The sequence below is a fragment of the Natronomonas salina genome, assembly GCF_013391105.1.
Lineage (GTDB): Archaea > Halobacteriota > Halobacteria > Halobacteriales > Haloarculaceae > Natronomonas > Natronomonas salina.
The window spans coordinates 3,629,660-3,737,345 of record NZ_CP058335.1 but is presented as its reverse complement, the minus strand read 5'-3'; the positions used below and the strand labels follow the sequence as shown (position 1 = coordinate 3,737,345).

The window sequence follows — 107,686 nt, the reverse complement described above, 5'->3', positions numbered from 1 at the left end:
TCGAGCCCGAGGAGGCCGCCGACACCCACCTCGTCCACAAGCTCGCCCCGGAACTCGACGCCTACGTCAACGACGCCTTCGCGGCGGCCCACCGGAGCCAGCCGTCCATCGTCGGCTTCCCGACGGTCCTGCCCGCCTACGCCGGCCGCGTGATGGAGCGGGAGATCGACGTCCTCGGGAACATCGGCGAGAGCCCGGAGCCGCGCGTGTACGTCCTCGGCGGCGCGAAGGTCGACGACTCCATCGACGTCGCCCGGTCCGTCCTCGAGCGCGGACTGGCCGACGCCATCCTGACCACGGGCATCGTCGGCAACGCCTTCCTGCTGGCCGACGGCGTCTCCCTGGGCGCCGCCTCCGCCGCGGTGGTCAACGAGCGCAGCCACGAGGCCGTCAAGCAGGCCGGCGACCTGCTGGACGACTTCAGCCACCGGATCTACGTCCCCCGCGACGTCGCCGTCGAGCGCGACGGCGAGCGCGTCGAACTCGACCTCGACGACCTCCCGGCCGAGGAGCCCGCGATGGACATCGGCGCGCGGACGCTGGCCGCCTACGCCGACATCCTGGAGGACGCCGGCACAGCCATCCTCAACGGCCCGGCGGGCGTCTTCGAGGACGAGCTGTTCGAGGAGGGCACCCGGGAGCTCTACAAGGCCGCCACGCGCGCGGAGATGAGTATCGTGGGCGGCGGCGACACCGCCGCGGCGATGCGGAGCCTCGGCGTCGAGGGGTTCGACCACGTCTCCACCGGCGGGGGCGCGGCGCTGACGATGCTGACCGGGGGGTCACTGGAGGGCGTCGAGGTCCTCGACCAGTAGTCGTGTCGCCCGACCTCCCGGCCGGCGTCACCGTCGAGTTCGCCAACAGCCTCGACGCCGACGACATCGCGGACCTCTGGGTCGAACTCGCCGCGGACCAGCGCCGACACGGTTCGAACCTCCTCCCCGACGCGAACCGGACCCGCGTCCACGAGACCATGCTGAAGCACGTGGTCACCAACACGGCGCTCGTGGCGCGCCACGACGACGACGTCGTCGGCTTCGTCACCTTCGGCCAGGAGTCCGAGCGGTTCCAGCAGGACGTCACCCGCGGCATCGTTCACAACATCTACGTCGAGGAGGACCACCGCGGGAAGGGGATCGGCACCGCCCTGCTGCGGACGGCCGAGGAGACGCTCGTCGACCGGGGGGTCGACACGCTCGGCCTGCAGGCGATGGCGGCCAACGACGCCGCCCGGGAGTTCTACCGCCGGCACGGGTACGAACCGCACCAGGTGGAGTTCGAGAAGTCGGCCGAAAGCGATAGCCTGACAACGGACGATTGAGTAGACGCGAACGCGCCAGGGGAGCTTGGGTGGTTCAAGCACCCGACTTGTAATCGGGAGTTCGAGGGTTCAAATCCCTCCCCTGGCTTCGCCGACTCTGCAGCGCATCGGTGAGGAATCCGCCGTTCTCGGCTATCTAGAGCCGGCAGCAGCATTGTGACCTTTGCCAGAAGACACTTATCGCGAACCATATATATGTTAGATATAATACTATTTTTCCGTCTCCCAGTCGAACGTTTAGAGCGGCGGTTGACACCTTGGTCGATTATCGAGGTACCAGGTTCAGTTCCGCCGCCCCGGGGACACCAACCGCTGGCGTACGGATTCCACCAGATACCATACGAGGGAACATTCCGATAATGGCTGACGACACTCCTCAGAACGGGAACGACGACCGCGACCAGGACGACGAAACGGAGGCGACCACCGATCGGTCACGGAGCGATTCGGATTCCGACGCTGTCAGATCCGACGGCGGCACGAGCGGTGAAGGCGACGGAGAAACCCCCGACAACGAGAAACAGGACCAGCTCGAGGAGGTCCGGGAGAACTCCGAGGGCGAGACGCTGACGACCGACCACGGCGTCCCCGTCACCGACACGAACAACTCTCTGAAGGCGGGCCAGCGCGGCCCGACCATCATGGAGGACTTCCACTTCCGGGAGAAGATGACGCAGTTCGACCACGAGTCCATCCCGGAGCGGGTCGTCCACGCGCGGGGGTCCGGTGCTCACGGCTACTTCCAGCCCTACGAGGACCCGGACCTCGGCGAGTACGACGACATCTCCGAGCTGACGAAGGCCGGCCTCTTCCAGGACCCGGACGAACGGACGCCCGTCTTCGTGCGGTTCTCGACGGTCGTCGGCTCGCGTGGGTCGCCCGACACCGTCCGGGACGTCCGTGGCTTCGCCACGAAGTTCTACACCGAAGCTGGCAACTGGGACCTCGTCGGGAACAACATGCCGCCGTTCTTCATCCAGGACGCCATGGAGTTCCCCGACCTCGTCCACGCCATCAAGCCCGAGCCGGACGACGGGATGCCGCAGGCGTCCGCAGCCCACGACACCTTCTGGGACTTCGCCTCGCTCAAACCCGAGACCACCCACATGCTCATGTGGGTGCTCTCGGGGCGGGCGCTGCCCCGGGCCTACCGGATGATGCAGGGGTTCGGCGTCCACACCTTCCGCCTCGTCGACGAGGACGGCGACGCGACGTTCGTGAAGTTCCACTGGACGCCGAAGCTCGGCACCCACCAGCTCGTCTGGGACGAGACCCAGAAGATCGCGGGCAAGAACCCCGACTTCAACCGGATGGACCTCTACGACGTCATCGAGGCCGGCCACGAGCCCGAGTGGGAACTCGGCGTCCAGATATTCGGCGAAGAGGAGGCCGAGTCCTTCGACTTCGACGTCCTGGACCCGACGAAGATCGTCCCAGAGACGGAGGTCCCCGTCCGTCCCATCGGTCGGATGGTCCTGACCGAGACGCCGGACAACTTCTTCGCCGAGGTCGAGCAGGTGGCCTTCCACCCCGGGAACGTGGTCCCGGGTATCGACTTCTCGAACGACCCGCTGCTACAGGGGCGGCTGTTCTCCTATCAGGACACCCAACTCAACCGGTTCGGGAGCGCCAACTGGGACGAGATCCCCATCAACCGGTCGCTGGCCGAACGGCACAACAACCAGCGGGCCGGCTTCATGCGCCAGGAGATCAACGAAGGGAAGGCCTCCTACAAACCCAACTCCATCGGCGACGACGATCCCCAGGAAGCGCCGGCGGAGGCGGGCGGCTACGAGCACTTCGCCGAGAAGATCGACGGCGAGAAGATCCGCCAGCGGAGCGACAGCTTCGAGGAACACTTCTCGCAGGCGCGGCTGTTCTGGAACTCGATGGCCGATCACGAACAGCAGAACATAATCGACGCGGCGCACTTCGAACTCGGGAAGGTCGACCGGAGGGAGATACGCGAGCGGATGGTCTACGATCTCTTCAACAACGTCGATCACGAGTTCGCAAAGCGAGTCGCCGAAGGGATCGGTGTCGAACCGCCCGAGGAACCGGGCGAGGAGATGCCGACCCACGATCGGACCGATCCGACCCTGAGCATGTCGAGTCGGCCCGCCGACTCCATCGAGACGCGGAAGGTCGCCGTCCTCCTCGACGACGGGTTCGACGCCGATCACCTGACGGCAGTGAAGGACGAACTGGAGTCGCGCGACGCTCGTGTCAAGGTCGTCTCGAAGGTCCTTGGCGAGAAGGAATCCGAAGACGGTGAGACCGTCGAGGCCGACAAGAACCACGTCTCGACGGAGTCAGTCCTGTTCGATGCCGTCTTCGTCCCCGGCGGTCACCAGAACGTCCGGTCGCTCCAGGAGCAGGGCGACGCCAAGCACTTCGTCGCCGAGGCGTTCAAACACAAGAAACCGATCGCGGCGATCGGCGAGGGCGCGGATCTCCTCGAGACCGTCGACCTCCCCGGAGTGGAGATCTCCGAAGGGGACCGCGGGACGGTCTCCGACGACGGCGTCGTCACCAGCCGCGACGACGACCTCGAGTCGTTCGCGGAGGCGTTCGTCGACGCGATTCGCGCTCACCGTCACTGGGAGCGCGACCCGAAGGAAGTGCCGGCCTGACCGGCACGTTCGGGGACCGAGCATTTCTTCCGAGGATATCTCTGAGAGGGGTTGCCAACGATCGTGTTCTACAGATCTATCTACCCGTCGCCACCAGCATCGCGAAAGGGGAAAGCCAGAGGTACCCGGTCGGCAGGGATCGACCAGGTCGGGGTAGGGTCACGTGGAGCGTGACGCCAGTTCGGGTGTCCGCGGGAGCAGCGGCCGACACCCAGACGTCGCTAGCCGGCACGCACACGTTAGTATACACTAGTTAACAGGGGAGCAAGTAGGGCGGCAGGGTGCCGACGCGATCCGTGATTGGCTATCGACGGACACTCGCGTCGGGCGATCTCTCCAATGAGAAGAAGGACTGTACAGGAGCCGACCGTGCTCCGGAGTCAGCCGTGAGAGAAGGTTGTCGAGACCTCGCGGACCTCGCCCCGGCAACTGGAGCAGACGTCCTTCTCGAGGGCGAGGTAGACGACGTCGCACTGCGGACAGCTGAACAGCTTCGAGTCCGGCGTCGAGGCGGCCGGTTCGGAACCGCCTGTCGAGGGCGCGTCACCACCGTTCGTCCGGGAGCGGGACCACAGCGACTGCACTTTCTCCTTTAACATCGCTACCAGATCGTTGCGGCGGTTACCCGTTAATTGAATTGGCTAATATATTAGCTACCAGCTACCGACAGCGATTCGACGAGCTCGATTCGGACCACCGATTACAGAATCAAGCCGAAATCAACGACGAACAATCGGATAATGTCCCCATTACGCCACGAATTTAGGTGATTAGGCACAGTTCCTTTCGTTGTTTTCCCCGTATCTACGGAAGCAATGAGCAAAGATACCGACGACCTCACGGCGATCTTCCTCGACATCTCGGGGGAGGAGACGCTCACCGAAACCCAGGAGGAGGGCCCCTCCCACGCGCCCATCGAGGTGACCGACGACGACATCGACCCGACCGAGGACGGCCTCGACGACGCCGTGGACTCCTCGTTCGAACTGGTCGACGGCAGGTGAGAGAGGAGCGTACGGCCCGATTCGGAACTCCGATTTTCCTCTGAACGACGAGCGGCCACACCCGTGACCGGACGGTCAGTCGTCCGAGTCGGACTGCGACTCGCCGAAGATCCGCTCCCGGAGGGTCGTCTCGTGTTTCTTCTCGGCGATGAGCACCGAGCAGTCCACGTCCTCGAGGACGTCGAGGACCAGCGACCCGCTGGCGAGCCTGGAGATGACCCCCCGGCCCGCGGCGCCGATGACGAGGAGCGTCGCGTCCCCGGCGGCCGACGCGATGGCGGGTTCGACCGGGCCGACCTCCGGCCGGAGCTTGGCGTCCTCGAGGTCGTGGTCGATCGCCCACTGCTCGAGGAACTCGCGGGCCTCCCCGCGGTCGTCGGCCGCGTGGAACAGCGTCACTTCGGAGCCGAACTCGGACTGCAGCACCTTCGCGATGGCCGCCGAGAGGTCGGCGTTCGGACCGCCGGCGGTCGGCAGCAGGACGCGTGAGGCGTCGAACCCGCGGTCCCGGAAGACGAGGAAGTCGCAGGGCAGCGACCGGGCGAGTTCGTCGACCAGCCCCTCCGCGCGGTGCGGGGCGTCGTGGGACTGCCGCGCCCCCAGCCCATGACGGTCATGTCCGCGCCGTAGCGCCGCGCGGCGTCGAAGATCTCCTCGAAGGAGCGGTGCGAGAGCACCGTGTGCGTCTCGATGTCGACGTCGAACGTCTCGGCGTCCCGCCGGGCGGCCTGCAGGATCGCCTCGGCATCGTCGTGATCGCCCTGGTCGCGGGCGGCCGCCAGCGTCGTCTGGTCGGGGACCTGCTCGATGTGGACCGCGACGACCGTCCCGTCGCGCTGCTTGGCGACGGCGCTGGCGAGCGTGATGAGCTCCGTCTCGTGTTCGGGGTTCGCCAGCGGCACCATGACGCGGAAGGAGTCGCCGGCCGGCTGCACCGACGTCGCCGCCGACACCGCCGCGTCGGGCATCTCCTCGGAGCGGTCGAGGATCCACGAGGCCAGGACGCCCGTGTTCTCGACGAGGTCGCGGGCGTACACCAGGTACCAGAGCGCGGCGAAGGCGACGAACGCCACCGAGAGGGACGATGACCCGGGGTTCGATGTAGACGATGAGCGCGAAGGAGACGATCGCGCCGATGATGGGGACGAACGGGTACAGCGGCACCTCGAAGTCGGGGTCGTACCCCTTCGGGTCGGCCTCCCGCATCACGATGAGCGCGATGTTCAGCAGCCCGTAGACGATCAGGTGGAGCACCGACCCCGCGGTCGCGAGGAGTTCGAGGTTGCCCACGAGCAGGAACACGATGATGAGCGCGCCGGTGACGGCGATCGAGCGGTACGGCGTGCCGAAACGCGGGTGGATCTCGTTGAGCTCCGGGGTGACGATCTTCTCTCGGCCCATCGCGAAGTTGATGCGCGACGACGAGAGGATGGAGGCGTTGGCCGAGGACGCGGTGGCTAGCAGTCCGCCCAGCAACAGCAGCCCCCAGCCGAGGCCGCCGAGGTCGAAGCCCCCGATGTCGTACTGGCCGAACAGCAGCTCCGCGGCCTCGACGACCGCGGTGTCGTTGCCGGCGACGAGCTCGTTCGGCACCGCGGCGAGGAGGACGAGCAGGAAGAGGACGTACACGGAGGTGACGATGACCACCGACCCGATGACGGCACGCGGGAGGTTCCGGCCCGGGTCCTGTATCTCCTCGGCGACCGAGGTGATCTGGACGAAGCCGAGGTACGAGACGAAGACGATCGCGGTGACGGGCAGCACCTCGCTGGTGGTTCCGGGCGGGGCGATCGGCCGCAGCGAGTTCAGGTCGGCGTTCAGCAGGCCGACCACCGTGAACAGCCCCAAAATCCCGAGCAGGAGGAGGACGATCGCGTTCTGGAGGCCCCCCGTCTCCTTCGCGCCGACGTAGTTGACGCCGATGAACAGGAGCGCGCCCACCAGCCCGATGCTCTGGGCGGCCGACAGCGACAGCGGGCCGAGCGAGAGCGCCGGCGCGCCGACGAGCGCGTTGATGTACTCGCCGAAGCCGTACATGTAGAAGGCGGAGGCGAACGCCAGCCCCATCCAGTTGGCCCACCCGCTGATCGACCCGAACAGGGGGCCGAGCGCACGGTTGATGTAGAAGTACGCGCCGCCGGACTTCGGCATCGCGGTCCCCAGTTCGGAGGCCGACAGGGCCGTGAACAGCGCGATGACGCCGCCGAGGGACGAACGTGAGCGTCGCCAGCGGCCCCGCCCGGGCGACGGCCGTCCCCGGCAACACGAAGATGCCCGCACCGATCATCGTCCCGATACCGATGGTCAGCGCCGCCAGCGGCCCGAGGTCCTTGGCGAGTTCCTCGTCGCTCATCGTACGACTGGTACGCACCGGGGCGCGGCTCTCGAGGTCTCGTCCACGGGGCAGTACATGGCCGACTCAACGACGCCACTCCATTTATATCCAGCCAAATCCCGGAGGGAAGGCGAGGTCGGCGCGAGTCGGTTCGCCGCCGGCCGGCGGTGCCCGCCCTACTGTTCGACTTCCGCGAGCGTCTGGACGCCGCGGACCTCGAACCGCGCGCCGCCGTCGCTGCCCTCGACCGCCTCGATCTCCCAGCCGTGGGCCTCGGCGATGCTCTGGACGATGGCGAGGCCGAGCCCCGTCCCGTCCTCGCCCGTCGTGTGGCCGGCGTCGAAGACCTCGTCGCGCTTGTGCTTCGGGATGCCCTCGCCGTCGTCCTCGACGTAGAACCCCTCGTCGCCGAGCATCCCGACGCGGACCGTCACGTCTCCGCCGCCGTGCTCGATGGCGTTGCGGAACAGGTTCTCGAAGAGCCGCCGGACGCGCTCGCCCTCGGCGGTGATCGCCGGCAGGTCGTCGACCTCCAGTTCGGCCCACATCTGGTCGACACTGCTCCAGGCCAGCTGGACGGTCTCGGCCAGTTCGACGCGCTCGAACTCCTCGACGTCCTCGCCCTCCCGGGCGAGGGTCAGCACCTCCTCGATGAGGCGCTCCATCCGCTCGAGGGAGGACTCGGCGGTCTCGAGCTTCTCCGCGTCGTCGTCGAGTTGCTTGGCCATCCCGACGTTTCCGATGGCGACGTTGAGGGGGTTGCGGAGGTCGTGGCTGACGATGCTCGCGAAGGCCTCGAGCTGTTCGTTGCGCCGCTCCAGCTCCTCTCGGCGGGCCCGCTCCTCGCTGCGGTCGGCGAGGACGAACAGGTACCCGAGCAGGTCGCCGTCCTCGCTCTCGACGGCTGTCAGCGAACCCGACCCGTAGAGGGTCTCGCCGTCGGCGCGGACGAACTCGCCCTCGAGGTCGACGTGGTCGGTCCGGAGCGCGCGCTGGAGGTGCTGTTTCGCCTCGCGGTCGTCGCCCTCGGGGTAGACGACGTCGATACGGGTGCCCACCACGTCGGCCGCGGAGTACCCGAGTATCGCCTCGGCGCCGTCGCTCCACCCGTCGACGTACCCCTCCGGGTCGAGGCGGGCGACCGCGAAGCCGCCGGCGGTCTCGATCGTCCGCTCGGCTCGCGTCGCGCGTGCGCGCAGGTCTGCGATCTCGTTGCGACGCCGCGTCTCGAAGAACCCGGCGACGGCCCCGGCGGCGGCACCGACCGATCCGACGGCGGCGATGACCAAAAGCGGGTCGAGCGGCGCGTCGTACACCCGGGTCCGGAGCAGCGTCGCGTCGGCGGTCGCCCCGACGGCGACGCCGGCGACGGCGGTCCACAGGAGGACGCGGCCGCGACCGTCCGGGACCGACCGGACGAGGTAGGCCAGCGCCAGGAGGACCCCGCCGGCGAGGACGAGCGGGGCGAGGGAGAGGGCGAGTATCGGCTCGATCGTCTCTGCGACGTAGGCCCGGTGGCCCGCGACGGCGAGGGCGCCGACGCCGGCGACAGCGAGCAGAGGACCGACGGGCAGACCGCTGGCGGAACGTCCCATCGCCCCCAGGTGCGGACCCACCCGGTATAACGTCTCGCATCGGCTCTCCGTCTGAGGGTCCCGACACTCCACGCGGCGCACCGAGGGCCGTAGAACCGTGGAACTGGCCGTCATTACGGGGTGTCTTCGGACCGGCGCGTCCTCGGGTGATTTTTCAACCGGGGCTGTGAACCCCTGCCGTGAACAGACGATCCAGTACCCTGGTGGGTGCGGGTAGCGTGCCGCTCGCGGGCCGTGGCGGCGACGAGGGCGGCTCACGGGGCGGCGTCCCTCCCTCCGCCGGCTCCCTGCGGGCCGAAGGATGACACGAGCACGGAACCTCGGAATGTTCCTGGGGCTCTCGGCGCTGTGGGGGCTGTCGTTCCCGGCCATCCGCTCCGGCCTCGAGACGCTGCCGCCGCTGCTGTTCGCGACGGCGCGGTACGTCGTCGGCGGCGCGTTGCTCCTCGGCTTCCTCGTCGTCCGGGGGGCCGACTGGCGGCCGGTCACCCGCGAGGACCGCCTCGCCGTGGCCATCGCCGGCGCGTTCCTCGTCGCCGGCAACAGCCTGCTGTTCATCGGCCAGCAGACGGTGCCCAGCGGCATCGCCTCGATCCTCTACGCCCTCATCCCGGTGCTGACGACCGGCTTTGCCGCGGCGCTCCTGCCTGCCGAGGACATCACGGCCCGCCGGGTGGCCGGGGTCGTCCTCGGACTCGTCGGCGTTGGCATCATCGCCCGGCCCGACCCGGCGAACCTGCTCGACTCCGAACTCGTCGGGATGGCGTTCGTCGTCGCCGCCGCCGTGAGCGTCGCCCTCGGGAGCGTCCTGCTCCGGGTCCGCTCGCCGCGCATCGGCACCGCCCCGATGACGGCGTGGGCGATGCTCGTCGGCGGGGGGCTGCTGTTCGGCGGCAGCCTCGCGACCGGCGAGCGACTCGCCGACGTCACCCTCTCTCTGGACGGCCTCGTCGCCGTCGTCTACCTCGGCGTCTTCGCCAGCGCCGTCGCGTACGTCTTCTACTTCACGCTGCTCGAGCAGTTCGGCCCCCTGGAGATCAACCTCGTCTCCTACGTCGTCCCCATCTTCGCCACGCTCGGCGGCGTCGTCGTGTTCGACGAGTCGCTGACCCTCGGGATGGTCGGCGCCTTCCTCCTCATCGCGGGCGGCTTCGTCGTGCTGAAGGCCCGCGTCATCGCCCGGGAGTTCGGCCTCGCGGGTTGAGAGGTGCTTACGAGACGAGGTTTCACCTTCGACCGTGATAATTGGACGGAGACGAAATACTCTTGTACGAGACCGGATGAGTGTGGCCATAATGAGTGAGACGACGGACATTATCAAGACGAAGTGCGAGCGTCGGGTGCAGGCGTCGTACGACGAGTGCGACGGCGAGGCGGCGTTCGTCATCGCCGACGTCTCGACGGACGAAGCGTGGCTGGCCGTCCCCGCCGGCGAGGAGACGACGGTCAGCGAGCAGCGATAAGACGCGAAGAAGAGTTCTGCCGTAGTTCCCAGCGGTTCAGTCCAGCACGACCAGCGGGTCGCCCTGGTCGACGGACTGTCCCTCCTCGACGGCGACCTCCTTGACCGTCCCGCCGACCTCGGCGATGACGTCGTTCTCCATCTTCATCGCCTCGAGCACGCAGATGACGTCGCCGGACTCGACGGTGTCGCCCTCGGCGACGTTGACCTCGAGGATGGTACCCTGCATCTCGGCGCTGACGACCTCGCCCTCCGCGGAGACGGCCGGCGCGCTGCCGCCGCCACCGCCTCCGCCGCCGCCTCCACCGCCCCCGCCACCGCCGGACGGCGCGGGTCGGTTGGCGGCCATCTCGGCGCGCTCCTCGAGGTTGACCTGGAAGCGCTTGCCGTTGACCTCGACGGTGAACTCCCGCTCGACGACGTCCTCGTCGGCGCTCGCGGACGTCTCCTCGGTGCCCCACTTCTCCTGGGCCTCCTTCAGGCGGTCCTTGTCGAGGTGGTGGTCGAGGTACTTCGTGGTGTGGGTGCCCCCGACGAACTCCTCGTCGGTCAGCATCAGCCGGTGGAACGGGATGATCGTCGGGATGCCCTCGATCTCGTACTCGGCGAGCGCGCGGTCCGAGCGGGCGATGCACTCCTCGCGGTCGCCGCCCTTGACGATGAGCTTCGCGATCATCGAGTCGTAGTCGGTGACGAGGTCGTCGCCCTGCCGGAGCGCGTCGTCCAGGCGAACGCCGATGCCGCCCGGCGGGTCGTACGTCTCGAGTTCGCCGCCCTTCGCCGGCGCGAAGTCGTTCGCCGCGTTCTCGGCGTTGATGCGGAACTCGATGGCGTGGCCCTCCAGTTCGACGTCGTCCTGTGAGAACGTCAGCTCCTCGCCGGCGGCGACCCGGAGCTGCCACTTCACGATGTCGATGCCTGTCAGCTCCTCGGTGACCGTGTGCTCGACCTGGATGCGGGTGTTGACCTCCAGGAAGTAGAAATCCGCGTCCGGCCCGAGGAGCTCGTCGTCGCCGCGCTCTTCCTCCGCGACGAGGAACTCGAAGGTGCCGGCGTTGTAGTAGTCGGCGGCGTCGGCGCCGCGGCGGGCGGCCTCGCCGATCTTCTCGCGGAGCTCGTCCGAGAGCGCCGGCGAGGGACCCTCCTCGATGACCTTCTGGTGGCGGCGCTGCAGCGAGCAGTCACGCTCGCCGAGGTGCCGGACGTTGCCGTGCTCGTCGGCGAGGATCTGCACCTCGATGTGCCTGGGGTTCTCGAGGTACCGCTCCAGGTAGACGGAGTCGTTGTCGAAGTACGCCTCGCCCTCGCGCTTGGCGGTCTCCAGCTGCTCTTCGGCCTCCTCGGGGTCGCGGACGATCTTCATCCCGCGGCCGCCGCCGCCGCCCTCCGCCTTGATGGCGATGGGGTAGCCGTGCTCGTCCCCGAACTCGTGGACCTCGTCGACCTCGGTGACGGGGTCGGTGGTCCCCGGGACGATGGGGACGTCGGCCTCGCGCATGATCTTCCGGGCCTTCGTCTTCTCGCCGGCCTGCTCCATCGACTCGGAGTTCGGGCCGACCCAGGTGACGTCGTCGTGGGCCTCGACCTTCCCGGCGAACTCGGCGTTCTCCGCGAGGAAGCCGTAGCCGGGGTGGATGGCGTCGGCGTCGGCCTTGTCGGCGGCCTCGATGACCGCCTCGTGGTCGAGGTAGGAGTCGGCCGCGCGCGCCGGGCCGATGTTGTACGCCTCGTCGGCGTAGCGGACGTGGCCGCTGTGCTTGTCCGCGTCACTGTAGACGGCGACGGTCGATACGCCGAGGTCGTCGCAGGCGCGCATGACGCGCACCGCGATCTCGCCGCGGTTGGCGACGAGTACCTTGTCGAACATACCCGTGGGGTGTCCCGGGTCGCACGTTATTCTATCGATTTTAACAATCTTCAACTTCGGGAGAGTTTCCCCAGGGCGGGACGTCTACCGGACCGAGAATACTCGTTGACGACCGGGGTATCTGGGACGTCCGAGCCGGGTCAGTACCGGTCCGTCCGGCCGGCGGCCGTCCAGGCGTCCGTCGGCGCGTCGGTCGGCACGCGGACGCGGCGGTTCTGGAGACTGTCAACGCGACCCTTGAACGTCCACTTCTCGCCGGCCCAGGGGGGCGCCGCGTCGTCTTCCTCGGACTCGTCTGCGGCGACGTGCGCGCGGAGGGCGGCGGCGATCGCCGCGGCCTCGTCGGTATCGGCGTCGTCGGGCAGGTCCAGCTTCATCGTCACAGCGGGATGTTGCCGTGCTTGCGGTCGGGCTGGTCCTTGCGCTTGGACTCCAGCATCCGCAGGTCGCGGATGAGTCGCGGCCGGGTCTCCGGCGGCTCCAGCACGTCGTCGACGAAGCCGCGCTCGGCCGCCGTGTAGGGGTTCGCGAAGGCGTCGCGGTACTGGTCGATGAGCTCCTCGCGGCGCTGCTCGACGTCGTCGGCCGCCTCGAGTTCGTCGTCGTAGAGGATGTTGACCGCGCCGCGCGGGCCCATGACGGCGATCTCCGCGGTCGGCCACGCGTAGTTGACGTCCGCCTCGAGGTGCTTCGAGGCCATCACGTCGTAGGCGCCGCCGTAGGCCTTCCGCGTGATGACGGTCAGAAGCGGGACGGTCGCCTCGCTGTAGGCGTACAGCAGCTTGGCGCCGTGCTTGATGATGCCGTTGTGCTCCTGGTCGGTCCCGGGCATGAAGCCGGGCACGTCGACGAAGGTGACGATGGGGATGTTGAAGGCGTCGCAGAACCGGACGAAGCGGCTCCCCTTCAGGGAGGCGTCGATGTCGAGGGTCCCCGCGTTGACGCGGGGCTGGTTGGCGACGACGCCGACCGAGCGGCCGTCGAGGCGGCCGAAGCCTGTCACGATGTTGCGGGCGTAGGCTTCGGCGACCTCGAAGAAGGAGTCCTCGTCGACGATCCGGTCGATGACGTCGACGATGTCGTAGGGCTTCTGGGGGGCGTCGGGGACGATATTCGTCAGCTCCTCGTCCTCGCGGTCGGGGTCGTCCCAGGGCTCGACGCGCGGGGGGTCCTCGACGTTGTTCGACGGCATGTACGAGAGGAGCCGCCGGATGTCGTCGAGAGCCTCCTTCTCGTCCGCGGCGGAGAACTGCGCGACGCCCGTCTCCTTGGTGTGGGTGGTGGCGCCGCCGAGCTCCTCGAAGCCGACCTCCTCGCCGGTGACCGTCTCGATGACGTCCGGCCCGGTGATGAACATGTGGCTGGTGTCCTGCACCATGTAGATGAAGTCCGTGATGGCCGGGGAGTAGACCGCCCCGCCGGCGCAGGGGCCCATGATGGCGGAGATCTGCGGGACGACGCCCGACGCCTTCTGGTTGCGGTGGAAGATGTCGGCGTAGCCCGCCAGCGAGTCGATGCCCTCCTGGATGCGCGCGCCCGCGGAGTCGTTCAGTCCGACGATAGGCGCGCCGGTCTCGATGGCCCGGTCCATCACCTTGCAGACCTTCTCGGCGAACGCCTCGCCGAGCGACCCGCCGAAGACCGTGAAGTCGTGGGCGAAGACGAACACCTGCCGGCCGTCGACCTCGCCGTAGCCCGTCACCACCCCGTCGCCGTAGGGGTGGGACTCGTCCATGTCGAAGTTCGTCGACCGGTGGGTCTTCAGCTGGTCGAACTCCTGGAAGGTGCCGTCGTCGAGGAAGTACTCGATGCGCTCCCGTGCCGTCAGCTTCCCCTTCTCGTGTTGTTTGGCGATGCGTTCCTCGCCGCCGCCCTTCCGGGCCTCCTCCTTCAGGTCCCGGAGTTCCTCGATTTCGTCGTCCATCGTCATGACAGTTGCTACCGGAAGCACGCGGAGCCGAGGAAAAGGGTTTCCGCTATCGGCAGGGGTTCACACGGCCGGCCCGTGAGAGTTCGCGGACGGATCGCCCGCCGTCGCGTTCACAGCGGCGGGGCGGTGAGCGACCCCAGGCTGAGGACGAGCGTGCCGAGGACGGCCAGCAGGACGATTGTCCGGAGCGACCACAGCCACACCGGCGCGACGCCCCGCAGCGACGGCGCGCCCCGCCCGAGCTCGTCGGTCGCGTCGGCCGACAGGATCCACCCGGCGAAGACGACGACGCCGAAGACGCCCACGGGGAGCAGCAGGTTCACACTGACGAGGTCGAACCAGGTCAGCCACGCCGTGTCCCAGGCGGAGGGGATCCCGAGCACGAAGATGATCACTCCGAGCCCCACTGCGATGGGCTTCCGATCGACGTCGTAGCTGTCGACGAGGTGGGAGGTGACGACCTCCAGCAGCGAGATGGCGGAGGACAGCGCCGCGATGAAGACGACGAAGAAGAACACGAACCCGATGGCTCGCGCGGCGAGGTTCGGCAGGTCGGCGAAGGCGGTGGGGACCGTAACGAAGATCGCACCCGGACCCTCGCTCCCGTAGTCGACACCCTGGGCGGCCAGCAGCGGGAACACGACCAGCCCCGCGAGGACGGCGACGAACGTGTTCGTGATCGCGATCGACAGGCCGTCGACCCCGAGGTTCTCGTCGCGGTCGATGTACGACGCGTAGGTGATCATCACCGCGTAACCGAGCGACAGCGAGAACAGCGCCTGCCCGACGGCGGCGGGGATGACCGACTCGAAGTTAGCGACGAGCGCATCGAAGTCGGGCGAGAGGAAGTACTCGTAACCGGCGGCGGAACCGGAGAGCGTGAACGCGTACACGGCCAGTCCCAGCATCAGGAGGATGATGCTCGGGACCATCAGCTTCGTCGCCATCTCGATGCCGGACTCCACGCCGAAGGCGACGATCCCGATCGTCACGAGCATGAAGACGGCGTGGAAGGCCACCGCTTCGGGGCCGGCCGAGATGGCGCCGAAGTAGGTTCCGGGATCGCCGAGGTACGCACCCGTCACGCTCCCGATGGCGTAGCGGACGACCCAGCCGCCGACGACGCTGTAGTACGACAGCGTCCAGAAGCCGGCGAGGACGCCGACGGCGCCGACCCAGCGCCACCGGGGACGGCCGAGCGCATCGAAGGCGCCGATCGCGCTCTGCTTCGATCGCCGTCCGATGACGAACTCCGCGAGGATGGCGGGGATCCCGATGAGCAGCACCGCGATGATGTAGACCACCAGGAACGCCGCACCACCGTTCTCGGCCGTCTGGAACGGGAACCGCCAGATGTTCCCCAGGCCGACGGCGCTGCCGACCGCCGCGAGGATGAACCCGATTCGTGTCGCCCATGTTTCTCGTTGCATCACCTTGCCGGTGTACTGACAGCTTCAAAATCGGTTCGATACTCCTCGCGCCCGAAGGACGCCGTTAACTGGGTAGCCCTCGGATACCAGCGCTCAGGCCTCCCCGTAGACGGGCACCGCGGCCCCGCTCGTCACCTCGGCCTCGTCGCTGCAGAGGAACATGACGACGTTCGTGATCTCCGCCGGGTCGACCCACTCCTCGTGGTCGGCGTCGGGCATCATCTCGCGGTTCATCGGGGTGTCGATGACGCTCGGCATGATGGCGTTGGCGCGGACCGTCCCGAGGTTCTCCTCGGCGATGGTCTCCGTGAGCAGCCGGACGCCCGCCTTCGACGCGCGGTAGGGGCCGTCGCCCTCGCCGCCCTCCAGGGACGACCGCGCCGACACCGAGACGATGGCGCCCTCCGAGTCCCGGAGGTGCGGGATGGCGTGCTTCGAGGTCAGGAACATCGACTTCAGGTTGACGTCCAGCAGCATCTCGAACTCCTCGACGTCGGTCTCGTGGATGGGGTCGCCGCCGCGCCAGGTGCCGGCGATGTTGCACACGGCGTCGAGACGCCCGTGGTCGTCGACGACCGCCTCGACGGTCTCGCCGACGCTCCCCTCGTCGGTGGCGTCGGTCTCGTAGAACTCGATCGTCGAGGGGTCGACTTCCGCGTCCTCGTCGTCCGGCGCGACGACGTCGGCGCCGCAGACCGTCGCCCCGGCGTCGTCGAACGCCGCCGCGACGGCACTGCCCAGCGCGCCGCTCGCGCCGGTGACCAGGACGACCCGCCCGTCGAAGTCGTAGCTGACTCCCATGCGACCACCAACGGCCGCCGCGCCGATAAAGCCGCCCGGCGTCGGCGGTCGGACACCTCCGCCGCGTGGCGACCACTTTTATAGAAGGTCGGCACAGACGGCGAAGATTGCGACAGGCACTTATCCTCCCTCGCGACAGTCCCGTACATGCGACTGATCGCCCACCGCGGGTTCGCCTCCAACCGCCCGGAGAACACCCGCCGGGCCATCGAGGAGGCGGCGGCGATCGCCGACGCCATCGAGATCGACGTGCGGCGCTGCGGCAGCGGCGAGCTCGTCGTCATCCACGACGATACGGTCGACCGCGTGACGGACGGGGAGGGGGCCGTCGCCGACCACACCCTGACCGAGCTACAGTACCTCGACGTCCTCGGCACCGGCGAGGGCGTCCCGACGCTCGAGGCGGTCCTCGAGGCCATCCCCGACACCGTCGGCGTCAACGTCGACCTCAAGGAACGCGGCACCGAGGCCGACGCCCTCCGGCAGCTCACGGCCTCCCACCCGCAGGTCGTCGTCGCCTCGTCCGACCGCGACATCCTCGCGGCCTGCCGCGACGCCGACCCCGACGTCCCCCGCGCCTACATCACCGACGAGGAGGGCACCGACGGCGTCGAGGTGGCCATCGACCTGGACTGCGGCTACCTCCACCCGTCGCTGTCCGTCTGCACCGACCGCGTCGTCACCGAGGCCCACCGCGCCGGCATGAGCGTCAACGTCTGGACCGTCGACACGCGCTCCGAGGCCGAGGAGCTCGCCGACCTCGGCGTAGACGGCGTTATCGCCGACCGGTGGGGCGTCCTGCCAGAAGTCTCGCCCTGAGGCGGGTCACAGGAGCGTCGTCTTCGCGCTCCCGCAGTTCGGGCACCGGCGGAACTCGTAGGTCCCGTACTCGTTCTCGACCGTCGCGTCGAACGGCTGTCCGCAGCCGTGGCAATCGTACTCCGTCATGGTTGCGTCCGCCCCGGAGTAGGCCCCGGCGTCACTTCTGATTCGTTACCGTCTCCGTGGCGACCGGGGTGAACCGTCGGAATTCCACTTCGACGGTCCGAACGCCATCGTTTCAGCGGCGAACGCACGAATTCTCCGAGAAATATCGCTTCCACGTATCCCGTTTACCAGGAGGTCGTATTCACCCATAATATCATAGGCGGCAGCACCAAGCCGCTATCCCCGGATTATTGGACTATGTCGAAGACGGAAACGGAGTCGCGGTGCGTCGTCGAGTGTCGTTCCTGCGGGAAGGTGTTCCCGGCGAAGGTCCGCCTGGACGGGACACCCAGACCCATCGGCATCGGCGCCTGTCCGTGCGGGAGCGAGAACTTCAGCCAGATCGGCGGCTGAGCTGCGGTCTCTCGGAGTACGAGCTGTTCTTCACGCGGTTCCGCGCGGTCACCGTACCGAACGACGCGGCGGGATACCTCGAGAGTCACTCCCGCAGCGAGCGGAGGACCTTCCCCTCGATGCGCCGCAGGTGCTCTCCGACGGTCGCCGGAGCGAGGCCGACCTCCTCGGCGACGTCGGCCTGGGTCCCCTCCCGGGGTTCCTCGTAGTAGCCCACGTCGAGGGCGGCGTCGAGCACCTCTAGCTGGCGGTCGGTGAGCAGCGCCTCCGGGCGGTCGGTCGCGGGCTGGTACTCGCCGATCTCGACGAGTTCGACGCCCAGCGAGTCGGGAAGGTCGGCCACGGCCGCCTGTAGCGTCCGGTCGTCGCCGACGGCGGAGACCTCGAGGCGGTCGTCGCTCCGCCAGCGGATGGGCATCCTGACGACGAGTTCGTGGGAGCGGCGGAGGTCCAGCAGCGCCCGGGCGGTCTCGGTGGGCTCGAAGTGGACGTGGGCGTACACCGTCCGGTCGACGACCGTGACGCGGTGGTCGACGATTCCGTCGGCGGCGGCGAGGATGTCGTCGAGGGCGGCGCGGTCGCCGCGGAGCCGGCAGAGCAGCACCGCGGTGCCGTCCTCCAGAGCGGTGAGGTGGTCGATGGTCCCCCAGTCGAGGTCCGGGTGGGCGGCGACCTCCCGGTCGGCGGGGTGGAGGCCCTCGGGGGGCGGCACGATCCGGATCGTCGCGGTGCGCATACCCGTCCCACGGTCAGCGGCCCCATAAAAAACACCCCACAGATAACCGGGGCAGTCCTGAACCAGTGGTACCACGTGGCAAGGATATGGCCAAGCTCACCGACACGGACCGCGGCACGCGGGGCGACGTCGACTCCTTCGCGGGCGGGTACTTCCGCAACGCCGTCTACCGGCACTGGGACCCCGACGCGCTGGACCTCGCGGGCGACCGCGAGGAGCTGCTCGCCCACGAGGGCGAGTTCAGCGGCGACGAGTTCGACATGCTCCGGCTCGGGGTCGCTCGCTTCGGCGGCGGCGAGGAGGCTGTCACGGAGGATCTCATGCCCCTCGCGATGGCCCTGGAGGGCACGGACGAGCAGATGTTCCTCACGACGCAGCTCTACGAGGAGGCCAAGCACACCCGGTTCTTCGACCGCTACTGGGAGGAGGTGCTCACGCCGGTCGCCGAGGAGCTCGACCTCGAGGTGACCGACCCGACCGACGAGCGCTACCTCAACGACGACTACGTGGCGCTGTTCGACGCCGTCGAGGACGCGATGGCGGCCCTCCTGGACGACCAGTCGCCCGAGACGCTCGCGCGGGCGTACAGTCACTACCACGTCGTCGCCGAGTCCGTCCTGGCCCAGACTGCCTACTACAGCCTCCAGTCGGCGTTCAGCCCGACCGGCGACAACGCCGTGACGACTCGGCCGCGCGAGGAGCTCCCCCACCTCGAGGGACTCGTCGCCGGCATCGCCAAGATCCGCAGCGACGAGGGCCGGCACGTCGGCTTCGGGATGCACGAGGTCCAGCGGCTGATCCGCGAAGAGGGCGTCGACGAGTCGGTTCCACAGGAGGTGCTGACCGAACTGATGCCCCACGTCGCAGGGATCTTCACCGACATCGAGGGGCCGGTGAACCACGCCGCCATCGTCGAGTACGCTCGCGAGAAGCTCACCCGGCGGCTCGACATCATCACCGACGCCGACGGCGACATTCCGCCGGTCGAGGAGCTCGTCGCCATCGAGGGCGCCGACGACGGGCGAGCCGCCTGAGCGGCGTCGAGTTCGACGCACGGTGACAGACCTCGCGGGTTCTGGTCGGGACCGGCGGCCGTCGACGGGGAGACCCAACGCTCGGGAGAGGAACCGCCAGTATCGCTGACAGACGTCCGGATTTCGGGCTGGGCGGGTACCGCTTCCGGAACTACTAACTCCCGATTGCGTGAATTACCGTACGAGCCAGAGATGAAGCTACACGAATACCAAGCGAAGGGTGTCTTCGCCGACGCCGGGGTGCCGGTCCCGGACTCCCAGCTGGCCTCGACCGTCGACGAGGCGGTCGCGGCAGCTGACGAGATCGGCTACCCCGTCGCGATCAAGGCGCAGGTACAGGTCGGCGGCCGCGGGAAGGCCGGCGGCATCGAGCTCGTCGAGGACGCCGACGAGGCCCGCGAGGCGGCCGAGAAGATCATCGGGATGGACCTCAAGGGGCTCCACGTCGACCGCGTGCTCGTCGAGGCCGCCGTCGACTTCGTCAACGAGCTGTACGTCGGCGTGACGATGGACCGCAACGAGGGCGAGCCCGTGGCGATGGTCTCGACCCGCGGCGGCGTGAACATCGAGGAGGTCGCCGCCGAGGACCCCGAGGCCATCACGCGCGAGCACGTCGACCCCGTCTTCGGGATGCAGTCCTACGAGGCGCGGAAGGCCGTCTACGAGGCCGGCGTCGACCGCGAGGTCGCCGGCGACGTCGCCTCCATCCTCCGGACGCTCTTCCAGCTGTGGGACGACAAGGACGCCACGGAGATCGAGGTCAACCCGCTGATGATCACCTCGGACGACGAGGTCGTCGCGGCCGACGCCGTCATGAACATCGACGAGGACGCGCTGTTCCGCCAGCCCGACCTCGCGAAGATGGAGGAGGAGGCCGCAGAGGACGACCTCGAGGCCAAGGCCAACGAGTACGGCTTCGACTACGTCCGCCTCTCCGGCAACACGGGCATCATCGGCAACGGCGCCGGGCTCGTGATGACGACGCTGGACCTCGTCGACCACTACGGCGGCGCGCCCGCCAACTTCCTCGACATCGGCGGCGGCGCGAAGGCCGAGCGCGTGACGAACGCCCTCGACATGGTCTTCTCCGACGAGAACGTCGACAGCGTCGTCTTCAACATCTTCGGGGGCATCACCCGCGGCGACGAGGTCGCGAAGGGTATCAACGAGGCCCTCGAGCAGTTCGACGAGATCCCCAAGCCCGTCGTCGTCCGGCTCGCCGGCACGAACGCAGAGGAGGGCATGGAGATCCTGAACACCGACCTCGTGACCGTCGAGAAGACGCTGGAGGACGCCGTCCAGCGTGCGGTCCAGTACGCCGAGGAGGAACAACAATGAGCATCCTAGTCGACAACGACAGCCGCGTCCTGGTACAGGGCATCACCGGCGGGGAGGGCAAGTTCCACACCCGCCAGATGGTGGAGTACGGAACCAACGTCGTCGCCGGCGCCGTCCCCGGCAAGGGCGGCCAGGAGGTCGACGGCATCCCGGTGTACGACACCGTCTCCGGGGCCGCCCGCGAGGAGGACGCCGACACGTCGGTCGTCTTCGTCCCGCCGGCCTTCGCCGCCGACGCGCTGCTGGAGGCCCTCGACGCGCCGCTGGACCTCGTCGTCGCCATCACCGAGGGCATCCCCCAGCAGGACATGGCCAAGGTCTACAAGAAGCTCGGCGAGACCGACACCACGCTGGTCGGTCCGAACTGCCCCGGCGTCATCACGCCCGGCGAGGCCAAGCTCGGCATCCTACCGGGCAACATCTTCTCCGACGGCGAGGTCGGCCTGGTCTCCCGCTCTGGCACCCTGACCTACCAGGTCGTCGACAACCTCACCCAGCGCGGCATCGGCCAGACCACCGCCGTCGGCATCGGCGGCGACCCGATCATCGGCACCGACTTCGTCGACGCCCTCGAGATGTTCGAGAACGACCCCGAGACGAAGGCGGTCGCGATGTGCGGCGAGATCGGCGGCGAGGACGAGGAGGAGGCCGCCCGGTTCATCGGCGAGTACATGGACACCCCCGTCGCGGGCTTCATCGCCGGCCGTACCGCGCCGCCGGGCAAGCGGATGGGCCACGCCGGCGCCATCGTCTCCGGCGGCGGCGGCACCGGCACCGCCCAGTCGAAGATCGACGCGCTCAACGACGCGGGCGTCCCGGTCGGCGACACCCCCGACGAGGTCGTCGACCACATCGAGGACTTCCTCTAGGAACCCCACTTTTCGGCACCCACTTTTTGCACGCTCCGGCGGTCCGCCAGAGGCGGACACGCCTCCGCGGCAAAAACTTGGGGAAAATATGCGCGCGTACTCCTTTCGCTCGCTGCGCTCGCTCCAGTCCGCGCGCGCTACGGCGACTCGGCGCTTCGCGCCTCGTCGCCGCGAACCGCGCTCCCTTCGGTCGCGCGGATGCAATGTTCTCGACTGCTTACCACATCGACTATCTGCAGGTCATTGTATTGAGCGCGACAGAAGTGGAATCGCGACGATCGCGCCAGCGACCATCGAGCGCCAGCCGTCAAGCAGCAGCCACTCGACGACGTGCTCTCGCGGGTCGGCCGCCGCGCTCCCGCCTCGGATATCCGGTCTCGAGCGTCGGCTACTCATTTGGTCGGCGTAGGCGGGCGAGCGGATTTGACTCTTCATACTGCGACCGCACTGCGGTCCCGCTACTCGCGTAGCAGCAGGTACCCGACCGCGTGGCCGGCCGTCGCGCCGAGGACGCCGAGGACGACGGCGACGAGCAGCGACTCGACGAGCAGGCCGACGAACACGCCGAGTCCGATCCCGACTCCGGCGGGGAGGACGAACGTGGCGATCTCTCTCGGATCCGAGTCCGCGTCGACACCGGGCATACCTTCCCGTCGCGGAGCGCCACCAACGTGTTTTCGGTCGCGACGGGAGCCGTGTCGTCGATACCGTCGTTCGGAGCGCAGCGCCACCCGGGGTCGCGGAGCGGCGGGCCAGGTCTACCGGCTTCGGTAGACCCTTGGTTCGCGACGGTGACGTGCCGACACATGCCAACCGACCAGTTCAGCGTCGACGGTCGCAACGCCATCGTCACCGGCGCCTCCCAGGGCATCGGTCGAACCATCGCCGAGCGGCTCGCCGCCGACGGCGCGAACGTCGCCATCTGCTCGCGGTCGCAGGACCGCGTCGACCCGGTCGCAGAGGGCATCCGCGAGGACGGCGGCACCGCACTGGCCGTCGAGTGCAACGTCCGCGAACCCGACGAGGTCGAGGCCTTCGTCGAGGCGACCGTCGAGGAGTTCGGCGGCGTCGACCTCCTCGTGAACAACGCCGGCGGCGAGTTCGTCGCCCCCTTCGAGGACATCTCCGAGAACGGCTGGAAGTCCATCGTCGACCTCAACCTCCACGGCACCTTCCACTGCACGCAGGCCGCCGGCGAGTACATGCGCGAGGACGACGGCGGCTGCATCGTCAACATGTCCAGCGTGAACGGCCAGCACGCCGCGCCGAACGAGAGCCACTACAGCGCCTCGAAGGCCGCCATCATCCGGCTGACCGAGACGCTGGCGACCGAGTGGTCGAAGTACGGCGTCCGCGTCAACTGCGTCGCCCCGGGGCTCATCCAGACGCCCGGCGTCGCCGAGACCCTCGGCATCGACAGCGAGGATATGCCGCCCCGCGAGACGGTCGACCGACGTATCGGCCACACGGAGGACATCGCCGACGTCGTGCAGTTCCTCGCCAGTGACGCCGCGGCGTTCATGACCGGCGAGACGGTCACCGTCAAAGGCGTCCCACGGCCGGGTAACAGCTTCAGCGTCGACCTCGGACTGGAGTGACGGCGCGGTCGCCGGATCACTGACGGAACTGGCGGAGCAGGGGGCCGGGAGAAGGATGGGAACGGGCCGTCGCCGACTAGAGGTCGATGAGGCTGTCGTCGCTGCTGCTGGAACTGCTGCCGCCGAAGATCGGGTCCAGGAGCCCGCCGCTGCCGTCGTCGCTGCCGTTCTCCGTCGGGGTCGGCGTGGCGGTCTCCGTCTCCGTCGGTGTCTCGGTGGACGACTCCGTCGGCGTGGCCGTCTCCGACGGCGTCGGTTCCGGCGTCGGCGTCGCCGTCGGTGTCGCCGTCGGTTCAGGCGTCGCGGATCCCGAGTCGGTCGGCGTCGAGGTCGGCGTGTCCTGCGGCGTCTGATCGTCCGTATCCGTCGCCGTCGAGTTGTTCGTCCCGACGGGCTGTTCCTGTGCGCCGCCGCCGTCGCCGCCGCCCGCTGATCCGAAGCCGTCGGCGGGACCGAGCGGCGCGATGGCGCCGGCCGCCGTCAGCGCGACCGCCACCAGGGCGGCGGTGAACAGCGCCAGCGCGGCGAGTTTCACCGGCGGGGTGTCGGAGATGCCGCCGCCGGGCGGGCCGGGGAACTCCGGCGTCTCGCCGAAGCCGCCGCTGCCGCCGGCCGCTGCGGTCGCCGTCGCCGAGGCCTCCGGCGTCGGCGTCGCGGCGGTGGTCGCCGTCGGTTCCACGTCGACGGGTTCGTAGAGATCGGCGTCGCCCTCGCCGAGCCACTCGGCGAAGTCGAAGCCGCCCTCGTAGGTGTCCTCCGGGGCGCTGCCGGCGAAGGGGAGCGCGGCCAGCAGGCCGGAGACCCCTGCGCGGTCGGCCGTCGGCGTCGCGCCGACGACCCGCGGTTCCTCCGGCGGCTTTCTGGGGCCGACGTCCGCGTCGGCCATCCACTGAGCGAAGTCGAACCCCTCGAACGTCGGGGCGGCTTCGGCAGTCTCCCGGGCGACGTCCGCGTCGGTCGTCTCGGCGGGGTCCGGCTTCGTCGTTGTGGAGGGACGGACGTCCGTCTCGCGGAGCCAGCGGCCGAAGTCGAACCCCAGGAAGCTCCTCGAGTCGGTAGCCCCCCCGCGGTCGCCCTCCGGGTCGCCGGAGCCGTCCGCCATCCCGAACCTGAACCCGCCGACGTCCTCCGGTTCGTCTCGGGCGTCGTCGGATGGTGAGTCTTCTCTAGTCATCGATTCGTTACACTTGATCCTTGCCTCCACGATAACCCAAGACCCCTATAAAGTCTCTGGGCAGAATGCCCGGGGGCTTAAGAGGGGTGTCGTCCGGAACCGGTTGCGGCACCCCGAAGTATTCGTCTGTCGCGCGCGTACGACCGGTATGTCACTAGACGGCCGGCCGCCCGGTCCCGAAGGGGTGCCGCTGCTCGGCAACACCCACCAGTACGCCCGCGACCCGTTCACGTTCATGTCGGCCGTCGGTCGCGCCTACGGCGACGTCGCGGCGTTCGACCTCGCCGGCCAGCGGACCTACATGCTGACGAACCCCGCCGACGTCGAGCGCGTGCTCGTCGGTCGGGCCGACGCCTTCCGCAAGCCGGTCTTCGGCGACGACGCCATCGAGGACCTGCTGGGGAACGGCCTGCTGTTGAGCGAGGGCGCGGACTGGCGACGGCAGCGGGACCTCGCCGGCGAGGCGTTCCGTCCGCAGCGCATCGCGGGACTCGCAGAGCGGATGGTGGAACTGGCCGAGCGACACGTCGCCGACTGGGAACCGGGCGACGTGGTCGACGTCCGCGAGGAACTGGCGTCGCTGACCGTGACGGTCATCGCCGACGCCATGTTCGGCGCCACGCTCGACGACGCGACCACCGCGGAGATACAGACGGCCCTCGAACCGCTCGGCGCGCGCTTCGAGCCGGACGCCCGACGGTTCCTCCTGCCGAGCTGGCTGCCGACCGACGAGAACCGCGCCTTCCGCGACGCGCTCGACACCCTGGAGTCGATCCTCGACGATATCGTCGCCGAGCGGCGGCGCCGGGACCTCGCCGGCGACGACCTGCTGTCTGTTCTGCTGCGCGCCCAGGAGCACGGCGAGCAGACCGACCGCCAGCTCCGCGACGAGCTCGTCACGATGCTGCTCGCGGGCCACGACACGACCGCGCTGGCGCTCACCTACACGTTCTTCCTGCTCGACCGGAACCCCGATGACCGGCGGCGACTCTACGCCGAACTCGACCACGTCTGCGGCGACGACCCGACCTTCGAGGACGTTCCGCGCCTCGAGTTCGCGGACGCGGTCCTCGACGAATCGCTGCGGCTGTATCCGCCGGTGTACACGATGTTCCGCGAGTCCACCGAGGGAGTCAGACTGGGCGGCTACGACGTGCCGGCGGACGCCCTCTGCATGCTCCCGCAGTGGGTCGTCCACCGCAGCGACCGGTGGTACGACGACCCCGAGGCGTTCGACCCCGACCGGTGGCTCGACGACCGGACCGAGGACCGCCACCGGTTCGCGTTCTTCCCGTTCGGCGGCGGTCCCAGGATCTGCATCGGCAAGCAGTTCTCGCTGCTGGAGTCGAAGCTCATCCTCGCGACGGTGGCCAGCCGGTTCGAACTGGAGCGCGTCGACGACGGCCCGCTCGAACTCCGGCCGTCGCTGACGATGCACCCGCGCGACCCGGTCCGGATGCGTCTGATCGGTCGTTGACCGTCGTCGCGAGGAACAGACCTCAGAACTCCGTCCAGCTCTCGGTGGCCTCGTCGTACTCGAAGACGTCCGAGAAGACGCCCTCGATCGTCGCGAGCGTCTGCTCGTCGTGGGCGCCGGGGTCGACGTGGTAGTGGGCCAGCGCGCCGACGCTCTGGACGCGTCGTGTGAGGACGTGCAGGAACCGGAACACCCGGCGGGTGTCGACGTACTGCAGCAGCGTCGTCACGCTGTCGAAGCAGACGTCGGTCCCGACGTCGTCGTCCTCCCAGGCCGACAGACACTGGTTGACCTTGATCCCGATGCCGGTGAGGTCGCCGGGTTCCGAGACGGTCGCCGTCGAGATCGTCGAGCCGCCGGGGCCGCGGGTGACCCCGGTGGACCCGCCGGCCGCGGCGGCGCCGCGGGACTGCTCGACGGACAGCACGGCGACGTTCCGGGGCAGGTCCCCCTGGCGCTTCCAGGCCTCGAGGCGCCGCTCGGGGTTCCCCGACAGCGACACGAGCAGCAGGTTCCGGTCGCCGCCTGCGAGACCGGGGCAGATCTCGGTGGCGCCCTGGCTGAACGACGGCGCACGGCAGAGGACGTTCGCCGGCGGCTCGACGGCGATCGACGCCTCCTCGCGGCAGCCCCGGGAACTACTCATCTACTATCCCCTAGACACCCCGAACGTATAAACCAGCACCCCCGTTTTCGCTGGCTGATAACGGCGCTCGACGCCCATGGGAGGATATGGGGAGAACCGCCCCGGGCGGTGGCGGTCGGTTCCGGTCCGGCTGTTCAGAAGGTCTCGAGGTAGCGGTCGAGTTCCCAGTCGGAGACGTCCACCAGGTACTCCTGGAACTCGGACTCCTTGGCCTCGACGAACTTCTCGCCGACGTGCTCGCCGAGGGCGTCGAAGACGACCTCGTCTTCTTCGAGTGCCTCGACGGCCTGCCCGAGGTTGGACGGCAACGTCTCGATGCCGTACTCCTCGCGCTTCTGCTCGTCGAATTCGTAGATGTTCTCCCGGACCGGGTCTGGACACGTCAGGTCGTTCTCGATGCCGTCGAGGCCGGCGTGGATCATCGCCGCGAAGGCGAGGTAGGGGTTACACGACGGGTCCGGCGACCGCAGCTCGATACGGCTGGCGGCCGGGACGCGCGCGGCCGGCTTGCGGACCAGCGCCGAGCGGTTGGTGTCGGACCACGCGATGTAGACCGGCGCCTCGTAACCGGGGACGAGGCGCTTGTAGCTGTTCACGGTCGGGTTGGCGACGGCGGTGATCGCCGGCGCGTGCTCGAGGACGCCCGCCAGGAACGAGCGGGCGGTGTCGCTCAGGTCGAACTCGTCGGCGCCGTCGTGGAAGGCGTTCTCGCCGTCCTCGGTGAACAGCGACAGGTGGGTGTGCATCCCGGAGCCGTTGATCTTCGGGATCGGCTTCGGCATGAACGTCGCGTGCAGGTCGTGCTGGGCCGCGATCGCACGGACGACGGCGCGGAAGGTGGCGACGTTGTCGGCGGTGGTGAGCGCGTCGTCGTACTCGAAGTCGATCTCGTGTTGGGCCTCTGCGACCTCGTGGTGGCTCGCCTCCACCTCGAAGTCCATCTCCTCGAGGCCGTAGATGATGTCGCGGCGGACGTCGGAGGCGAGGTCCTTCGGCGCCAGGTCGAAGTAGCCGCCGAAGTCCGAGAACTCGGTGGTTGCGTGGCCCTCGTCGTCCTCCTCGAAGAGGAAGAACTCCGGCTCCGGCCCCGCGTTGACCCGGTACCCCATGTCGTGGGCGCGCTGCAGCGCCTGCTTGAGGACGTAGCGCGGGTCGCCCTCGAAGGGCTCGCCGGTGGAGGTGTTGTAGACGTCACAGATCATCCGCGCGGAGGCGCCCTCCTCGCGCTTCCGCCACGGCAGGACCGCGAACGTCGACGGGTCGGGCTTCAGCCGCATGTCGGATTCCTGGATGCGGACGAAGCCCTCGATGGAGGACCCGTCGAAGTAGATGCCCTCCGTGAACGCTTTCTCGGCCTGGTCGGCCGGCACGGAGACGTTCTTGATCGTCCCGAGGATGTCGATGAACTGCAGCCGCAGGAAGTCCACGTTCTTCTCCTCGATCTCGTCGAGTACGTCCTGTTCGTCCGGAGTGAGGCTTTCGGTTGCCATGTCTTCTACGCGAGAGACATTGAAACACACAATATAGTAGCCGACGAATCGGGCAATTATTCTGAACTCGAATAGATTAGTGTACGAACGGACACTCTCATCAGAGACGTTCGATGCGCACCCAATGGTCGACGGTTTCTCGTGCCTCGTCCTGGACGTTCGTCGTTCGTTTAGGTTCGTTGATACTCCTAAACCGAAAACTAGAGAGACAGTAAGTCGTCACTCGTTACCGAGAGTACGAAATATTCATGCACTTTTTTCACCTATATCTCCAAGCACGTCACCTTTCAGAACCCCTATTTCGTATTCATATGTTGTCCAATAGGGCGTTAATGTCGATATTAGGGACGATTTTCCCGTTCCGGTGAACAACCACTGACGTAGTCCGGGCCTTCGACCCGGCGAACCCGGAGCTCGACGGAGGTGATACCACCCCAGGAAAGACACCGATACGATCAGCGGAGAGGCCACGTCGGGTCCGCCAGCCCGTGGCGGGCCCTCCGGGGCGACTCGTCACCGTCCCATGCGGTGTTCCTGTCACCGTCGGGCACCGCACTCTCGTTCTACAATGTCGTCAAATCACGGCGGTCCGACCGGTTACAGGAATCGCTTGAGGAGCCCGTATACCCTGTCGCGGACCGAGTCCGGAACGACGTAGCCGAGGTAGACGAGCGCCTTCCACGGGCCGACGACGTACCGCCGTTGCGGGTCCTCGCTCTCCGCGGCCTCGACGACGACCTCGGCGACCCGCTCGGGCTGGACGTAGCCGATTCCGCGGTCGATGAACCGGCGGTCGTAGCGCTTCTCGTCGTACATCCGGTAGAACCAGTCGTAGGCGTCCGTCGTCTCGAGGTCCTCCTTCGTCTCAAGGGCGCGCTCGCCGAACTCGGTCTCGACCGGCCCCGGTTCGATCGTCACGACGTCGATACCGTAGTCGTCGACCTCGACGCGGAGGGTGTCGGTCAGCGCCTCGACGGCCCACTTCGAGCTGGCGTAGGCGCCCTGCCCCGGGAAGACGGTCCGGCCGTAGATGCTGGCCATGTTGACGATGGTCCCCTCCCCCTGCTCGCGCATGTGGGGGAGGACGGCCCTGACGAGCCGGTGCTGGCCGAGGAAGTTCACGTCGAGTTGCTCGCGCAGTTCGTCGGTCGGCACCTCCTCGACGGGGCCGAGCTGTCCGTAGCCGGTGTTGTTGTACAGGCAGTCGATGCGGCCGTGCTCGTCGAGCATCGCTTCGACGACCGCTTCGGCGTCCTCCGCCGACGTGACGTCGAGTTTGGCCGTGGTACAGCCCGCCTCCTCGAGGTCTGTCAACGCCTCCGGGTCGGGGTCGGTGGCGTACACCTCCCAGCCGGCCTCCTCGAAGGCTCTCGCTGTCGCGTGGCCGATGCCGGTCCCACAGCCGGTGATGAGCACCGTCGGAGAATCCATGGACGAAAAGCTCCGCCCGGCACGTCTTTCGTTATAGGTTCGTTAGGGAACGTAAGCCGGGCTAACCCGGGTCGGGGGCGGCCGTCGGCCGGGCCGGCCGTTTCGTCCCTTCCGGACCGACCCAAAATCACTCCGCGGTCCCGCCCGTACGGTCGGGTATGGAGACACCTGACCGCGACGACGACCCGGTCGAATCCTGGGAGTACGAGGGCCACCAGTGCCACGTCTACGCGGCAGACGACGACGTGGACGGCGACACCGTCTGGTCCGGGTACGCGAAGACCAGGCTCCCGGAGGGGGAATCGCCGGAGCAACTCGACGTCCACGTCCCCGGCGACCTCGTCACGGGCGTCGACGACGGCTGGGTCGGGTTCGCCGTCGGCGACGACTCGCGCGACGCCGGGGAGACGAAGGGCGACGTCGAGGACCTCGTCGACCAGCTGGTCGAACTGGAGACGAGCATGGACGGCTGAATCCGGTCGCCGTCAGAAGTCGTCGAGCCGGAGCTGGTCCCGGGGGAGCCCCTCGTCCGGGTCGGCGCCGAGCAGCCGCGGCAGCGCCGTGTCGGCGAAGGTGAGCCCGACCACCAGGAGGATCGGTGCCAGGAAGAGCCCGTGGAAGCCGAAGACCACCGGCCCGAAGATGTACGCGAGCATCAGCAGGCCGACGTGGGTCGTCTCGCCGCTGAAGTACGGCCGGAGGATGAGGTCCGGGATGGTGTCCACGACGACGACCGCGACGAGGACGAACCCGACGACGTACACCGCCAGCTGGGGGTTCGACTCCAGGAAGCCCGGGAGCGCGGCGATGCCGCCGAGCGGGACGTAGACGATCTTCATCCCGACGACCGGGATGAGGCTCGCGATGCCGGTGAGGGCGCCGGCGAGGGCGGGGTACGGGACCCGAGCGCCGACCGGGACCATCGCGTTGTACCCGGTGTAGGCGACGATGGCGATGATCGAGACCGCGATGACGTTCAGGAGGTTGCCGAACAGCACCGCCTCCAGCTCCCGGTCGACCGCCTCGAGGTACTCCCGGACGATGGCGTCGTCGTCGAACCGGAGCAGCCACCCGCGGATCCGGTCGCCGTCGATGAGCAGGTAGTAGGTGACCACCATCACGATGAGGAGGTTCAGCAGGAAACTGGAGAGCGTCTCGGTGAGGAACGTCGCGTTCTGGGTCGCGAAGTCGATGAAGGGGTCGAGTTGCCCGGACTGGTAGGCGTCGAAGAGCCCGGCGGCCGTGAGTTCGGGGAGGCCGCCCATGCCCTCGAACCAGGGGACGTTCTCGGCGGCGATGTCGACGACCGGGTACTCGGTGACGAATTCCCTGACCTCCACTACGACCAGGACGACGGTGTAGCTGAGTAGCAGGACGAGCGGTACCGCCAGGAACGAGATGACCGTCACCGCCCGGACCCGCCGCGGCAGCCGGAGCTTCCCGAGGTACTTGAAGAAGCGACGCGTCGAGTAGTAGAGGAAGACCGAGACCGTGAGCGCTGCGATGAACCGGTAGGCCACGTAGGAGATGACCGCCGCCACCGCCACCCCGAAGACCGCGACGAGCAACCGCTTCTCGTTCATACAGGGGCCCTTCCGGCCACCTCGCATAAATTTCGTGGTCGGAACAGCTGATGAGTTGGTCCCGAACGGTCGGGAACCTGCCGGAGAGTAACGGTCGTCCCGTCGGGCGAACGGTCCGATGGGACGAGCTACGGGTCCGAGCGGGCGGCTTCGACGTGCCGCCGAGCCTCCTCGCGGGACATGCCGCGGACGCCGCAGGCGCACGACAGGAGCTCCGGGTCGGTCAGGTCGTCGACCTGCTCGGTCCGGTCGCGCTCGAGGTCGCCGGTCGCCTCGCTGTACTGGAAGTACACGCGGTAGTTGACCTGGGCGACGCCCTCGATGCGGTGGTCGGCCTCCGGGTCCGGGTTCTCGATCGCGTCCTCGTGTTCCGCCTGTAGCTCCTCCTTCCACTCCTCCAGGGTGTTCGACGGGTCGTCGGGCATACGTACGGGATGCCGCCAGCGGGTGAAAAGTGGCGGGTTGTGGGCGGTCGCTGCACCCGTCTCGCCAGGGGCCTAACTACCACGTTGCTACCGTCTGGTTCCGTCATTGCGGACCGTTATCACGCGCTGGACCGATTATTCGCCGTGCGACTCGTCGAGATCCTTATCCCGAAATCCAAGCGCGACGCGGTCGAGGGCGCCCTCGAGGACGAAGGAATCGACTACACGCTCATCCAGGAGGAGAGCCGCGACGAACCCTCGGTCGTCATCACCTTCCCCCTCCCGATGGACGCGGTCGAGTCGGTGCTCGACGAGATTCGGGATACGGGCATCGACGAGGACTCCTACACGGTCATCGTCGAGGCCGAGACCGTTATCTCCAAGCAGTTCGACGAACTCGAACAGCAGTACGGCCAGAACACGCCACGTATCTCTCGCGAGGAGCTGCAGGCGCAGGCGAAGGACCTCACCCCGAGCTTCAGCACGTACCTCGTGATGACGGTCATGAGCGTGGTCGTCGCCACCGCCGGCCTGCTGCTCGACTCACCGGCGGTCGTCGTCGGCTCGATGGTCATCGCGCCGCTCATCGGCCCCGCCCTCGGCGCGAGCGTCGGGACAGTCATCGACGACCGCGCGCTGTTCCGCCGGGGAATCAAGCTCCAGGCCATCGGCCTCGGTGCCGGGGTCCTCACCGCTGCGCTGTTCGCCTTCGCCGTCAGGCGGACGGGCCTCGTCTCGCCGATGCTCGACCTCTACGCCATCTCGGAGATCCGGGGGCGACTCACCCCGGACCTGCTCTCGCTGGTCATCGCCCTCGGGGCCGGCGTCGCGGGGGCCTGGACGCTCACAGCAGGCACGTCAGCCGCGCTCGTCGGCGTCATGATCGCCGCCGCGCTCGTCCCGCCGCTCGGGGTCGCCGGCATCGGGGTCGCGTGGGGGGAGCCGGGAATCGCCCTCGCCGCTGGGCTCCTCGTACTCGTCAACATCCTCACGATCAACATCGCAAGCCTCGTCGTCCTCTGGTACAAGGGCTACCGCCCGGAGAGCTGGTCCGAGGAGAACGAAGCCCGCCTGGCCACGACGCGTCGGGTCGTCACTCTCGTCGTGGCGGTGGTCGCCCTCTCGGCGTTCCTCGGCGGCGTCACCTACGACACCTACCGAACGGGCGCCTACGAGGAGGACGTCCACGACGACATCACCGAGGTCGTCGAGTCCCCCCAGTACGCCGACCTCACGCTCGTCGACGTGGAGGTGGAGTACTCGGACCCGATCCCGCCCCGTCAGCCCGAACGGATCGTCGTCACGGTCGCCTACCCGATCGGGACCGACCCGCCGCCGGTCGTCGACGCGCTGGAGGCCCTGGACAGCGTCCGGGCGGAGTCGGCGCTGCACCTGCCGACGGGTCCCCTCGTCGAGGCCCGGACGCCGGACGTGGTCGTCGACTACACTCCCAGGGGCGAGTAGGTCGCGAAGGAAACCCAGCCTCGTCGACGAGCCGCAGTCCGGTCCGTCACTCCAGCCGCAATCCGGTCCGGCGCGTCGACCGCAGCCCGGGTCACTCGCTGTGCCGGGCCACGTTTTTAACCGCTTCCCGGACCGACTGTATAGCAGGGCGACCGGGTGAGGCACGTTACCGTGTCTACTCGGCCGCAGCTCTCGACGCACCGCTCCAGCGCGTGACCCTTCCGGTCACCCGCTGGAGTCCAACACACCGAGGCGAACCATGAGCACCACACCCGACCCCGCGGACGAAACCGACCAGACGACCGACGGCACCGCCGCCATCTCGCTCGACGAGTTCGACGAGAACCGGCAGGCCGGACTGCTGACGATGAAGGCCCTCAACCGACTGGGCCTCCACCTCCCGATCAACGAACCCGTCCTCCGGGAGCGGACCCCAGGCGGCGACGACTACGTGGTCGTCGTCCCGCTCGGTCCGGCGATCGGGAGCGGCGGCGCGAAGGTCGCCTGCATGATGTGGGGCGTCGAGGAGGTGGCCGACGACCCGATCTCCTTCACAATCGACGACCGGGAGACCGACACCTGGGTCGAGGGCTTCCCGGCCGAGGAGCTCAACCGGTGGGTCCACCCCGACGTGGACGCCGAGTACGAGACCTACCCCGTCGAGCGGACCGGCGAGAACAGCTTCAGGCTCGTCGCCTCGACCGCGTTCTTCGACTCCTACGACGGTGAGGACGCCGAGCAGCGCTACGAACCCCCGGCCGACGAACCCGACGGCGTCGTCGAGACGCCCGATACGGACCTCGAACCCGACGCCGACCCGATGTACTACTAGGCGTCGCCGGCGGAACTATCGCGGACGGTTCCTGTGCAAGCCCCGGGGTTTTCCGTCTCTATACCTTAGTGGCACGTATGGCAGGACTCGTCCAGCGGACGGCACAGGCGATCGACGACATGTGGCACTCGATCTGGCACGAGTCGGGTCGAACCGAGAAGATCGTGATCGCCATCGTGCTCCTGGTGACCGGACTGGCCATCCCGGTGATCCCGATCGTCTGGATCGCCCGGTTCATCGCCAACTGATATCGGGACGCCCGCTGCCCTACGGGAGGCCCGGGAAGAGACGGACCGTACGGTGCTTGGTGGGATTATCTCCTTCACGAGAACGAAGCGAGCGGATGGGTCGGGGCGGATTCGAACCGCCGACTTCCTCCGTGTGAAGGAGGTGTCATAACCAACTAGACCACCGACCCGGCGGGCGGAATTACCGGGTCACCGGACTTAACCCTTTTCAACCGACGACTCACCGGGTCGCGCGCGGCGGGCGGACGCGCTCAAGCTTGCTGCGGAGCGTCGTCCCCAGTTCGCCGAGTTCTCGGCGAACCCGGTCCAGGCGGCTCGGCTCGGCGTCGGGCTCGTCCCGACCCCGGAGGGAGGCCACTCGCGACCGGAGGGGCTCGAGTTCCTCGTCGAGGCCGGCCTTCGTCGTCTGGGCCGCGCGCACGAGGTAGTATCTGGTGTCTTCGAAGTGCTTGTTCATGTTACGCCTATTATAGGTTCGACGAGGCTATAGCGGTTTCGCGACCCGTGATAGTCACGAGCCCTCGCATAGGACTATCGGAAGTCAGATGTGTTCGTAGAATCGGGCGGGCCTGCCGGAACCCTTCGAGCGGTGAGCCGGCCCGTCAGTGTTATGCACGTCGAAGGGATACCATGGGGCATGAGCCAGACCGTGGACTCGGGCGAGGCGGGCGAGACGGGGGAGCCGGTCGTCGTGACCGAGGAGGCCGCCGAACAGGCCCTCGACCTCATCGACGGCGAGGGGTACGACCCGGACGAGGCCGGACTGCGGCTGTTCGTCCAGCAGGGCGGCTGCGCGGGCCTCTCCTACGGCCTCCGCTTCGACCTCGAACCGGAAGAGGACGACGCGATTACGGAACACCACGGGCTCCGGGTGTTCGTCGACCCCGCGAGCCAGAAGTACGTCGAGGGCTCCGTCCTGGACTTCGAGGGCGGCCTGCAGGGCGCCGGCTTCCACGTCGAGAACCCCAACGTCGAGAGCGAGTGCGGCTGCGGCGAGTCGTTCCGGACCTGATCGGGGACGCGCCTGAGCTGTTTCGGACCGTTCGAGTCCACTTCTTCCGACCGTTCGATAGTGTCGTCACTCCGGAAGGCCGTATCCAAGAATCCCGTCGTGCCGTGATGGCACACCGGGTTGCTCCTTCCCCTCGCGCAGCGCGAGGCCGCGATGGTTACTCGAGTTCGAACGCGACTTCGACCTCGGCCTGGTACTCGCGACCCTCGGCCGACGCGATCTCGACGCCCATCTCCTCGACCTCCGCCCAGTAGATGTTGTCGAGCGTGTTCTCTGCCCGGTCGAGGGCGTCGTCGACAGCCGCGTCGAAGCTCTCGTCGCTCGTACCGATGAGCGTGATCTTCTTGTAGACCATCGCGGCTAGGGGTTCGCGCCCCTGCCTAGTAAAGGTACCCTGACGTGTCGGGACTGGAACCTTTTCACGATGCGTCTCGAGTTTCGCACGCCTTTTGTGCCGGCCCGTCCACGGTTGCCCCATGGACTCCGACGTCGGCGAGTTGCAGCCACCGGACCGCCTGCTCATGGGCCCTGGCCCGAGCGAGACGCACCCCCGCGTCCTCCGCGCGTTCGGAACCCCGCCCGTCGGACACCTCGACCCCGCCTTCCTGGCGGTCATGGACGACACCCAGGCGCTCCTCCGCGAGGCCTTCGGCACCGACAACCAGTGGACGATACCGGTCAGCGGCACCGGGTCGGCCGCCATGGAGGCCGCCGTCGGCAACCTCGTCGAACCCGGCGACACCGCACTCGTCCCCGGCAACGGCTACTTCGGCGACCGGATGGCGGAGATGGTCCGGCGCGCCGGCGGCGACGTCGAGCGACTGACCGTCCCGTGGGGCGAGCCGCTCGACCCCGAGGAGCTCCGCGACGCCTGCGAGCAACACGACCCCGACGTCGTCGGCGTCGTCCACGCCGAGACGTCGACCGGCGTCCTCCAGCCGGAGATGCGCGCCGTCACCGAGGCCGCCCACGACCACGGCGCGCTCGTCGTCGCCGACTGCGTCACCTCCCTCGGCGGCGTCGAGTTCCGGATGGACGAGTGGGGCGTCGACGTCGCCTACTCGGCCGCCCAGAAGTGCCTCTCGTGTCCCCCGGGCGCCAGCCCGCTGTCGGTCAACGCCGACGCGATGGAGAAGATCCGCGGCCGCGAGGAACCCGTCCGCTCGTGGTACCTCGACCTCTCGCTGCTCGACGAGTACTGGGGCGAGGAGCGGGCCTACCACCACACCGCCCCGATCAACAACGTCTACGCGCTCCGCGAGGCGCTCCGGCTGGTCGACGAGGAGGGCCTGGAGGCCCGCTGGGAGCGGCACCGCCGCGTCTCGGCGGCGCTGCAGGAGGGGCTGTGGGCGCTCGGCCTCGAACCGGTCGTCGACGAGGACGCCCGACTGCCGAGCCTCATCACCGCGCGCCTACCAACCGGACTGACCCCCGGCTCGGTCGTCGAGACGATGCGGGACGAACACGACGTCGAGATCGCAACCGGCCTGGGCGCCTTCGCCGAGGAGGCCATCCGCGTCGGCTGCATGGGTCACGGCGCCCGCCGCGGCCCCATCCTGGAGACCCTCGGGGCGCTCGGCGAGACGCTGGCGGACGCCGACGTTAACGTCGAGGCCGGCGCGGGCGTCGCGGCGGCCGTCGAGACGCTACGGCGCCGGTAACACGTCGGCGCTCGGGTGGAGGACGCGGTAGTCGTCGCCGTCGACGCTGATTACGGCCCAGTCGTACTCCGGTTCCAGCGAGAGAAGTCTATCCTGCACGTCGCCGGCGCGGTCCTCGCGGGCGACGAAGCACCGGAGCCCCCCGTGGGCGGACGCCTCCTCGGGGTCTGCGGTCGTAACGTGGACGGTTCGCCACTTGCGCTCGGCGCGGAGTTCCTCGCCCTCCTCGGTCACCTCGTAGCCGAGGTCGGTGAAGATGGATCGAGCCTCCTCGTCGAGAGATGTGCTAACAGCTCCCATTCACTAGTGGGGTTTCGCGCGACGAGAGATAAAGATTGGTACGTACCCGCACGGTGACCTGTGTCCGAACTGGTGTCCGACGGACGGCCGACGTCCAGCGGTACTGCCGAGAGATGTAACGTGTCTTACTCGTGGGCGGCGTCCCACTCCTCGGCCTTGTGGAAGTTCGAACAGCTGTTGCACTGGATGCGACCCATCGAGTCGACCGCGTTGTCGAAGGACTCGCAGTTCGTACAGAAGAAGCCCCAGCGGCGCTCGGAGTCCGGGTCGGCGTAGACGACGCGGAACGGCCCCTTGTTCCCCCGCTCGACCTCCTGGGAGAGGTACAGCGTCTCGCCGTCCGGACCGGTTCGCTCCTCCATACGCCACGTCGACCCCGCGGCTGCAAAACGGTCACGGTCTCGACACGGTTTTGCGGCCGCCCGTCGTACGACCCCCCGTGCGGCTCCTCCACTACTCCGACATCGAGAACGCCCACGACGACCCCCAGCGAATCGGGCGGATCGCCGGGCTCATCTCCTCCCTGCGGGACGACGACGCGCTCGTCTGCGGCACCGGCGACAACGTCGCCCCCGGGGTCCTGCCGCTGGTCACCCGCGGCGGGCAGGCCCTGGACTTCTTCGAGGCCGTCTCCCCCACCGTCTCAACGTTCGGCAACCACGACTTCGACTTCGGCGCCGCCCGCACCCGGGAACTCGTCGAGCGGTCCCCCCAGCAGTGGCTCTCCGCGAACATCTACGCCGACGGCGAACGCTTCGCTGGCGTCGACGCGGCGACGGTTCGTCGCGCCGACGGGACGTCCGTCGGCTTCGTGGGCGTGACGGACCCGACCACCCCCTCGGCGAACCCCGAGGCGAAGGCCCTCGAGTTCGCCGACCCCGTCGAGGCCGTCGCCGAGGCGACCGCCGATCTCCGGGACCGGGGCGTCGACCACGTCGTCGTGCTCTCGCACCTCGGCCGCGGCGACGACGACCTGGCCCGAGAGACCGACGTCGACGTCGTCCTCGGCGGCCACGTCCACGCCGAGCGCGCCGACCGCGTCGACGGCACGCTGTGCACCCGGACGGGCAGCGGCGGCGACTGCGTCCTCGAGGTCGACCTCGGGACGGGGACCGTCGAGCGCCACCCGGTCGCGACCGCGCCGCTCGACGAGGCCCTCGCCGCCCGCTACCGCGAGCGCCTCGACGAAGCGGGGCTGCAGACCGTCGTCGGGCGCGTCGAGGAGCCCATCCGCCGGACCGAGCGCGAGGCGTTCCGCGGCGAGAGCCGGGTCGGCAACTTCGTCGCCGACGCCTACCGCTGGGCGGCCGTCGAGTCCATCGACGCCGACGTCCCCGTCGTCGGCCTCCAGAACAGCGGCGGCATCCGGACCGGCCCGGCCATCGACGGCGACGTCACCGTCTCCGACCTCGTGAGCCTCGTCCCCTTCGAAGAGCCCGTCGTCGTCCTGGAGCTCTCCGGCACCGAGCTGCTCGAGGCCTTCCGGGAGGCCGCCGACACCACCGGGTTCGGCGAGTCCGACTGGTGGCACGCCCACGTCTCGGGGGCGCAGCTCGCCTACGACTACGCCGACGACGAGCTCGTCGAGGCGACCGTCGACGGCCGGCCGATCGACCCCGACGGCCGTTACCTGCTGGCGACCACGGAGTTCCTCCTGCACACCGACGAGGAGTTCCCGACGCTGACCGACGCGACGCGCCACCGGACCCTCGACACCCAGTACGAGGTGCTCGCCGAGTACGCCAGGACCGTCGGCGTCGACCCGGAGCTCGACGGCCGCATCGTCCGCGCCGGCCTCTAGCGGCAACCGGAACCTTGAGGCCCGCGGCTCCGCTCCCTTCACCCAATGACGCTGGTCGTGGTACCCGTACGCTATCCGCTCTCCGAGCACTCTCGAGCGACGGTCAGGAGGGCCATCGACGTCGCCGACGAACACGACGCCGAGCTCACCGTCCTCCACGTCAACCTCTACCAGAACGAGGGGGCAGTCACGCGGACCGAACTCAAGCAGGCCGTCGAGCGGGCCTTCGGACGGGTCGACAACGCCCGCTACGTCGTCCGGTCGGGCTTCCTGGTCGAGGAGACCATCCTCGACGAGGTCGCCGAGGAGGGCGCCGACTTCGTCGTCATCGGCCAGAAGCAGGCGAGCCGCTGGCGGTCGATGGTCCGCCGCCTCGTCGACGACCCCGACGTCGAGCAGTACCTCCGCAGCGAACTCGACTGCGAGGTCATCACCGCGAGCGCGTAGCGGCTCACTCGTCGCCGTCGTCCGGTCTCTCGGGTGCCGGACCGCCGTCCCCGTCGCCCTCCATCTCCGCCTCGGCCTCCGCGCGGCGCTCGGCGGCCCGCCGCGTCGCCCCGCTCTTCTGGGTCGCGACCCCCTCGTCGGCCTCCCGCATCGCGACCTGCAGTTCGCCGCTGGTGTCGTCGAACACCATGTGGGAGTGCGGATACGGGATCTCGATGCCCTTCTCGTCGAAGCGCCGCCAGGCGTTGGTCAGCACCCGCGAGCGGACCGCCGTCTGCTTGTAGGGTTCGCTCGCCCAGTAGCGGAGCCGCAACAGCACCTCGCTCTCGCCGAACTCCCGGATGTAGCAGACCGGCGAGGCCGGGTACCGCGCGCTCCCGATGCGGATGTCCGGGCCGCCCTGGATGACGCCCTCGACCTCCCGGGCGGCGGCCTCGAGCTGTTCGCGGGCCACCGGGATGTCGCTCTCGTAGGTGACGCCGACGTCCAGGGTCATCCGGATGCGCGTGTCCTCCGCCGAGTAGTTGACGACGTCGCGCTCGCGCATCGCCCCGTTCGGCATCACGAGGAACGTGTTGTCCAGCGTGAAAATCTTCGTGTACAGTAGCGTGATATCCTCGACGAATCCGGCGGTCTGCGTGTCCTCGAGTTCGATCATGTCGCCGATCTCGTAGGGCTGTTCGGACAGCACGAACACGCCGCTGAGGACGTTCCCGATGATCGGCGCGAGGACGATACCCACGACGGCCGAGAAGACACCGACCGAGAGGGCGACGTTGCTGAAGTCGACGCCGACCCAGGTGAGCGCGGTCAGCACCGCGACGGCCATGATCGCCACCTGGATGCTCCGGAGGATGGTCCGGCTCACCGACGGCCGCTGGAACCGCCTGGCGATGCGGCGACCCAGCATCTGGCGGGCGAGCTTCGAGACGTAGTAGGCGACGGCCACGAGCAGGATTGCGGCCACCACCTGGTAGAGCCCCTCGGGGACGATGCCGGGGAGCCAGCCGGGGACGTCGAGGTCGTCGACCGGCGCTTCCGTCGCGTTCACCGTGGGCGTCCCCGTCCCCGCCTGCAACACCACCGCCTGCGCGTCCATACCCCGCCGACGACCGGCGGTGGAAAAAGCGTTCCCCCCGACGCCTAAGAGCGTCCGACCCCTCGTTCCGGTATGTTCGGCCCCAGACGGAGCCCGGAGTTCGACGTCACGCTCGAGAACCCAACCGACACGCTCGTCGCCGGCTTCACGCAGTTCGGACTGGCCGGACTCACCGCCGCCAACTACATCACCGAACAGCTCGGCCTGGAGGAGGTCGGCCACGTCACCGTCGACCAGTTGCCCGCCGTCACCCCCTTCGAGAACGGGACGCCGCGGCACCACACCCGGCTGTTCTCGAAGCCCGACCTGGAGCTCACCGTCCTGGTCGGGGAACTGTTCGTCCCGCCGGACGTCGCCGGCGCCTTCGGCGAGTCGATCTTCGAGTGGACCGACGAGGCGGGCGTCGAGGAGGTGGTCGTCCTCTCGGGCGTCCCGATGGCCCACGGTCCGGAGGACCACCGCGCGTTCTACGTCGCCAGCGAGGACTTCCAGGAGGCCCGCCTGCAGGGCGACCACGGCGTCCCCGCGATGGGCGGCGGCTTCCTCGAGGGCGTCAACGGCGAGCTCCTCCAGCGGGCCATGGACTCCCCGCTGGGGACCTGCATCCTCACCACCCCGGTCCACCCCCAGGCGCCGGACGTGGAGGCCTCGCTCCGGCTACTCGAGGCCTTCGACGCCGTCTACGAACTCGACCTCGACACCGACCCCCTGAAGGAGTTCGCCGCCACCGTCGAGCGGCAGTACGAGGAGCTCGCCGCCCGACTCGAGGCCCAGCAGGAGGCCTCCGCCCACGACGACCGGATGTACATGTAGCCGCTCAGAGCTTCCGGGCCTCGGTCTCGGCGCGCATCCGCTCGAGGAACGGCACGAAGTCGGTGCCGCCGGTCCCCGCCGTCGTCTCCGCGACCTCCCGGACGTACTGGACGACCTGCTCGAAGTGGACCCGCCGGAACGTGCCGAGCCGGTCGACGCAACGGTTGAACGCCGCGACCAGCGACCGGTCGTCCCGCCCGGCGACGTAGCGCCGGACGTCCGGCCCCGCCTCGAACGCCTCGACGGCCGCGCGGTGAGACGGCGGCATGTACGACCGCATGTCCCCCAGCACGTCCAGCAGCGCCGTCGCCTCGTGTTCGACGCCGAGCGTCGCGTCCAGGGCCGGGAGGACGGCGCTCTGGGCGCCGGAGGCCCCGCGGAGCGACTGCGGTTCGCCGGCCAGTTCGTCGACGCCCTCGAAGACGACGTCCGCGAAGCCGTCGAAGTACGGGCGGAACTCCGAGGCGAAGACCGCCGGGTCGTTACCCTCGGTCATCCGTCGCATGATGTCGGTCTGGTCCTCGAGGGAGTCGGCCACCGTCTCCAGGGCGTCCTCGAGCGACGAGGGGTCGTCTCGTGCGACCGCCCGCTGGGCCCGGGGGCAGGCGGTCAGCGCCGGCGCAGCCGCGGCCTCGATGGCGACGTGGACCGCCACGAACCACCGCTCGTCGTCCAGGCTGGTGAACTGCTGGACGGTGTCGACGGTCTCGACGTCGAAGCCTCCTCCCTGATCGTCCCGTCTGAAGTTGTGCAGACAGAGGACGTCGTAGGCGACGACGGGTCGGCGGTCCAGGCGGGACGAGGAGCGGTACAGCGGCACGGCCGCGCCGGCCGGGAGCCGGTCGACCGGATCGGCGCCGACCTCGTTGACGTACGCGCTCGCGAGGAACGAGGAGAGCTGCCGGACGCGGACGAGCTCTCCCTCGGTCAGGTCCGCGAGGGCTCCAGCCGGCGGCGGCTCGAGGTTCCGTACCGCCGGGCGGAGGTCGCCGGCCTCGAGCCGTTCCGGCAACGTGCCACCGAGTTCGTCGAGCCGGGAGAGGTACTCGCCGACCAGTCCGTCGTGGCGCCCGGGGTCGAACGCGACGAGGGGGTCGGGCCGCGCGAGGAACCCGCGCTCGGCGTCGACGCCCGGCGGCAGTGTCGCCCAGCCGTTGGCCGACATGGTTCTCTGATTCCGAGTAGATACTGTAGAAATATAAACATATTGTCCAGTTATCTGGTCTCCGGGGCCGTCCCCTCCGGCGGTCGCCGCCCTCAGGGGAAGGGATGGTGCTCGCGGTCGGGAGCCGGCTCGAACCCGAGCTGTTCCGGGACCTCGTCGGCCCGGGCGCCGAAATAGGGGTCGTCCGTGAACAGCGGCTGCGCCCCAGGGACGACGACCCTGACCGCCTCGAAGCCGAGGTGCTCGACGTCGCGGGGGGTCAGCCGCGCGCCGTAGACCTCCAGACCGACGTCCTCGACCCGCTCGACGACCGCGTCGAGTTCCGCCTGGCCGTCCGGGACCGTCGCCGGCCCCACGTTCGCCGCCGGGACCGTCGTCTCCGGGTCGACGAACGAGCGGGCCGCATCGGGGAAGTCGGCGTACGGACCGATGGCGCCGGACTCCTCGGCGGCCCGGTCGGGGCCCATCCGCCGCAGCTCCAGCCAGTTCTGGACGGCCTCCTCGAGCGCGCCGCGGGCCGCCGCCTCGGGGTCGAGGTCCGCGGACATCCCGGCGGCGAACCGCGGCCACTCGCCCTCGCGGTGGACGCAGGCCGCGACCACCGGCACGTCGACGTCCTGGGTGAGCAGCAGCGCGGTCGCCGTCAGGTCCTCGCTCCGCGCCCGCGCGGCGAGGGTCTCGAAGCCCTCGTCGTCGACGGCCAGCCCGAGCGGCTCGTAGGTCGAGTACCACGCCAGCATCGCGGCGTCCCGCTCGACGACCTCGTAGAGCCCCGACAGCAGCGCGTCGACGCCGCCGTTGCCCAGGCCGAGCCCGGTCGTGATCGGCGGTCGGATGTTCCGCTCCGGCGGCGGGAAGACGACGAGTTCGGCCGGCAGGTGGACCGCCTTCCCCGTGCCGAGGTGCTCGGCCTCCCGCCAGTACTCGACGGACGCCGGCGGGTCGCCCGGCCGGACGAACCGTTCCGGAGCGACCGGGTCCGTCGGGTCGGTCTCGAACTCGGACGTCCGGTAGACGGCCGCCCCGTAGCGCTCCAGCGCCTCGCCGAGCGCCTTCATGAACGCCGGGTCCCAGTCGGCCGCCACGCCCGCCGCGTGGCCCGGCACGTCGCCGTCGGAGAAGGGGGCGTCCGCCAGCGTCGCCAGGTAGTAGGGCACCGGGAACGACTCCGCCTCCCCGACGCTCGAGACGGGACCGACGCGGGCGTCGAACGCCATCTCGGCCGCCGCCAGCGACTCGTCCAGCGACCGCCCCTCGTGGGTTCTCCGGAGTCCCTCCGCCGTCGGCGTCCCGCAGTCGCAGAACGGCACCGGCAGGACCCGTCGCTGGGCGTGCGGGACCTCGACGACGCCCCCCATCACCGCCGACTGGCCGCCGGCGACGAGCGTCGCGAGTTCGCGACCGGCGAGCGCGCCCGCGAACCGGGCCGTCGACGGGTCGTAGTCGCCGCCGTCGGTCTCCGGGTCGGCCGCGTCGACGCGCTGGCGGAGGCACTCGTAGCACGCCGTCCCCGGGGCGTACCCCGAGACGGCGGCGTCGACGTCCGCGACCGGTGTGCCGCCGACGCCGCCCAGTTCGACCGCGAGCAGCGGGGTCTCCGACGACAGGGCCGCGTCCCTCGCGTCGCGGAAGCCGCCGTCGCCGACCGGCCCGACCGCGACCGCCACGTCCACCCGGCCGATTACCTGGGGGTCGACGGGCGTCGACTCGACGTCGGTGTCCTCGATGGCGGCCCGGACGGCCGCGGCCGCCGGGCCGTCGCCGGCCAGGCCGACCGTCGTCACGAGTCGTCGAGGGCGGGGTCGCGCAGCCCCTCGGCCTCGTCTGCGAGGTACACCCCGGCGTGGGGGTGCTGGTCGGCGTCCTCGACGACGACGCCCTCCTCGCGGAGCGCCTCCAGTTCCGCCTTCGCGTCGTCGACGGACGTCCGACCGACGGCGGCGACGACGTCGAGCAGCGCGTCCTCGTTGACGCCGCCCTGGTCGACGTACGCCGAGCCGTTCAGCAGCGAGACGAACGCGGCGACGTCGTCGCTCCCCCCGAGTTCGTCGTGCCACCGCTTCGGGTAGCGGCTGACGCGGTCGTCCCCGATGCGGTAGAGCGCGTCGTCGGTCGTCCAGGTCTCGTCGTCGACGAGCGCGCCCTCGAGGTCCGCGCGGAAGCCCTCCGCGTCGAACTCGTAGTCGCGGCGCCCCTCGAGTGCGTCGACGTAGACCTCCAGCGTCGACCGTTCGACGCCCGGTTCGTGACGGTGCCCGCGTTCGATCAGCAGCACGGTCTGCTGGGTCGTCGTCGGACCCCGTTGGACGAGCTCGTCGACGACGTCGTCTCTCAGTTCCATACGCGAGGCTACGACTGGCAGGTCGAAAAGCGTGGGGGACGGAGAGAAAAGCGGGGGATATCGGACGGCGTCGTCGCGTCGTCAGGCCGCGAGCATCGACTGGGCGACGCTGGCCAGCTGGCCGTTGTCGGCGTCCTGCAGTCGCTCGTCGCCGAGCTTCAGCCGGAGGCGCGGGCGGCCGACGTCGATGGGGACCTTCTCGGTGTCGATGAGGCCCATCTCCTCCATGCGGGTCTTCGTCCGGGAGAACGTCGCCTTCGAGGCGATGCCGACGTCCTCGCCCCACTTGGAGATGTCGTACAGCAAGTCCTCGTTCTTCGCGGCGACCAAGAGCGAGATGGTGACCTCGTCGAGGCCGTCGCCGTCGCCGCGGGCGGTCTCCAGGGAGTCGAGCACCGCGTCGAAGTCCGAGGCCGTCGGGTCGCCGAGCTCCTCGTCGAGCGTCGAACGGACCCGCGTGATGGCGGGCGTCCGGAGCTGGAACTCGTCGGCGTCCTCCCAGGCGCCGGAGAAGCGGTCGTAGGCGCTCTCGATGAACGCCTCGTCGTCGGTCGCGAGCCCCGCGACCCGGTCGCCGGCCTCGACGACGGAGACCACGGACGACTCCGTGACGAGCAGCGTGTTGGTGCCGCCCTCGTAGGACCGGATCTCGAGGCGGTCGGCCTCCACGTGGTCGGCCGCCCGGCTCGCCACGAGGAAGTCGTCCATGACCGCCTTCAGCGAGTCCTCGGCGGCGAGGAGTCGGACGACCGGCGCGTCCTCGTCCATCACGTCGACGAGTTCCTCGACCGTCTTCGGCGTCGGATTGACGACGTAGAGCTCCCCGTCGGCGTCAGCGAGCGCCTCCTCGAGGACGTCCGCGACCGTCCGCTCCACCAGATTTGATTTCATTATCGTACTTACAAGTATGTAGACGAAGCTATTTAATATTAGCGGGATTACAGCTGCAAAACCTCGGCCGCAAGTATAAAGAACCGTGACTGCACGGCCAGCGGTATTTGTATAACGAGGTTGGACGAAGTTAATTCTATTGCCCGCTCGTGAAGTGAACGTTACCGATTCGCACGGGAGAGCCGACCGGCGAGGTCCCCGGACCACGAGAGGGCGCCGTCGTACCGGACCGGAGCGGCGACACGGTCGAGCAGTTCCACGACCGAGGTCCGGTCCATCGTCGCCCCGATCGACTCGCCGCAGAGCCGTTCCCCGCCGTCCAGGGGCGAGGCGTACCGTCGACCGGCCGCGTCCGGTGCCGTCGCCTCGTACCGGACCTCGAACCCGTCGTCGGTCTCCCGTAGCGAGAACGTCCCGGGTGTCCCCACGGGGGCGCGGAGCCGGTGGGTCCCGTCGCCGACGACGACGTAGTCGCGGCCGACGATGATCTCGCCGCGGGCCAGCGACAGCGCGCGGTCGAAGGCGTAGCCGGCGGCCAGCAGCTCCGCGAACGCCGTCCCCAGGGATACCGCCTGTTCGTCGAGGACGGCCGTCAGCGTCACGGCGCCGACCGTCGCCCCGCGCCTGACGAGGTCGTAGCCCTCGTAGTAGGAGCCGCAGGCGTTGAGGAAGAACGACCGCGCGCCGCAGTCGTCGAGGTCGGCGGCGGCGAGAGCCCCGTCCGGACACACCATCCCGTCGACCTCGCAGTGGCCGACGAAGTGGACCAGGTCGGTCGGCCCCTCGAACACCGACGCCAGGTCGGCCGTCGAGAGCCGCTCGTGGACGTGCACGTCGACGTCGCGGCCGGCCAGCCGCTCCCGGTAGACGTCGGCGACGCACCGCTCGGAGGCCATCTCCGGCTCGTTGCAGACCACGTCGATCCGCAGCCCTCCGCCGGCCGCCAGTCCCGCCGAGTCGGGTCGCAGCAGCGTGTAGGCGTCGACCGGCGTGCCGTCCGCGAGCCACGCGTGGTAGCGGCTCTCCGCCAACGCGGGGTCGACCGCTTCGACGTTCGGCGTCTCCCCGCGGAAGAACTCGTCGAGGGAGCGCTCCAGGAGCGCCTTCGGGTCAAGCGCCGACGCGTCCGCGGGGTGGACCAGGCTGAGCCGGTCGAGCAGGTACGGCAGGTACCTGCCGTTGGCGACGTCGTCGTCGACGTACGTCGACAGCGGCCACTCCGGCAGCGTCGGCCGCGGCGAGTCGAGGACCGAGGCCAGTCGCTCGGCGGGCGGTGCCGACGCGAGGTCAGTGCGGTCGTCGTCCAGGGACCCGCCCTCCCCGGGGATCGACCGCAGTCGACTGTCCAGATGGACGAGACGCCGAAGTGCGTCGGCCGCATCGTCCGCGAAGTCGGGCAGCGGTTCGAACTCGCGGTCCAGTTCGTCGCCACTGATCCGTGGGGGCCCCGACCCCACCCGGAGGTCGGCGCCGAGGTAGTACGCCAGCGGCGCGGCGACGAGCACCGCCGCTGCGGACTCGGGGACCGTCATCGTCGGGCCGGTCGCCTCCCCGTCCAGTTCGGCCGTCACGGAACGGTCGCCGAACCGGACCTCGGGCGTGGGCGGGCGGAACCCCGGGTGCGAGCGCGCCGGGCCGTCGGCGTCGTGGGTCCGACCCGCGGCGGTCACGGCGGTCGCCAGCCCGCAGGGCGTCGCCGGCACCGTGACCACCGGTCGCGGCGTCGGCGTCTCGCTGAACCCGACCGCGACGGCCCGCGGTTCGGGGAATCGGATCCAGGGACGCTCCCCGGAGTCGACCGTCGCGGGGCCCTCGAAGGAGAGACGCGTTTCTGGCGTCGATTCCACCAGGATCCGGTGGACGCCGTCGCGCAGTTCGCCCGCCCGAAGCGCTCGACGACCGTCGCCGACGAGCGTCGCGTCGCCGTCCGGGAGCCTGATGGCCTCCGCACGGCCCGAAACGGCGGCGTCGACGCTCCCCGGGAGCGCCGGCGCGTCGCCGCCCGTCCGCCATCCGTCGGCGTCGAGCGTCACCGCCCCCCGCGTCCCGTAGCCGCAGACGCGATCACCCGTCGCCGCCCACTCCAGCATCACTCTCCGATTCGACCCCGAGCGTATAGTAGTACCCCCGCCGACGGGCAGTTTTTCCGTCCCTTCGAGGCCGACTGAATGTTCGTGCACCGTCGGTCGGTGTCGGCAGCGACACCGGACGTGCTTGCCCGGAACGGGTATCTTCTTGTCCCGGCACCACCGAGCGTTGCCCATGAGCTACGACGAGGTCCGCGAGGCCGACCCCGCGGTCGCAGACGCCCTGGAGGGCGAACTCGAGCGCCAGGAGGACACCCTGGCGATGATCGCCTCGGAGAACCACGTCTCAGAGGCCGTCCTCGAGGCACAGAGCTCCGAGTTGACGAACAAGTACGCCGAGGGTTACCCCGGCGAGCGCTACTACGCCGGCTGCGAGTACGCCGACGACGTCGAGGAACTCGCCATCGAACGGGCCGAGGACCTGTGGGGCGCCGACCACGTCAACGTCCAGCCGCACTCGGGGACGCAGGCCAACATGGGCGTCTACCTGGCGATGCTCGAACCCGGCGACAAGATCCTCTCCCTGGACCTCACCCACGGTGGCCACCTCAGCCACGGTCACCCGGCGAACTTCGCCGGCCAGCTCTTCGAGGTCGAGCAGTACGAGGTCGACCCCGAGACGGGCTACATCGACTACGACGCGCTGGCGGCCCACGCCGAGGAGTTCGAACCTGACATCATCGTCTCCGGATACTCCGCGTACCCCCGCGAGGTCAACTTCGGGCGCGTCCAGGAGACCGCCGACGACGTCGGCGCCTACCACCTCGCGGACATCGCCCACATCACCGGCCTGGTCGCCGCCGGCGTCCACGAGTCGCCGGTCGGCGTCGCCGACTTCGTCACCGGCTCGACGCACAAGACCATTCGCTCGGGCCGCGGCGGCATCATCATGTGCGACCAGCAGTACGCCGACGACATCGACGCCGCGGTCTTCCCGGGCGGCCAGGGCGGTCCCCTGATGCACAACATCGCGGGCAAGGCCGTCGGGTTCGGCGAGGCCCTCGAACCGGAGTTCGAGCGGTACGCCAAGCAGGTCGTCGACAACGCGAAGGCGCTCGGCGAGCGCCTCCAGGAGCACGGCTTCTCGCTGGTCTCGGGCGGCACCGACACCCACCTCGTGCTCGTGGATCTGCGGGACTCCCACCCGGACACCTCCGGCACCGTCGCCGAGGAGGCCCTGGAGGAGGTCGGCATCGTCCTCAACAAGAACACTGTACCAGGCGAGACCCGCTCGGCGTTCAACCCCTCGGGCATCCGCGCCGGCACGCCGGCGCTCACCACCCGCGGCTTCGACGAGGAGGCCTGCGAGCGGGTCGCGGACATCATCGCCCGCGTGATAGACAGCCCCGACGATGAGGGCGTGAAATCGGAGGCCGCCGAGGAGGTAGAGATCCTCTGCGCCGAGTTCCCCCTCTACGACCGCGAGGGGCAGCTCACCGACTCCGAGTGATAGCGTAGGTCTCATCGGGTTCTTCACAGCCTCATTCGACGATTTCGACGCCGTCTGCCCCTGACGAGGGGGACATCTGAACCTACCACGTTCTTGTCGGCCAGAAGTGATTTACCTGCCAGCCCAGTATTTGGCACGTGTTAGCATGACTGAAAGGAAGCCCCTCGTCGTGGAGGACGAACCGCCGACGAGCACCGCTCGCGACGGCTACCGGCGAATCCTCGTCACGGTCGCCGGCGCCGCGTTCGTCGCTATCGGCACGTACCTCCCCTGGCTCCGGGCCAACCCGGGGGCCGAGCAGGGCGGTCTCGGACTCGTCCCGGGCCTGATGACGCCGGGGGTGGCGTTCGTCCACTTCGTCGTGCTGTTCCCGGTCGGCGTCGTCCTCGCCACCCACCTCGTCAGGGGCCCGACCCGAGGGTGGGCCCTGGCCTCGGTCGTCGCCGGCCTGTGGGCCGTCCTGTTCTCGGTCCTGCTCGTCGTGGTCCAGTACACCGACGAGGGCCTGCGGTTCCTCCCCGAACTCGGCCTGGCCCTGACGGTGCTCGGCGGCCTCGCGCTCGCGCTCGTCGGCGGCGTCGCCCTGTTCGAGGAGCGGACCGCGATCCCGACGGGGCGACTCTGACGGGCCGGAGTCCGTTTCGAGTGCCCACCGCGGCCGTCAGAACCGGTAGCAGGCGATGTCCTCGGCGCCGCAGCAGTGGCACTCGTCGGCGACCTTCGAGAGGGTCTTCCCGCAGTTCCGGCACTCGTACAGCGTCGACCCCGCGTCGGTGACCGCCCGTCGGAGCGTGTCTACGATACCCATCACCCCACCAAGCGGGTCGGGGGTGTTAACCCTTCACCCCGCGGGGTGAAAGTGGAACTCCGCAGTACGATGCCCGGACGGCCGTTTTCCTCATCGACCGACGAACTCGGGCTCCTCGTCCCCGCCGAAGGCCGCGTGGCCCCGCGAGAAGTCCTCGGTGTTCGTGAGCGCGGCGATGCCGTCGGCCTCCTCGGCGAGCTGCTCGTCCAGCGAGTTGCCGTAGCTCTCGGCGAGCAGTCGCCTCGTCGTCGCGTACGCCCGGGTCGGCCCGTCGGCGAGCCGCGCCGCCTCCTCCTCGAGGCGGTCGTCGAGGTCGCCGTCGGGGACCTGCTCGGTCGCCAGCCCGATCTCGACGGCCTCGTCGGCCTCGACCGGCTCGTCGCGGAAGACGAGCTCCTGGGCGCGGCGGAGCCCGACGAGCCGCGGCAGGAGGTACGTCGACCCGCCGTCGGCGGACAGCCCGATGCGCGGGTAGGCGAACTCCAGTCGCGCGGACTCGCCGACAAGGACGACGTCGCCGCAGATGGCGGGTCCGAGGCCGCCGCCGGCCGCGACGCCGTTGACGCCGGTTACGACCGGCTTCGGCGCGCGGAGCAACTGGCTCAGGAACTCGTGGAGGCCGCCGGCGAGCGTCCGGAGGGTCGGCTCGTCGCTGCCGTCGCCCGACAGCGCCGTCAGGTCCGCGCCGGTGTTGAACACCGACCCGTTGCCGGTCAGGGCGATACAGCGCACGTCGTCGTCGCTGACGACGTCGTGGGCCACGTCGGCGAGCTCTCCGGTCATTTGCTCGTCCAGCGAGTTGTGCGACTCCGGCCGGTCGAAGGCGATGCGCGCGACGCCGTCCTCGCGACCGACCTCGAGGGTCTCGTAGTCTGCCATACGCTGACGAGGTCCGGCAGTCCCTTAAGCGTCCGCGCCGGTCGGGTGCGGCCTACTCGCCTCCGCCGTCGAAGCGCTTCTCGACGCTCTCCGCGTGGGCCTCCAGTCCCTCCGCGCGGGCGAGCGTCGTGATCGTCTCCCGGAGGTCGCCAAGCGCGTCGCGGTCGAGCTTCTGGACGGTCGTCGACCGGACGAAGTGGTCCACGGAGAGGCCGCCGGCCACCTTCGCGAGGCCGCCGGTCGGCAGGACGTGGTTCGGCCCGGAGGCGTAGTCGCCCGCCGCGACCGGGGAGTGGGCACCGAGGAAGACGCTGCCGGCCGAGTCGATGCGGTCGAGGATCCCCTCTGCGTCGTCGGCGACGATGGAGAGGTGCTCGGCGGCGTACTCCTCGGCGAAGAGGACGACCTCGGACATCGAGCGCGCCAGCAGGACGCCCGACGCGTCGTTCGCCATGGCCTCCTCAATGACTTCGGCGCGGTCCCGCTCTTCGGCCTGCTGTTCGCAGGCCTCGGCGACTGCCTCGGCGGTCGCCTCGTCGTCCGTCACGCAGACGACGGAACTGTTCGGGTCGTGCTCGGCCTGCGCGACCACGTCGGCGGCCACGAGTTCGGGGTCGGCGGTGTCGTCGGCGACGACGAGCAGCTCCGAGGGGCCCGCGAGGAAGTCGATCTCGACGTCGCCCCGGACCGCCGCCTTCGCGGCGGTGACCCACCTGTTGCCCGGGCCGACGACCTTCTGGACCGGCGAGACCGTCTCGGTGCCGTAGGCGAGCGCGGCGACGGCCTGAGCGCCGCCGACCTGGTAGACGGCGTCGGCGCCCGCGACGTGGATTGCGGCGAGCGTCGCGGGGTTCAGATCCTCGGCGGGCGGCGTGGCGACGGCGACGTGGTCGACGCCCGCGACCTTCGCCGGGATGACGCCCATCAGCGCGCTGGAGGGGTAAGCCGCGGTCCCGCCGGGGGCGTAGACGCCGACCCGTTCGAGCGGGCGGTACCGCCTGCCGAGTTCCCGGCCGTCGAACTCCTCGCGCCAGTCTTCGGGGACCTGCCGCTCGTGGAACTCGCGGACGTTGGCGGCGGCGGTCTCGATGGCCTCGCGGACCTCCTCGTCGACCTCGTCGTAGGCGCGCTCGGCTTCGTCGGTGACGTCGACGTTCCCGACGGCCACGTCGTCGAACTCCTCGGCGTACGACCGGAGGGCGACGTCGCCCTCCTGGCGGACCCGGTCGACGATGTCGCCGACCGGCTCGCGGACCTCGGCGACGCCCGCGTCCCGCTCGAAGAAGGCGGCGCGCTCGCCAGGCGAGAGGTCGGCGACGGCTCTGACGTTCATACCCGGGCTCTGGGGGGCCGGCCGGAAAGCGGTTTCCAATCGGTGCACACCAACGTCACGCTCATCCTCCTCGACGACCTAAATCGGGTGTGAGCACCACAGCGACGGACACGAACGGCGTGCGCGTGTGGCTCGTCGAACGCACCTACGGCGACGACGAGCAGAACCTCGTCATCCTGACGTACGCGACCCCGGACGGCGAGCGGTACCTCCGGAAGGAGCGGGCGCTGACGAGCTTCACGGGGGCCGCCCGTGAGACGACGGCCGCCCTGGACGTCGAACCCAAGGACCTCGGCGAGACCTCCCCCGACGACCGCGAGTACTACGCCGACGCAGCCCGGCGGACCGCCGAGCGGAACGACCCCGACGACGCGATCTGACGCCGGCTCGCCCGGACGGCGGACCCCCGTCCCGAGGGGACGAAAAACACTATCCCTGCCCGCCCCTTCGGGTCGGACGATGCTGAGCGCCGTCATGGAGGACTACATCAAGGCGATCTACGCCATCCAGAACGACACCGACGAGCGCGTCGGCACGTCGGGGCTGGCCGACTACCTGGACGTGACGTCGCCGACCGTCTCCAGCATGCTGAAGAAGCTCGAGGAGCGGGGGCTCGTCGACCGCGAGGAGTACCGCGGCGTCACCCTCACCGACGAGGGGGAGGTCGTCGCCCTGGAGATATTGCGGCACCACCGGCTGCTGGAGGCCTTCCTGACGGAGCAACTCGACTACGACTGGGCGGACGTCCACGAGGAGGCCGACCGCCTGGAGCACCACGTCTCGGAGGAGCTGACCGACCGCATCGCGGAGGCCCTCGGGAACCCGGGCGTCGACCCCCACGGCGACCCGATCCCCGACGCCGACCTCCAGTTGCCCGACGCCGACGCGACGACCCGGCTCTCGACGGCCGCGGAGGGCGACGAGGTCGTCGTCCGGCGCATCCGTCACCAGGGCGACGAGGAGCTCCGCTACCTCTCCGACGCCGGCATCGAGCCCGGGGTCGAACTCGAGGTCCTCGAGATCGCGCCGTTCGGGCTGGTGACGGTGCGGACGCCGGCCGGCGAGCAGAGCCTCCCGGAGGAGATCGCCCGCCTCATCGAGACGACGGCGACGAGCGAAGCCGAGGCCTGAGGAGCCACCACAGGCCCAGGGCCACGACGACGGCCGTCCCGCCGAGGAAGAAGGCGACCGCGGGGTCCAGGCCAGTCACCGCGCCCGCGGCGTCGCCGGCCGACTCGGCGGCGTCCTGGGCGGTCATCCCGCCGCCGGAGCCGCGTTCCGGCTCGCGGGTGAGCCACTCGTGGAGCACCGCGAACACGAGCGTCGAGATTCCGACGACGAGGAACAGCCCGAACAGCCGTTCGAGCGCCCCCCGGAGCCGCGAACTCGCCCCGTCCTCGCCGGCGAAGAGGACGACCGCCTCGCTGGCGGGGCCGTACACCGTCATCTCGTTGCCCTTCGAGGAGTAGCCGGTGCCGGCGGGTTCCAGCAGGCCGGCGTCCTCGAGGCGGTCGATGTGGTAGTGGACGTTCTGCAGCGACGTGCCGACGTCCTCGCGGATCTCCGGCGGCGTCTTCGGTTCCTCGTAGGTCGTCGCCAGCACCGTGCGGGCGGTCTCCGACCCGAGGGCGTCGAAGGCCGCCTCGGCCTCCTCGCCGTCGATGTCGAGGACCTTCGGCTCGCCGGGCGAGGAGGACACGTGCAGTCGACTCGGCAGCAGGCTCATTCGGCCGGAGCTATCCCCCAGACCGGCATACCCCTTCCGGTCGTTCAAACGGCTCTTTCACTCTTCGAGCGGGCGGAGCCCGGAGACCGCGAGCACCGACCGGAGGGTGAGGAAGACCAGGAGCGCGCCGCCGGTGAGCATCGTCGGCGCCGAGAGCAGCCGGGCGGTGTCGGTGGCCAGGAAGAGCCGCGTCGTCCCCATGACGACGAAGCTCAGCAGGACGAGTCCGACCGCGAGCGCCGAGAGCTTGACGAAGGTGTTCTGTCGCATCAGCCGTCGCTACCGGGTCGGGGCTGCTCGAATAAAAATCGGAGTGGTCGTCCGGAGCGTCAGATCTCGCCCTGCTCCTCGAGGCCTTCCATGATGTCGTCGACGAGGTTGTCGACGTCGTCGTAGGGGAAGTCCTGCTGACCGCCGCCCTTCGTGTTGAGCTCCATGGCGGTCATCGAGAAGTCGCCGGACTCGAACGTCGTGCCGGGGCCGTTCGGCAGGGCCGGCACGAGGTCCATCGGGCTGTTGACGGGGTAGTCTGCGCCTTCGAACGCCTCGGTGAACTGCTGACGGAGGTCGTCTTTGTCGACCATTGCAGTTGTTCATGAAACATACACCCCATTGAATGTTGTGCTACGCATCGCCGCTCGTTTAAATACTGTCGCCGGTTCGCGGCCCGCAACTTTTCAGAACCCTCTCGCCAGGCGTGTACGATTTACAACTCGTGTCCTGTTCGCCGAAACCCATTCCACTGTTAACACTTCCGCGGCGGAGCGAGCCGGTGGACACGTATTCCGGAGCCGCTCCTCCCAGTCCAACGAGGCCGACAGCCGCCGGCACCTCGAACCGCGGACGGCACTGCTCGCAGCGGTCGCGCTCTTCGCCCTCGGCGTCGGGGGCCACCTGGCGTTCGTGCAGTCTGACCCATCCAGGTGCGTCGTCCCGGCGGAGGTCAGCGGCTTTAAGGCCGCGAAGCGTCCCTATCTAGATATGCAAGAGGGGGAGGGTGCCCGGCGGCGCGGCACCGAGGACGTGCTGAAGCGACTGTTCAGGGACGGGTGGACCAACGCCGTGCTGTCCTGGGCGCTGGTGGGCGTCCTCGTCGTCGTGTTCGTCGAGAGCCTCCTCGACTTCGACCGCCTGTGGATCGCCTTCGTCGCCGCGGCGGGAGCCATCGTCCTCGTCCCGCCCGCCGCCTACCGCGAGTGGCGCGTGATGCTCCCCTGGGAGCTGCTCGCCTTCGCCCTGATGCCGATCCTCGTCCGCGCCGTCCTCGGCGGCGAACTCGGCGTCTTCGCCTACTACCTCTCGGTCGCGGGGCTGGCGCTCGTCGTCACCGTCGAGCTCCACATGTTCACCGAACTGGAGATGACTCACTGGTTCGCGGTCGTCTTCGTGACCATGGCGACGATGGCCTCGGTGGCGGCCTGGACCGTCGCCCGCTGGACCGCCGACCGGCTGCTCGGGACGGGCTTTCTCACGGACAACGACGCGCTGATGACCGAGTGGACCTACGTCGCCCTGGCCGGCCTCGCGGCGGGCGTCATCTTCGACGCCTACTTCCGGCGGCGCGACCGCCAGCTCGCACAGCTCCTCCGGGGGATGATCCCGTGACGCACCTCCCGCGACCGACGCTCCGCAACCAGCGTCGGCTCACGCGGTTCATGCAGGTCGTCCTCGTCGGCATCGTCGCCTACGGGATCGGCTTCGGGCAGCCGAAGGCCATCACCAACGGGACCATCGCCCTGCTGATCACGTTCCTCCCGGCGGTCATGGAGCGGCGGTACGACCTCCCGCTGGACCCCTGGCTCGCGCTCTGGATCACGTCGGCGGTCTTCCTCCACACGGTCGGCTCCGCCGGCCTGTACGACCAGATCGGCTGGTGGGACCACGTCACCCACGCGATGTCGGCGTCGCTGATCGCCGGCGTCGGCTACACGTTCGCGCGGGCGATCGACATCCACAGCGACGAGATACACTTCCCCCACCGGTTCTTCTTCGTCTACGTCCTCGTGGTCGTCCTGTCGTTCGGCGTCGTCTGGGAGCTCTTCGAGTTCCTGCTGGACGTCGCCGCCAACGCGACCGGCATCGAGATGCCGCTGGCCCAGCACGGCCTCGACGACACCGTCCGCGACCTGATCTTCAACTCCTTCGGCGCGCTGCTGGTGGCCGCGCTCGGCCAGGCCCACCTCTCGGACGTCGCCGAGATCGTCCGCGACCGGTTCGCCGCCCCCGAGTGACGGTCCTACGCGTCGGGAACGACAGAAGGGGGTATCCCCCCTGGCGACGTACCGACTGGTATGAACCAGCAGGAACCGTCCGGGACGATGCGCTGTCCCGAGTGTCTCGGCGAACTGCCCGCCGGGGGGACGGCGGCGCTCCTCGAGAACGGCTGCGTCTACTGCGGCGCGGACCTCACTCCCGACGCGCTCTCGACCCGATAGGTCAGACGTCGAGGATGGCGTCGAGCAGCTTCGACTGTGCGGCCGCGAGGTGCTCGGCGAACGTGGAGGTCGTGATGTCCAGCTCCGCGGCGACGTCGCCGGCGTTGGCGCCCTTCGGGTGGTCGAAGTAGCCCATCCGGTGGGCGGTCTCGAGGACCTCCCGCTGGCGGTCGGTCAGCTTCCCGCGGTCGACGAAGACGAGGCTGTGGTCGGGGCGGTCGTGCTCCGAGCGGAGCAGCCGCTGGACGTCCACGGTCGGATACAGCTCCTGCAACCTGCCGATGACGCTCTGTAGCTCCTCCATGTCGGCGGCGTGGAAGACCAGGTACAGCATCCCGTCGCGGGTGTGGATGTCGACGACCGGGCAGTCGAACTGCTCGACGGCCTCGCAGGGACACCCCTGGCCGAGTTCGCGGTCGAACCGGTAGACCTTCTTCGAGCCGTAGTCGAAGACCTCCTCGAGGTCGACGTCGGTCTCGGGGGCGTCGGCGGCGTCGAGCATGAACTCCTCGGTCATCCGGGCCCCCGAGGTCGGGTTCACGCTCCGGGAGATGGAGTGGGTCGGCGAGTCGGCGGTCTTGGAGGCCTGCGCGACGGGACAGGTCCCGCCGGCGTCGACCTTCACCTCCGCGCGGATCCCGGAACTCATCGGTCGGAGTTCGGCCCTCCGACACCTAAGTCTGTCCTCGTGGACGACCGTCGAGGCCCCGGTCCCCTGCCGGAGTACTTAAAGCACCCCGAATACTGTGGGCGTCATTACCCGGTCCATCGGTCCCTCCATGTAGATATGTCGAGCAACACAGCAGGGTTCGGTCGCAACGAGAACGCCGGCGGACTCCGGTTCCGGAACCGCGGCCCCGAGGTCGACTCTGAGACGGTCCTCGCGGCGCTGGACGACCCGGACTGCCGGAAGCTCCTGGAGGCGACCACCGACGAGGCGCTCACCGCCCAGGAACTCGTCGACCGCTGCGACGTCCCCCGGTCGACCACCTACCGCAAGGTCGAGCGACTGACCGAGGCCGGGCTGCTGGAGGAGCAGGTCCGCCTGCGCACCGACGGCAAGCACGCCAGCGAGTACCGCCGGGCCTTCGAGGACGTCACCATCTCGCTGTCCGCGGGCGACGGCTTCGAGGTCGGCATCTCCCAGCCCGAGCCGGTCGCCGGTGACTGACGCGACCGACGGCGCGACGGCGGTCGACGCCGACACGCACCGACTATATATTCCCCGCCCGACTACGGGGACACGAACCGCTGCGGACCACTCCACCAGGCGATGAGCACCTACACATTCACGTGCCCGGACTGCGGGCAGGAGATCGAGGTCAACGGGTCGATGCGGGAGGCGATGCTCTCGAGCGGCTGTCCGGTCTGTACGGAGCCCGTCGAGACCGCCGACTTCACTCCCGAGTAGCCGGCGGTCCCCCGGCCCCGGGCTACTCCCTGTCGACCTCGATGACGCGCCCGCTCAGCGTCTCCGGCCGGAGGCGGTAGAGGTCGATGTCGAGGTCCCCCTTCTGTTGCGGCCAGATCTCGAACAGCGGCCGCTTCGCCGCCCCGTACTGCTGGATGTCCTCGGTGGTCAGCTCCGATGGGTCGATGCGGTCGAGCGGCCCGATGGCGACGACGCTCTTGTAGACGTCGTCGTCCTCCTCGTAGACGACCAGACGCGCCTCGGGCTCCGACCCGAGGAAGCGTCGCTTCTCGCTCTCCGGCGTCGACACGAGACGCACGTAGAACTGTCGGACGTCGGCGTCGTACCCGAAGGAGACCGGGATGGCGTAGGGCTCGTCGGTCCGGGCCAGCGCCAGGACGCCCGTCTCCTGCCGACCGAGGAACGCGTCGGTCTCCTCGGTCGTCATCTCGGTTCGCCGGTCGATTGCCATATCCGTAGCTCCCTGCCCGGCTACTTAGGGTTCACCCATTCATCGCGAGCCGTCGCTGCAGGCGTCCGACAGGTGGAAGAACAGGAGGTCGCGCGCGGTCAGAGCCGCCGGCGCCGGACCAGGACCGCCGCAGCGGCCAGCGGACCGAGGGTCCAGCCGACCAGCGAGGCGACCAGTAGCCCCGGCGAGAGGCTCGTCGTGGCGAGCGCGGCCGCGAAGCCGCCGCCGGCGGTGGTGCCCAGCTGGCTCAACACGAGCACCCGGAAGACGCTGGCCGGGTTCAGCAGGACCAGGCCGGTCAGCGCCGCGTCGGGGAGCTCGAAGGCTGCGACGACACCCATCGCGAGCAGGTCGAAGACGAGGACGAACCACACCCAGACCAGCAGCGCCAGCCCGAGGGCGTGGGTCTTCTCGCGGGCGACCGTCGAGACGAGCAGCGCGATGGCGAGGAAGACTCCGCCGACCGCGACGACGCCGCCGAGGAAGGCGACGAAGGCCCCCCAGTGGGCGGCGCCGAACTCCCGGAGCAGCAGGAAGCCGACGACGCCGAAGCCGACGACCGTCGACCCGGCCAGGACGACCGCGCGGCCGAGGAACGTCCCGACGACGACCCGGGCCCGCGAGACGGGCAGCGAGAAGACGACCTCGAGCCACCCCTGCTCGTGGCGGCCGACGACGGCGTCGTAGCCGAACGCCAGCGCCGCCAGCGGCACGAGGTAGACGGCGAGGCTCGTGAGGCTGGCGACGACCCGCTGCATCCCATCGGGGCCGACGGCCGACCCGCTGAAGGTCGCCAGCATCGCGCCGAACAGCGCGAACAGGCCGGCGAGCGCCAGCGCCCAGCGGCTCCGCATCGACAGCCGGTACTCCGTGACGGCGACGGTGCCGACCTGCCGCAGTCGCGGCCACTCCCGGCCGGTCGACGCTGCCTCCTGGGCGGTCGCGTAACCGCCGTCCGGCCGGGCGTCCTCGACGGGCTCCGCGCCCGGCTGCTCGCGGTCGGTCATGCGTCCACCTCCGCGAGCGCGCTGTGGAAGGCGGCGTCCAGCCCGTCGCGCTCGACGGTCACGTCCGCGAGGTCGACGCCGGGTTCCAGTTCGGCGAACAGCGCCGGGACGTCGCCGGCCGGACACCGGACGGTGACGGTGCCGGCGGTGGCCGAGGCCGATCCGAACTCGGCGGCCGTCGCGACCACGTAGTCGACCTCGGCGGCGTCGGCGGGCCGCACCCGGACCGTCACCTCGTCGGTGTCGACGAGGTCCGCGACGGTCCCCTCCGCGAGGACGCGGCCCCGGTCGAACAGGGCGACGCGGTCGCAGAGGCGCTCGATCTCCGAGAGGACGTGCGAGGAGAGGACGACGGTCGCCCCCGTCTCGGTCCGGACCCGGTCGACGATGCCGTGGAACTCGGCGACGCCGCGGGGGTCGAGGCCCGCGGTCGGCTCGTCGAGGACGAGCACCGACGGCCGGGGCAGGACGGCGGCCGCCAGCCCGAGCCGCCGGCGCATGCCGTTGGAGTACCCCGAGACGGCGCGGTCGGCCTCGGACGCCGAGAGGCCGACCATCTCGATGGCCTCGTCGATGCGGCCGTCAGTCGGCAGCCCGCGCATCCTCGCGTGGAACGCCAGCACCTCGCGGCCGGTGAGCGCCGGCGGGAAGCCGACGTGCTCCGGGAGGTAGCCGACGCGCTCGCGCAGTTCGACGCCGGCGTCGGCGACGTCGCGGTCGCCGATGGTCAGTCGCCCGGCGTCCGGCCGGTCGAGGCCGACGAGCAGCTTGAACAGCGTCGTCTTGCCGGCGCCGTTCGTCCCGAGGACGCCGAAGGTCGAACCCGCAGGTATCTCCAGCGACAGCCCGTCGAGGGCCGTCACGGACCCGTACGCCTTCCGTACGTGCTCAGCGTGTATCTGCATAGTTCCTCCAGTCGTGGGGTGGTTCGACCAGCGGCTGCCGGTCGACGATGCCGGGCGCCTCCACGACGGGGAAGGAGCTCTCGGCCAGCCGCACCGCGTCGAAGGCGGGGCTGTCGGCGAACACCGCGGCCTGGGGGTGCTCGGCGACGACGTGCTCGACCATCCCGGCCGGGCGGTGCCGCACCTCGCTGGCGCCGTCGCCGTCGAGGTCGGCCGTCCGGGCGCCGGACCAGTAGTTCCCGCGGTCGGTCCCGTTCCAGGTCTGGACCCGCTTGGTCGTCGTCACGACGGCGTCGTCGTTGTGGACGAAGCTGTTGCCGACGACCGACTGCCCGCGGCTGTCGGCGGTGCTGTGGATCCCGACGTCGTTCCGGAGCAGGAGGTTCCCCTCCAGCCGGCTGTCCTGGGTGTTGTAGACGTACAGCCCGTGGCCGTTCTCGACGAGCACGTTGCCGCGGACGGTCGAGCGCTCGATGTCCTTCAGCAGGACGCCGTGGCCGCTGGTCCCGTCGTTGCGCGCCGCCGTGTTGTTCTCGACGACCAGGTCGTCGCTGACCATCAGCGCGTAGCCGACGTCGTTGTCGACGGCGGTGTTGTTCGACAGCCGGTTATCGTCGGAGTACATGAAGTGGACGCCGTAGCGGTTGTCCCACATCGTGTTGTCCTCCGAGACGATGCCCGTCGCCCACGAGTAGTAGATGCCGTCGCGGACGTCGGTGATCTCGTTGCCGCGGACGACGGTGTCCTCGGTCTCCCAGAGGTTGATGCCGTTGCCGCGGTCGGTGCGGCGCTCGACGTCCTCGCGGCCCTCGATGCGGCTGTCCGCGACGGTGACCTCGTCGGCGCCGTCGATCCAGACGCCGAAGGTGATCTCCGAGAGGTAGAGGTCCCGGAGTTCCGTCCGGTCGGCGCTCCCCGCGAGGAAGACACCGGCGTCCTCCGCCCCGGAGTCGTAGCCGGAGTTCCGGAGCCAGAGACCGTCGACGGTGACGTTCTCGCCGGCGACCGTCAGGACCCGCCCCTCGCCGCCGCCGTCGACGACGGCGCCCGCCTCGGTGGTGATCGTCACGTCGCTGGCGTTCACCGTCAGCCGCTCGTCGAAGCGGCCGTCCAGGACGACCGTCTCGCCGGGTTCGGCGGCATCGATCGCCGCTTGTGCGCTGTCGAATGTCCGGTCGCCGACCCTGGCGGTCGCCTCGTCGGCGACCGCCGGCGCCTCGTACTCGCGGTCGACGTCCAGGTCGAAGGCCTCCTCGTCGTCCGCGGCGGGCGCCGCGACGGCGAACGGCGCGACGGCCGCCGCCACGAGCATCGCGGCGACGACCAGCGGGAACGCGGCCTCCAGGCGACCGACGGCTCGGTCCACGGCTCAGTGCCCCCCTCGTCGGTTCTCGGCGACGAGCGCCTCGACCCGCCGGCGGACGTCGACCGTCCGCTCGCGGGCCGTCGCCGGCAGTTTGCGGACCCGCTCCGGCAGGCCCCGGACGATGTCCGGCAGGTCGCCGAACGTGGCGTCGGTGTCGCGGGCGAGGAACGCCGCGACGAGCAGCAAGACGGCCAGTGCGGTCAGGTAGCCGCCGGGACCGAACCACGCGAACCCGCTGATGTTGGCGACCTCGTAGCTGCCGAGCACCGGCGGGGTGAACTCCTCGACGCCGCGCAGCGGCGCGTCCGGGTCCAGCGAGTGGCCGGCCTGGTAGAGCCGGTACTGGATGAGCGCGAACATCGCGGTGAACGTCGCGACGGTGCCGACCAGCTGGGCTGTCAGGCCGAGCTTCAGCTTCCGGACGGTCGGCGCCAGCGCGACGAACACGCCGGCGGCCGCGACGGCGACGAACGCCACCGGCCCGAGGATCCACTCCGGCACGCGGATGGACTTCTCGTGGACCGGGAAGTTCGGCTCGACGTACACCGGGTCCGGGTAGTAAAACCCGACGTACTTGTTCAGCGAGTGGACCTCGGCGTAGTCGCCGCCCATCCGCGGGTAGGCGTACAGCTCGATGGCGAGGGCCTCACCCGGGTACTGCGGGGCAGTCAGCGTGATGCGCCACATCGGCAGCGCTAGCGCCACCAGCAGCAGTCCCGCTGCGATGAGGGGCAGTCCCCGCCGGAGTTCCGTGAAGCGAGCGAGCGACGACTTCATACGTCAGTCCCTCGGCTCGACGAGCAGTCGCGAGCGCATCTCCAGGTGGAGTGCACTGCAGAAGAACCCGCAGTACATCCAGTAGACCCCCGGCTGGTCGGCCTCGAAGGTGACCGTCGTGGTCTCCTGGGGCGCCATCTTGATGTTGATGTCGTACTCGGGGATCACCAGCGAGTGGAGGATGTCGCTCGTCGTCTCGATGTTCGTCACCGTCATCTCGACGGTGTCGCCCTCCTTGACGGTGACCTCGGGGAAGCCGAACTCGTTGCGCATCGAGTACATCTTCACCTCGACGCGGTCGTCGGCGACCCGCTCGACGGACTCGTCGCCCGCGGCGACGAACTCCTCTTGGTCCTCGCGGTCGTAGGTCTTCGCGGGATCGATCTTCGACTTGTGGACGATGGAGGCGTCGTGGGGCTCCGCGTAGGACGGCTTGTCCTTCACGAGCTGCATCCCCTCCTCGTCGTCGCCGATGTAGATCAGCTGGTCGTTCTCGGGGTGCATCGGCCCGACGGGCAGGAACCGGTCCTTCGAGAGCTTGTTCAGCGAGATGAGCCAGTCGCCCGCCGGGTCGGCCGTGTAGGACTCGCTGGCGATGAGGTGTCCCGGGTTGTAGTGGACGTCGATCTTCTCGACGACCGGGTCCTCGCTGCCCAGGTCGGCGTCGACGGCGGCCTCGATGTCCCACTTGACGACCTGCGAGTCGATGAACAGCGTGGTGTACGCGTGCCCGCGGCCGTCGTAGGCGGTGTGCAGCGGCCCCATGCCGAGCCGCGGCCGGCCGACGACGGCCTCCTCGGGGTCGGAGACCTCGTCGAGGGCCGCGATGTCGATGACGGTGGCCGTCGGGTCGAGCTTGCCGCTCGCGATGGCGTACTCGTTGTCCGGCGTGACGCTGACCCCGTGGGGGCTCTTCGGCGTCGGGATGTACTTCACGACCGGCTCGTCGCCGCTGTTCAGCGGGCTGTCCTTCCGGCCGTCGACGACCGGCACCTCGCCGATGATCTCGTAGTCGCCGGCCTCGACGGCCGCCTCGATGGCGGGGATGTTGAACGCCTTCACCATGTCGCGGTCCGACTGGGTCATCTCGGACTCGGTGACCCCTCCCTCGCTGTTGTAGCCGGTGGTGAAGAACCACTTGCCCTCCTTGCCACCGTCCCCGTTGTCCATGTTCCCGTCGACCAGGACCTCCCACTCGACGTTCATCGTCTCGGGGTCGATCGCGGCGAAGACGGAGCCGTACTCGTCGGGGTCGTCGAGGTCGCGCCCGTCGTTCTCCAGCGGGACGCGGAACTCGCCGACGCCGATGACGTACTTGGTGTCCGGGAGGACACAGCAGGCCCCGTGGGTCCCCTGCTGGTTCGGGATGTCGACGATGGCGTCCGTCTCGAAGTACTTCAGGTCGATCCGGGCCATCCGGCCGTTGGCCTTGTCGTTGACGAAGGCCCAGCGGCCGTCGTAGTCGTTGTCGGTCTGGCTGACGCGCGGGTGGTGGGTGTCACCCCAGGAGTAGCCGCCCGCCTCCTCGAGCATCTCGCGGCTGTCGTCGTCGTAGCCGTAGCCGCGGGCGCTCTCGTGGTTGAACACCGGGATGCGCATGATCTCGCGCATCGACGGCAGCCCGAGGACGCGGATGTCCCCGGAGTGGCCGCCGCTGAGGAACGCGTAGTACTCGTCGAGTTCGCCCGGCGGGACGTGGGCGTCAGCGGAGCCGGTCGTCGCGTCCGCACCGCCGCGGTTCAGGACGTCGGTACAGCCGGCCAGGCCGCCGACGGTGCCCGCGACGGCGCCCGCCTTCATGAAGTCCCGGCGGTCGAGGTTCAGCTGCGGGAGCAGCATCTCGGTGTCGTGTTCGTCGGTCTCGGTCCGCTCGGCCGCGTCGGTGGGTTCGTGGTTGCTCATGGTTTGTCGGGTCGGTCGGTGGTGCTACAGGTGGGCGTAGCGACCCCGAACGTATACCCCCCGAAGCCGAGTCCCGGGGGCTGAGACCTGCTCGAACATGTTCGGCCGGAGGCTGAGGAGACCCCGAACGGCGGACTTCAGGCGCCCCCGAGCCGCTCCGAACCCGACCGGGGAGCCGACGGATTCCCAGCAGCTGGGACCGCGCTCACCCCCTTTTCTGGGTTCTTCGCGTACCCACGCGTATGCCCCTGGCACAGCTCAGCGTCGACCTCCCCGAGGGGACCTGGATCCGCGACGTCTCGACCGACCACCCCGAGGCGACGGTCCGCGTCCTCGCGGCGATGCCCGGCGACGACGGCGTCGGCTTCGCGCTCCTGCAGGTGACCGCCCCGGAGATGGAGGCCGTCGTCCGCGCGATGGCCGAACACCCCGCGATGACCGACCTCGAGCCACTGCAGCGCTCCGGTCAGCAGGTCATCGTCCAGATCGAGACGACGGCGCCGCTGCTGTTGCTGTCGGCGCAGGCCTCCCGGATCCCCATCGAGCCGCCCGTCGTCATCCAGGACGGCGTCGCGAACGTCGAGGTGCGGGCCTCCAACGACCGGCTCTCCGAACTCGGCGACCAGCTGGAGGCGTTCGGCCACTCCTTCACCGTCGACGCCATCCACGACGAGGCCGACCCCGAGCAGCTGCTCTCGCCGCGGCAGCGCGACCTCCTGCTGTCCGCCGTCGAGGCGGGCTACTACGACACGCCCCGGGAGTGCTCGCTGACCCAGCTCGCGGAGGACGCGGGCATCGCGAAGTCGACCTGCAGTGAGACGCTCCACCGCGCCGAGGGACTCGTCGTCCGACGGTTCGTCGAGCGGCACCTCGTCGCGCCCGAACGTGTTCGAGAGAACGACCACCCGGGTCCGGAGGCGAACTAGGCGCATGCCCGCCGACGTGACGGGTCCGACCAGGACGCTGGACGTGCGATCGCTCGAGTCGCCGCCCTACGACGCCGTCGTCGCCGCCCTCGGCGACCTCGGCCCCGGCGAGACGGTCGAGATCGTCGCCGGCGCCGCACCGGTGCCGCTGTACGACGCCCTCGATCGGAACGGCTGGATCTACGAGTCCGTCCGCGTCGCACCCGACGTGTGGCGCGTCCGCGTCACGGCGCCGGGCACCGAACGACGCGACGACCGGGACGGCGAGACCGGACGCTCCCGGGAGCGACGCCGTCCGAGAACCGACCGACCGCCTCGACCGACCCACCCCTGACATGTCCGATACACTACTCGACGTCCGCGACGTACCGCCCGCCGACCGCCACCCGAAGATCCACGACGCGTTCGAGGACCTCGCGGCCGGCGAGACGCTCACGATCGTCAACGACCACGAGCCGAAGCCCCTGTTCTACGAGTTCGCCGCCGAGGTCGAGTCGTTCGACGCCGAGGGTTACGACGTCGAGCGACGAGCACCGGACGAGTTCGTCGCCAGTTTCCCGAAGAAGTAGCGCCGCGTTCCCACCGCTCGCGTAGCGATTCTCCGCCGCCCTCACCGCCAGACGACGGTCACGACGCCCGCGTCGACCTCGACGGTGTCGTACTCGTATCCCCGGTCGTCGAGCTTCGGGTACAGGAGTTTCGGCTCGCGGTCGTTCAGCTGGACGAGCACCGTCTCTGCGTCGAGTTCGGGGAGCCGTTCGAGCGTCTGCGTGAGCGGCTCCGGCGGCGGGAGTTCGCGGGCGTCGTGCAGTTCGAAGGGGGCGGTCCGCCGGCACGTCGAGGGCCTCGCGCCACTCCGCGACCGGCAGGTCGTCGGCGTCGGTCGTCGTGCGGGACATACCCGACTCGAGGGTCCCGTCGGTCCAGAGCCTTCCCCCGAACAGGTTCGGCCGGTCGCGCGCGCCGCGGCCGAACAGGTTCGGGGCCGGACACTCGGTGGCCGGGCGCGAACGTCGAGGTATGACTCCAGCGGACCACCGCCGAGCACCGTGCGACGAGCGACGCATCGATCCCGGGCGTCGGCTATGACCACGAGCGAACGAGCCCCGACGTGCCCGCCGTCGCCGCGGGCGGTCGACACCGACGAGCGGCCGTTCGTCCTCGTCTGGGAGGTGACCCAGGCCTGCGAGCTCGCCTGCGACCACTGCCGCGCGGACGCCCGACCCCACCGCCACCCCGGGGAACTGTCGACGGAGGAGGGCAAGCGACTGCTCGACGAGGCCCGGGCGTTCGGCGAGGGGCAGCTGGTCGTCCTCTCCGGCGGGGACCCGATGGTCCGCGACGACGTCGTCGAACTGGTCGAGTACGGCGCCGACCTGGGCCTCCGGATGACGCTCACGCCCAGCGGCACCGAGCGGTTGTCCGCCGACGACGTCGACGCGCTCGCGGACGCCGGCCTCCGGCGGATGGCGCTCAGCATCGACGGCCCCGAGACCGTCCACGACCTCTTCCGCGGGGAGGTAGGGAGCTTCGAGCGGACCGTCGAGGCCGCGGAGGCCGCCCGCGTGGCTGGCCTCCCGCTGCAGATCAACACCACGGTCTGCGAGGCGACCGTCGAGTCGCTGCCGGCGGTCCGGGAACTGGTGGCGGACCTCGGCGCCGTCCTCTGGTCGGTGTTCTTCCTCGTACCGGTGGGGCGCGGCCGGGTCCTCGAGAGCGTCTCCCCGGAGCGCGCCGAGTCAGTCCTGGAGTGGCTCGCTACCGTCTCGGGGACGGCTCCCTTCGGCGTGAAGACCACCGAGGCACCCCACTACCGCCGGGTCTCGATGCAGCGCGACCGCGACGCGACGGCCGCACCCGACGCGGACGACGTCGGCCGCCGGAGCGGCATCGTCGCCGGCGACGGGTTCGCGTTCGTCTCCCACACCGGCGAGGTGTACCCTTCCGGGTTCCTGCCGGAACCGGCGGGCGACGTCCGCGAGGAGTCGCTGCCCTCCATCTATCGGGAGTCGGACATGTTCGAGCGGCTCCGCGACCGCGACGCACTGCGCGGGAAGTGCGGCGCCTGCGAGTACCGCCACGTCTGCGGCGGGAGCCGCTCGCGGGCCTACGCGGCGACCGGCGATCCCCTGGCCAGCGACCCGCTCTGCGCGTACCTCCCCGAAGGATACGACGGACCGCTCCCCAGAGATGACCGCTGAAACGCCGCGACCGTTCTCGGTCCGGGAGGTGGTGCCGTGAGCGCCATCCCCGGCGGTCTCTCGACCGAGCGGGGGCCGCCGATGACCGTCCCGCTGGTCCACTTCCTCGTCGGCTTCGCGTTCCTCGCGGGCGCGCTCGTCCTGGCCGGATACGCGGGGCTGGCCGACGCGCCGGCCGTCGCGACGGCCGCGCTCCACCTCCTGCTGGCCGGCTGGGTCGGCGTCACCATCCTCGGCGCAATGACGCAGTTCGTGCCCGTCTGGTCCGGCGTCGACCTCCACTCTCGACGGCTGTCCGTCGGCCAGCTGTGGCTCGTCGCGGCCGGCGTCCCACTGCTCGTCGCCGGGATGGCCACCGGCCGTCCCCGGCTCCTCGTGGTCGGCGGCGTCGTCGCCATCGCGGGCTTCTGGCTGTTCGCGTACAACCTCGCGCGGACGCTCGCCGCGGCGCGGCCGCTGGACGTCACGGAGTTCCACTTCGCGTGGACGCTCGGCTTCGTCGTGCTCGCGACGGGCGTCGGCCTCGCGCTCGCGGCCACCTACGCGGGACTCGTCGCGCCACCGGTCGACCCGTCGGCGCTCCGTGCGGCCCACGTCACGCTGGCCGTCTTCGGCGTCGTCCTGACGACCGTCTTCGGCGCGCTCTACCAGCTCGCGACGATGTTCACCCAGACCGACCTCGGAGCGTTCGAACGACGCCTGCAGACCGTCGAGACCTACGGCTACCCCGTCGGCGTGCTCGCGCTGGCCGGCGGCCGACTGTTCGGGGCGACCTGGCTCGGCCGCGCCGGCGCCCTTCTCGTCCTGGTCGCCGCCGCCTGCGTCGCGGTCGTCCTCGCTCGCCGGCTCCTCGAGACGCGAGTCGGTCTGACGCCGATGCTCCGGCGCTACGGGCTCGTCGCGGTCGCGCTGGCCGGGTGGGTCGCGCTCACCGCTCCGGCGTGGCTCGTCGCGCCGACCGACCCGACGACGGTCCTCGGTCCGGCGGGCGCCGACAGGCTCCTCCCGCTCGGCGTCGTCGGCCTCGTCGTCGTCGGGTCGCTGTACCACGTCGTCCCGTTCGTCGTCTGGGTCGGCCGGTACAGCGACCGTCTCGGCCGCGACCCGGTGCCGATGGTCGACGACCTCTACGAGGCGCGGGTCGCCCGCGTCGACCTCGTGGCGACGACCGCCGGGATCGGCCTGCTCGTCGCGGCACCAGCGACGACGGTCCCGGGCGCGGCGGCCGCCGGGTTCGGCCTCCTCGGTCTCGGGGTCCTCCTCGTCGTCGCGAACCTGCTGTCAGTGCTGGCGCGTCACGGACCGTCCGCGCCGTCGTTGCTGTCGGCGCTCCGACCGGTCTGACTCGCCCCGTCTCGGAGTCGGCCGTTCACGTCGTCGCTGGCCTGGTGCATCGGGTGGAGCCTGACCCGGACCAGGTCGTACTCGTGGCGATGCGACAGGTCGTTCCACGCCCGGAGCGCGCCGCGCGCCAGGGAGTCCGCCTGCGGGCAGAACGGCGTCGTCGGCGTGAACTCCGCGCGGAGGACGCCCGCCGACTCCCGGGCGTACCGGAGGCCGGCGTCCGGGTGCCGGGCGTCGAGGTTCAGGCGGGCGAGGTTGTAGCCGAACGTCACGTCGTAGACGCCGCGCTCCTCGAACAGCCGCGCCGTCAGCCGGTGGAACGCCGAGTGCTCGCGGCCCTCGAGGACCGGGTAGTCCCGGAGGAACGGCCCCGGCTCCGGGAGTCGGTCGGGGCAGAACTCGTCGTAGCGGTCGAAACCCGCGTCGGTCCGGCGGAACTGGAAGGGCATCAACGAGCCGTAGGGTCGCCGCTCGACTACGGTTTGCGGCGAACATCTTCGGGACAGCGGCCTTGCCGGACACGGCCGGACCCCGCGTATGGTCGAACGACCCGACCGAGACCGCGTCGACGACGGGGACCGCGCCCCCAGGGGCCGCGAGTGGGAGGTCTTCGTCAGGGAGTCCGCCGGCGAACCGCTCCATCACGCCGGGAGCGTCCGCGCCCCGACTCCCGACGACGCACACGACCTCGCCTCGCGGCTGTTCGCCTGGTACGCGAGCGACCTGTGGATCTGTCCGTCGGCGGCGGTCTCGCGGTACACGAGCCACGACCTCGCCGAGGAGCGGCGGCCGGCGTCCGACCCGACCGGCGAGGAGCCCCGGACGCGGGAGTGGTCCTGACGATGATCTCCGTCAGCACGCTGCTCTGCGGCCACGACGCCGGCGGCAACCGGCTCCGCTACGACGTCGACACCGGGAGCGCCGACCCGGTCTCGGCGGCCCCGCAGCGGCGACCGGTCGTCGTCTGGAACACCACGAACCGCTGTAACCTCGAGTGCGTCCACTGCTACGCCGGCGCGGGCCCCGAGCCGCGGAGCGACGAACTGTCGACGGCCGAGGGCAGGCGCCTGCTGTCGGACCTCGCCGACTACGGCGTCCCGGTCGTGCTGTTCTCCGGTGGCGAGCCGCTGGTCCGCGACGACCTCCTGGAGCTGGTCGCCCACGCCGCCGACGAGGGGCTCCGACCCGTGCTGTCCACCAACGGGACGCTGCTGACGCGGGAGCGAGCCCGACGGCTGAAGGACGCCGGACTGGCCTACGCCGGCGTCTCGGTGGACGGGCTGCCGGAGCGCAACGACGCGTTCCGCGGGGTCGAGGGCGCCTTCGACGCGGCCGTCGAGGGCATCGAGGCCTGCCTGGACGTCGGCCTCAAGACCGGCCTCCGGTACACGGTGACCGGCGAGAACGTCGACGACCTGCCGGGCGTCGTCGACCTCCTCCGGGACGTCGGCGTCGACCGCTTCTGCTTCTACCACCTCGCCTACAGCGGCCGGGGCGCCGACCTCGGCTCGGTGGACCTCGACGACGGGCGGCGCCGCGAGGTCGTCCGCACCGTCTGCGACCGGACCGTGGCTTCCCACCGCGACGGCGACGGCATCGAGACGCTGCTGGTCGGCAACTACGCCGACGCCGCCTTCCTCGTCGAGTACGCCCGGGAGACCTTCGGCGAGGAGACCGCCCGGCGGGTGTACGAGCGGCTCCGCCGGAACGGCGGCGACCCGGCCGGCGAGCGCGTGGCGGCCGTCGACTGCCTCGGCAACGTCCACCCCACGCAGTTCTGGCGCTCCTACAGCCTCGGCAACGTCCGGGACCGACCGTTCGGCGAGATCTGGAGCGACGAGTCGAACCCGCTGCTGTCGACGCTCCGCGACCGCCCGGCGAGCCTGACGGGCAAGTGCGCCGACTGCCGCTACCGGGACGTCTGCCGTGGCGGCTCCCGGTTGCGCTCGCTGGCGGTCGGCGACGGCCTCTTCGGCCCCGACCCGCAGTGTTACCTCCGCCCCGAGGAGCGACAGGGAAGTCGGCCGACAGTCGGCGCGGACTGACGGACGTCGGCGAACATGTTCGGGACGGCGGGTTTCTCTCTCCGGGACGTACGTCCGGGTATGAGCACCGACGAGCGCACCGGGACCGACGCCGAGGACGCCCGCGACGCCGACGGGACGAGACGGTGGACGTCCGCTGTACGGGGCACGTCCGCACCGAGATCGGCCGCAAGCAGCTCGACTTCACCTTCGAGGGCGAGACCCTCCGGGCGTTCCTCGACGCGTTCTTCGCCGAGTACGACGTCGCGGACCTCCTCATCGCGGAGACCGAGGACGAGGCGACCGCCCACGGCTGGGTGCCGACCGAGGACGACCCGCCGGGGACCTGGAAGAAGAACCCCGAGGGCGAGCAGACCCGCGCGTTCGCCAGGGTCGCCGTCAACGGCCGGTTCAACGAGCACCTCGAGGGGCTCGACACTCCCCTGACCGACGGCGACCGCGTCGCGCTCATGTACCCCTTCATCTTTTGCTGCTGACCGCCGTCGGTCGTGACGGATGAGCGCGGCCACCGTCTCGCGCTGGACGCGGCTGTTCGTCGCCGCCAGCGTCGCGTGGTTCGTCGTCTGGCAGGTCGGCGTCGCCCTCGGTGCCGGCCGCCGGTTCGCGGTCGTCGTCGGCCTCCAGGGCTTCGTCTTCCACGTCGTCTTCGGGAAGGCCTACTCGCTGGTGCCGTCGTACTTCGACCGGGAGCTGGCCGTTTCCCACGCGCCGGCGGTCCACCTCCCGCTGGCTGCCGGCGGGACCGCCGCGCTGGCGGTCGACGCCGCCGGCGGTCCGGACTGGGGCGGCGCGGGCGCGGCGGCCTGGGCGCTCGGCTGTGCGGTCCTCGTCGGCGCCCTCGCCTACAGCGTCCGCGACAACCTCACCGGCCGCGAGACCGGGACCGCCGAGGCGAAGGCCGACCGCCGCCCGGTCGACCGCTTCGCCAACGCCTTCGTCCCCGTCGCGCTCCTCTACGTCCTCCTGGGCGCCGCGCTCCCGGCGCTGGCCGCGGTCGGCGTCGACGCGCCGCTGCCCGCCGCCGGGCCGCCCGTGACGCACCTGCTGGCCGCCGGCGGCGCGGCGCTGCTGCTCTTCGCCGTCGGCTTCCGGCTGCTCCCGCGGTTCCTCGTCGTCACGCCGCGGCGATCACTCGTCGCGGTCGTGCTCCCCGCGGCGGCTGCCGGACCGATCCTGCTGGCGACGTACTTCCTCGACGGCCGGCCGTTCGTACTCGGCGCCGCCCTCCAGGCCGTCGCGCTACTCGGGTTCACCGCGGCGTACCTCGACATGTTCCGGCGGAGCGACCGGCGGCGAATCGGGCTGTACGTAGTCGGCGTGGCAGTCTGCTACGGCGCCGTCGTTGCCCTCCTGGGCCTCCACATGGCGACGGCGGGCGTCGACGCGAGGGTGGCTGAGGCCCACGCTCGCGTCGCGCTGCTCGGCTTCCTCGGCCTGGCCATCGTCGGCGTCAACTACCAGTTCTACCCGCCGGCCGTCGCGACGGTCCGCCGGGTCGACGACCGGACCGCGGCCGCGGCGGTCGCGCTGCTCGCCGCCGGGCTCGGCGCCGAGGTGATCGGACTGCTCGCCGGCGTCGACGCTGCCGTCCTCGTCGGCCGGTGGGTCGCGGTACTCGGCGCACTGGTCCACGCGGCGGTTCTGGGCGTAGTCTTCGCGGAACGCGGCTTCTGAATCAGGGCGCCGGGAGCCTGGGTTCGACGTCGGCCTCCCGGTTGCGGACGAGCGACCAGCCGAGCAGCAGGAACCCGAGGGCGATGCAGACGCTCTGGACGGTGACGCCCACGAGGAGCGGCGCGACGCCGGACTGGTGGAGCAGGCCGCCGAGCAGCGTGCCCGCGGTGATGCAGCCGAGGCCGACGGTGAGCGCCCGGAGCGACCGCGAGCCCGTCCGTCGGTGGGCGCGGAACGCCAGCAGCGTGACGAAGCCGCCGGCGACCAGCGTCGCCGTGTTGGCCGCGACGATGGCCAGCTGGAGCTGTTCCGGGGTCACGGTCCACCCTCCGTAGCGTCCGCGGGCTGAGTCGTGTGCATACCGCAACTTGCCCGGACGGAGCCTTCAACGGTACACCGGTGTCTCACTCGGTGGGAGGCCCCCGAACACGGTCGCGTGGCGAACACGTTCGCCTCGCCGGGTCCACGGGATAAGCAGCGGGGGGTGTCCCAGCGCGTGGGACCAGCGTCCCCTGTTTATCCACGTTCGCCGGTTACGCTGAAGTGTACCATGAACGGCACCAATCGACGAACCTTCGTCAAGCTCGCCGCAGCGTCTGCCGTGGCACCGGCCGTCGCCGGCTGTACCGGCGGCAGCGGCGGCAACGGGAACGGCGACGACGGCACCGACGGCGACGACGGCACCGACGGCGGGAACGGCGGCGGCGGTGGCGACGTCCCCGGCGAGATCGACGACTACCTCTCCGGCGCCAACGAGTACGACGGCTCCCTCGCCGACCACACCGGCGAGAGCGAGGTGACCGTCGAGGTCGGCGGCGGCCCCAACGGGCTGGCCTTCGCCCCGGCGGCGATCCGGATCGACAGCGGCACCACCGTCGTCTGGGAGTGGAGCGGCGCGGGCGGGGCCCACAACGTCGTCGACGAGGACGGCGGCTTCGAGAGCGACCTCTACAGCGACGAGGGCGAATCGTTCGAACAGACCTTCGACGAGGCGGGGAACGTCCGCTACTACTGCAACCCGCACAAGAGCTCCGGCATGCGCGGCGGCATCGTCGTCGAGTAACCCGGACCACCGTTATCCCACTCCTTTCTCCGCAGCCCGGTCCGAGAGGGCCAGCCCCGTCCGCCCCGAACATCTTCGGGGCCGAAGCGATGGCCGTCGGTCGCCTACCGTCGCCCGTGCCGAACGTAACATCGCTGTCGGACCTCGAATCGACCCCGCACGCGAACCTCTTCCCCGGCGACGAGCCGAAGACGATCAGGCTCTCCCTCGGTGCGGGCGAGGCCGTCCCCCCGCACCGCCACCCGGATCGGCAGATCGTGCTGCACCTCCTCGAGGGGACCGTCGAACTGGCGCTCGGCGACGACGTCCACGAACTCGAGGCGGGCGAGGTGATCCGCTTCGACGGCGACCAGGAGATATCGCCGACCGCCGTCACCGACGCGACGGCGCTGCTCGTCCTCGCGCCCAGGGTCGACGACTGAGCAGTCGACCGACCGCAGGTGCCATATCCCGTGGGTCCCGACGGACAGTCGTGACCCCGGACCACGAGAACGCTGGCTACGAGCGGCTGTTCGGCGGCGACGGCCTCACCTTCGGGACCGGGTTCCCGTTGACGGGCGTCCGGGAGTCCCGGCCAGACGTCGACCGCGAGATGGCGCTGGCGGCCCACGCCGAGTCCGTCGGCTTCGACGCGCTGTGGGCCCGCGACGTACCGCTGTACTGGCCCCGGTTCGGCGACGCGGGCCAGACGTTCGATCCCTGGACCTGGCTGGGCCACGTCGCGGCCCACACCGACGGGGTCGCGCTCGGCACCGCGAGCGTCGTCCTCCCGGTCCGCCACCCCGTCCACGTCGCGAAGGCGGCCGCCGGCCTCGACCGGCTCTCCGAGGGGCGGCTCGTCCTCGGCGTCGCGACGGGGGACCGCGACCCCGAGTTCGACGCCTTCGACGTCGACCGCGAGGCCCGCGGCGAGCTGTTCCGCGAGCACGTCGACCTGCTCCGGACGCTCTGGCGCGAGGACTTCCCCGAGGTCAAGGGCTCGTGGGGCCGGCTGGACGGCGACCTTGACCTGGTGCCGAAGCCGACCGCCGAGACCGTCCCGCTGCTGCCGACCGGCCACGCCCGGCAGACCGTCGACTGGATCGGGGCGAACGGCGACGGCTGGCTGTTCTACCACCTCCCGAAGGACACCCTCGAGTCGTACCTCGAGGACTGGCGGGCGGCGGCCGGCGGGAAGCCCTACGCCATGGCGGTCCGGACGGAACTCGCCGACGACCCGGCGGCCGACCCCGAGCACGTCCACCTCGGCTTCCGCGCCGGCAGCGACTGGTTCGTCGACTACTTCCGGGAGCTCCAGGCGCTGGGCGTCGACCACGTGCTCGTCTCGACGGGGGGAGATGACCCCGAACGCGAACTCACCCGCTTCGCCGAGGAGGTAGTCGAGCAGGTGTAGCGGCGGGCGAGCGAAGAACAGATCGACACGACTTCACGTCACAGTTGCGGCAGCGAGTCCGGAGCCGGAAACGAGAACGTATCGGGAATGGAATCGGAATCGGGACCGCAGCTAGCCGCCACTGAGACGGCGAATGCGGCCCTCATTCGAGAGGGCCGCAGTCGACTTCACTCGAGGTCGAAGCGGTCGAGCTTCATCACCTTGCTCCACGCCTCGACGAAGTCGTCGACGAGCTCCTCCTCGCCGTCCTCGGAGGCGTAGACCTCCGCGATGGCGCGGAGCCGGGCGTTCGAACCGAACACGAGGTCCACGCGGGTCGCGGTCCACTCGAGTTCGCCCGTCTCGCGGTCGATCACCTCGTAGATGTCGTGGTCGTCCGACGGCGCCTCCCAGCCCATGATGTCCTGGTGCTCGGAGGGGTCCTCCGCGGGCTCCCACTCGTAGTCCATGTCGAGGAGGTTCACGAAGAAGTCGTTGTTCAGCGTCTCCGGCTCGTCGGTGAAGACGCCGAGCTCGGAGTCCTTGTAGTTCGCCTTCAGCGCGCGCATGCCGCCGACCAGGGCCGTCATCTCGTTGGGCTTCAGGTCCAGCAGGTCGGCCCGGTCGACCAGCAGCTCCTCGGCCGACTGCTCGTGGCCGCTGCCGAGGTAGTTGCGGAAGCCGTCGGCCTGGGGCTCCAGCGCCTCGAAGGACTCGACGTCGGTCTGCTCCTGGGAGGCGTCGGTCCGCCCCGGTTCGAAGGGGACCTCGACGTCGTAGCCGGCGTCAGCCGCGGCCTTCTCGACGGCCGCGTTGCCGCCGAGGACGATGAGGTCGGCCAGCGAGACGCGCTTGTCGTCGGTCCGCGAGCTGTTGAACTCCTCCTGGATCCCCTCGTAGGTCTCGAGGACCGCCTCCAGCTGCTCGGGGTCGTTGACCTCCCAGCTCCGCTGGGGTTCGAGGCGGATGCGGGCGCCGTTCGCCCCGCCGCGCTTGTCGCTGTCGCGGTACGTCGACGCCGACGCCCAGGCGGTCTTGACCAGCTCAGAGACCGAGAGGTCCGAATCGAGGATCGTCTCCTTGAGCTCGTCGATCTCCGCGTCCTCGATCAGCTCGTAGTCCGCGTCCGGGATGGGGTCCTGCCAGAGCATCTCCTCGTCGGGAACCTCCGGGCCCAGGAACCGCTCCGGCGGACCCATGTCGCGGTGGATGAGCTTGTACCACGCCTTCGCGAAGGTCTCGCGGAACTCGTTGGGGTCCTCCCGGAAGCGCTCGATGATCTCCCGGTACTCGGGGTCGCGCTTCAGGGCGACGTCCGTCGTCAGCATCATGACGTCCTCCTTCTCGTCGGGGTCCTCGGTGCCCGGGGCGACGCCTTCGAGCGAGCCGTCCGTCGTGGTCCACTGCCAGGCGCCACCCGGACCTCGCTCGGGCTCCCACTCGTTGTCGAGCAGGTTGTTCAGGTAGCCCATGTCCCACTGGGTCGGCGTGGCGTTCCACGGCCCCTCGATGCCGCTGGTGATGGCGTCGGACCCCTTCCCGGAGCCGTGGCTGCTCTCCCAGCCGAGGCCCTGCGATTCGATGGGGGCGGCCTCGGGCTCGGGCCCCATGTGCTCGTCGGGGTCCTCGGCGCCGTGGACCTTCCCGAACGTGTGGCCGCCGGCGATGAGCGCGGCCGTCTCCTCGTCGTTCATCGCCATCCGGCTGAACGACGTCCGGATGCGCTCGGCCGACCACTCGGGGTCCGGTTCGCCGTTCGGTCCCTCCGGGTTCACGTAGATGAGCCCCATCACGGTCGCGGCGAGGGGCTCCTCGAGTGCGTCCTCGTCGTCGAAGCGCTCGGAGGCCTCCCACTCGGTCTCGGGGCCCCAGTCGACAGCTTTGTCGGGCTCCCACTCGTCCTCGCGGCCGCCGGCGAAGCCGAACGTCTCGAAGCCCATCGACTCCAGGGCGACGTTGCCGGCCAGGACGATGAGGTCGGCCCACGAAAGCTTCCGGCCGTACTTCTGCTTGACCGGCCACAGCACCCGCCGGGCCTTGTCGAGGTTCGCGTTGTCCGGCCAGCTGTTCAGCGGCGCGAACCGCTGGGTCCCACCCGAGGCGCCGCCCCGCCCGTCGCTGGTGCGGTAGGTGCCGGCGCTGTGCCACGCCATCCGGATGAAGAGCGGCCCGTAGTGGCCGTAGTCGGCCGGCCACCACTCCTGGGACGTGGTCATCACGTCCTCGATGTCGGACTTTACCTCATCGAGGTCGATTTTCTGGAACTCCTCCGCGTAGTCGAAGTCCTCGCCCATCGGGTCGCTCGTGTGCCCGTTCTGGTCGAGGATCTCCAGGTCCAGCCGATTCGGCCACCATTCCTCATTGGAACCACTCATGGTTGTGAGGTTGTGGTTTAGCGTGTTAATATTGTCGGAATCGGGAAGGAATTCTTCACTCACCCAAAGGCATCTATCGAAACAAGGAAGACCCGCAGCGATGGACGAGACGCGGTATTCGGCTCGGCGCCGTCGATATCCTGCGTATCAGCTAGATTCGTCGCGTCGACATTTCTATCTGACGCCGGAATCGGCCCGGAGAACCAGCCCGCGTCAGTCGTCGGCTGCGCCGTGGGCCGCCGCGTCCGCGTTCGAAGCCGTCGCGTCCTCGGTCGACGGCCTCGCGCGGACGTACGAGAGGAAGTTGTCGAAGACGGTCGTCGCCTCGCGGGCGGCGAGGTAGTTCTCGCGGTCGATGCCCTCGAGGACCCGCTCGCGGCGCGCCGCGGGCAGTTCGTCCTTCGAGGACGCCACCCGTTCGGCCATCGCCCGGTCGTACTCGGGATGGAACTGGACGCCGAAGACGTCGCCCTTCCGGAAGCCGTGGACCCCGTAGTCGTTCTCGGCGATCCGGCGCGCCCCCGCCGGGAGGGCCGCGACCGTATCCGAGTGGCTCGTGAAGACGGTGAACGTCTCCGCCACGCCGTCGAAGAGCGGCGCGTCGCCGTCGTGTTCGACCGTCCGGTAGCCGATCTCGTACTCGTCCATCGGTTCGACCGACCCGCCGAGGGCGTCGGCGAGCAGCTGGTGGCCGAAGCAGACGCCGAGGAACGGGAGCCCGCGCTCGACGGCCGACGCGGTCCACTCCCTCAGTTCGGCGATCCAGGGCTCGTCCCAGTAGACCGACGCGCGCGACCCGGTGACGATGCAGGCGTCGTACCGCTGACAGTCGGGATACTCGCCCGCGACGACGTCGTACTCGTCGAGGTCGGCGGCGATCTCCCGGTCGAAGTTCCGCCGCGTCTCGGTCGCGTCGTGCGCTGCGTTCAGGAGTGCGATACGGAGTCCCACGTTGTGTCACGGATGAACTGCCTATCGTATAAAGCCAGTACATAGGTACAATTCTGTCCAGAAGACGTTACCCATCTTCGCTCTTTTCCCCGCCTACTTGCCGAATCGGGACTCTTATCGAATTATTCCTGAAACATCTTCGAATCTGCCGCGGTGTCCTTCCCCTCGAACCCCGTCGCCGGACCGTCCCGAATCGAACGGCTCGATTCCTGAGTCGCTAGAAAACCCATTATACCTCCGTAACTGATACAGCAGTAATGTCGGAGAGCCTGTCCCGAGGGGAATCGGACGCCGCGGCCGGACCCGGAGCCGTCGGCGAACCCTCGGCGTGGGCCAGCGACCTGTTCGGCCAGTACGGTCCGTGCCCGAACTGCGGGACGGAGACCGTCACCTACTCCCGGGAGTTCGAGGAGAGCGACCTCGCCTGTTACACCTGCGGCCACTGGCTCAACGTCCACGAGACGACCGGCGGGGCCGATACTCGCGACCCGTCCGATTCGGACCCGTCAGCGGGTCGGAGGTTCGATTCTGCGGTCGGGAACCTTGGTCTCGTGGCGCTGCTGCGGAGGCTCCGCTCGCTGTTCTGATTTGCTTCGTCTCGTCCTCTAGCTGTAAGCACGGCTACCGAGTAACAATATCGCCCGGAACACTAACGTCCGACGTCACCCCAGGCAGCGTGCCTCGGTCGGTCGGCTAACCCTCGTGCCGGGCGGTTCTGTGGCCGTGTGGCCACCGAGACCGCAGGGCTGTTACCCTCCGGTCACGCGTGTCGCGCACCTGGGTTCTCCGCGCGGTCATCGCTGCCCTGACGGGCGACTCGGGCGGGGACTAATGGTGCGCACGCGGGGTAGGCGCCCGCCACCTAATCGTCTTTCGGCTGCCGGTCAGAGCGCGTAGTCGTCCTCGCGGATCTGGGCGTAGCCGCCGTTCCGGTAGCCGAGCTTCTTCCAGGCGTACTCGGCGAACAGCCGACCGCCGGTCGGGCCGGCCAGCAGCGCCCGCCACGGCGAGAAGCCCTCCTCGCCGCCGCCGACGGAGTTGATGAGCCCGAAGACGGTGTCCCAGTCGTCGGGTTCGTACCCCCGGACCATGTCCGCGAACACGCAGTTCCGGCGGACCTCGTCGCCGATTGCGCGGTGCCACTCCCGGTTGTAGGCGTCCATCGTGTCGCGGGCGGCCATCCGCCCGGCGATGTGGCCCGTCCGAATGGCGACGTGGTCGCCGCCCTCGTGGAACGCCGAGGTGGCGCCCATCGCGCCGCCGACCACGGCGACGTTCGCTTTGCGGTTGGTGACTCGATGGGTCGCGTCGAGGAGATGGGGTACGTCTCCGTGCCGCCGGATTTCCCGCGGTCCTCCAGCAGCGGGAAGTCCGCGAGGTCGTACTCGGGGTAGACCTGTGAGAGCAATCGTTCGATGTAGGTGCCGCCCTGGGGGACGCGCTCGTCCTCCGGGCGGAGCAGACTGTAGTCCTCGCGGTTCTCGACGTCCGCGAGGTCCATCCCGATGGGCATCGTCAGCCCCACGCGGGCGACGGTCCCGTCGTTCGGGAACACCCACGGGTAGGCGGTGTGGCCCGGCATGTACCCCCACCAGAACTTGATCCGGTCGGCCTCGAAGATTTCCTCCGGGAACTCCCGGTACTCCTGGTAGGCGATGTGGTTGGCGCGCCGTGACTCGAGTCCCTCCATCTCGCCGTCGTCGAGCCACTCCTGCAGGACCGTCCCGGTGATCGTCCGCTGGGGGCCGTCGGCGAGGACGAGGTAGTCCGCGCTGATCTCGGTGCCGTCCCGGAGGATGAGCACGTGCTCCGGCCGGCCGGTCAGCTCCGTCTCCACCTCGCCGACGGCGGTGCCGACGCGGTACTCCGCGCCGGCGCCCTCGGCGCGCTCCCGGAGCCAGTCGTCGAACCGGGCTCGATGGACCGTGAACCCGAAGTTCGGGTACGTCGAGCCGATACCGGTCTTCGAGACCTCCAGGGTCTCGCGGGGCCCGATGAACTCCGCCGCGTCGAGCTCCCGGTGCTTGACGCGCTCCGGGATGGGCTCGTCGAGGTCCATCAGGTCGACCCAGTAGTCGAGGATGCCGGCGGCGTCCGTCGAGTCCGGGCCGAGACCCTCCCGGTCGGCCCGGGGGACGCCCTTCTCGACGACGACGGTGTCGGCGCCCTCGCTGGCGGCCGCGTAGCCGGCCGCAGAGCCGGCCGGACCGCCACCGACGACCGCGACGTCTACGTGTTGCATACGGACCTCCGCGGATGGAAGGAGCATAAAACGCTTGATGGCCGCGCGCCGCCGCCGCGGTCAGTACTCGGGCGATTCCTCGCGGACGCCCTCTCGCTTGTTGACCACGCGCGCCCACACGAACAGGGCGTCGGAGAGCCGGTTGAGGTACGCCACGGCCGCGCCGTTGACCGGTTCGTCGTCCGCCAGGTCGACGGCGCGTCGCTCCGCGCGCCGGCAGACGGCGCGGGCGTGGTGGAGCTTCGAGCCGACGTCGCTGCCGCCCGGGAGGATGAAGCTCTGGAGGGGGTCCAGTTCGTCGTCGAAGACGTCCATCCAGTCCTCGAGCTTCTGGACGTGATGTTCCTCGACGTGGGGGGTGTCGGCGTCCTCGGCGTCGGGGTTGGCGAACTCCGCCTGGATGATGTGGAGGTGGTTCTGGACCGCCGCGAGCTTCTCGTCGACGTCGTCGTAGCCCGAGGGGCGGATCCGCCCGACGAGGCTGTTGACCTCGTCGACCGTCCCGTAGGCCTCGATCCGCGGGCTGGTCTTCGAGACCCGCGACATGTCCCGGAGGTCGGTCATCCCCTCGTCGCCGCGACCCGTGTAGATCTTCATGGCTCCGGATTCGGCTCCCGGGGGCTTATAGGTCGATGGCTACTCCGCGGCGTCCGGGTCGTCGGTCGAATCCGTCTCGTCGTCCGGTTCGGTCGCCCCGTCCAGCGCGGTCGGCGCGACGAAGAAGTACGCGAACACGGCGAAGGCGACGCCGAGCCCAAGTCCGTACTCGACGCCGAGCCGGAGGTCGCCGATCGCCAGTCCGCCGAGCGCCGTGAGGCCGAAGGCGAGCGCGAAGAACGTGGTCGCGCGGGCTAGGTCGTCCTGGACGAGGCTACTCATCGACGGCACTACGCGGCGCTGTCGGGTAAAGCGTGCGTTTCGAGAAAAGCGGGCTGCGTGGGTTACCCCGACCGATCAGGTCATGCCCTTGCCCTGCAGTTCGCGGGCGATGATCATCTTCTGGATCTCGGTGGTCCCCTCGTAGATCTGGGTGATCTTCGCGTCGCGGTAGAATCGCTCGACGTCGAAGTCGTCGACGTAGCCGGAGCCGCCGTGGATCTGGACGGCCTCGTTGGCCGTGTCGACGGCGACGCGGGAGGCGAACTCCTTGGCCATCGAGGCGAGCTTCGTCAGCTGGCCGTCGGAGTTGTCGACGGACCAGGCGGACTTGTACGTGAGGTTGCGGGCGGCTTCGGTCTCGGTGTGCATGTCGGCGAGCTTGTGCTGGATGGCCTGGAAGTCGCCGATCGGTCGGCCGAACTGCTCGCGTTCCTGGGCGTACTCCAGGGCGCGCTCCGCCGCACCCTTCGCGATGCCGACGGCCTGCGCCGCGACGCCCGTCCGGGTCGCGTCGAAGAACTGCATCTGCTGGAGGAAGCCCATGCCCTCCGTGCCGATGAGGTTCTCCTCGGGGACGCGGACGTCGTCGAGGATGAGCTCGGCCGTGTCGGACGCGCGGATGCCGAGCTTGCCGGTGATCTTGTCGGCCTCGAAGCCGTCCCGGTCGGCCTCGACGATTATCTGGCTGAAGCCGTTGTAGCGGCCCTCGGCGTCGGGGTCCGTCTTACAGAGGACGACGAAGTAATCGCCGACGGTCCCGTTCGAGATCCACATCTTGTTGCCGTTGATGACGTACTCGTCGCCGTCCTTCTCCGCGCGCGTCGAGACGCTGGAGACGTCCGAGCCCGTGTCCGGCTCGGAGATAGCAGCACCCGAGATGGCGTCGCCAGTCGCGATCGGCTCGAGGTACTCCTCCTTCTGATCCTCGGTGCCGAACTCGATGATGGCCTCGGTCCCGAAGCCGCTGGCAGTCAGACAGAACCCGATGCCAGGGTCGGCGGCGAACAGTTCCTCGACGATGATGGCCGTATCGAGGACGTCGTAGCCGGCGCCGCCGTACTCGATGGGGATCTGCGCACCGAGCATCCCGTTCTCGGCGGCCTTCTCGACGATGTCGTGGGGGTACTTCTCCTTCCGGTCGTACTCCTTGGCGACCGGCAGGATCTCGTTCTCGGCGAAATCCTGGACCGTCTTCTTCAGCTGTTTCTGCTCGTCGCTGAGCTCGAAGTCCATACCGGCACGTCCAGCCGGAGGTATAAAACACCAACTTTTCCTAACGACGTTTGCCGGCCGGAGGAACTACTCGAACAATGGTAGAAGGGTTCTCGAGCGTTTACACGGTCGTACAGTTCCGACCTGTTTCCCCGGCGCCCGGCGGGATCGCCGCCTTCCTGCCGACGGATCACTCGGTTTCGACGTACTGGTCTTCCCACTCCCGACGGGCCTCGATCTCCCGACGGCCGCGACGGGTCAACGTGTAGAAGTTCGTCCGCCGGTCGCGCTGTCCCTTCTCGACGAGTCCCTTGTCGACGAGGGTGTCCAGGTTCGGGTAGAGGCGACCGTGGTGGATCTCCTTCTCGTAGTAGTCCTCGAGTTCCTCCTTGATCGCGAGCCCGTGTGGGTCCTCCCGCCCCGTGATGACGTAGAGCAGATCGCGCTGGAATCCTGTCAGGTCGTGCATCGGTAAGTTCTATCTCGGTGTTACTGTCGAATTAGGTTAAATATATCGCACGCAACGCCGGTTTCACACCAACGAACCCACACCAGACCACTCCTCTGCCGAGTTTCCGGCCTGACTCCAGACGCTGAGAACGTGATAGAATACTAACCTTTGTTAGAAGATTGAAGTTTCGGTATACCTGTCTGACGGACCGGCCGAACGGCTCCTGAGACCGAGACAGACCCCCCTCTCACCGACGTAGATACCGCGAAGAACGGGAGTTCGTGACCAGAGCGCCGTAGAAGTCGTAACTCGAGGATGGCAGGACGATCTCGTAACTAACCGGGGTCGGTACTACGCAGTTAGATTCAGCGAGTGGAAAGCGGCCGACCGGTTGAAAAGTGCCGGTCGGACGCTTGCCGCCCTGAATTGGTCCCCGCTGACGCTTCGGCCCTCCAAGCGAAGCGTCACCTGAAACAAGTAGCTACCACCCTATAAATGTACCGACCCGGGCCGGTGTTTCAGATGTACTCCTCCTCGAGGACCCACCCGAGCGCACGCTTGTAGTAGGTGAACATCTGCCGGACGCCCTCGTGGTTCATGTCCTCATCGTCGAGCTCCTCTTTCAGGAATTCGTACTGCTCGCGGATCTCCTCTTCGTCTCGCATACCGGCTAGTCGGCCCGGCGGCGTAAAAGAACGTTCGCTACCGGGGACGACCGGAACGCCCAACCCGCGGCCGACCACACACCGGGCATGCGCGTCCACGTCATCGCGACCGGAGGGACGATCGCCTCGACCGCCGACGGCGACGACTCCGGCGCCGCGCCCGAACTGTCCGGCGACGACCTCGTCGAGTCCGTCCCCGAGCTGGCCGAGTACGCCGACGTCACCGTCGAGAGCGTCGCGAGCCGCCCCGGATTCGACATGGCACCGTCAGTCTGCGCACGCGTCGCCGGGCGAGCGAACGAACTGACCGACGAGGTCGACGGCATCGTCGTCACTCACGGTACCGATACGCTCGCCGAGACGGCCCACTACCTGGGACTCACTACAGAGCCGCCGGTCGTCGTTACCGGCGCCCAGCGACGACCCGACGAGCGCGGCAGCGACGGCCCGACGAACTTGCTGACCGCGGTCCGCGCGGCCGCTCACGAGCGAGTCAGCGCCGGCGCGTTCGTCGCCTTCGACGAAGAGCTCCACGCGGCTGGAGAGGTACAGAAGACACACACGTGCGCGCTCGACACGTTCCAGTCGCCGGAGACCGGTCCAGTCGCTCGATTCACGCGGCGGAACGTTCACTGGTATCGGGACCCCGCAGCGACGGCCGATGACCATCCGCTTCCGGTTCCAGACCACGACGAACAGCCGACGGTCCCGCTCGTCGTCTCCGCCTCGGGGGTCGGTCGCGCGGCGTTCGACGACGCCGAGGCCCGGGCGGACGCCGTCGTCGTGGCCGGGACCGGGCTCGGGAACACCACCGCCGAACTCGGCGGGGCCATCGCCGACGCCGATTGCCCGGTCGTCCTCGCCTCCCGCTGTCACGCGGGGCCGACCGAGCCGGTCTACGGGACGCCCGGCGGCGCGGCGACCCTGGCCGGCTACGACCACGTCCGGTTCGCCCACGGGACGCCCTGGGCGGCCCGGATAGAACTCCTCCTCGCCGTCGCGGCCGGCGAGGTCGACTCGCGGTTCGACGACTTCGGCGCGTAGCCGGGGACGTTTTGGTCCCGGAAGCCGGAGGCCGAGGCATGAAGATCCGCGGCCAGCGCGAGTGCAAGGAGTGCGGGGCGCGGTGGTCCTACTACGACACCGGCGAGGCCGCCTGTCCCGAGTGCGGCAGCCTCCACAGCGTCGGCGTCGACGAGGAGCGAGCGCTGCACACGGCGACGGCGGCGACGCTCGACCTCACGCCGATTCGCGCTGCCGTCGACGAGGAGCCCACCAGACGGCTGGCCGAGCGGGCCGCTGACCGCGGCCGCGAGTTCACCCGCGGGTACGGCTTCGTCGACGCCGGCGCGCTCCAGCCGCTCGACGACACCTACCTCGCGGCCCTGGAGCTCAGGCACGTGGCCGGCGAGTTGGCCCGCCGGATGGACGTCGAGGACGACGAGGAGCTCTACTTCACGCAGCTCCTGCAAGCGGACGAGGGTGAACGGCCGGCGCCCGAGGAGGTCCCGGCGTCGCTCTCGCCGATGCGCGGGCTCGCCTATGCGAACGCCATCAGGGAGTACCGCTCGGACCTGCGGACCTACCTCGAGGAGCATCCGAATCCGGCAGCCGCCGGTGCGATCGAGCGGCTCTCCAACCACGTCAAACGGGTCCGGGCGCTCGACGGCGACGTCCCGCCCAGGGAGGCGGAGAAACTCGTGGCCGTCGCTCGCGACGTCGGTCGGTATCTGGCCGAGGGCGACGAGGGAGCCCTGGCCGAAGCGGAGAGCCGACTGGACGACCTCCGGTAGAGAGAGTGGCTGACAGGCGGGACGGCTGGGGTCGACGGCCGGTATCCGGAACGCTGTCCCGCGCTCCCGCTGGTCGTTCCGGAGCGGTTCAGTCGAGCACGGCGTCGGTGGTCCCGTCCTCCTACTTGAACCGTCGGTGCCAAGATCGGCGGTCGGGAATCGAAAATCGGTTCTAGAAGTTGGAGACGATCTCGGGGACGCAGCCCACGTCCGGCTTCCCGTAGTTGCAGTGCGCGTCGACGCTGTCGGTCACGTCGACGTCCGTGAAGTCGCCGGGGACGGCGTCGCACTCCGAACCCACGCAGCCGATTCCGGAGGTGCCCTCCGAGAGTGCGTAGACGTCGCAGACGATGTCGTCGTTCCGGGAGTGGTAGTCGTAGACCTCGTTCGCGGACTCCGCGATGCCGGCCCCGTATCGCGTGCCCTCGCAGACGGAGTCGGGGTTCACCGCGCCGCCGACCAGCGAGACGTTCTCGAGGACCTGGTCACCGTCGAGGGTCGCCAGCGCCTCGAGGATCACCCGGGAGCCGAGGGAGTGGTCGACGGTCCTGATAGTCGTCCCCGGGCAGGCCTCGAGGTAGTCGTCGAGGACTTCGGCGAGCCGCCGGCCGGCCTCGTCGGCCCGTCGCTGGGCGAGCGGCCAGACTGGCTGGTTCGAGTTCCAGACGACGGCGGCGGTCGGCTGCTCGTAGCCGTTCTGCCGGAGCGCCGTCTCGAGGGTGTACCCCTGGTCGCGCGCGCCGCTGGCGAACTTCTCGAGCCAGCCGTGGACGTAGAGGACGAACTCGTCGTCGCCCCATGGGAACTCCCCTTTGATAGTGGGTTCGTCGGTGCGCAGGTCGACGACCGGGTAGTCGTCGGGAGCGCTCTCCCACCCGCTGGAGCACTCGCCGAAGAACGACGTCTCGGTCCCGCTGGCCCCGGCCGACCCGGATATCCCGGCGAGGCCGGTCGTCGCGGCAGTGGCCGCCCCGAGCACTCGCCGTCGAGTCAGTTTCCCCTGGTCGCCGATACCGGTCGTCGAATCGGGATCGTCCGCCATACGAAGTCGGGTCGCCCCACCAGACAATAGTTACATCCCTGATACGTTCGGGCTCGGCGGCGGTAAGCCGCCCGAAATCTGCGTTCGCAGGGCTTACTCACTCGACGAATCGGCCGATGAGCCGTTCGACGAGGTCGCTGTCGAAGGTGTTCGGGGGAACGGTCGACCGCCACGCCGCGGATTGGATGCCTTCCCCCTCCCGACCGGGGTCGTCGCTCGTGGTCGTCTCCTCGGGACGCGCCTCGAAGGTCGCGAAGAAGTAGTCGACGCGGTCGTCGCCGTGGCGGAACGTCTGCTCCGAGATGGCGACCAGGTCGGTCACCTCGACGTCGACGCCGGTCTCCTCGCGGACCTCCCGGGCGGCGCCCGCTTCGAGCGATTCGCCGGGTTCGCGGGCGCCGCCCGGCAGGAACCACTGGCCGTCCTGCTCGACGAACAGGACCCGGCCGTCGTCGTGGACGAGCGCGCCGACGCCCCACCGGTCAGCGCGGCGCCTGGCGCGCTCGAATCCCTCGCGGTCCAGTTCGAAGGTCTCGCCGTGACGGACGACGTCGTCGTACCGGGCGGCCAGTTCGTCGGGCGAGGGGTCGACCATCCGCGGTCAGGGAAGTTCGACGTCGACGTCGGTCTGCAGACCGGCGGCCTTGACGGTGTTGTACAGCAGCATCGCGCGGGTCATCGGCCCGACGCCGCCGGGGACCGGCGTGATGGCGCCGGCCGTCGCCTCGACGCTGTCGTAGTCGACGTCGCCGACGAGTTCGTAGCCCTTCTCGGTGTCGGCGTCGACGCGGTTGATGCCGACGTCGACGACGGTGGCGCCCTCGCCGACCATCTCGCCGCCGATGAACTCCGGGCGTCCGGCGGCGGCGACGAGGATGTCGGCGGCGCGGGTCTTCTCGGCGAGGTCTTCGGTCCGGGAGTGACAGACCGTCACCGTCGCGTTGCCGTCGTCGGCCTTCTGCAGCAGGAGGTTCGCCAGCGGCTTGCCGACGATGTTCGAGCGGCCGACGATCACCGCGTTCGCCCCTTCGGTCTCGATATCGTACGCCTCGAGGAGCTTCTGGACGCCGTGGGGCGTGCAGGGCCGGTAGCGGTCGTCGCCCGCGACCAGCCGGCCGACGTTCTCGGGGTGGAAGCCGTCGACGTCCTTCACGGGGTCGACGCTGCGGAGGACGCGCCGCTCGTCGACGTGGTCCGGGAGGGGCATCTGGACGAGGATACCGTGGACGGCCGGGTCGGCGTTGAGGTCGTCGATCGTCTCGTAGAGTTCCTCGGCGGGCGCGTCGCTGTCGATCTCGACGTGGATGCCGTCGATGCCGACCTCCTCGCAGTCGCGCTGCTTCATCGAGACGTACGTCTCGCTGGCGGGGTCGTCGCTCATCAGGACGGTCGCCAGCCCGGGCGTGACGCCCTCGGATTCGAGGGTCTCGATGCTCTCGGTCAGCGACTCGCGGATATCGGCGGCGACGGCGTTGCCGTCGATGACCTCTGTCATTGCGTGGAGGTGGTCGGGGCGGCCTTATGAATTGTTCGGGTTCGTGCCCTTTAGGCAGAGTATTTTTTCGAATGTATGCACGAACGTGCTACAGTTCGCCCTCCAGCACCTTCGCCGCGGTCAGTATCGGGTCCCAGGTCGTGTTGAACGGCGGCGCGTACGCGAGGTCGTAGTTCGCCAGTTCGGCGACGGTGACGCCCTCCGTGACCGCGCCGACGAGGGCGTGGCTCCGGTGGACGGCCCCCTCGCCGAACTCGCTGACGAGGCTCCCGCCGAGCAGCCGGCCGGTCGGCCGGTCGGCGCAGAGCGTGACCGTGACGGTCCCCTCGCCCGGGTAGTAGCCGGCCTGGGCCTTCGCGTCGATGGTCTCGGTGACGGGCTCGAACCCGGCCTCGCGGGCGACGTCGTGGTCGAGGACGCCCGTCCGGGCGGCCTCCATCTGGAAGGCCTTGACGGCGGCCGTCCCGGCCACGCCGCCGCCCACCGACGGGTTCCCGGCGACCGTCTGGCCGACCGCCCGGCCGTGGCGGTTGGCGGTCAACGCCAGCGGCACCCAGGACGGCGTGCCCGTGACGACGTGTCTCGCCTCGGCGCAGTCGCCCGCCGCGTAGACGTCCGGGAGGTTGGTCTCGCGGTACCGGTCGGCCGCGATGGCGCCGGTCGGCCCGAGGTCGACGCCGGCCGACTCCGCGAGTCCGGTCCTGGGACGCACGCCGGTGCCGAGGAGCACCATCTCGACGGGGAGCCGGTCGTCGTCGGTCACGACGGCCTCGACCCGGTCGCCGCCGGCGAGTTCCCGCACCTCGGTGTCGAGGTACAGCACGACGTCTTCGTCGCGGAGGTGCTCGGCGACGGCCTCGCTGGTGGCCTCGCTGAACCCCTTGAGGACGCGCTCGCCGCGCTGGAAGAGGTGGACCTCGAAGTCGTTGTGCGCCAGCGCCTCCGCCATCTCGATGCCGATGTAGCCGCCGCCGACCACGGCGACCGGGCCCTCGCAGTTCTCGAGGAAGTGGCAGGCGGGGCCGCTGTCCGGCTGTTCCGCGGGCGAGGACTCCCGCGAGCGCGCGACGAAGTCCCGGAGGTCCCGCCCGTCGCTCATCGACTCCAGCGTGAAGACGCCCTCGCGGTCGACGCCCGGGATGTCCGGGACGACGGCGGCCGCGCCGGTCGCGATCAGGAGGTGGTCGTAGGCCTGGACGACCTCGCCGTCCGGTCCCTCGGCGGTGACGCTGCGGTCGTCGGGGTCGATCTCGACGACCTCGTGGCCGGTCCGGAGGTCGATGTCCCGGTCCTCGCGGAACTCCTCGGGGGTGACGGAGACGAGGTCGTCGAGCGTCTGGATCTCGCCCTTGACGTAGTACGGCAGGCCGCAGGCGCCGTAGGAGACCCACTCGCCCTTCTCGAAGACGACGACGTCGAGGTCGGGGTCGTCCCGCTTGGCCTTGCTCGCGGCCGACATCCCGGCGGCGTCTCCACCCACGACGACGAACGTGCTCATGGTCGGCGGTTCGGCCGCGCGAGTGATAAAAGACGGCTCGCGGATGCGCGCCGGACGCAACCCCCGCCGGCGTCAGGGCAGTCCGAGCACGTCCTCCGCCGCGGACGCCACCTCGTCGACCTTCGACTCCGGACAGTAGACGCCGAGCCGCCACTGTGCCCGCCGGGCTCGTCGGAGCGCGGCGACGAGTTCGGAGGCCTCCTCGAGCCGCTGGACGACGTCGTCGACCACGACGCGGGTCCGCGACTCCTTCAGCCCCGGACGGGCCGGGATGTCGACGATTACGGACTCGCGGTCCACGCCAGTCCGGTCGGCTATCTCCCGGGCCGCTTGCCGCTCGTCGGCGCGGTCCATCTCGCTGACCGCCTCCGGGACGCGGTCCAGGCCCGCCCACACCGCCCGCTTGTACAGGTCCCGACGCTCGATCCGGCCCCCCAGGTCCGGCACCTCCTCACGCAGCGTGACCAGCAGGTCGTGGTCGGCCATCCGCCGGAACACCTCGACGGAGGTGTCCCCGTCGAGCAGCCGCTCGCAGGCCCGTTCCAGCATCGCGCCCGCGATCCGGGAGACGTGGTGGCGGTAGACCGTCCCGTCCATCAGCGCCCGCCCGAGCAGCAGCGACTCGGCGGTCGGGACGTTCCCCTCCGCGAGGACGAGCCGGCCGTTCCGGTAGCGCAGTGCCCGCAGCAGGCGCCCGCAGTCGATGGTGCCGTAGGGGACGCCGGTGTGGTGGGCGTCACGGACGAGGTAGTCCATCCGGTCGACGTCCAGCTCCCCGGAGACCAGCTGTCCCAGTTCGCCCTCCCCCGCGACGAGCCCGGCCACCCGGTCCGGGTCGAGGTCGTGGGACGCGAGGATGTCCGCCAGGTTCGTCTCGTACAGCAGGTCCCCCAGTTCGTCGTGGTCCCGCCCCGTGTGCCGCCGGATGACGTCCTCGGTCTGGTGGCCGTAGGGGCCGTGGCCGACGTCGTGCAGCAGCGCCGCCGCGCGGACGTGCCGCGCGCGGTCGCCCTCGACGCCGAGGTGCTGCATCGCCTCGCGCGCGAGGTGGTACACCCCCAGGGAGTGCTCGAAGCGGGAGTGCGACGCCGAGGGGTAGACGAGCCGGACCGTCGACAGCTGCTTGATGTGCCGCAGGCGCTGGACGGCCGGCGCGTCCACCAGGTCCGCCGCGACCGGGTCCAGCGGGATCCAGTCGTGGACGCTGTCCTTGATCGCGTTCATCGGGTGGCCTTCGGGGGAGGGTGGGAAAAACGCCTCGTTCGTTCGGCGCGGTAGGGCCCAGATTCGGCACCGCGGGTGTCCTCGTCGCGTGCCTCGTCAGATACAAAGCGGTCGGCGAGAAAGCGCACGCATGGTCACGTTCCTCGCGGGCGGGACGGGGACACCGAAGCTCCTCCGCGGTGCCGACGACGTCTTCGACCCCGCCGAGACGCCGGTTGTCTGCAACACCGGCGACGACGTCGAACTGGGCGGCGTCCTCGTCTGCCCGGACGTCGACACCACCCTGTTCGCGGAGGGCGACGTGCTGGACCGCGAGACGTGGTGGGGGATCGCGGACGACACCACGGAGACCCACGAGGAACTCCACAGACTCGCCGACGCGGCCGGCCTCGACTCGGGACCCAGATACCTCCCGAACGAGGCCCAGACGAGCGGCAGAGAGATCGCCCGGTGGCGCCGCTTCTCGGGCGTCGCGGAGTTCATGGAACTGGGCGACCGCGACCGCGCGCTGCACGTCACCCGGACCGGGCTGCTCAACGAGGGCCGCACCCTCACCGAGGTCACTCGCACCCTCTGCGACGCCCTCGGCGTCGAGCGGCCCGTACTGCCGATGAGCGACGACCCGGTCGCCTCCATCGTCCACACCGACGAGGGGGCGATGCACTTCCAGGAGTTCTGGGTCCACCGGCGGGCCGACCCCGCCGTCGAGCGCGTGGAGTTCCGCGGCGCCGACGCGGCGGCCCCCACCGACGCCGTCCTCGACGCCCTGGACGCGCCGGTCGTGATCGGCCCCTCGAACCCGGTGACGAGCCTCGGGCCGATGCTCGCGATGGACGCCTTCCGCGAGGCCCTCGAGTCGACGCCCGTCGTCGCCGTCTCGCCGTTCGTCGAGGAGGAGGTGTTCTCCGGTCCCGCCGGGAAGCTGCTGGCGGCGACCGGGTACGAGGCGTCGACGGCCGGCGTCGCCGAGGCGTACCCCTTCGCCGACGCGTTCGTCCTCGACGAGGCCGACGGCACGGACCTCGAGCGGCCGGTCGTCCGCACCGACACGACGCTCGGCGACCCCGAGGACGGCGAGCGAGTCTGCCGAGCGGTCGGAGAAGCCCTCGAGACGGTCGGCGCGGAGGTGACGTGAATGTTCGAGCCGCGCGTCGCCGTCGCATCGCTGTCCGGCGAATCCGACGCCGACTGGGCGAAGCAGGCCGCCCCGCACGTCGGCTGTGCGTTCCTCGGCGGCATCGCGCTGGACGACGCGACCAGGAGCGCCGCCCGGGACCTGGTCGACCGCGATCGCAACGAGTTCCTCCCGCCGGACCCGGTGGCCTTCGTCGACCGCCAGCTCGCCGCACTCGACGCAGTGGACGTGCTCCCGGCGTTCAACGTCCGGAGCGCGACGCTCGAACCCCTCGCCGAGGTCGCGACGGTCTGCGCCGACCGCGACGCCCTCGTCGAGATCAACGCCCACTGCCGCCAGGACGAGATGTGCGCCGCCGGCGCCGGCGAGACGCTGCTTCGCGACGGCGACCGGCTCTGCGAGCAGGTCCGGACCGCCGCCGACGCCGGCGCGACGGTGAGCGTCAAGGTTCGGACCGAGGTCCCGGGTGTGGACCTGCCGGCGCTCTCCGCACGACTCTCCGACGCGGGCGCCGACGTCCTCCACGTCGACGCGATGGATAGCGAACCCGTAATCGGCGAGGTGGTCGAGGCGGCGCCCGAAGCGTTCGTGATCGCCAACAACGGCGTCCGGGACCGAGAGACGACCCGCGAGTACCTCGGCTACGGCGCCGACGCCGTCTCGGTCGGCCGACCGTCCGACGACCCGGCGGTTCTCCGCCGTGTTCGGGCGGCCGTCGAGGGGTGGTTCGACGCTGGTCGGCCGGAGCCCCAACCGGAGCCGGGGGTGTCGCCGGATGCCCGGTGACGCACCCGGTCGGGACCCCGCGGAAAACGCCCAGCTCGCGCTGCTCCTGGAGGTCGCCGGGACGCCGAAACCTGGGAACGTCGACCGCCGCCGCGACTACGAGGACCTGCGGTTCGAGCACTTCCTGGCCGGCGCCGTCGGGTCGCTCCGGGGGTTCCGGCTGGCCGCCGACGGCGCCCGCGTCGGTCGCGCCTTCGAGCGCGGCGTCGAGGGGATGAGCCACCAGTCGGGCGGCAATACCCAGTTCGGCGCGCTGCTGCTACTGACGCCCCTCGTCCAGGCGGCCGCGACCGGCCGACTCAGGCGAGAAGGCGCCGCCGCGGTCGTCGAGGCGACCACCGTCGAGGACGCCTGCGACTTCTACCGCGCGTTCGAGCACGTCGACGTGGCGGTCGACGAGCCGCCGGAGGGGATCGACGACCTCGACGTCCGCCGGGGGAGCGACGCCGTCGATTCGATCCGGGACCGGGAGCTGACGCTGTTCGACGTGATGGAACTGTCCGCGCAGCGTGACGGCGTCGCCGCCGAGTGGACGAACGGGTTCGAGCGGAGCTTCGAGGCGGCCGAGTGGATCGTGGACGATGACGGACCGATCTACCGGCGCGCGTCTCGAGCGTTCCTGCGACTGCTCGCCGCCGAGGAGGACACCTTCGTCGTCACACGGAACGGCCCCGACGTCGCCGCGGAGACGACCCGTCGGGCACAGTCGGTCCTGGACGGCGACGAGGACGCCGATGAACTCGCCGAGGAGTTCCGCGAGCGCGACGTGAACCCCGGGACGACGGCCGATTTGACCGCAGCGGCCCTGTTCGTCGCCCTCGAACGCGGGCTGGAGGTGTGACCGTGGCCGACGACGCCGATTGGCCGGTCGACCTCCGGGGCGTCACCGAGTCGGTCGTGACGACGCTCGGTCCGAACGACCGCTGGAACGTCGCCGCCCTCGGGCTGTTCGCCGGCGACCCCGTAACCGCCCGCACCTGGGGGCGGACCCGGACGTGGCGCAACTTCCGCGAGCGTGGCGAGGGGTACGTCCAGTTCACGCCGGACCCCGTCGACTTCGTCGACGCCGCCTGTTCCGTCCGCGAGGCGGACGACCCGCTGCTCGAGAGCGCGGCCGCGTGGGCGCGCGTCGAGGTCGAAGCGATCGAGGAGGGCACCGAGAACGGGACGCAGTGGGTCGAGTGGGAGCTCAGACCGGTCGAGTCGGCCGTCGAGCGACGTACCGTCCCGACCACGAACCGGGGATACAACGGCGTCGTCGAGGCGACGGTGGCGGCCTCACGGCTCGGCGTCCCCGGATACGACGACGAGGAACTCCGGGAGCGACTCGCCTACTTCGCGGACGTCGTCGACCGCTGCGGCGGCGACCGCGAGCACCTGGCCTTCGATCGACTGCGCGAGCACGCCGACCTCTCGGAGTGAGTCGAACCGGGGATCGGGCGCCGTCGGAGCGTGTGAATCGACAGCACGCGACCGTCGACGCACCTTTCGAACCTTTTTTGAGTACCACAGCAGTAGGGACGTCTACCAATGGCCATCAAGCCCGCCTACGTCAAGAAGACCGCGACGCTGCTCATGGAACGATACCCGAAGGCCTTCGGCGACGACTTCGAGCACAACAAGGACCTCGTCGAGGAGCTGACCAACATCGAGTCCAAGAGCGTCCGCAACCGCATCGCCGGGTACGTCACGCGGAAGCAGCGCGCGCCGCAGGCGGCGTAGACGGGCACTCCCACCTTTCTCCCTCGCGTCTCGCGGTTCGACCCGTCCCGATCGGCCACGGATGCGTCTTTCACAACCGTTTTTGGGTGGCTCACCTTACGGCCGGCAATGACCACACGCGTAGGAGTCATCGGCGCCACGGGCGCCGTCGGCCAACGACTCATCCAGCTGCTCGACCCCCACCCGGACTTCGAGATCGCCGCGCTGACCGCCTCCCCCGCGAGCGCGGGCAAGGACTACAGCGAGGCGGCGAAGTGGCGCGTCGACACACCCATCCCGGAGGACGTCGCCGACATCACCGTCGTCGAGACCGACCCCGAGGAGGTCCCCGACGACGTCGACCTCGTCTTCTCGTCGCTGCCCTCCAGCGTCGGCGCCGAGGTCGAACCCACCTTCGTCGAGGACGGCTACGTCGTCTCCTCGAACTCCTCGAACGGCCGGATGGACGACGACATCCCGCTGACCATCCCCGAGGTCAACCCCGACCACCTCGGCCTCATCGAGGTCCAGCGCGACGAGCGCGGCTGGGACGGCGCGCTCATCAAGAACCCCAACTGCTCGACGATCACCTTCGTCCCGACGATCGCCGCCCTCGACGAGTTCGGCGTCGAGCGCGTCCACGTCGCGACGCTGCAGGCCGTCTCCGGCGCCGGCTACTCCGGCGTCACCTCCATGGAGATCATCGACAACGCCATCCCGCACATCGGCGGCGAGGCCGAGAAGATGGAGACCGAGTCCCGCAAGCTCCTGGGCGCCTTCGACGGGGCCGAGGTCTCGCTGCACGACGCCGACGTCTCCGCCTCCTGTAACCGCATCCCAACCATCGACGGCCACCTCGAGAACGTCTGGGCGGACCTCTCCGAGGACCCGACGGTCGAGGAGGTCGCCGACGCGATGCGCGACCTCCCGAGCGTCGACCTCCACTCCTCGCCCGACCAGCTCATCGAGGTCTTCGAGGACCCGATGCGGCCCCAGCCCCGCATGGACCGGATGCTCGGCGACGGCATGTCGGTGGCCGCGGGCGGCATCGAGGCGACGCCGCACGGCGTCCAGTACAACTGCCTCGCGCACAACACCATCCGCGGCGCCGCCGGCGCCTCCGTGCTGAACGGCGAACTGCTGCTCGAGGAAGGCTACATCTAAAATAGATACGTTTCGCGGAACCGCTCGCGTCCGGCGAACCGAGAGCGCGAAGCGCTCGCGGATGCTCCAGCTATCTGACCCCGTAAGTTCAAGTACCAGAACGGGACCATCGGCCGTGTGCGCTGAGAGACGCCTGCGGTCCGCCCGGGCGGGAGTGCGGCACACGGACCGCAGTCGGGAACGTGCCGCCTGTTCGCCCACCGAAACCGTCGTATGAGTCGGCCGACAGTGGCCCGTATGCGAGAACATCTGGCCGGTCGGTCGCCGCGACTCACCGCGTACTTCTGCGGCATCGCGCTGGGGCTGGCGCTGCTGGTCGCGGGACTGGAAGCGGCCCGACTCCTCGTCGTCGGCGAGGTATCCGGGACCGTCTACCTCGCCGTCGCGGGAATCGGCCTCCTCGGGGGATTGCTACTGTCGTTCGTCGCCGGCTACCTCAACGGCAGCCTGCTCGCCAGCTGGATCGCGGGGTTCGTCCCGGCCGCCGGTCGGGTCGGCTCGCCCCTCGTCGACGGGACGCTCCGGGAGATCGGCCTCGCTCTCGTCGGGTCGCTCGGCGCCGGAGTCCTGCTCGGGACGGTCGGCTACGTCGTCGCCGTCGAGAAACACCGCTACGACGCCCGGACGGCGGACCTCCCGTCACCACCGTCGAGATTCGACCTCCTCGGGCTCGTCGTCCTCTCGGTCGTCCTCGGAACGGTACTCGCGGTGCTTCCCCTCTACCTCTGAGAGACATCGTCGGTGTTATCACCGAGCCAGGCGCCGGCCCTGCATGGACATCCTGCACACCTGTCTCAACGTCGCGGACGCCGACCGCTCCGTCGAGTGGTACACCGAGAACCTGGACTTCGAGGAGTCGTGGGGCTTCGAGACCCCAGACGGCGAGACGGTCAACCGCTACGTCGCCGACGGGAACGGCGTCGAACTGCAGCTCTCCGACACCGAGGGAGAGACCCCATCCGACGAAGGCGACCTCTGGGACCACCTGGCGGTGAAGGTCGAGGACGTCGACGCGGCCTTCGAGGAGATCGACCACCACGGCGTCGTCGAGGAGCCGGGCGACCAGCCCGCCGCGGGCGCCCGGACGGCGTTCGTGAAAGACCCCGACGGCCACGTGATCGAACTCATCGAGCCGCTTGAGGACTAGACCGACCGCGCCGGGAGCACGAACACCGGCTTGTCCACCTTGTTGAGGACCGCACGGGTCGTCGACCCGATGGTGGTGATCCCGCCGCCCCGCGCCGGTCCCATGATGATCTCGTCGACGTCGTTGTCGCGCGAGAACCGGACGATCTCCCGGGCCGGCAGCCCCTCGCGGCGGATCGTCAGGACCTCGACGATGTCGGTCAACTCGACCTGCGCGACGTCGAGTGCCGCCACCCGGTCGTCGGGCTCCTCCGGGACGTCGACGGTCAGGACGTAGACTACGTCCTCCGGCTCGAGCTTCTCGGAGAGGTACCCGCAGGCGGCCTCCGTGGTCGCCGTCGAGGACGTCGCCACGAGGTACCGCGTCATCGTCGTGCCTTCGCCGGCCGCGAGTTAATCGTTTTCGCCGGGCCGGACCTGGTTGCGGAGCGGTCGGTCCTCGACCAGTCGTCCGACGTTGTCGGCGACGACGTCCGCGAGCCGCTCGTAGTACTTCGGCGTCGCGCCCGCGGAGTGCGGCGTCACGAGCACGTCGTCGAGGTTCCAGAGCGGGTGGTCGTCCGGGAGCGGCTCGGGGTCGGTGACGTCGAGGGCGGCGCCGCCCAGTCGTCCGCTGCGGAGTGACCGGACGAGAGCGTCGGTCTCGACGACCTCGCCGCGGGCGATGTTCACCAGGACGGCCCCCTGCGGCAGCGTCGTCAACTCGGACTCGCCGATCAGCCCGCGCGTCTCCTCGGTCAGCGGACAGCAGAGGACGAGGAAGTCAGTCCGGGACAGCGCCTCGTGGAGGTCGTCCTGGCCGAACACCTCGTCCACAGGACCACCCTTCTCGGGGCGGCGGCGGACGCCGAGGGTCGTCACGTCGAACGGTTCCAGCCGGTCGACGACCGCGCTGCCGATGGCTCCGAGCCCGACGACCGTCACCGTCGATCCGGCGAGTTCTCCGGGGTCGACGGGCTGCCACGTCTCCGCCCGCGCGACCTCGTGGAAGCGGCGCGAGAAGGTCAGGATCGCGCCGACCGCGTGCTCCGAGGCGTTCGGCGCGTGTACGCCGGCGGCGTTCGTCACCGCGACGCCGGCGGCTTCGAGGTGGTCCAGCGGGAGGTGACCGTAGCCCGCGTAGGCGCACGCGAAGAGGTCGAGGTCGTCGGCCCGTTCGAGCAGGTCGGCGTCGATACGGGGGCCGGTGACGACGGCCGCGTCGGCGACGAGCCGCCGTTCCTCGGCCGGGGTACGCGCGTGCCGGACCGTGTGACCGTCGAGGCGCGACCGGAGCTCGTCGGCGTACGCCGCGGCCGACAGTCGGTGGACCCCCTCGCGCAGGACGAGCAGTTCCATGGCGCGTCTTGGGTGGCGGGCCTTATCAACGTCCGCGCCGACGGGCTACAGCGACAGCGGGACGACCACCACGGGGACGTCGGCGCCCTCGACGATCCGTCGGGCCGTACTGCCCAGGGCAGGCCCCGCACTCGGCGTGCCGGCGTGGGGACCGACGACGATGACGTCCGCGTTCCGGGCGTTCGCGGCGGCGAGGACCGCGCTCGCCGGGTCGGCATCGCCGTCCAGCCGCTCGGTCTCGACCTCCGCGGTACCGATCAATCGCGCGTTCGCCACGTTGAGCGCGTCGTCCGCGTCCCTGGCGTCTTCCCCGGGGACCGAGACCACGGTGACGCGGTCGTCGGAACCGAGCCGCTCGGCCAGGTAGTCGCAGGCGGCGGCCGTCGTGTGGACGGAGTCGGTCGCGACGAGGTGGTGCATACCTGGAGGGTCGGCGGTCCGGCCCCACGAAGCTTCAGGTCGGCACGAATCGCGCCGCTTACCACCCCCGGCGCTCGCACCGTCCGGTATGACGAGTCGTCGGCAGTGGGCGACGCTGGGGGTGGCGACGTTCGCCCGGTTCGCAGGCGCCATCCTGATGGGAACGGCCCTGGCCGTGGTCGTCGAGGCGCGGGCGTCGGCGTTCGCCGCCGGCCTCGTGGGGACCGCCTACTACGCCGGGCTGATGCTGTTCTCGCCGTTCTGGGGCGCGCTCGCGGACATCACCGGCCGTCGGCGACAGGTGCTGATCGTCACCGGGATCGGCGGCGTCCTGGCGATCCTCCCGCTGCTCGTCGCCGACACCGTCGCGGTCGCGATCGGATCGCGAGGCGTCTACGCCGCGTTCCTCGCCGGCTTCGCGCCGGTCGCCCTCGCCATCGTCAGCCACCACGGCGGGACGACGGGACGGGGCCGGTCCATCGGCATCTTCAACAGCACCCGCTCGGGCGGGTTCGCGCTCGGCTACGTCGTCGCCGGCGGGCTGCTGGAGTACGTCACGCCGGTCGACATCTACTGGGCCGTCGCGGCGGTGACGTTCGTCTCGACGGTCGCGCTGGTCTTCGTCGTCGACCCGACGCCCTCTCCGGACGCGGACCCGACCGCCCGCGAGGTGCTGGCCGAGACCCGACGCCGGCTCTTCCCGGCGCCGGACGAGCGGTCCCACTTGACCCGGAACGGGCTGCTGTGGCTCTACGTCGCCACGGCACTGCGCAACGTCGCGGTGCTGGGTATCATGTCAGTCGTGGCGCCGTACCTCGTCACCGTCGTCGGCGTCTCCCAGGTGCTGATGGGCGTCCTGCTGGCGTTCAACCACGGCTCCCAGGTCGGCTTCATGTACGGGCTCGGCGTCGTCGCCGACCACGTCGGCCGGAAGCCGCTGGTCGTCGTCGGAATGGCCGGCAGCGCCGTCTTCGCCCTCATGGCCGCCGGGTTGACCGCCGCTCCGCCCGGCCCGCTCCGCCTCGCCGCGGGCGTGGCGACGTTCGTCGTCCTCGGCGGGTCGTTCTCGGCGATGACGATCGGTTCCCTGGCGTTCGTCAGCGACGTCGCCCCCATCGAACGCGAGTCGGAACTGCTGGGTATCCGCGAGACGGCGAAGGGGGTGGGCGGGGTCGTCGGCCCCACGCTCGTCGGCGGCGTCGCGACGCTGTACAGCTACGAACTCGCCTTCGCGGGCGCGAGCGCGGTTGGGTTCGCGGCCGCCGGGCTCGTCGCGTGGGGACTGGTCGAGACCTACGACGCGGAGACCCGGTCGGTGGTCGTCGAGTAGGTACAGGAAGCCGGAGCCGGCCGTTTCGGGGACGACGGTTTTTAACCCATCAAGGCGAAACCGGGGGTAATGGCCACCATCAAGGACAGCGTCCACGACCACATCGCGGTCGAGGGGGTCGCCGAGGACCTCCTCGACACCCCCGAGGTCCAGCGACTCCGCCGGATCAAGCAGCTCGGCACCGCGGAGCTCGTCTACCCGAGCGCGAACCACACCCGGTTCGAGCACTCCCTGGGCGTCTACCACCTCGCCACCCAGGCACTGGAGCACCTCAACCTCGAGGGCCGGACCGCCGAGCGCCTGCGGGCCGCCGCCATCCTCCACGACGTCGGCCACTGCCCGTTCAGCCACAACATCGAGGACATCGTCGCCCGCCACACCGGCAAGATGCACGACGAGGTCGGCGACCTCCTGGAGGGCGGCGAGGTCGAGCGGGTCCTCGCCTTGCACGACATCGACCCCGGCACGGTCGCCGACCTGGTGGCCGGCGAGGGCGAGTTCGGCCAGCTCGTCTCGGGGGAGCTCGACGTCGACCGGATGGACTACCTCGTCCGGGACGCCCACCACACCGGCGTCCCCTACGGCACCATCGACACCGGCCGGCTCGTCCGTGAGCTGCGGTTCGTCGACGGCGAACTCGTCCTCGCGGAGGGGAACGTCCAGACCGCCGAGTCGCTGCTGCTCGCCCGGGCGCTCATGAACCCCGTCGTCTACAACCACCACGTCGCCCGCATCTCGAAGGCGATGCTCCGCCGGGCGACGGAGGCGCTGCTGGACGCCGGGGCGGTCGAGCCCCGGGAGCTCCGCCGGATGGACGACCGCGACCTGACCGTCGCGCTGCGGACCTGCGGGGCGACCGCCGAGTTCGCCCGGATGCTCGACACCCGGGACCTCTACAAGCGGGCGGTCTGGGCGGAGATCAGGGACGTCCCGGAGGCGGTCCTCGAGGCCGACCACGAGGCGATCCGCGAGTACGAGCGCGACATCGCCGACCGGGCGAACGTCGACGAGGAGGCCGTCATCCTCGACGTCCCCTCGCGGCCGAAGATGCGCGAGTCGACGAGCCGGGTGGTCGTCAACGGCGAGGTCCGGAAACTCGACAGCCAGTCCACGATGGTGAAGGCGCTCCGCCGGGCCCAGAAGGAGCAGTGGCGGATGGGCGTCTACGCCCCCGAGGACGTCGCCGAGCGCGTCGGGCAGGCGACCGAGGACGTGCTGGGTCTGGACCTCGAGGCGCTCGTCGTGGACGTCCGCAAGGGCGTCAACACCACCCTGGACGAGTACTGACCGCCCGGCCGGCGGTCGGGGTCGTCGGCCGCGTCGTCCAGCGTGGTACTTAACTGTCTCGGTGGTCACGGAGGTACCATGCATCCGGTTCCGGACTGCGGCGGGGTCTGCTGCGGGGTCGTCCGATGAGCGACGGGATCGACGGCGATCCGGCGCAGATACTGCTCGTCGAGGACAACCCCGGCGACGTCCGCCTCACCCAGGAGGCGTTCAAGGAGGGCCAGATCGACAACGACCTCCACGTCGTCGAGGACGGCGTCGAGGCGCTGGACTTCCTCTTCAAGCGCGGCGAGTACGCCGACGCGCCCTGTCCGGACATCGTCCTCCTCGACTTGAACCTCCCGCGGAAGAACGGCGACGAGGTCCTCGAGGAGATGCGCGCCGACGAGACCCTCCAGTACGTCCCGGTCGTCGTCCTGACGAGTTCGGAGGCCCAGGAGGACGTCGTCAAGTCCTACGAGTTGAACGCCAACGCCTACCTCACGAAGCCCGTCGACCCGGTGGACTTCATCGAGGTCGTCCAGTCCTTCGAGCAGTTCTGGCTCTCCATCGTTCGGCTGCCGGAGTGCGAGGAGTAGAGTAGACCTCGCCGCCCTCAGAACGACGGCATGACCTCTTCCTCGTAGAACTCCAGGAACTCCTCCTGCTGCTGGCCGATCTGGTGGACGTGAACGCTTTCGAAGCCGCTATCGACGAACGCCTCGATCTTCTCGATGAAGTCGTCCGCGTCGGGGCCGCAGACGACCTGTTCGGCGATGTCCTCCCGGTCGACCATCGTCGCGGTCTGCTCGTAGTGGGCCGGCGTGGCGAGTTCGCGGCCGAGTTCGCCGGCCATCGCGGCGTTGGGCCACGTCTCGAGGGCCGTCTCGATCGCGTCGTCCTCGTCCTCCGCGTAGCAGGCGTGGAACTGGCCGAAGTGCGGCTCCGTCTCGCCCTCGTTGCCCTCCTCGTACCGGTCGACGAGGCCCTCGTCGGGCGAGGTGGACATGAGGCCGTCGCCGTAGTGTCCCGCCGCGGCCGCGGAGGTCTCGCCGCCCGCGGCCACCACGACGGGCGGGAGCTCGTCCGGGAGCGTGAACACGCGGGCGTTCTCGACGGTGAAGTGGTCGCCGCGGTAGGTCTTCTCGCCGCCCTCCCAGAGCAGCCGGATGATCTCGATGGCCTCCTCGAGCTTCTCGAGGCGGACGTCGTGCGGCGGCCAACGCTCGCCGGTGACGTGCTCGTTGAGCCGCTCGCCGGTGCCGACGCCGAAGATGAACCGACCGTCGAGCTGGGTGGCGGCGGTCGCGGCGGCCTGGGCGACGACGGCGGGGTGGATGCGGATGATCGGCGCGGTGACGGCCGTCCCGACCGGGATGCGCTCGGTCCCGTGGGCGATGGCGCCGAGGACGCCCCAGACGAACGGGCTCTCGCCCTGCGCGGTGGTCCAGGGGTGGTAGTGGTCGGAGACCATCGCGTAGTCGACGCCGCGGCGCTCGGCGTCGGCGACGTACTCGACCATCTCGTCGGGCTCGTGCTGCTCGCTCAGGCAGGCGTAACCGAGTTCGGGCATACCCTAGCTGGCGCGGCGAGGAGGAAAGGCGACGGGCCGGCAGGTGCATGCCGGCTGCAACGCGAACGGGTTTTACGCACCGCACCCCAGGTCACCGGCATGGAACTCCCGGGGACGATACTCGCGGGCGAGGACTACGAACCGGTCGAGGGCCGTGTCGTCGTCGAGGACGGTGAGATCGTCGAGGTCGAGGAGACGGCCACGGCCTCGACCGACATCATCTGTCCGGCGTTCGTCAACGCCCACACCCACGTCGGCGACTCGATCGCCAAGGAGGCCGGCCGCGGCCTCTCGCTGGACGAACTCGTCGCGCCGCCGGACGGCCTGAAGCACCGGCTGCTCGAGGAGGCCTCCAGGGAGGAACTCGTCGAGTCGATGCAGCGGTCGCTGGAGTTCATGGAGGCCGGCGGGACGACCGCCTTCCTCGAGTTCCGCGAGGGCGGCGTCGCGGGCGTGGAGGCGCTGCTGGACGCCGCGGGCAACCTCGACGTCGAGCCGGTCGTCTTCGGCCGCGAGGAGGTCGAGGTGCTGGACGTCGCCGACGGCTTCGGCGCCAGCGGCGCCCGCGACGCCGACTTCTCGGCGGAGCGGAAGGCCGCCCACGAGGCGGGCAAGCCCTTCGGCATCCACGCCGGCGAGCGCGACGCCCACGACATCAACTCCGCGCTGGACCTCGAGCCCGACTTCCTCGTCCACATGGTCCACGCCGAGGAGATCCACCTGGAGCGCGTCGAGGACAGCGATACGCCGATCGCGGTCTGCCCGCGCTCGAACCTCGTGACGGGCGTCGGGGTCCCGCCGGTGGCCGACCTGCTGGAGCGGACGACCGTCGCCCTCGGGACGGACAACGTGATGCTCAACAGCCCCTCGATGTTCCGGGAGATGGAGTTCACCGCGAAGCTCTGCGACGTGACCGCCCCCGAGGTGCTCCGGATGGCGACGCGGGCCGGCGCCGAGATCGCCGGCCTGAACTGCGGCGTGATCGAGCCGGGTCGCGAGGCCCGGCTGCTGGTACTCGACGGCGACTCCGACAACCTCGCCGGCGTCCGCGACCCCGTCCGGGCCGTGGTCCGCCGCGCCGGAGTGGACGACGTCGCGGACGTCATCTCGCCCTGAAGCCGCCGTCTCTCCCCCGTCTCGTGTGTAAAACGGTCGAAAGGTGTTTGTGCGGGTACGCCCAAGACCGTGTCGTGTGGTGACAATGTACAACTGTATCCTCGTTCCGACGGACGGGTCGGCCGGCATGTCGCGGGTCATCGACCACGCCTCGGACCTCGCCGACGCCCACGACGCCGCCGTGCACTTCCTCTACGTCGTCAACACGGCCAGCTTCGCCAACCTCCCCATGGAGACCTCCTGGGAGAGCGTCACGACCATGCTGCGCGACGAGGGCGAGGACGCCCTCCGCGCCGCCGAGGAGCGCTCGCGGGCCGATCGGGTCGTCACCGCGATGCGGGAGGGGCCGCCGAGCCGCGAGATCGTCGACTACGCCACCGAGGAGGGCTGCGACCTGATCGTGATGGGCACCCACGGTCGCGGCGGGCTCAACCGCCTGCTGCTCGGCAGCGTCGCCGAGCGGGTCGTCCGCTCCTCGGAGGTCCCCGTGTTGACGGTCCGCGTCGGCGCGACGGACGAGGACGCCCGGGAGGCCGACCTCCAGCGTGAGGAGGCCCTGCCGGGCGACGAACGACAGAAACCGGCGCGGGCAGACCCGGGAGCCACCGAGATACTCGAGTAGCGAGGGTCGGAGCGGAGCGAGACCCTCGAGTAATCAGGCGGGGCGGAGGTGCTCGCAGTCGCCGGCCGAGACCCGCTTCTCGCCGTCGTCGGTCGCGACGACGAGCGTGCCCGGGAACTCCACGTCGACGGCCTCGCCGACGACCTCCCCGCCGGGCGTCTCGACGCGGACCCGCCGACCGAGCGTGGTGGCGAGGTCGCGCCACGCCGGCAGGACGCTCTCGGGGTCGGCCCGCAGCTCGTCGAATCGCTCGAGGATGCGCCGCGTCAGGTCGGCGCGGTCGACGTCACCCACCTGTTCTCCGATCGTCGTCGCCGTCTCCGGGACCTCGTCGGCGTCGACGTTCGCGTTCAGCCCGATGCCGACGACCACCCACGAGACCCGGTCGGCCTCCCCCTCCATCTCCGTGAGGATGCCGACGAGCTTCTTCTCGTCGTCACCCACCAGAACGTCGTTCGGCCACTTGATCCCCGCGTCGACGCCGACCTCGCGGACGGCCTCGGTGGTCGCGACGGCCGCCGCGAGCGTGTAGACGGGGACCTGCGCCGGCGGGAGGTCCGGCCGGCAGACGATGCTCAGCCAGACGCCGCCCGACGGCGAGGACCACGCGCGGTCCAGGCGGCCGCGCGCGCCGGTCTGCTCGTCCGCCAGGACGACGACGTCCGCGGCGCCCTCGCCGGCCAGTGCGCGCGCCCGGTCGTTCGTGCTCCCGATGCTGTCGTGGAACTCCACCTCGAAGGGCGCGTCCAGCCCGAACTCGACGGCCGCGCCGCCGAACTCCGGGACGCCGGCCAGGACGTAGCCGTCGTCGCGGCTCTCGACCGCGAAGCCCGCCTCGCGGAGCGCCTCGACGTGCTTCCAGACGGCGGCGCGCGAGACCTCGAGTCGGTCGGCCAGGTCCGGGCCCGAGACGGGGCCGTCGGCCAGCCCCTCCAGCACCCGGCGTCGCGTCTCCTGCATACCCGGGCGTTGGCGCGGGAGGGTAAATAGCCACCCCGAACGGGGCCGCAGCCGTTCCCTGGCCGGACCGTGCTACCGTTGCACACGCAGGCAGAACCCACTCCGCCGTCAGGCGTCGACTCTCCGGGTCGAGCAGTCCGGGGAGTGCCGCGAACCGACCGCCGGCCGGAGAACCCTACGATACCATGGCACGACATACACACAATCAGGGCAGAGACACCGGACGGGACGACGACCAGCAGCGCCACCGAAACGACCAGCAGGGCGAACGCCGAGGCCAGTGGACGCAGCAACGGACCCACGAGCAGGGTCAGCAGGGACAGGGAAGTCAGCGAGGCCACGGCGGACCGCAGGGACGAGGACAGGGCCACGACCGTCAGCACGGAGGCCAGCAGTCTCGTCAGCAGAACCAGCAGTACGGTCAACAGCGGAACCAGCAGCACGCGGGCGGTCAGCAAGGTCAGCACCAGCAGCGCCAGGGTCGACGAGGACAGCAGGGCCGGGACCAACAACAGGGCCAGCGACAGGGGCAGCAGCACCAGAGCGGTGGCCACAGCCAGCAAGGCGGCAACCAGTCCGGTCGCGGACAGCCCGGCGGCTACACCCAGGGTGGTCGCCGGCAGGAGGGCCAGTACCAGCAGGGGCAGCCGGGACAGCCGGACCGGAACCGTGACCAGCAACGCGGCGGACAGAACCGTCAGCGATCCGGCGGCCAGCGGGGCGGCCACGATCAGCGAGGCCAGCAGCACCAGCAAGGTGGACGGCAGCAGAACCAGCAGAACCAGCAGAGGGGACAACAGCAGGGCCAGCAGCGCGACCAGGGGCAGCGCGGCGGCCAGTCAGGCATCAGTCGGGGGAGCCAGCAGCAGAGCTCGGAGAGGCAGCAGTACGGAAACCAGCAGCAGCAGGGTGGCCGCCAGTCCGGATACGGCGGTCGTCAGCACGGTCACGGAAATCAGCAGCACGGCCACGGCACGCAGCAGCAGGGACACGGCAGCCAGCAGAACCACGGCGGCACCCAGCAGGGACAGGCTCGCGAGCAGGCGCGCCACCAGAGTCGCGACCAGCAGTCGGAGCCGTCACAGTGGCGGGAGCACGACGCGCCGAACCAGATGGACCGCGAGCAGCGCGGCGCCGAACGGCGGCAGCGCCGCTAGAACGGCACGTCGTCGGCGTCGAACCCCTGCGGCGTCCCCTCGTCGCCGACGCCGGTCTCGGTCTCGACCGCGGATATCTCCGGAATCTCCTGGACGAGCCGCGTCTTCAGCGCCTGGGTCGTCATCGGCGAGATACCGCAGCCGGAGCAGGCGCCGCCGAGACGGATACGGACGCTCCCCGCCTCCAGGTCGAGGTGCTGGATGGCCGCGCTGCCGCCGTGCATCTCGATCTGCGGGAAGTTCCGCTGGAGGAAGACGGTGATCCGCTCGCGCAGGTCGTCCTCGTCGACGGCGGCCGCGGTGGACCCGTCGTCCGCGGGGTCGATGGAGTGGGTGGTCATCGCCGTCAGTACGTCGGGGACGCGCTTAACGGTATGGTGGGGTCCCGGCGCGAAAAGAGGCAGAACTGTACGTTCGGGTCGACCGTTACAGCCGCTCGATGATCGTCGCGATGCCCTGGCCGAAGCCGATGCACATCGTCGAGAGGCCGTACTGACCGTCGCACTCCTCGAGCTGGTAGGGGAGCTTGCCGACGAGCGCGCTGCCGGTCGCGCCGAGGGGGTGCCCGTGGGCGATGGCGCCGCCCCAGACGTTGGTGTCCTCCCAGTCGGCGCCGGTCTCCTCGAGCCAGGCGGCGACGACGGCGGCGAAGGCCTCGTTGACCTCGAAGCGGTCGATGTCGTCGATCGACATGTCGTTCTGCTCGAGGATCTCCTTCGTCGCGGGGATCGGCCCGGTGAGCATCGTGATCGGGTCGACGCCGACGACGTGGCTGTCGACGATGCGGGCCATCGGGTCCCAGCCGTGTTCCTCGGCGGCCTCCTCGCTGGCGATCAGCAGACCGCCCGAGCCGTCGACGATACCCGAGGAGTTCCCGGCGTGGTGGTAACCGTTCTCCGGGCTCCGGAAGGACGGTGGGAGCTGCGAGAGCTTCTCGACGGTCGTGCTCGGCCGCGGGTGCTCGTCCTCCTCGACGGTGACCGAGTCGCCCTCGAGGTCGGTCTCGACGGGGACGACCTGGTCGTCGTACTTGCCGGCCTCGGCGGCCTCGCCCCAGCGGGACTGCGACTCCGCGGCGAGTTCGTCGAGGTACTCCCGGGAGAAGCCGTACTCCTCGGCGATGCGCTCGGCGCCCTCCCCCTGCGTCGTGAGCTCGTCGAAGTACTCGAAGTAGGTGTCCGTGACGCTCTGGCCGTCCGAGCCCATCGGGACGCGGGTCATGTGCTCGACGCCGCCGGCGATGATGACGTCGTGGTGGCCGGCGGCGACCTGGCCGGCGGCGAAGTTGATGGCCTGCTGGCCGGAGCCGCACATCCGGTTGAGCTGGACGCCCGGGACGCCGTCGCCCCAGCCGGCGACCATCGGCGC

Annotated in this window: 121 protein-coding genes, 2 tRNA genes and 2 pseudogenes (2 of these 125 cut by a window edge); 61 read left to right on the top strand and 64 right to left on the bottom strand. The window is 69.8% G+C overall.

The annotated features are described in order from the left end of the window. The 4 genes from HWV07_RS19560 to HWV07_RS19545 all read left to right on the top strand — a co-directional run. Window positions 1–815 carry the 3' portion of a phosphoglycerate kinase gene (locus HWV07_RS19560; RefSeq protein WP_178335938.1) on the top strand. Its footprint begins 370 nt before the window's first position, so 815 of the gene's 1,185 nt are visible here — the last part of the coding sequence; the start codon falls outside the window, past its left edge; it ends in the stop codon at window positions 813–815. Window positions 816–817: 2 nt separating this feature from the next. Beyond that, window positions 818–1,321, top strand: coding sequence for a GNAT family N-acetyltransferase (locus HWV07_RS19555; protein ID WP_178335937.1), 504 nt, complete (start codon window positions 818–820; stop codon window positions 1,319–1,321). Window positions 1,322–1,335: 14 nt separating this feature from the next. Further along, window positions 1,336–1,409 (top strand) — tRNA-Thr (locus HWV07_RS19550). 271 nt (window positions 1,410–1,680) lie between these two features. Next, window positions 1,681–3,954, top strand: coding sequence for a catalase (locus tag HWV07_RS19545; RefSeq protein ID WP_178335936.1), 2,274 nt, complete (start codon window positions 1,681–1,683; stop codon window positions 3,952–3,954). A 380-nt stretch (window positions 3,955–4,334) separates the two neighbouring features. On the opposite strand, the gene HWV07_RS19540 is transcribed toward HWV07_RS19545, so the two are convergent. After that, window positions 4,335–4,553, bottom strand: coding sequence for a hypothetical protein (locus tag HWV07_RS19540; RefSeq protein WP_178335935.1), 219 nt, complete (start codon window positions 4,551–4,553; stop codon window positions 4,335–4,337). A 216-nt stretch (window positions 4,554–4,769) separates the two neighbouring features. Between HWV07_RS19540 and HWV07_RS19535 the strand changes: the two genes are divergently transcribed. Further along, a complete protein-coding gene (locus tag HWV07_RS19535; RefSeq protein WP_178335934.1) occupies window positions 4,770–4,958 on the top strand; it encodes a hypothetical protein in 189 nt (62 codons plus the stop codon). A 75-nt stretch (window positions 4,959–5,033) separates the two neighbouring features. Here the strand turns inward: HWV07_RS19535 and HWV07_RS19530 are convergent. Together HWV07_RS19530 and HWV07_RS19525 are read right to left on the bottom strand one after the other, a co-directional pair. Beyond that, window positions 5,034–7,311, bottom strand: a pseudogene (locus HWV07_RS19530) (amino acid permease). A 158-nt stretch (window positions 7,312–7,469) separates the two neighbouring features. Next, a complete protein-coding gene (locus tag HWV07_RS19525) occupies window positions 7,470–8,888 on the bottom strand; it encodes a sensor histidine kinase (RefSeq protein WP_178335933.1) in 1,419 nt (472 codons plus the stop codon). Window positions 8,889–9,189: 301 nt separating this feature from the next. Between HWV07_RS19525 and HWV07_RS19520 the strand changes: the two genes are divergently transcribed. Both HWV07_RS19520 and HWV07_RS19515 read left to right on the top strand, forming a co-directional pair. Beyond that, on the top strand, window positions 9,190–10,092 hold the full coding sequence (locus HWV07_RS19520) for a DMT family transporter (RefSeq protein WP_178335932.1): 903 nt from the start codon (window positions 9,190–9,192) through the stop codon (window positions 10,090–10,092). A 91-nt stretch (window positions 10,093–10,183) separates the two neighbouring features. Then, on the top strand, window positions 10,184–10,351 hold the full coding sequence (locus tag HWV07_RS19515; protein ID WP_178335931.1) for a DUF7556 family protein: 168 nt from the start codon (window positions 10,184–10,186) through the stop codon (window positions 10,349–10,351). A gap of 36 nt (window positions 10,352–10,387) precedes the next feature. Here the strand turns inward: HWV07_RS19515 and HWV07_RS19510 are convergent, their stop codons facing one another. The 5 genes from HWV07_RS19510 to HWV07_RS19490 all read right to left on the bottom strand — a co-directional run bounded on the left by HWV07_RS19510 (window position 10,388) and on the right by HWV07_RS19490 (window position 16,378). Beyond that, window positions 10,388–12,217: an acetyl-CoA carboxylase biotin carboxylase subunit gene (locus HWV07_RS19510; protein ID WP_178335930.1), complete on the bottom strand. Its 1,830-nt coding sequence runs from the start codon at window positions 12,215–12,217 to the stop codon at window positions 10,388–10,390. 140 nt (window positions 12,218–12,357) lie between these two features. Next, window positions 12,358–12,594, bottom strand: a complete 237-nt coding sequence (locus HWV07_RS19505) for a DUF8022 family protein (protein WP_178335929.1) — start codon at window positions 12,592–12,594, stop codon at window positions 12,358–12,360. Between the two features lie 2 nt (window positions 12,595–12,596). Beyond that, window positions 12,597–14,147, bottom strand: a complete 1,551-nt coding sequence (locus tag HWV07_RS19500; protein ID WP_178335928.1) for an acyl-CoA carboxylase subunit beta — start codon at window positions 14,145–14,147, stop codon at window positions 12,597–12,599. Window positions 14,148–14,257: 110 nt separating this feature from the next. After that, complete coding sequence (locus HWV07_RS19495; protein WP_178335927.1) at window positions 14,258–15,580, bottom strand: sodium-dependent transporter; 1,323 nt, start codon at window positions 15,578–15,580, stop codon at window positions 14,258–14,260. Window positions 15,581–15,670: 90 nt separating this feature from the next. After that, window positions 15,671–16,378: an SDR family oxidoreductase gene (locus HWV07_RS19490; RefSeq protein ID WP_178335926.1), complete on the bottom strand. Its 708-nt coding sequence runs from the start codon at window positions 16,376–16,378 to the stop codon at window positions 15,671–15,673. Window positions 16,379–16,525: 147 nt separating this feature from the next. On the opposite strand from HWV07_RS19490, the gene HWV07_RS19485 reads away from it, so the two are divergent. Beyond that, window positions 16,526–17,197, top strand: a complete 672-nt coding sequence (locus HWV07_RS19485) for a glycerophosphodiester phosphodiesterase (RefSeq protein ID WP_178335925.1) — start codon at window positions 16,526–16,528, stop codon at window positions 17,195–17,197. A 6-nt stretch (window positions 17,198–17,203) separates the two neighbouring features. Here HWV07_RS19485 and HWV07_RS20010 read toward each other — a convergent pair whose 3' ends face one another. Continuing rightward, window positions 17,204–17,326 (bottom strand): hypothetical protein, encoded by a 123-nt coding sequence (locus HWV07_RS20010; RefSeq protein WP_281362322.1) that lies wholly within the window; start codon window positions 17,324–17,326, stop codon window positions 17,204–17,206. 237 nt (window positions 17,327–17,563) lie between these two features. Between HWV07_RS20010 and HWV07_RS19480 the strand changes: the two genes are divergently transcribed. Beyond that, window positions 17,564–17,719: a hypothetical protein gene (locus HWV07_RS19480; protein ID WP_178335924.1), complete on the top strand. Its 156-nt coding sequence runs from the start codon at window positions 17,564–17,566 to the stop codon at window positions 17,717–17,719. Between the two features lie 85 nt (window positions 17,720–17,804). On the opposite strand, the gene HWV07_RS19475 is transcribed toward HWV07_RS19480, so the two are convergent. Continuing rightward, window positions 17,805–18,455: a helix-turn-helix domain-containing protein gene (locus HWV07_RS19475; RefSeq protein ID WP_178335923.1), complete on the bottom strand. Its 651-nt coding sequence runs from the start codon at window positions 18,453–18,455 to the stop codon at window positions 17,805–17,807. A gap of 86 nt (window positions 18,456–18,541) precedes the next feature. Here HWV07_RS19475 and HWV07_RS19470 point away from each other — a divergent pair, with 86 nt between their 5' ends. From HWV07_RS19470 to sucD, 3 genes are all read left to right on the top strand, one after another. After that, window positions 18,542–19,489 (top strand): ferritin family protein, encoded by a 948-nt coding sequence (locus HWV07_RS19470; protein ID WP_178335922.1) that lies wholly within the window; start codon window positions 18,542–18,544, stop codon window positions 19,487–19,489. A gap of 192 nt (window positions 19,490–19,681) precedes the next feature. Beyond that, window positions 19,682–20,827 (top strand): ADP-forming succinate--CoA ligase subunit beta, encoded by a 1,146-nt coding sequence (sucC, locus tag HWV07_RS19465; RefSeq protein WP_178335921.1) that lies wholly within the window; start codon window positions 19,682–19,684, stop codon window positions 20,825–20,827. Beyond that, a complete protein-coding gene (sucD, locus tag HWV07_RS19460; RefSeq protein ID WP_178335920.1) occupies window positions 20,824–21,696 on the top strand; it encodes a succinate--CoA ligase subunit alpha in 873 nt (290 codons plus the stop codon). The genes sucC and sucD overlap by 4 nt, the downstream gene beginning before the upstream one ends. 458 nt (window positions 21,697–22,154) lie before the next feature. Here the strand turns inward: sucD and HWV07_RS19455 are convergent, their stop codons facing one another. Further along, window positions 22,155–22,340: a hypothetical protein gene (locus HWV07_RS19455; protein ID WP_178335919.1), complete on the bottom strand. Its 186-nt coding sequence runs from the start codon at window positions 22,338–22,340 to the stop codon at window positions 22,155–22,157. Between the two features lie 162 nt (window positions 22,341–22,502). On the opposite strand from HWV07_RS19455, the gene HWV07_RS19450 reads away from it, so the two are divergent. Further along, a complete protein-coding gene (locus HWV07_RS19450) occupies window positions 22,503–23,294 on the top strand; it encodes an SDR family NAD(P)-dependent oxidoreductase (RefSeq protein WP_178335918.1) in 792 nt (263 codons plus the stop codon). Between the two features lie 76 nt (window positions 23,295–23,370). Here the strand turns inward: HWV07_RS19450 and HWV07_RS19445 are convergent, their stop codons facing one another. Continuing rightward, window positions 23,371–24,468, bottom strand: coding sequence for a hypothetical protein (locus HWV07_RS19445; protein WP_178335917.1), 1,098 nt, complete (start codon window positions 24,466–24,468; stop codon window positions 23,371–23,373). Window positions 24,469–24,616: 148 nt separating this feature from the next. Between HWV07_RS19445 and HWV07_RS19440 the strand changes: the two genes are divergently transcribed. Next, window positions 24,617–25,945 (top strand): cytochrome P450, encoded by a 1,329-nt coding sequence (locus HWV07_RS19440; RefSeq protein ID WP_178335916.1) that lies wholly within the window; start codon window positions 24,617–24,619, stop codon window positions 25,943–25,945. A 22-nt stretch (window positions 25,946–25,967) separates the two neighbouring features. On the opposite strand, the gene HWV07_RS19435 is transcribed toward HWV07_RS19440, so the two are convergent. The 3 genes from HWV07_RS19435 to HWV07_RS19425 all read right to left on the bottom strand — a co-directional run bounded on the left by HWV07_RS19435 (window position 25,968) and on the right by HWV07_RS19425 (window position 29,512). After that, entirely contained in the window at window positions 25,968–26,591 is a 624-nt protein-coding gene (locus tag HWV07_RS19435) for a DUF7504 family protein (RefSeq protein WP_178335915.1), read from the bottom strand. A gap of 134 nt (window positions 26,592–26,725) precedes the next feature. Further along, window positions 26,726–28,081 carry a type I glutamate--ammonia ligase gene (glnA, locus tag HWV07_RS19430; RefSeq protein WP_178335914.1) on the bottom strand — a complete coding sequence of 452 codons (1,356 nt, stop codon included), beginning with the start codon at window positions 28,079–28,081 and terminating at the stop codon, window positions 26,726–26,728. Window positions 28,082–28,678: 597 nt separating this feature from the next. Then, the gene (locus HWV07_RS19425; protein WP_178335913.1) at window positions 28,679–29,512 is read right to left on the bottom strand and encodes an SDR family oxidoreductase; all 834 of its coding nucleotides are present in this window, start codon (window positions 29,510–29,512) and stop codon (window positions 28,679–28,681) included. 158 nt (window positions 29,513–29,670) lie between these two features. Between HWV07_RS19425 and HWV07_RS19420 the strand changes: the two genes are divergently transcribed. After that, the gene (locus HWV07_RS19420) at window positions 29,671–29,985 is read left to right on the top strand and encodes a hypothetical protein (protein ID WP_178335912.1); all 315 of its coding nucleotides are present in this window, start codon (window positions 29,671–29,673) and stop codon (window positions 29,983–29,985) included. A gap of 12 nt (window positions 29,986–29,997) precedes the next feature. On the opposite strand, the gene HWV07_RS19415 is transcribed toward HWV07_RS19420, so the two are convergent. Next, on the bottom strand, window positions 29,998–31,095 hold the full coding sequence (locus HWV07_RS19415; protein WP_178335911.1) for an AI-2E family transporter: 1,098 nt from the start codon (window positions 31,093–31,095) through the stop codon (window positions 29,998–30,000). 128 nt (window positions 31,096–31,223) lie between these two features. Beyond that, entirely contained in the window at window positions 31,224–31,520 is a 297-nt protein-coding gene (locus tag HWV07_RS19410; protein WP_178335910.1) for a hypothetical protein, read from the bottom strand. Between the two features lie 144 nt (window positions 31,521–31,664). Between HWV07_RS19410 and HWV07_RS19405 the strand changes: the two genes are divergently transcribed. The 3 genes from HWV07_RS19405 to HWV07_RS19395 all read left to right on the top strand — a co-directional run bounded on the left by HWV07_RS19405 (window position 31,665) and on the right by HWV07_RS19395 (window position 34,064). Next, the gene (locus HWV07_RS19405) at window positions 31,665–32,984 is read left to right on the top strand and encodes a TIGR00341 family protein (RefSeq protein ID WP_178335909.1); all 1,320 of its coding nucleotides are present in this window, start codon (window positions 31,665–31,667) and stop codon (window positions 32,982–32,984) included. A gap of 259 nt (window positions 32,985–33,243) precedes the next feature. After that, on the top strand, window positions 33,244–33,816 hold the full coding sequence (locus HWV07_RS19400) for a hypothetical protein (RefSeq protein WP_178335908.1): 573 nt from the start codon (window positions 33,244–33,246) through the stop codon (window positions 33,814–33,816). A 77-nt stretch (window positions 33,817–33,893) separates the two neighbouring features. Further along, window positions 33,894–34,064, top strand: a complete 171-nt coding sequence (locus HWV07_RS19395) for a hypothetical protein (protein WP_178335907.1) — start codon at window positions 33,894–33,896, stop codon at window positions 34,062–34,064. A gap of 96 nt (window positions 34,065–34,160) precedes the next feature. On the opposite strand, the gene HWV07_RS19390 is transcribed toward HWV07_RS19395, so the two are convergent. Further along, window positions 34,161–34,234, bottom strand: a tRNA-Val gene (locus tag HWV07_RS19390). A gap of 50 nt (window positions 34,235–34,284) precedes the next feature. Next, entirely contained in the window at window positions 34,285–34,521 is a 237-nt protein-coding gene (locus HWV07_RS19385; RefSeq protein WP_178335906.1) for a DUF7553 family protein, read from the bottom strand. A 180-nt stretch (window positions 34,522–34,701) separates the two neighbouring features. On the opposite strand from HWV07_RS19385, the gene HWV07_RS19380 reads away from it, so the two are divergent. Beyond that, window positions 34,702–35,076 (top strand): HesB/IscA family protein, encoded by a 375-nt coding sequence (locus tag HWV07_RS19380; protein ID WP_178335905.1) that lies wholly within the window; start codon window positions 34,702–34,704, stop codon window positions 35,074–35,076. A 157-nt stretch (window positions 35,077–35,233) separates the two neighbouring features. Here HWV07_RS19380 and HWV07_RS19375 read toward each other — a convergent pair whose 3' ends face one another. Then, entirely contained in the window at window positions 35,234–35,431 is a 198-nt protein-coding gene (locus HWV07_RS19375) for a dodecin (RefSeq protein ID WP_178335904.1), read from the bottom strand. Between the two features lie 121 nt (window positions 35,432–35,552). Between HWV07_RS19375 and HWV07_RS19370 the strand changes: the two genes are divergently transcribed. After that, entirely contained in the window at window positions 35,553–36,737 is a 1,185-nt protein-coding gene (locus tag HWV07_RS19370) for a pyridoxal-phosphate-dependent aminotransferase family protein (protein WP_178335903.1), read from the top strand. On the opposite strand, the gene HWV07_RS19365 is transcribed toward HWV07_RS19370, so the two are convergent. Together HWV07_RS19365 and HWV07_RS19360 are read right to left on the bottom strand one after the other, a co-directional pair. After that, a complete protein-coding gene (locus tag HWV07_RS19365; protein WP_178335902.1) occupies window positions 36,723–37,037 on the bottom strand; it encodes a DUF7116 family protein in 315 nt (104 codons plus the stop codon). The two genes, HWV07_RS19370 and HWV07_RS19365, sit on opposite strands and share 15 nt — an antisense overlap. A 125-nt stretch (window positions 37,038–37,162) precedes the next feature. Next, window positions 37,163–37,399 carry a DUF5816 domain-containing protein gene (locus tag HWV07_RS19360; RefSeq protein ID WP_178335901.1) on the bottom strand — a complete coding sequence of 79 codons (237 nt, stop codon included), beginning with the start codon at window positions 37,397–37,399 and terminating at the stop codon, window positions 37,163–37,165. Window positions 37,400–37,476: 77 nt separating this feature from the next. On the opposite strand from HWV07_RS19360, the gene HWV07_RS19355 reads away from it, so the two are divergent. Both HWV07_RS19355 and HWV07_RS19350 read left to right on the top strand, forming a co-directional pair. After that, complete coding sequence (locus HWV07_RS19355; RefSeq protein WP_178335900.1) at window positions 37,477–38,838, top strand: bifunctional metallophosphatase/5'-nucleotidase; 1,362 nt, start codon at window positions 37,477–37,479, stop codon at window positions 38,836–38,838. A gap of 45 nt (window positions 38,839–38,883) precedes the next feature. Then, window positions 38,884–39,285, top strand: coding sequence for a universal stress protein (locus HWV07_RS19350; RefSeq protein ID WP_178335899.1), 402 nt, complete (start codon window positions 38,884–38,886; stop codon window positions 39,283–39,285). Between the two features lie 4 nt (window positions 39,286–39,289). On the opposite strand, the gene HWV07_RS19345 is transcribed toward HWV07_RS19350, so the two are convergent. After that, window positions 39,290–40,384, bottom strand: a complete 1,095-nt coding sequence (locus tag HWV07_RS19345) for a mechanosensitive ion channel family protein (protein ID WP_178335898.1) — start codon at window positions 40,382–40,384, stop codon at window positions 39,290–39,292. A 72-nt stretch (window positions 40,385–40,456) separates the two neighbouring features. On the opposite strand from HWV07_RS19345, the gene HWV07_RS19340 reads away from it, so the two are divergent. After that, window positions 40,457–41,197, top strand: coding sequence for a proteasome assembly chaperone family protein (locus HWV07_RS19340; protein WP_178335897.1), 741 nt, complete (start codon window positions 40,457–40,459; stop codon window positions 41,195–41,197). Window positions 41,198–41,201: 4 nt separating this feature from the next. Here HWV07_RS19340 and HWV07_RS19335 read toward each other — a convergent pair whose 3' ends face one another. From HWV07_RS19335 to HWV07_RS19315, 5 genes are all read right to left on the bottom strand, one after another. Next, window positions 41,202–42,362: a PrnB family protein gene (locus HWV07_RS19335; RefSeq protein WP_178335896.1), complete on the bottom strand. Its 1,161-nt coding sequence runs from the start codon at window positions 42,360–42,362 to the stop codon at window positions 41,202–41,204. A gap of 92 nt (window positions 42,363–42,454) precedes the next feature. Further along, entirely contained in the window at window positions 42,455–44,146 is a 1,692-nt protein-coding gene (locus tag HWV07_RS19330) for a YcaO-like family protein (protein WP_178335895.1), read from the bottom strand. Next, window positions 44,143–44,703 carry a hypothetical protein gene (locus tag HWV07_RS19325; RefSeq protein ID WP_178335894.1) on the bottom strand — a complete coding sequence of 187 codons (561 nt, stop codon included), beginning with the start codon at window positions 44,701–44,703 and terminating at the stop codon, window positions 44,143–44,145. Before HWV07_RS19325 ends, HWV07_RS19330 begins: the two co-directional genes overlap by 4 nt. A gap of 81 nt (window positions 44,704–44,784) precedes the next feature. After that, entirely contained in the window at window positions 44,785–45,594 is an 810-nt protein-coding gene (gene tbsP / locus HWV07_RS19320; protein WP_178335893.1) for a transcriptional regulator TbsP, read from the bottom strand. Window positions 45,595–45,755: 161 nt separating this feature from the next. Beyond that, entirely contained in the window at window positions 45,756–47,684 is a 1,929-nt protein-coding gene (locus HWV07_RS19315) for a hypothetical protein (RefSeq protein WP_178335892.1), read from the bottom strand. A 172-nt stretch (window positions 47,685–47,856) separates the two neighbouring features. Between HWV07_RS19315 and glyA the strand changes: the two genes are divergently transcribed. Further along, complete coding sequence (gene glyA / locus HWV07_RS19310; RefSeq protein WP_178335891.1) at window positions 47,857–49,131, top strand: serine hydroxymethyltransferase; 1,275 nt, start codon at window positions 47,857–47,859, stop codon at window positions 49,129–49,131. Window positions 49,132–49,276: 145 nt separating this feature from the next. After that, window positions 49,277–49,756: a hypothetical protein gene (locus HWV07_RS19305; RefSeq protein WP_178335890.1), complete on the top strand. Its 480-nt coding sequence runs from the start codon at window positions 49,277–49,279 to the stop codon at window positions 49,754–49,756. A 36-nt stretch (window positions 49,757–49,792) separates the two neighbouring features. On the opposite strand, the gene HWV07_RS19300 is transcribed toward HWV07_RS19305, so the two are convergent. The 3 genes from HWV07_RS19300 to hisD form a co-directional block, all read right to left on the bottom strand. Then, on the bottom strand, window positions 49,793–49,939 hold the full coding sequence (locus tag HWV07_RS19300) for a hypothetical protein (protein WP_178335889.1): 147 nt from the start codon (window positions 49,937–49,939) through the stop codon (window positions 49,793–49,795). 90 nt (window positions 49,940–50,029) lie between these two features. Next, window positions 50,030–50,818: an enoyl-CoA hydratase/isomerase family protein gene (locus tag HWV07_RS19295; protein ID WP_178335888.1), complete on the bottom strand. Its 789-nt coding sequence runs from the start codon at window positions 50,816–50,818 to the stop codon at window positions 50,030–50,032. Window positions 50,819–50,870: 52 nt separating this feature from the next. After that, a complete protein-coding gene (gene hisD, locus HWV07_RS19290) occupies window positions 50,871–52,151 on the bottom strand; it encodes a histidinol dehydrogenase (protein ID WP_178335887.1) in 1,281 nt (426 codons plus the stop codon). 89 nt (window positions 52,152–52,240) lie between these two features. On the opposite strand from hisD, the gene HWV07_RS19285 reads away from it, so the two are divergent. Together HWV07_RS19285 and HWV07_RS19280 are read left to right on the top strand one after the other, a co-directional pair. Further along, entirely contained in the window at window positions 52,241–52,531 is a 291-nt protein-coding gene (locus HWV07_RS19285) for a DUF7967 family protein (protein ID WP_178335886.1), read from the top strand. Window positions 52,532–52,610: 79 nt separating this feature from the next. Beyond that, on the top strand, window positions 52,611–53,282 hold the full coding sequence (locus HWV07_RS19280) for a metal-dependent transcriptional regulator (protein WP_178335885.1): 672 nt from the start codon (window positions 52,611–52,613) through the stop codon (window positions 53,280–53,282). Here the strand turns inward: HWV07_RS19280 and HWV07_RS19275 are convergent. From HWV07_RS19275 to HWV07_RS19265, 3 genes are read right to left on the bottom strand one after another with little or no spacing between them, the layout of a single operon-like run. Beyond that, on the bottom strand, window positions 53,245–53,877 hold the full coding sequence (locus tag HWV07_RS19275) for an ArsR/SmtB family transcription factor (RefSeq protein WP_178335884.1): 633 nt from the start codon (window positions 53,875–53,877) through the stop codon (window positions 53,245–53,247). The genes HWV07_RS19280 and HWV07_RS19275 overlap by 38 nt on opposite strands. Before the next feature lie 57 nt (window positions 53,878–53,934). Next, the gene (locus tag HWV07_RS19270; RefSeq protein WP_178335883.1) at window positions 53,935–54,147 is read right to left on the bottom strand and encodes a hypothetical protein; all 213 of its coding nucleotides are present in this window, start codon (window positions 54,145–54,147) and stop codon (window positions 53,935–53,937) included. Window positions 54,148–54,206: 59 nt separating this feature from the next. Continuing rightward, window positions 54,207–54,461, bottom strand: a complete 255-nt coding sequence (locus tag HWV07_RS19265) for an MTH865 family protein (RefSeq protein WP_178335882.1) — start codon at window positions 54,459–54,461, stop codon at window positions 54,207–54,209. 397 nt (window positions 54,462–54,858) lie between these two features. Here HWV07_RS19265 and HWV07_RS19260 point away from each other — a divergent pair, with 397 nt between their 5' ends. The 3 genes from HWV07_RS19260 to HWV07_RS19250 are packed head-to-tail and all read left to right on the top strand — an operon-like array spanning window position 54,859 to window position 56,312. After that, window positions 54,859–55,482, top strand: a complete 624-nt coding sequence (locus HWV07_RS19260; RefSeq protein WP_178335881.1) for a hypothetical protein — start codon at window positions 54,859–54,861, stop codon at window positions 55,480–55,482. 50 nt (window positions 55,483–55,532) lie between these two features. Beyond that, window positions 55,533–56,108: a DUF2238 domain-containing protein gene (locus tag HWV07_RS19255; protein ID WP_178336112.1), complete on the top strand. Its 576-nt coding sequence runs from the start codon at window positions 55,533–55,535 to the stop codon at window positions 56,106–56,108. Between the two features lie 60 nt (window positions 56,109–56,168). Next, a complete protein-coding gene (locus HWV07_RS19250; RefSeq protein ID WP_178335880.1) occupies window positions 56,169–56,312 on the top strand; it encodes a DUF7560 family zinc ribbon protein in 144 nt (47 codons plus the stop codon). A 1-nt stretch (window position 56,313) separates the two neighbouring features. Here HWV07_RS19250 and HWV07_RS19245 read toward each other — a convergent pair whose 3' ends face one another. Further along, a complete protein-coding gene (locus tag HWV07_RS19245; RefSeq protein ID WP_178335879.1) occupies window positions 56,314–56,961 on the bottom strand; it encodes a helix-turn-helix domain-containing protein in 648 nt (215 codons plus the stop codon). A 138-nt stretch (window positions 56,962–57,099) separates the two neighbouring features. Between HWV07_RS19245 and HWV07_RS19240 the strand changes: the two genes are divergently transcribed. Both HWV07_RS19240 and HWV07_RS19235 read left to right on the top strand, forming a co-directional pair. Next, window positions 57,100–57,483: a winged helix-turn-helix domain-containing protein gene (locus HWV07_RS19240; protein WP_178335878.1), complete on the top strand. Its 384-nt coding sequence runs from the start codon at window positions 57,100–57,102 to the stop codon at window positions 57,481–57,483. Between the two features lie 102 nt (window positions 57,484–57,585). Then, a complete protein-coding gene (locus HWV07_RS19235; RefSeq protein WP_178335877.1) occupies window positions 57,586–57,723 on the top strand; it encodes a DUF7560 family zinc ribbon protein in 138 nt (45 codons plus the stop codon). Window positions 57,724–57,745: 22 nt separating this feature from the next. Here the strand turns inward: HWV07_RS19235 and HWV07_RS19230 are convergent, their stop codons facing one another. From HWV07_RS19230 to nosZ, 6 genes are all read right to left on the bottom strand, one after another. Continuing rightward, a complete protein-coding gene (locus HWV07_RS19230) occupies window positions 57,746–58,195 on the bottom strand; it encodes a pyridoxamine 5'-phosphate oxidase family protein (protein ID WP_178335876.1) in 450 nt (149 codons plus the stop codon). 98 nt (window positions 58,196–58,293) lie between these two features. Then, entirely contained in the window at window positions 58,294–59,202 is a 909-nt protein-coding gene (locus HWV07_RS19225; protein WP_178335875.1) for an ABC transporter permease, read from the bottom strand. Next, window positions 59,199–60,107 carry an ABC transporter ATP-binding protein gene (locus HWV07_RS19220; protein ID WP_178335874.1) on the bottom strand — a complete coding sequence of 303 codons (909 nt, stop codon included), beginning with the start codon at window positions 60,105–60,107 and terminating at the stop codon, window positions 59,199–59,201. Before HWV07_RS19220 ends, HWV07_RS19225 begins: the two co-directional genes overlap by 4 nt. Next, a complete protein-coding gene (gene nosD, locus HWV07_RS19215) occupies window positions 60,091–61,419 on the bottom strand; it encodes a nitrous oxide reductase family maturation protein NosD (protein ID WP_178336111.1) in 1,329 nt (442 codons plus the stop codon). The genes HWV07_RS19220 and nosD overlap by 17 nt, the downstream gene beginning before the upstream one ends. Before the next feature lie 57 nt (window positions 61,420–61,476). After that, window positions 61,477–62,250 carry a hypothetical protein gene (locus HWV07_RS19210; RefSeq protein WP_211694190.1) on the bottom strand — a complete coding sequence of 258 codons (774 nt, stop codon included), beginning with the start codon at window positions 62,248–62,250 and terminating at the stop codon, window positions 61,477–61,479. A 3-nt stretch (window positions 62,251–62,253) separates the two neighbouring features. Next, the gene (nosZ, locus tag HWV07_RS19205; RefSeq protein ID WP_178335873.1) at window positions 62,254–64,152 is read right to left on the bottom strand and encodes a TAT-dependent nitrous-oxide reductase; all 1,899 of its coding nucleotides are present in this window, start codon (window positions 64,150–64,152) and stop codon (window positions 62,254–62,256) included. Between the two features lie 242 nt (window positions 64,153–64,394). Between nosZ and HWV07_RS19200 the strand changes: the two genes are divergently transcribed. From HWV07_RS19200 to HWV07_RS19190, 3 genes are read left to right on the top strand one after another with little or no spacing between them, the layout of a single operon-like run. Further along, the gene (locus HWV07_RS19200; RefSeq protein WP_178335872.1) at window positions 64,395–65,078 is read left to right on the top strand and encodes a helix-turn-helix domain-containing protein; all 684 of its coding nucleotides are present in this window, start codon (window positions 64,395–64,397) and stop codon (window positions 65,076–65,078) included. Window positions 65,079–65,082: 4 nt separating this feature from the next. Next, window positions 65,083–65,412, top strand: coding sequence for a DUF2249 domain-containing protein (locus HWV07_RS19195; RefSeq protein WP_178335871.1), 330 nt, complete (start codon window positions 65,083–65,085; stop codon window positions 65,410–65,412). Between the two features lies 1 nt (window position 65,413). Then, complete coding sequence (locus tag HWV07_RS19190) at window positions 65,414–65,647, top strand: DUF2249 domain-containing protein (RefSeq protein WP_178335870.1); 234 nt, start codon at window positions 65,414–65,416, stop codon at window positions 65,645–65,647. Window positions 65,648–65,688: 41 nt separating this feature from the next. Here HWV07_RS19190 and HWV07_RS19865 read toward each other — a convergent pair whose 3' ends face one another. Then, window positions 65,689–66,126, bottom strand: coding sequence for a DUF2249 domain-containing protein (locus tag HWV07_RS19865; protein WP_246279887.1), 438 nt, complete (start codon window positions 66,124–66,126; stop codon window positions 65,689–65,691). A 37-nt stretch (window positions 66,127–66,163) separates the two neighbouring features. Here HWV07_RS19865 and HWV07_RS19180 point away from each other — a divergent pair, with 37 nt between their 5' ends. Both HWV07_RS19180 and HWV07_RS19175 read left to right on the top strand, forming a co-directional pair. After that, complete coding sequence (locus tag HWV07_RS19180; protein ID WP_178335869.1) at window positions 66,164–67,279, top strand: TIGR04053 family radical SAM/SPASM domain-containing protein; 1,116 nt, start codon at window positions 66,164–66,166, stop codon at window positions 67,277–67,279. 36 nt (window positions 67,280–67,315) lie between these two features. After that, window positions 67,316–68,623 (top strand): hypothetical protein, encoded by a 1,308-nt coding sequence (locus HWV07_RS19175; RefSeq protein ID WP_178335868.1) that lies wholly within the window; start codon window positions 67,316–67,318, stop codon window positions 68,621–68,623. Here HWV07_RS19175 and HWV07_RS19170 read toward each other — a convergent pair. Continuing rightward, window positions 68,575–69,072, bottom strand: a complete 498-nt coding sequence (locus HWV07_RS19170) for a DUF7998 family protein (RefSeq protein WP_178335867.1) — start codon at window positions 69,070–69,072, stop codon at window positions 68,575–68,577. The two genes, HWV07_RS19175 and HWV07_RS19170, sit on opposite strands and share 49 nt — an antisense overlap. 88 nt (window positions 69,073–69,160) lie before the next feature. Here HWV07_RS19170 and HWV07_RS19165 point away from each other — a divergent pair, with 88 nt between their 5' ends. From HWV07_RS19165 to HWV07_RS19150, 4 genes are all read left to right on the top strand, one after another. Next, entirely contained in the window at window positions 69,161–69,463 is a 303-nt protein-coding gene (locus tag HWV07_RS19165; protein ID WP_178335866.1) for an Htur_1727 family rSAM-partnered candidate RiPP, read from the top strand. A gap of 2 nt (window positions 69,464–69,465) precedes the next feature. Beyond that, window positions 69,466–70,668: a TIGR04347 family pseudo-SAM/SPASM protein gene (locus tag HWV07_RS19160; RefSeq protein WP_178335865.1), complete on the top strand. Its 1,203-nt coding sequence runs from the start codon at window positions 69,466–69,468 to the stop codon at window positions 70,666–70,668. A 125-nt stretch (window positions 70,669–70,793) separates the two neighbouring features. Continuing rightward, window positions 70,794–71,144: a MoaD/ThiS family protein gene (locus HWV07_RS19155; RefSeq protein ID WP_246279801.1), complete on the top strand. Its 351-nt coding sequence runs from the start codon at window positions 70,794–70,796 to the stop codon at window positions 71,142–71,144. 19 nt (window positions 71,145–71,163) lie between these two features. Beyond that, on the top strand, window positions 71,164–72,342 hold the full coding sequence (locus tag HWV07_RS19150; RefSeq protein ID WP_178335864.1) for a hypothetical protein: 1,179 nt from the start codon (window positions 71,164–71,166) through the stop codon (window positions 72,340–72,342). A gap of 1 nt (window position 72,343) precedes the next feature. On the opposite strand, the gene HWV07_RS19145 is transcribed toward HWV07_RS19150, so the two are convergent. Continuing rightward, complete coding sequence (locus HWV07_RS19145; RefSeq protein ID WP_246279800.1) at window positions 72,344–72,661, bottom strand: DUF7521 family protein; 318 nt, start codon at window positions 72,659–72,661, stop codon at window positions 72,344–72,346. A 231-nt stretch (window positions 72,662–72,892) separates the two neighbouring features. Between HWV07_RS19145 and HWV07_RS19140 the strand changes: the two genes are divergently transcribed. The 3 genes from HWV07_RS19140 to HWV07_RS19130 all read left to right on the top strand — a co-directional run bounded on the left by HWV07_RS19140 (window position 72,893) and on the right by HWV07_RS19130 (window position 74,798). Beyond that, entirely contained in the window at window positions 72,893–73,405 is a 513-nt protein-coding gene (locus tag HWV07_RS19140) for a halocyanin domain-containing protein (RefSeq protein WP_178335863.1), read from the top strand. 116 nt (window positions 73,406–73,521) lie between these two features. Continuing rightward, a complete protein-coding gene (locus HWV07_RS19135) occupies window positions 73,522–73,827 on the top strand; it encodes a cupin domain-containing protein (protein WP_246279799.1) in 306 nt (101 codons plus the stop codon). A gap of 50 nt (window positions 73,828–73,877) precedes the next feature. Next, entirely contained in the window at window positions 73,878–74,798 is a 921-nt protein-coding gene (locus HWV07_RS19130; RefSeq protein ID WP_178335861.1) for a TIGR03571 family LLM class oxidoreductase, read from the top strand. 167 nt (window positions 74,799–74,965) lie between these two features. On the opposite strand, the gene katG is transcribed toward HWV07_RS19130, so the two are convergent. Both katG and HWV07_RS19120 read right to left on the bottom strand, forming a co-directional pair. After that, window positions 74,966–77,152 carry a catalase/peroxidase HPI gene (katG, locus tag HWV07_RS19125; RefSeq protein ID WP_178335860.1) on the bottom strand — a complete coding sequence of 729 codons (2,187 nt, stop codon included), beginning with the start codon at window positions 77,150–77,152 and terminating at the stop codon, window positions 74,966–74,968. A gap of 213 nt (window positions 77,153–77,365) precedes the next feature. Continuing rightward, a complete protein-coding gene (locus tag HWV07_RS19120) occupies window positions 77,366–78,103 on the bottom strand; it encodes a type 1 glutamine amidotransferase (RefSeq protein WP_178335859.1) in 738 nt (245 codons plus the stop codon). Window positions 78,104–78,360: 257 nt separating this feature from the next. Here HWV07_RS19120 and HWV07_RS19115 point away from each other — a divergent pair, with 257 nt between their 5' ends. Then, window positions 78,361–78,690: a hypothetical protein gene (locus tag HWV07_RS19115; RefSeq protein ID WP_178335858.1), complete on the top strand. Its 330-nt coding sequence runs from the start codon at window positions 78,361–78,363 to the stop codon at window positions 78,688–78,690. Between the two features lie 297 nt (window positions 78,691–78,987). Here HWV07_RS19115 and HWV07_RS19110 read toward each other — a convergent pair. The 6 genes and pseudogenes from HWV07_RS19110 to HWV07_RS19085 all read right to left on the bottom strand — a co-directional run bounded on the left by HWV07_RS19110 (window position 78,988) and on the right by HWV07_RS19085 (window position 83,552). After that, a pseudogene (locus tag HWV07_RS19110) lies at window positions 78,988–80,345 on the bottom strand (NAD(P)/FAD-dependent oxidoreductase). Window positions 80,346–80,405: 60 nt separating this feature from the next. Then, a complete protein-coding gene (locus tag HWV07_RS19105; protein ID WP_178335857.1) occupies window positions 80,406–80,942 on the bottom strand; it encodes a cob(I)yrinic acid a,c-diamide adenosyltransferase in 537 nt (178 codons plus the stop codon). A gap of 39 nt (window positions 80,943–80,981) precedes the next feature. Beyond that, window positions 80,982–81,224, bottom strand: a complete 243-nt coding sequence (locus HWV07_RS19100; protein WP_178335856.1) for a hypothetical protein — start codon at window positions 81,222–81,224, stop codon at window positions 80,982–80,984. Between the two features lie 75 nt (window positions 81,225–81,299). Beyond that, window positions 81,300–82,457 carry an acyl-CoA dehydrogenase family protein gene (locus HWV07_RS19095; protein ID WP_178335855.1) on the bottom strand — a complete coding sequence of 386 codons (1,158 nt, stop codon included), beginning with the start codon at window positions 82,455–82,457 and terminating at the stop codon, window positions 81,300–81,302. Between the two features lie 169 nt (window positions 82,458–82,626). Further along, entirely contained in the window at window positions 82,627–82,905 is a 279-nt protein-coding gene (locus HWV07_RS19090) for a PadR family transcriptional regulator (protein WP_178335854.1), read from the bottom strand. Between the two features lie 500 nt (window positions 82,906–83,405). After that, a complete protein-coding gene (locus HWV07_RS19085) occupies window positions 83,406–83,552 on the bottom strand; it encodes a hypothetical protein (RefSeq protein ID WP_011323214.1) in 147 nt (48 codons plus the stop codon). Window positions 83,553–83,639: 87 nt separating this feature from the next. Between HWV07_RS19085 and HWV07_RS19080 the strand changes: the two genes are divergently transcribed. Together HWV07_RS19080 and HWV07_RS19075 are read left to right on the top strand one after the other, a co-directional pair. Beyond that, entirely contained in the window at window positions 83,640–84,596 is a 957-nt protein-coding gene (locus HWV07_RS19080; protein WP_178335853.1) for an asparaginase, read from the top strand. Between the two features lie 38 nt (window positions 84,597–84,634). Next, complete coding sequence (locus HWV07_RS19075; protein ID WP_178335852.1) at window positions 84,635–85,345, top strand: DUF7117 family protein; 711 nt, start codon at window positions 84,635–84,637, stop codon at window positions 85,343–85,345. 172 nt (window positions 85,346–85,517) lie between these two features. Here HWV07_RS19075 and HWV07_RS19070 read toward each other — a convergent pair whose 3' ends face one another. From HWV07_RS19070 to HWV07_RS19050, 5 genes are all read right to left on the bottom strand, one after another. Beyond that, complete coding sequence (locus HWV07_RS19070) at window positions 85,518–86,387, bottom strand: DUF726 domain-containing protein (RefSeq protein WP_178335851.1); 870 nt, start codon at window positions 86,385–86,387, stop codon at window positions 85,518–85,520. A 97-nt stretch (window positions 86,388–86,484) separates the two neighbouring features. Further along, entirely contained in the window at window positions 86,485–86,982 is a 498-nt protein-coding gene (locus tag HWV07_RS19065) for an NUDIX domain-containing protein (protein WP_178335850.1), read from the bottom strand. Window positions 86,983–86,988: 6 nt separating this feature from the next. After that, window positions 86,989–87,882: a bifunctional methylenetetrahydrofolate dehydrogenase/methenyltetrahydrofolate cyclohydrolase FolD gene (folD, locus tag HWV07_RS19060; RefSeq protein ID WP_178335849.1), complete on the bottom strand. Its 894-nt coding sequence runs from the start codon at window positions 87,880–87,882 to the stop codon at window positions 86,989–86,991. An 88-nt stretch (window positions 87,883–87,970) separates the two neighbouring features. Beyond that, the gene (locus HWV07_RS19055; protein ID WP_178335848.1) at window positions 87,971–89,380 is read right to left on the bottom strand and encodes an FAD-dependent oxidoreductase; all 1,410 of its coding nucleotides are present in this window, start codon (window positions 89,378–89,380) and stop codon (window positions 87,971–87,973) included. 72 nt (window positions 89,381–89,452) lie between these two features. Then, a complete protein-coding gene (locus HWV07_RS19050) occupies window positions 89,453–90,604 on the bottom strand; it encodes an HD domain-containing protein (protein WP_178335847.1) in 1,152 nt (383 codons plus the stop codon). A gap of 130 nt (window positions 90,605–90,734) precedes the next feature. Between HWV07_RS19050 and cofD the strand changes: the two genes are divergently transcribed. The 8 genes from cofD (at window position 90,735) to HWV07_RS19010 (ending at window position 96,537) form a co-directional block, all read left to right on the top strand. Further along, window positions 90,735–91,739, top strand: a complete 1,005-nt coding sequence (gene cofD, locus HWV07_RS19045) for a 2-phospho-L-lactate transferase (RefSeq protein WP_178335846.1) — start codon at window positions 90,735–90,737, stop codon at window positions 91,737–91,739. Continuing rightward, window positions 91,740–92,525, top strand: coding sequence for a tRNA-dihydrouridine synthase (locus HWV07_RS19040; protein WP_178335845.1), 786 nt, complete (start codon window positions 91,740–91,742; stop codon window positions 92,523–92,525). Further along, complete coding sequence (locus HWV07_RS19035; protein WP_178335844.1) at window positions 92,515–93,366, top strand: triphosphoribosyl-dephospho-CoA synthase; 852 nt, start codon at window positions 92,515–92,517, stop codon at window positions 93,364–93,366. Before HWV07_RS19040 ends, HWV07_RS19035 begins: the two co-directional genes overlap by 11 nt. Beyond that, entirely contained in the window at window positions 93,363–93,947 is a 585-nt protein-coding gene (locus HWV07_RS19030) for a DUF447 domain-containing protein (RefSeq protein WP_211694189.1), read from the top strand. The genes HWV07_RS19035 and HWV07_RS19030 overlap by 4 nt, the downstream gene beginning before the upstream one ends. Window positions 93,948–94,055: 108 nt before the next feature. Further along, on the top strand, window positions 94,056–94,247 hold the full coding sequence (locus tag HWV07_RS19025) for a 30S ribosomal protein S17e (protein WP_178335842.1): 192 nt from the start codon (window positions 94,056–94,058) through the stop codon (window positions 94,245–94,247). A 108-nt stretch (window positions 94,248–94,355) separates the two neighbouring features. After that, the gene (asd, locus tag HWV07_RS19020; RefSeq protein WP_178335841.1) at window positions 94,356–95,390 is read left to right on the top strand and encodes an aspartate-semialdehyde dehydrogenase; all 1,035 of its coding nucleotides are present in this window, start codon (window positions 94,356–94,358) and stop codon (window positions 95,388–95,390) included. Window positions 95,391–95,627: 237 nt separating this feature from the next. Beyond that, window positions 95,628–96,119: a hypothetical protein gene (locus HWV07_RS19015; RefSeq protein ID WP_178335840.1), complete on the top strand. Its 492-nt coding sequence runs from the start codon at window positions 95,628–95,630 to the stop codon at window positions 96,117–96,119. Between the two features lie 43 nt (window positions 96,120–96,162). After that, the gene (locus tag HWV07_RS19010; RefSeq protein WP_178335839.1) at window positions 96,163–96,537 is read left to right on the top strand and encodes a VOC family protein; all 375 of its coding nucleotides are present in this window, start codon (window positions 96,163–96,165) and stop codon (window positions 96,535–96,537) included. Here HWV07_RS19010 and HWV07_RS19005 read toward each other — a convergent pair. From HWV07_RS19005 to HWV07_RS18995, 3 genes are read right to left on the bottom strand one after another with little or no spacing between them, the layout of a single operon-like run. Next, window positions 96,534–96,905 (bottom strand): universal stress protein, encoded by a 372-nt coding sequence (locus tag HWV07_RS19005; protein ID WP_178335838.1) that lies wholly within the window; start codon window positions 96,903–96,905, stop codon window positions 96,534–96,536. The two genes, HWV07_RS19010 and HWV07_RS19005, sit on opposite strands and share 4 nt — an antisense overlap. A gap of 24 nt (window positions 96,906–96,929) precedes the next feature. Beyond that, window positions 96,930–97,874, bottom strand: a complete 945-nt coding sequence (locus tag HWV07_RS19000) for a D-2-hydroxyacid dehydrogenase (protein ID WP_178335837.1) — start codon at window positions 97,872–97,874, stop codon at window positions 96,930–96,932. A gap of 45 nt (window positions 97,875–97,919) precedes the next feature. After that, window positions 97,920–98,294, bottom strand: a complete 375-nt coding sequence (locus tag HWV07_RS18995; RefSeq protein ID WP_178335836.1) for a universal stress protein — start codon at window positions 98,292–98,294, stop codon at window positions 97,920–97,922. An 88-nt stretch (window positions 98,295–98,382) separates the two neighbouring features. Between HWV07_RS18995 and HWV07_RS18990 the strand changes: the two genes are divergently transcribed. The 3 genes from HWV07_RS18990 to HWV07_RS18980 all read left to right on the top strand — a co-directional run bounded on the left by HWV07_RS18990 (window position 98,383) and on the right by HWV07_RS18980 (window position 101,489). Beyond that, the gene (locus tag HWV07_RS18990; RefSeq protein WP_178335835.1) at window positions 98,383–99,624 is read left to right on the top strand and encodes an MFS transporter; all 1,242 of its coding nucleotides are present in this window, start codon (window positions 98,383–98,385) and stop codon (window positions 99,622–99,624) included. 69 nt (window positions 99,625–99,693) lie between these two features. Then, window positions 99,694–100,911, top strand: a complete 1,218-nt coding sequence (locus HWV07_RS18985) for an HD domain-containing protein (RefSeq protein ID WP_178335834.1) — start codon at window positions 99,694–99,696, stop codon at window positions 100,909–100,911. A gap of 125 nt (window positions 100,912–101,036) precedes the next feature. Continuing rightward, window positions 101,037–101,489 carry a response regulator gene (locus HWV07_RS18980; RefSeq protein WP_178335833.1) on the top strand — a complete coding sequence of 151 codons (453 nt, stop codon included), beginning with the start codon at window positions 101,037–101,039 and terminating at the stop codon, window positions 101,487–101,489. Window positions 101,490–101,506: 17 nt separating this feature from the next. On the opposite strand, the gene HWV07_RS18975 is transcribed toward HWV07_RS18980, so the two are convergent. After that, the gene (locus tag HWV07_RS18975; protein ID WP_178335832.1) at window positions 101,507–102,463 is read right to left on the bottom strand and encodes a TIGR03557 family F420-dependent LLM class oxidoreductase; all 957 of its coding nucleotides are present in this window, start codon (window positions 102,461–102,463) and stop codon (window positions 101,507–101,509) included. 99 nt (window positions 102,464–102,562) lie between these two features. Here HWV07_RS18975 and HWV07_RS18970 point away from each other — a divergent pair, with 99 nt between their 5' ends. Continuing rightward, window positions 102,563–103,579 carry an amidohydrolase family protein gene (locus HWV07_RS18970; protein ID WP_178335831.1) on the top strand — a complete coding sequence of 339 codons (1,017 nt, stop codon included), beginning with the start codon at window positions 102,563–102,565 and terminating at the stop codon, window positions 103,577–103,579. 85 nt (window positions 103,580–103,664) lie between these two features. After that, entirely contained in the window at window positions 103,665–104,201 is a 537-nt protein-coding gene (locus tag HWV07_RS18965) for a universal stress protein (protein ID WP_178336107.1), read from the top strand. 33 nt (window positions 104,202–104,234) lie between these two features. Here HWV07_RS18965 and HWV07_RS18960 read toward each other — a convergent pair whose 3' ends face one another. Further along, on the bottom strand, window positions 104,235–105,161 hold the full coding sequence (locus tag HWV07_RS18960) for a biotin--[acetyl-CoA-carboxylase] ligase (RefSeq protein ID WP_178335830.1): 927 nt from the start codon (window positions 105,159–105,161) through the stop codon (window positions 104,235–104,237). 185 nt (window positions 105,162–105,346) lie between these two features. Between HWV07_RS18960 and HWV07_RS18955 the strand changes: the two genes are divergently transcribed. Continuing rightward, window positions 105,347–106,318 (top strand): hypothetical protein, encoded by a 972-nt coding sequence (locus HWV07_RS18955; RefSeq protein WP_178335829.1) that lies wholly within the window; start codon window positions 105,347–105,349, stop codon window positions 106,316–106,318. Here the strand turns inward: HWV07_RS18955 and HWV07_RS18950 are convergent. After that, window positions 106,315–106,659: a NifU family protein gene (locus HWV07_RS18950; RefSeq protein ID WP_178335828.1), complete on the bottom strand. Its 345-nt coding sequence runs from the start codon at window positions 106,657–106,659 to the stop codon at window positions 106,315–106,317. The genes HWV07_RS18955 and HWV07_RS18950 overlap by 4 nt on opposite strands. 85 nt (window positions 106,660–106,744) lie before the next feature. Further along, window positions 106,745–107,686, bottom strand: partial view of a thiolase family protein gene (locus HWV07_RS18945; protein WP_178335827.1) — the 3' portion only. The gene runs 207 nt beyond the window's last position; the window shows 942 of its 1,149 coding nt (coding positions 208–1,149); its start codon lies beyond the right edge, outside the window; it ends in the stop codon at window positions 106,745–106,747.

Bases quoted from the DNA above. Each gene is read 5' to 3' on its own strand.
- hisD (WP_178335887.1), bottom strand. From the start codon at position 52,151: ATGAACGTCAGAGCCGTCGCCGACCTCTCGCCTGGCGAGCGCGCCGCC.
- katG (WP_178335860.1), bottom strand. From the start codon at position 77,152: ATGAGTGGTTCCAATGAGGAATGGTGGCCGAATCGGCTGGACCTGGAG.
- HWV07_RS19050 (WP_178335847.1), bottom strand. From the start codon at position 90,604: ATGAACGCGATCAAGGACAGCGTCCACGACTGGATCCCGCTGGACCCG.
- nosZ (WP_178335873.1), bottom strand. From the start codon at position 64,152: ATGAGCAACCACGAACCCACCGACGCGGCCGAGCGGACCGAGACCGAC.
- HWV07_RS19375 (WP_178335904.1), bottom strand. From the start codon at position 35,431: ATGGTCTACAAGAAGATCACGCTCATCGGTACGAGCGACGAGAGCTTC.
- HWV07_RS19380 (WP_178335905.1), top strand. From the start codon at position 34,702: ATGAGCCAGACCGTGGACTCGGGCGAGGCGGGCGAGACGGGGGAGCCG.
- HWV07_RS19315 (WP_178335892.1), bottom strand. From the start codon at position 47,684: ATGCTGGAGTGGGCGGCGACGGGTGATCGCGTCTGCGGCTACGGGACG.
- folD (WP_178335849.1), bottom strand. From the start codon at position 87,882: ATGACAGAGGTCATCGACGGCAACGCCGTCGCCGCCGATATCCGCGAG.
- HWV07_RS18985 (WP_178335834.1), top strand. From the start codon at position 99,694: ATGGCCACCATCAAGGACAGCGTCCACGACCACATCGCGGTCGAGGGG.
- sucC (WP_178335921.1), top strand. From the start codon at position 19,682: ATGAAGCTACACGAATACCAAGCGAAGGGTGTCTTCGCCGACGCCGGG.
- HWV07_RS18980 (WP_178335833.1), top strand. From the start codon at position 101,037: ATGAGCGACGGGATCGACGGCGATCCGGCGCAGATACTGCTCGTCGAG.
- HWV07_RS19230 (WP_178335876.1), bottom strand. From the start codon at position 58,195: ATGGCAATCGACCGGCGAACCGAGATGACGACCGAGGAGACCGACGCG.
- HWV07_RS19340 (WP_178335897.1), top strand. From the start codon at position 40,457: ATGTTCGGCCCCAGACGGAGCCCGGAGTTCGACGTCACGCTCGAGAAC.
- HWV07_RS19075 (WP_178335852.1), top strand. From the start codon at position 84,635: ATGAAGATCCGCGGCCAGCGCGAGTGCAAGGAGTGCGGGGCGCGGTGG.
- HWV07_RS19225 (WP_178335875.1), bottom strand. From the start codon at position 59,202: ATGACCGACCGCGAGCAGCCGGGCGCGGAGCCCGTCGAGGACGCCCGG.
- HWV07_RS19260 (WP_178335881.1), top strand. From the start codon at position 54,859: ATGCAAGAGGGGGAGGGTGCCCGGCGGCGCGGCACCGAGGACGTGCTG.
- HWV07_RS19150 (WP_178335864.1), top strand. From the start codon at position 71,164: ATGAGCGCGGCCACCGTCTCGCGCTGGACGCGGCTGTTCGTCGCCGCC.
- HWV07_RS19325 (WP_178335894.1), bottom strand. From the start codon at position 44,703: ATGGAACTGAGAGACGACGTCGTCGACGAGCTCGTCCAACGGGGTCCG.
- HWV07_RS19265 (WP_178335882.1), bottom strand. From the start codon at position 54,461: ATGGTCGACAAAGACGACCTCCGTCAGCAGTTCACCGAGGCGTTCGAA.
- HWV07_RS19000 (WP_178335837.1), bottom strand. From the start codon at position 97,874: ATGGAACTGCTCGTCCTGCGCGAGGGGGTCCACCGACTGTCGGCCGCG.
- HWV07_RS18955 (WP_178335829.1), top strand. From the start codon at position 105,347: ATGGCACGACATACACACAATCAGGGCAGAGACACCGGACGGGACGAC.
- HWV07_RS19485 (WP_178335925.1), top strand. From the start codon at position 16,526: ATGCGACTGATCGCCCACCGCGGGTTCGCCTCCAACCGCCCGGAGAAC.
- HWV07_RS19250 (WP_178335880.1), top strand. From the start codon at position 56,169: ATGAACCAGCAGGAACCGTCCGGGACGATGCGCTGTCCCGAGTGTCTC.
- HWV07_RS19400 (WP_178335908.1), top strand. From the start codon at position 33,244: ATGAGCACCACACCCGACCCCGCGGACGAAACCGACCAGACGACCGAC.
- HWV07_RS19115 (WP_178335858.1), top strand. From the start codon at position 78,361: ATGTCGGAGAGCCTGTCCCGAGGGGAATCGGACGCCGCGGCCGGACCC.
- HWV07_RS19505 (WP_178335929.1), bottom strand. From the start codon at position 12,594: ATGAAGCTGGACCTGCCCGACGACGCCGATACCGACGAGGCCGCGGCG.
- HWV07_RS19300 (WP_178335889.1), bottom strand. From the start codon at position 49,939: ATGGGTATCGTAGACACGCTCCGACGGGCGGTCACCGACGCGGGGTCG.
- HWV07_RS19095 (WP_178335855.1), bottom strand. From the start codon at position 82,457: ATGGACTTCGAGCTCAGCGACGAGCAGAAACAGCTGAAGAAGACGGTC.
- sucD (WP_178335920.1), top strand. From the start codon at position 20,824: ATGAGCATCCTAGTCGACAACGACAGCCGCGTCCTGGTACAGGGCATC.
- HWV07_RS19520 (WP_178335932.1), top strand. From the start codon at position 9,190: ATGACACGAGCACGGAACCTCGGAATGTTCCTGGGGCTCTCGGCGCTG.
- HWV07_RS19005 (WP_178335838.1), bottom strand. From the start codon at position 96,905: ATGACGCGGTACCTCGTGGCGACGTCCTCGACGGCGACCACGGAGGCC.
- HWV07_RS19395 (WP_178335907.1), top strand. From the start codon at position 33,894: ATGGCAGGACTCGTCCAGCGGACGGCACAGGCGATCGACGACATGTGG.
- HWV07_RS19445 (WP_178335917.1), bottom strand. From the start codon at position 24,468: ATGACTAGAGAAGACTCACCATCCGACGACGCCCGAGACGAACCGGAG.
- HWV07_RS19470 (WP_178335922.1), top strand. From the start codon at position 18,542: ATGGCCAAGCTCACCGACACGGACCGCGGCACGCGGGGCGACGTCGAC.
- asd (WP_178335841.1), top strand. From the start codon at position 94,356: ATGACCACACGCGTAGGAGTCATCGGCGCCACGGGCGCCGTCGGCCAA.
- HWV07_RS19480 (WP_178335924.1), top strand. From the start codon at position 17,564: ATGTCGAAGACGGAAACGGAGTCGCGGTGCGTCGTCGAGTGTCGTTCC.
- HWV07_RS19190 (WP_178335870.1), top strand. From the start codon at position 65,414: ATGTCCGATACACTACTCGACGTCCGCGACGTACCGCCCGCCGACCGC.
- HWV07_RS19035 (WP_178335844.1), top strand. From the start codon at position 92,515: ATGCCCGGTGACGCACCCGGTCGGGACCCCGCGGAAAACGCCCAGCTC.
- HWV07_RS19275 (WP_178335884.1), bottom strand. From the start codon at position 53,877: ATGAGCCTGCTGCCGAGTCGACTGCACGTGTCCTCCTCGCCCGGCGAG.
- cofD (WP_178335846.1), top strand. From the start codon at position 90,735: ATGGTCACGTTCCTCGCGGGCGGGACGGGGACACCGAAGCTCCTCCGC.
- HWV07_RS19490 (WP_178335926.1), bottom strand. From the start codon at position 16,378: ATGGGAGTCAGCTACGACTTCGACGGGCGGGTCGTCCTGGTCACCGGC.
- HWV07_RS19440 (WP_178335916.1), top strand. From the start codon at position 24,617: ATGTCACTAGACGGCCGGCCGCCCGGTCCCGAAGGGGTGCCGCTGCTC.
- HWV07_RS19180 (WP_178335869.1), top strand. From the start codon at position 66,164: ATGACCACGAGCGAACGAGCCCCGACGTGCCCGCCGTCGCCGCGGGCG.
- HWV07_RS19545 (WP_178335936.1), top strand. From the start codon at position 1,681: ATGGCTGACGACACTCCTCAGAACGGGAACGACGACCGCGACCAGGAC.
- HWV07_RS19170 (WP_178335867.1), bottom strand. From the start codon at position 69,072: ATGCCCTTCCAGTTCCGCCGGACCGACGCGGGTTTCGACCGCTACGAC.
- HWV07_RS19240 (WP_178335878.1), top strand. From the start codon at position 57,100: ATGTCGAGCAACACAGCAGGGTTCGGTCGCAACGAGAACGCCGGCGGA.
- HWV07_RS19295 (WP_178335888.1), bottom strand. From the start codon at position 50,818: ATGGCAGACTACGAGACCCTCGAGGTCGGTCGCGAGGACGGCGTCGCG.
- HWV07_RS19235 (WP_178335877.1), top strand. From the start codon at position 57,586: ATGAGCACCTACACATTCACGTGCCCGGACTGCGGGCAGGAGATCGAG.
- HWV07_RS19165 (WP_178335866.1), top strand. From the start codon at position 69,161: ATGGTCGAACGACCCGACCGAGACCGCGTCGACGACGGGGACCGCGCC.
- HWV07_RS20010 (WP_281362322.1), bottom strand. From the start codon at position 17,326: ATGACGGAGTACGATTGCCACGGCTGCGGACAGCCGTTCGACGCGACG.
- HWV07_RS19280 (WP_178335885.1), top strand. From the start codon at position 52,611: ATGCTGAGCGCCGTCATGGAGGACTACATCAAGGCGATCTACGCCATC.
- HWV07_RS18995 (WP_178335836.1), bottom strand. From the start codon at position 98,294: ATGCACCACCTCGTCGCGACCGACTCCGTCCACACGACGGCCGCCGCC.
- HWV07_RS19270 (WP_178335883.1), bottom strand. From the start codon at position 54,147: ATGCGACAGAACACCTTCGTCAAGCTCTCGGCGCTCGCGGTCGGACTC.
- HWV07_RS19500 (WP_178335928.1), bottom strand. From the start codon at position 14,147: ATGACGATGGACGACGAAATCGAGGAACTCCGGGACCTGAAGGAGGAG.
- HWV07_RS19160 (WP_178335865.1), top strand. From the start codon at position 69,466: ATGATCTCCGTCAGCACGCTGCTCTGCGGCCACGACGCCGGCGGCAAC.
- glnA (WP_178335914.1), bottom strand. From the start codon at position 28,081: ATGGCAACCGAAAGCCTCACTCCGGACGAACAGGACGTACTCGACGAG.
- HWV07_RS19010 (WP_178335839.1), top strand. From the start codon at position 96,163: ATGGACATCCTGCACACCTGTCTCAACGTCGCGGACGCCGACCGCTCC.
- HWV07_RS19305 (WP_178335890.1), top strand. From the start codon at position 49,277: ATGACTGAAAGGAAGCCCCTCGTCGTGGAGGACGAACCGCCGACGAGC.
- HWV07_RS19100 (WP_178335856.1), bottom strand. From the start codon at position 81,224: ATGAGTAGCCTCGTCCAGGACGACCTAGCCCGCGCGACCACGTTCTTC.
- HWV07_RS19015 (WP_178335840.1), top strand. From the start codon at position 95,628: ATGCGAGAACATCTGGCCGGTCGGTCGCCGCGACTCACCGCGTACTTC.
- HWV07_RS19415 (WP_178335911.1), bottom strand. From the start codon at position 31,095: ATGAACGAGAAGCGGTTGCTCGTCGCGGTCTTCGGGGTGGCGGTGGCG.
- HWV07_RS19255 (WP_178336112.1), top strand. From the start codon at position 55,533: ATGCAGGTCGTCCTCGTCGGCATCGTCGCCTACGGGATCGGCTTCGGG.
- HWV07_RS19210 (WP_211694190.1), bottom strand. From the start codon at position 62,250: ATGAAGTCGTCGCTCGCTCGCTTCACGGAACTCCGGCGGGGACTGCCC.
- HWV07_RS19420 (WP_178335912.1), top strand. From the start codon at position 29,671: ATGGAGACACCTGACCGCGACGACGACCCGGTCGAATCCTGGGAGTAC.
- HWV07_RS18950 (WP_178335828.1), bottom strand. From the start codon at position 106,659: ATGACCACCCACTCCATCGACCCCGCGGACGACGGGTCCACCGCGGCC.
- HWV07_RS18965 (WP_178336107.1), top strand. From the start codon at position 103,665: ATGTACAACTGTATCCTCGTTCCGACGGACGGGTCGGCCGGCATGTCG.
- HWV07_RS19370 (WP_178335903.1), top strand. From the start codon at position 35,553: ATGGACTCCGACGTCGGCGAGTTGCAGCCACCGGACCGCCTGCTCATG.
- HWV07_RS19455 (WP_178335919.1), bottom strand. From the start codon at position 22,340: ATGCCCGGTGTCGACGCGGACTCGGATCCGAGAGAGATCGCCACGTTC.
- HWV07_RS19535 (WP_178335934.1), top strand. From the start codon at position 4,770: ATGAGCAAAGATACCGACGACCTCACGGCGATCTTCCTCGACATCTCG.
- HWV07_RS19425 (WP_178335913.1), bottom strand. From the start codon at position 29,512: ATGGATTCTCCGACGGTGCTCATCACCGGCTGTGGGACCGGCATCGGC.
- tbsP (WP_178335893.1), bottom strand. From the start codon at position 45,594: ATGAAATCAAATCTGGTGGAGCGGACGGTCGCGGACGTCCTCGAGGAG.
- HWV07_RS19200 (WP_178335872.1), top strand. From the start codon at position 64,395: ATGCCCCTGGCACAGCTCAGCGTCGACCTCCCCGAGGGGACCTGGATC.
- HWV07_RS19435 (WP_178335915.1), bottom strand. From the start codon at position 26,591: ATGAGTAGTTCCCGGGGCTGCCGCGAGGAGGCGTCGATCGCCGTCGAG.
- HWV07_RS18970 (WP_178335831.1), top strand. From the start codon at position 102,563: ATGGAACTCCCGGGGACGATACTCGCGGGCGAGGACTACGAACCGGTC.
- HWV07_RS19025 (WP_178335842.1), top strand. From the start codon at position 94,056: ATGGCCATCAAGCCCGCCTACGTCAAGAAGACCGCGACGCTGCTCATG.
- HWV07_RS19410 (WP_178335910.1), bottom strand. From the start codon at position 31,520: ATGCCCGACGACCCGTCGAACACCCTGGAGGAGTGGAAGGAGGAGCTA.
- HWV07_RS19140 (WP_178335863.1), top strand. From the start codon at position 72,893: ATGAACGGCACCAATCGACGAACCTTCGTCAAGCTCGCCGCAGCGTCT.
- HWV07_RS19245 (WP_178335879.1), bottom strand. From the start codon at position 56,961: ATGAGTTCCGGGATCCGCGCGGAGGTGAAGGTCGACGCCGGCGGGACC.
- HWV07_RS19085 (WP_011323214.1), bottom strand. From the start codon at position 83,552: ATGCGAGACGAAGAGGAGATCCGCGAGCAGTACGAATTCCTGAAAGAG.
- HWV07_RS19360 (WP_178335901.1), bottom strand. From the start codon at position 37,399: ATGGAGGAGCGAACCGGTCCGGACGGCGAGACGCTGTACCTCTCCCAG.
- HWV07_RS19105 (WP_178335857.1), bottom strand. From the start codon at position 80,942: ATGAAGATCTACACGGGTCGCGGCGACGAGGGGATGACCGACCTCCGG.
- HWV07_RS19070 (WP_178335851.1), bottom strand. From the start codon at position 86,387: ATGGCGGACGATCCCGATTCGACGACCGGTATCGGCGACCAGGGGAAA.
- HWV07_RS19040 (WP_178335845.1), top strand. From the start codon at position 91,740: ATGTTCGAGCCGCGCGTCGCCGTCGCATCGCTGTCCGGCGAATCCGAC.
- glyA (WP_178335891.1), top strand. From the start codon at position 47,857: ATGAGCTACGACGAGGTCCGCGAGGCCGACCCCGCGGTCGCAGACGCC.
- HWV07_RS19365 (WP_178335902.1), bottom strand. From the start codon at position 37,037: ATGGGAGCTGTTAGCACATCTCTCGACGAGGAGGCTCGATCCATCTTC.
- HWV07_RS19090 (WP_178335854.1), bottom strand. From the start codon at position 82,905: ATGCACGACCTGACAGGATTCCAGCGCGATCTGCTCTACGTCATCACG.
- HWV07_RS19055 (WP_178335848.1), bottom strand. From the start codon at position 89,380: ATGAGCACGTTCGTCGTCGTGGGTGGAGACGCCGCCGGGATGTCGGCC.
- HWV07_RS19540 (WP_178335935.1), bottom strand. From the start codon at position 4,553: ATGTTAAAGGAGAAAGTGCAGTCGCTGTGGTCCCGCTCCCGGACGAAC.
- HWV07_RS19345 (WP_178335898.1), bottom strand. From the start codon at position 40,384: ATGGACGCGCAGGCGGTGGTGTTGCAGGCGGGGACGGGGACGCCCACG.
- HWV07_RS19335 (WP_178335896.1), bottom strand. From the start codon at position 42,362: ATGTCGGCCAACGGCTGGGCGACACTGCCGCCGGGCGTCGACGCCGAG.
- HWV07_RS18975 (WP_178335832.1), bottom strand. From the start codon at position 102,463: ATGCCCGAACTCGGTTACGCCTGCCTGAGCGAGCAGCACGAGCCCGAC.
- HWV07_RS19510 (WP_178335930.1), bottom strand. From the start codon at position 12,217: ATGTTCGACAAGGTACTCGTCGCCAACCGCGGCGAGATCGCGGTGCGC.
- HWV07_RS19385 (WP_178335906.1), bottom strand. From the start codon at position 34,521: ATGAACAAGCACTTCGAAGACACCAGATACTACCTCGTGCGCGCGGCC.
- HWV07_RS18960 (WP_178335830.1), bottom strand. From the start codon at position 105,161: ATGCAGGAGACGCGACGCCGGGTGCTGGAGGGGCTGGCCGACGGCCCC.
- HWV07_RS19350 (WP_178335899.1), top strand. From the start codon at position 38,884: ATGACGCTGGTCGTGGTACCCGTACGCTATCCGCTCTCCGAGCACTCT.
- HWV07_RS19195 (WP_178335871.1), top strand. From the start codon at position 65,083: ATGCCCGCCGACGTGACGGGTCCGACCAGGACGCTGGACGTGCGATCG.
- HWV07_RS19450 (WP_178335918.1), top strand. From the start codon at position 22,503: ATGCCAACCGACCAGTTCAGCGTCGACGGTCGCAACGCCATCGTCACC.
- HWV07_RS19080 (WP_178335853.1), top strand. From the start codon at position 83,640: ATGCGCGTCCACGTCATCGCGACCGGAGGGACGATCGCCTCGACCGCC.
- HWV07_RS19065 (WP_178335850.1), bottom strand. From the start codon at position 86,982: ATGGTCGACCCCTCGCCCGACGAACTGGCCGCCCGGTACGACGACGTC.
- HWV07_RS18990 (WP_178335835.1), top strand. From the start codon at position 98,383: ATGACGAGTCGTCGGCAGTGGGCGACGCTGGGGGTGGCGACGTTCGCC.
- HWV07_RS19525 (WP_178335933.1), bottom strand. From the start codon at position 8,888: ATGGGACGTTCCGCCAGCGGTCTGCCCGTCGGTCCTCTGCTCGCTGTC.
- HWV07_RS19475 (WP_178335923.1), bottom strand. From the start codon at position 18,455: ATGCGCACCGCGACGATCCGGATCGTGCCGCCCCCCGAGGGCCTCCAC.
- HWV07_RS19220 (WP_178335874.1), bottom strand. From the start codon at position 60,107: ATGCAGATACACGCTGAGCACGTACGGAAGGCGTACGGGTCCGTGACG.
- HWV07_RS19515 (WP_178335931.1), top strand. From the start codon at position 10,184: ATGAGTGAGACGACGGACATTATCAAGACGAAGTGCGAGCGTCGGGTG.
- nosD (WP_178336111.1), bottom strand. From the start codon at position 61,419: ATGCTCGTGGCGGCGGCCGTCGCGCCGTTCGCCGTCGCGGCGCCCGCC.